The following is a 113403-nucleotide window of genomic DNA, read 5'->3' on the forward strand; positions in this document are numbered from 1 at the left end:
CACCTATGACGAGCTGTGGAGAGCCCTCGGCTCCGTCTGCGATCTGTTTTCGCCACAAGAGTGCCGAAACTTCTTCAAAGCAGCTCAATGTGTTGCATGATTAGCGCCCGACGCTCTAATGGATGAGCCGGAGCCTATCCACAAGGTTTGGAAGAACGGAGGAGGGGCGTAATATATGCGGCGGGATTGGAAACCATCATACTGCGGATGCCGTTTGAGCCAGAATGTCGTGCACCCATTGGCAGTGACATCAAGCCTTCGTCGGCAAGCTGCAGAACGGTGACTTTGCGTCTCCGGTTCTGCCAATGGCGTATCGCTCGTACGCTCCCAAAAGCGGCCGCACTCCTCTGTGCTAATCGATATTGTGATTTAAGCATCCATTGAGGTTGAATAAATATCTTCCCTCGCTCATATCTTGAGAGGGGGCGGGGGCGTCATTTCGTATTTGCCAGACCGTAAGACCTGTGGCTAACGAAGAGTCGATGAATGCGGGATGATATAAAGGGGTTTGTTGCCAATTTTCTTGCGGAAATTGAGGTGGGTAACGCTGCGATCTTTGCTGGGGCTGGCTTGTCCGCTCCTGCTGGCTTTGTGGATTGGGCCAATCTGGTCCGACCTCTGGCAGAAGAACTCCATCTCAATGTCGACAAGGAGTCGGATCTAGTCGCGGTGGCGCAATTCCATGTGAACGCGAATCACCAGAACAGAAACGCTCTTCATACAGCTATAGTTAACGCTTTTTCGGCGGATAACCCGCCCACGAGCAATCACAGATTGCTGGCGCGGCTTCCCATCGCGACCTACTGGACGACCAATTATGACAAGCTGATCGAAAACGCGCTGAGAGGCGCAGGCAAGATTGTTGATGTTAAATGGGCTGTGCCGCAGTTAGCGAATACGCAGCCCCGTCGCGACGCTATCGTTTACAAGATGCACGGGGATGTTGACCGCCCAGATGAGGCGGTTGCGACGCGCGATGATTACGAGCGTTATACGAGTGATCGTGGAGCGTTCATTAATGCGCTCTCCGGCGATCTTGTATCAAAAACCTTCTTGTTCCTCGGGTTCAGTTTTACAGATCCGAATCTTGAACAGGTCCTCGCCCGGGTGCGGATTACGTATAAAAACAATCAGCGTCGTCACTATGCCATCTTTCGGAATCGAACCCGCCGCCCAGGTGAGAGCGATGCCGAGTTTGAGTACGGGAAAATCAGACAAGCGCTCGTGCTCGAAGACCTGAAGCGATTCAATATTCGCCCTCTGCTAGTCGATGAGTATAGCGAAATCACCGACATCCTGGCTGAAATCGAGCGGCAATATCGCAGCCGGACGATCTTTGTTTCGTCGAGCGCGAGTGATTTCTCGCCATGGGGCGAAGCGGCGGTCACAAGCTTCATGCGGACGTTGGGTTCAGCCTTGATTTCGGCCAAACTTCGCGTCGCAACGGGTATGGGTCTGGGCGTCGGCAATGCGCTGTTTACTGGTGCACTCGAAGCGATTTACGCCGACCGTCAGCAGGGGCATCTCGAAGATCGGATGCTGATGCGGCCCTTTCCGCAATTTATCGCCGATGAAGCCAAGCGGAAGGAAGTCTGGGAGGCTTATCGCCAAGACATAATATCGTCATCGGGCATCGCATTGTTTCTGTTCGGCAACAAGAAGGCTGGCGATGACACTGTGATTGCCGACGGCATGATCCGCGAGTTCGAAATCGCCCGACAACATGGCGTGACCTGCATTCCTATAGGTGCCACCAGTTATGCTGCCGCTGAGTTAGCCGACCGTTGGATTGGTGACAACGCGGGCGGGGATGTCGCTCTGCTTGATGCGCTGAAGGAATTACGCGAGCCGCGTGAGAACCTCAACGAACTGATTGACCCAATCCTAAAAATCGCGGCGACTGCACGGAAAATAAAGTAACACGATGCACAAAGTCTTCATCAGCTACCATCACGCCAACGACCAGTGGGCCAAAAACCAGTTACAACAATGGGCTGAAGAATATGGCCTGTTCATTGACGTGTCCGTTGATACCAACGACGTTAACGATAATCTGCCAACCGAAAGCATTCGTCGGATCATCCGAGATGACTATCTCAGGGATTCGAGCGTTACCATCGTTCTGGTCGGTACGGAGACCAAAGGACGAAAGCATGTCGATTGGGAGATCTACTCCAGCATGTATGATGGAACGGTCAACAAGCAGTCTGGAATCCTCGTCATTCAACTTCCGTCCACCAGCCCCTCATATTGGACGGCGGCACACGAAGTTGAGAAGGCCGCGGTCTATCCTGATTGCACCTCGTGGAGCACCGTCAGTGACCGGGCGGAGTATGAACGGCGCTATCCATACCTGCCTGACCGCATCATCGATAATTTATTGGATCCAAAGGCCAAGATTTCCGTGACCACATGGGACCGTATCGCGAGAAGTTTGAACAACCTCGTGACGATGATTGATGCCGCCTATGATTATCGTGCGTGCTGCGAGTATGACCTGTCGCGACCAATGCGTTCAAGCAATAGTCCGACGCTCATTTACTGATAGAGGGCTGAAGTTACGGTCTGCAGTCCCATTGCTCCGCTATGACGCACGGTCAGAATAATAACTATTGAAGAACAGGGAGGAAATCGGTGTCCACATTCACGGAAAGCCGCATCCGGCAGCGTGCCCAGCGTCAGGCTGGAAGTTGGAGAACGGCAAAAGCCGTCCTCAAAGAAGAAGCCTTGGCGGCAAAAACCAAGTCAAGCTTCGACATTTTTCTCAGTCATTCGACTTCAGACGCCGAGATAATCCTAGGCGTGAAAGGCGTGTTGGAAGACTATGGCAAAACGGTCTACGTAGACTGGCTTGAGGATCCCCAATTGGACCGAAGCAATGTCACTCCAGCAACTGCTGAGGTTATCCGACTCCGGATGCGTCAGTGCAAGTCACTCATATATGTGCATACCGCAAATTCCCGTTCATCGAAATGGATGCCGTGGGAGCTGGGTTATTTCGATGGATTTAACGGTGCCGTCGCAATATTACCTGTAACGCACAGTCAGCAATACAGCTATGAAGGCCAAGAATACCTTGGCATCTATCCATACTTAGACGAAGCTCCCGCTCAGGGAAAAACACTCAACGAAATGTGGGTCAACAACGGTCGTTCAGCGGCTCGGCGATGGACCAACTGGATCAGCGATCCGCGAGCATTCCGCAAAATGAGTTGAGCGATTCGCATAACGGGTTCCAGGAGACATGGCTTTTGAACGCCACCGCGCCGGAGGAAAAGAAGGGCAGAAACGCAGTTCTTATTTAGTCGTTCACAGCCCCGCCGAAGGGAATCCGAACCGTATATGTGAATTTGGCTACACTGATCAGTTCCATTTTCTTTCGTTGCATTCAGAAAATGGGCCATCAACTCCCGGCCCTTTATCCCCAGCGTGTGGCCATTGGTGTCAGACTACAGGAAATTACAGCTCGTTCCGATGTGACAGTCATGTCGGTTACAAGGCTCTTTCGCGAAGTATCCTGAAAACGCTGGCCCGGCCGATGCCAAGCTGGGCAGCAATGGCATTTGCTGTCAAACCTTCCTGCTTCAGACGGAGCACGTCGGCAGCTTTGGCGCGCGCTGTGGCCTTCCGCCCTTTGTATTTGCCGTCAGCTTTCGCTTTTGCGATGCCTTCTAGCTGGCGCTCAAGCATCAGATCACGTTCGAATTCAGCAATGCCACCCAACACCGTCAGGATCAGCTTCCCCGTCGGGGTGGCGGTGTCCACGTTCATCGACAGGATGCGTAGCGTAACCCCCTTGTCTTCCAGCGTTTTCGCGATGGCCAGCAAGTCTGCCGTCGAACGCGCAAGGCGGTCAGGTTTTGTGACGATCAGCGTGTCGCCTTCGCGGACGTAATCGAGCGTTCGTTCCAACTCGGGCCGTTTGGTGGCGACGGCGGAAACTTCTTCATGAAACAGTTTTACGCAACCAGCTACCTTCAGGTCTCGAAGCTGGGCGTCAAGGCCCGCTTTCTGATCGGTAGTGGATGTACGGGCGTAGCCGACAATCTGGCCCAGAGCTTGGCTGGCAACTGTATCCATGTGAAATCATCCAATAGTATCAATAGGTTTTCAAACATGGTGAGTCGAAGGTCTCATAAGGTCAATAGCCGATCATACGAGACTGAAAATGGTTCCAAGCAGTGAGGCTCACACAGGACTGCCCCAGTGAGACTAGCGATGCCGCAGATTTGCCCGTAACGAAAATACCTGCCGTAACGAAATTCGCGCTGCGGGGGGTAGATCAAATTTTCCACTTGAAATAGGAAAAAGATCCTAGTATATGGCCATCACAGCGTTGGTGCCGGACTAATTCTGGCTAGGGCGCTCATTCCGAGGCGTAAACAAATGAGGTTCCTTCTCTCGATACGAATAGCTGCATGACCGTTGCGGGCCAATGGCCTGTTTTCATTGCACAATTGTATTCGAAGGGAACCCAACGTGACTTACTTTCAAAAGTTTTACATCGCCGATACGCATTTCGGGCACGAGGCCGCCATCGGCTTTTGTGATCGCCCATTCTTATCTGTAAGGGAAATGGACGAGTTCATGGTCGATGCGTGGAACAGCGTCGTCCGTCCAACCGACATCATCTATCATCTTGGCGATTTCAGCTTCGGCGGCGCAGCGCATGCCCGTCAGATTTTCCGTCGGTTGAACGGTCGCAAGATCCTCGTTCTTGGCAACCACGATGTTGATCATGACGGCAACACACTTAGCTATCTGGCCGATCTCGCCTGGGATCAGGCACCGGTGCACGCTTTGACAACCACGGACAGTGGCGAACGGCTGTTCCTGTCGCACTATGCGCATCGCACCTGGCCGGGCTCACATCGCGGCAGCTATCATTTTTACGGCCATACCCACGGACGTCTCGACAGCATTGGTCTGAGCCGAGACGTCGGCGTCGATGTGCCGGATGTGTCCTTCTGCCCGCGCGCTTTCCAGCATCTCAAAGCTGCTCTGCCTGGTCTCGCGACCTTCGCTACGGTCTGATCCATCCGCCGCACACTTTCCAACGATTGCACATGCACATGCGAGCTCCCTGCGCTCCCGCAGGTTGAGCACCAATTATTCAGGAGAAATTACTCATGCCTACTGAAAAGCAAGACCAGCATCACGATATTCAGGGTTTCGATGATCTCGATTTTGAAGGCGTCGAGCGCGAGCTGGAAGAAGTCTGCGCGGACGATCCTGCCGATAGCAATTACGTCGATCCGGTCATCGACAGTTTTCGCATCGGGCTTTTGTACGAGTGCTTTGTAGATGCAATCCGCAATGGCGCGTCTTCGGTGGCTGCACGCGATTATTTTCATGTCGAGAAACCGTGCGTTCTCGTCGTCAGGTGCCGCGATGATGAGGAAAAAACGCTATTTTACGTCGCTCTCGACGGAATTTTGGACGGCTCGTTCCGGCAAAAATTTGTTGGTGATCGGCCCGAAAAGTCCCAAGCCGTCGATTTTGACGTCTACGAAGATACTGCGAAGCGAAAGGGCAAAGATGGCATTTTGAACGTTCTATTCGAGCATCGTCGTGTTTTCATTTTTATGACACCCAGTCAGAAAATTCCTGCGGAAATTGCAGGATTTGTCGATGCCGAGATCGCGCTGCAGTGCACGCCCAGTGCGCTGGAAAATGCGGTCAAGAAATATATCGACAGCGATTTTTACCTGGATGCGCAAATCGGACGTGAACTGATGGCGGTTCCCGTGAACCAATTGATGAGCATCTTTTCTGAGGGTCGACATCCGTTGAAATCTTGCGAACTGGCCTATGCGTATCTCGAAGCCCAAAAGCATGGTAAGTCAGCAGAAGCTGTCGTGCCTGCATCAGACACGAGCGCGCCCACGCTTAACGACCTGCACGGCCTCGGCGCTGCAGGTGAGTGGGGTCGCGACCTCGCCATCGATTTGGCTGACTGGCAGGCGGGCCGGATTTCGTGGTCGGAAGTTGATCGGGGTATTTTGCTGGCGGGTGCTCCGGGCACGGGAAAAACCACCTTTGCGGCGGCTTTGGCGCGCACCTGTGACGTCGAGCTAGTGGCGACCTCCATGGCACAATGGCAAGCCTGCGGACATCTCGGGGACTATCTCAAGGCCATGCGGAAAGCGTTCGAGGCTGCACGCAAAAAGGCACCGTGCATCCTGTTTATCGATGAGTTTGACTCCGCTGGCGACCGCAACAGCCGTGACTCCGACAACGCGAGCTACGACGTGAAAGCCATCAATGGGCTTTTGGAATGTCTTGACGGCGTTGCCGGGCGCGAGGGTGTTGTCGTCGTTGGCGCGACCAATGATCCAAACCGTGTTGATCCGGCACTGCGCCGTCCAGGTCGCCTTGAGAAGGTCATCGAAATTCCGCTGCCGGATGAAGCCGCTCGCGAAGGAATTTTGCGGTTTCATCTGAAACGCGATCTCGAGGGAGTTGATCTTTCACCAGTCGTCGAACGCTCGCAGGGCATGGCAGGCGCATGGCTTGAGGCACTTGTTCGTCAGGCGCGTCGGACAGCGCGGCGGGCTCGTCGTGATATGGTCATCGACAATTTGCTGGCAGCTCTTCCAACTCGCGAGCCAATGCCAGCTCAAGTGCTTGCTATGTCGGCCGTACACGAAGCTGGCCACGGTATTATTGCTTTGGAATATGGGAAAACGATCAAGTTCGCGCAAGTTACGCGGGAGATTTTGACTGATTCCAATAGTTTCGACGGTGGTTGCGTATCTATCGTCCGGCCGGACGCCGAAATTTATCTGCGTTCAAAAAACCAGATTGTCTTGATGATCAAACATCTTCTCGGCGGTCTCGCTGCCGAAGATATTTTTTTCGGTGAGCGAAATGACGGCGGCGAAGCAGATCTCAAAGAAGCAACGTGGTGGGCGGCTCGTATGTGGCTTTCCACAGGTCAGCAAGACCTCCTCACGTCTTTTGTCCAGTCCGATTCCGAACCCGTGTTGGCGGCTCTGAAAACCCGCCTCGACATCCAGAAGAAAGTCGAAGGACTGCTTCAACAGTGCATGACAGAAGTCAAAAGTATCATCGAGCGACGGCGCGATGATGTTCGCAGGCTTGCCGACGTATTGATCGAACGCGGATGTCTTACGGGTGATGAAATCAACGAGCTGCTGACTTCGAAGCCTCCGCGACGGCTGCGGTTGCTGAAGAGCATGCAGAAACGCGAAGAAGAGGTTGACTTCGGCTAGGCTTTCTAAAAGCGCGGTTGAACCGGGACGACCATAAGAGTTGCATTCTGCTTCACGCTTATGAATTATCCCTTCGACATTCAATTACTGGGGATAAGCTCGCCACCCCACTAATTAGCCATGTTACGCTGAGCACTATATAGGCGATTGTCTTTTACCTTATTACTTTGGGTTGATTAGCGAATTGGAAGACGTCACTTACCTTTGGGTCGCAGAAACCGTACTAAAAAAGCATAAGCGGCCTCTCACTGCGCGCGCGCTCGTCAACTATGGCCTTGAAGATGAGTTATTTCCTGCTGCGGGGCTTAGTCGCACACCACAGAAATCTATGCAAGCACGCTTAAGTATAGACATCTTAAACAATGACAAGTCGCCCTTCGTGAGAACCAGTCGTGGACGGTTCTATCTTCGTGAACTGCTTGCGGAGCAACAGTCCAACGACCCAGATGCGCTGAAGGTGTATCGCGCAGAACGCCGAGCACCGGTACCATCGTCAGAGTTGGTTCTCTGTATCCCTAGAACGGCGTACGAACGCTTTTTGCAGTATCAGGGCATAGGAAATGCAGCTCCGCCAAATCCGCTTTTAGAACTTGGGGAGGCCGAGGTAACATACATACCGCGTTCTGTCGCCGAAACGGATGATGGATATAAGCAGATCGTCACATACACTGTTATCCAGTATCAATCGAAAATATTGGCCTTCCGACGAGGCTTGTACAACCGGGCGGCAAAATTCCTTCGCGGGGCGCAATGTGTCGGCTTCGGGGGGCATGTGAGTGAAGACGATAGAGATCTTTTCTCCCTCGGTGATCTTGGAGTTAGACAAAATGCAGCGCGAGAAATTTCTGAGGAATTGATGCTGCCGAATGGTCGACCTCGGGTGAACCCAGACGACCTAGAATTTCTTGGAATATTGAACGACGACTCGTCTGATGTTGGCGTCCGGCACATGGCTGTGGTTTTACGGTACTGGGTGGACGACTGGTCCCAATGGAAATCCGTCGGGCGCGGAGAGGTATCTATCAACAAAATCAAGTGGCTCGATACGTTGAAAGAGCCGATCAACCTCTCGGAGTTCGAGTATTGGTCTCAGCTTGTGCTCAGAGAATTTTTCAAAAGCTCGATGGAGATGGTTCCGAGTTACAAAATTCAGAGAAAGTCTATTTTCCAGGGACCACACGTCCTCTGTGTCGTCGGTTCGATTGGTTCGGGCAAATCTGCGACAAGCAATCTTTTGCGCAATAAATTTCGTTACACAGGCGTGAATTCAGGCCAGGTATTGGCGAGGCTAATGGAGATGCCTCCAGTTCCAGATACGCCCCGTGACGTGTTTCAATCGTCAGCTGAGGTTTTCATCACTAGTCCCGATGGCCCGAACAGGCTCGGGCGAGCGTTAGCGGTGGAGGTAACCGCGACACAGTCAGACCGTGTATTAATTGATGGAATCAGGCATCCAGAAACACTTGAGGCTCTTAAACAGTATGCAACACTGCCAGTGGCCTTACTTTACGTTTACACGCCGCCTGATGTGGCCTTCGAGATGTACCGAGACCGAGAAGGGCATAACGAAAATGACATAACTTTTCCAGAATTCATCAAGCACTACGCTGCGCCCGTTGAAAGCAAAATCCGCTACATGACGGGGGACGCTGACATTATTATTATCAATTGGCTTGGACTTGATGCTTACGAACGGGCGTTGTCCACTCTGATGGGGGAACTGAATGCTCGTTGAAACGAATGGCGGCTATGACGACGGATACGAGGCTGTTACAGGCTTTTGGGGAACCAACGCAGGATCGCTTGTAAGAGATTACCTTGCCACTCACGGCGCGGCTGGGCTGAGGGTGCTGGATGTCGGCGCAGGAGAAGGTAAGAATTCCGCCGCGTTCGCACGCGCAGGCGCGAAGGTCACCGCGTTGGAATGTTCTGCTGCTGCGATTAGGAACGGTCGGATATTGTTCCCGAACGAGGCCATCGATTGGACTCACCGTGATGCCCTCAAAGTGAATTATCCCAAGAACTCATACGATATTATCGTATCCTATGGGCTTACGCATTGTCTGCCTTCAGAGGCGCTGGCGCGCCGGTTGGTTTGCGATCTACAGTCGGCACTTGTTTCCGGTGGTACCTTCATTTTAGTGTCCTTTAACTCAGGCAGCCACGACCTTGCCGCACATCCGGAATTTCATCCGCTGCTGCTCGACCATAAATGGTTTGTTTCGATGTTCGATGGCTGGCACTTTGAGCATTTATCCGACGCTATTCTCTTCGAGACGCATCCTCATAACAACATACCCCATCATCATTCACTTACGAGATTGACGGTGACCAAACCATGAAAGCCACGGTCCCAGCAGAATTGAAAAAACTGTATCGCCAAGGCCGTGTAGTCCCGTTCGTTGGTGCGGGAGCTTCCATGTCGTTAACATGGACGACTCAAGGATCGACGACTGCTCAACGAGGTCCGTCATGGTCGGAGATGGTGAGCGAGGCATGTCGCCTGATGGGGTATTCTGATCCCGAACTTCTTCGCTATCGGGGGACAGATCTACAGATTCTGGAATTCTTTGAGCAGAAGATGGGAAATTTCGCGCCGCTGACTAATTGGCTCGTCCGCAAATTTGATGTCAACGATGACGCGGTCAAGGCCTCTAAAGTGCACAATACACTCGCCAGCTTCGCCAATTCGAAAACGTACTACACAACAAATTACGACGATTTGCTGGAACGATCCCTGCGTTTAGCAGGTAGGCAAGTTAAGGTGGTCGCACGTGAGCGAGATATGGGTGGAAGCGATCCTGTTGAAGTTGTGAAGTTCCACGGAGACTTCAACAATCCTGATTTGATGGTGTTCTCGGAAGCGCATTATTATAAAAGGCTGCGCTATGATGTTCCCTTGGATTTTAAGCTCCGCTCCGATCTTCTGAACAGGGTCGCGCTATTTGTAGGTTACAGCTTTAGTGACCTAAACATCGGGTTTTTGTTTGATCTATTGAACGAGTTGCTCAAGTCATTGCCCGATAGTGATACTGGGAAGAGAGCTTATATTGTCGTCAACAATCCGTCTGATTTTGAGTATACCCTTTTTCAAAAGCGAAACATCGAGATCATACCCACTTATGGGGATAAACGTACAGAGACGCTTGTTGAGGTCCTAGAGGAGATCGTGTCATGAATAAACGCACTATCTTCTATGCTACGCTTAGCAAATTCAAAAACGAAGAACTCGCTATCATTGCCGACATCAATTTCCAAGATGAAAAGGGTACAAGCCACCGGATTGGTGATTTGATTGATTTTCGGGTATCCGAAACTCCTACCGAGGAACCGCTAGAAATCGATATCGTAGAAATGGTCCGTCATAAAGTGCGTTCGGCGTACAAGACAATCCTCGCTCCGTGCATAGTTGAACATGCCGGGCTGATACTTGAGAAAAATGCCAGTAAAAGCTTCCCCGGTGGTCTAACTCAACCGATGTGGGATGCGCTTGGAGCAACAGGTTTTCTTGAGAGGATCGGATGTGGAGGCGAGCGCGTGACCGCGCGTGCCGTAGTGGGGTACTGCGACGGAATGGCGACTTATACCTTTGTCGGTGAGACTGTTGGGAAACTCGCAAACGCTCCTATTGGAAACCGGGGCTTCTATTGGGACGTGATATTTTGTCCGGATGATGACCCATCGGGCAGGACCTATGCTGAGATTTGTGACGTCGATGGAGGGCTAAACACCAAGCTTGGGATGTCACAATCCACGAAGGCGATTCAAAAATTCGCATCGTTTCTCTCCACGCAATCTGGGGTTGCCTTATTCAATCTTAGTTGAGCGGGGTGTTTCCACTACGTATCGAACCTTCAATGAAGGTAACTGAGATGTTGAGAGCTTTTGGACTTTTCACGCTGCCCAGTAAATATCATTCCTTTGATTCAAAATAAGGCGATAGATCAAGGCCGTCCGGTAGCGGAATGGAACGCAAAACTTCGATCTCTTCCTTTCGCAGCGATTTTGAACCATAACTTTGCGAAGGGCTTTTGAATGCATGTCCTGTTTGCAGGTCGTGCGTTCTTTCATCCACCTGCGCGAGCCGCATGATATCTTTTGCCGTGTGGCGCGTTGAATGAAACACACGTTCCAGAGGTGTGTGAATTCCTACATCTCGGAGCATCCTGTTCATCCGTTTGGATGCGGCATCAGCCGGGTCTTTGACACGTGTTTTGCCGTAATAAAAACTCGCAGGGAAAAGCCACTCATCCGCCTTTCGGGTTTGTGCATAGCCGATGAACCCGGCGGTCTCAAAGCAGTCATGGAGTGCGATCAGACGTCGCGACGACTTGTTTTTCAGTTTGCGCTTCTTCTCTGTTCCCTCGTTCGTAATGATATTCGTGCGAAGGTCGAGCACCCAGTATTGCGAGCCGTCTGATGCCGACATCAGATAAACGTCTTTGCCTTGCAGATAGATCAGCTCGCCAATACGAGCGCCTGTTACGCTGCCCAAAAGCGGTAGCCATTTCATATCGGCTCGCGTCTCCTGCGCTGCGTGTTTAAACCACAAGTTCAATTCCGGTGTTCCGAAAGGTTGCCGTTCGATTGATTCAGCAGCGGCGGCGGAAATTCGAATCTCGACGTCTGATAATGGCGATCTGAACTCATATTCAGCAGCCATATCTTTAAAAAACGTGCGCAGAGGCGACAGGTAATTCGTGTCGATGGTCTTTTCGGTCAGCGTCGGAAGCCGATTTTTTGAAAGGAGGCGGTCATTATAATCGGCTGCTTCTTCCCGCGTCATCTCACGAATTTCAGGGGTTTTGTTATGATTCTGAGGAACGCGTACAAGGAGGTTGGACCATTTTTGGAAATCGAAATAGGAATATTTGTTAACAGGCTTATTTCCTGCGAATTCGCAGAAGTCACTGATCCGATTATAATCCGTCTTGATTTTCTTTTCATCGATGGCCAGTCCCCGGCGCATTTGCGTCCAGTCTTCTAGTACATCCAACAATAGGGGCCGGGGCCGACCGCCGTCCAGGGACGTCTCGACGTTCTGCGTAAGAGACAGCATTTGCCGCGCTAGCGCAGATACTGCGCCTTCCAGCGCATCGATCTTTTTCGAGCCAGGTCGGTTAGGCAGATTTTTGACCTGCTCCTGGACATGCGCGATGCTTCCGCCAAGCGTTTGGAGCCTGGTGCTGAAATCCTTTTGCTGCTGAAAATGCTCCGTCAGCATCGAAAGTTCTGCCTTGCGGACAGCCAGTTCGACGCGCTTTTCCGTCGTTTCTGTGATGTCCTGCAGTTGATGCGTGAGAGCTTCAACCATTTCCGAAAGCTCTTTTATAATCTCATTACGCAAGTCGTTTTGCGTCACAGCCCCGTAATCCCTCATCCTGACCGCCGTAAACAGTTTTTCCGCATGACCCGAAAGCACCCGGGCTAAGCGACGCGCTGTTAGCGCAGGGATGCGGCCAATCGGAATGCGCAGCGGTGATCTGCCAATCAAATATTGCAAATCGGTCGGGACGGCAATTTGGAATCGAAAACTGTTGCGATGAATATTGAGATACACGATAATCTGCCGTGGGGTAGGGACTGGGGTATAAGGTCCCAAAACGACAATCTTCTTCTCAATTAAATCAATAAGTTAGCTATGGCGGAGAGAGCGGGATTCGAACCCGCGATACGGTTCCCCGTATACACACTTTCCAGGCGTGCGCCTTCAACCACTCGGCCACCTCTCCGTCTGATTTGCTGTCTTGAAATCCGCAGTGCGGTAAGAACTCTTGCAAACGCACCACCACTTTTCAAATCAGGCATTGGTTAGTTGCCAAAACAGGTGCTGCGGCGCGCAATATAGCCAGAATACACATATGTTCAACTGCTATTTGCCAGTTTTCGCTTTAATTTATTGTGGCCTATGCAATGTCCATGAATATAAGCCTAAGGTATTGTTTTTACATAATATTATTCTGAGCATGTTTCGGAAATTTCTTCGATTTGGGTGCAATAGTCGGTTTGTGGTATAATTTAGCGGCTGGTAACGCATAGATTGAATGGCAAATAGCGCACATTTTTGCATGATGCTTATGGATAAATTCAAAGGCAGAGAATCGTGTTTCGTTTTGTTTTGCGTAGTTTCGCGGTTTTGTTTCTGGCGATAGGTGTCATTTTCGCCATTCTTGATGGTGCGCGTTCTGTGGGTGCCTCGGAATTGGTGACCAAATCGCTTCTTGATATTTGGGCACGTGGTGCGCCCGAGACGCTGGGGGATGCAGAAGCGCTCGTGACGCACTATATAGGGTCTGCAGTGTGGGACAGGCTGTTGCTTCCCGTGCTTGAACAGCCCGGCTGGCTCGTTTTCGGTGTTCTTGCGCTTCTGTTTTACATAGCCGGTCATCGACGTGAGAAGCCATTGGGCATTTTCAGTGCTTGAGCCTAAGCCGTTCGGAAGAGAATGATGACTGGAGGCGGCTTTATCCAAGAGGATTGCGCACATATCCCGTGCGTCTCAGGAGGTGTTGAATGGGTTTCCTAGACAGCTATCGCAAGAAGATTGAAATGCCTTCGCAGGACGACGCCTTGCCGGGTCGTAGGGATGCTATTCCTACGGCTTTGAAGCATTTTGTGTCGGGTCAGCCGCTTAAAGGTCCATGGCCTGAGGGCATGAAGCAGGTCATGTTTGGTATGGGCTGTTTCTGGGGGGCAGAGCGGCTTTTCTGGCAGGTTCGTGGTGTTTATGTTACCGCCGTTGGATATGCAGGCGGAATTACGCCGAACCCGACCTATGAGGAAACCTGCACTGGTTTGACCGGGCATGCTGAAGTGGTTTTGGTGGTTTACGATCCGAATGTTGTGAGCCTCGGAGAGCTGTTGTCACTGTTCTGGGAAGAGCATGATCCGACACAGGGAATGCGACAGGGCAACGATATCGGCACAACCTATCGGTCTGTGATTTATACCTTCGATCAGGCTGATCGTGAAATTGTGGAAAAGAGCAGGGGCGCATATCAGGATGCACTTGCTGCTCGCGGTCTCGGATCCGTCACGACGGAGATTGCAGATGCTCCGACGTTCTATTACGCGGAAGATTATCATCAGCAATATCTGGCCAAGAATCCGAACGGCTATTGCGGCCTGCGTGGAACTGGCGTGAGCTGCCCGATACCGGCGGCGTCATAAAAGTGGAAAGATCGCGCGGCTATGACCGCGCGATTTTCTTATTCATGATCAGCATGCCTTCATCGTCGCCCTTGAGCTCCTCGAAGTCATCCCAGGCAATTTTGCGGTAAAGGTCGGGCTTGTCCGTATAAAGATAGGCTTCGCTGTAGCCGAGCTGGTGGGCAGCGCCTTCAATTGCGGTCATAAGAGCTTTCGCAACTCCTCTCCCACGGTATTCCGGTGCAACGAGCAGGCTCGCAACCCACGGCTTGAGATGAGGGTGGCTGTCCAGATCATTGTGGATCAAAAGGACGAATCCTGCGAGTTCGCCATTCCAGAGTGCCGCACGGACAGCCTGCCCGTCAGTGGAGTGGATGATCTCCTGCAACCCGGAAACGATGTCTTCTTCGGTTGCGCCCGACAAATATCCCCACTGTGTGTGGTTCCATTTAGCGCAGGTTGCGGCAAGGTCGGCACGATCAGCAAGCGTTATAATCTCAATCATGATTTTACCAGTGTGGGGGCTTGGTGACAGGGATTTCAGGAGCTGTTTGTCCCTCTAGTGTCAGAAAACGATCCGTTAACGCGGACAGCTTTTTGTTTAATTGATCAATCGTCTTCCACTGCTCGGCGAGGACAGATGAAAGCTCCTCAATGGTCTTTTCCTGTTCAGCAACCCTTATCTCAAGTTCCATCAGGCGCGTTTCCGTGGACATGATCAATCTTCCGTCTCTTTTGATGTTGAGAAGATAAAAAATCCGCGCTGGCTGCTCAATACCAATTATCGAGCAGCCAGCGCGGATTAATTTGTTTTCTATTGTACGGTTTGAAACTTACTTCGTGCCGTACATACGGTCGCCAGCGTCACCCAAGCCCGGCACGATATAGCCTTTTTCATCAAGGCGTTCATCGATCGAAGCCGTGAACACTTCGACATCCGGATGGGCTGCAGTGAAGCGTTCGATGCCTTCCGGGGCTGCCAACAGGCAGAGGAAGCGGATGTTGGTTGCGCCGCGCTCTTTCAGCTTGTCGATAGCTGCTATCGCAGAATGACCGGTGGCGAGCATTGGATCGACCACGATGATGAGGCGATTGACAATATCTTCCGGCGCCTTGAAGTAATATTCAATCGGCTGCAACGTGTCGTGGTCACGATAGAGGCCGATATGTGCCACGCGGGCAGCAGGCACCAGATCCAGCATGCCTTCAAGCAGGCCATTGCCTGCGCGCAGGATGGAAGCGAAGACCAGCTTTTTGCCTTCAAGAATTGGTGCTTCCATTGGCATCATCGGTGTATCGATGTGCATGGTGGTCAGTTCGAGATCGCGCGTCACTTCATAGCAAAGCAGCAGCGATATTTCTTTCAGCAAACGCCGGAAGCTTGCTGTTGAGGTTTCGCGCTTGCGCATAATGGTGAGCTTGTGCTGGACAAGCGGGTGGCTGACGACAATAACGCCCATGTTCTTTCCACTTTTCTTGTTATCTTTTTTGACCTTAGAGCGGTTCCAGTTAGGACTGAATCGTTGGAACCGCTCTATTTATTTTTACGCATTATCCAACGAAAAACCGCTTCGCACTTTTATTAGAAATGCTTTAGCGGCGAATGATGCCGGAGAAAACGCGTGGCAAGCGCACACGCACAGTTTTCTCTGTCTTCGACCATTTTACACAGTTCCGCAAGTCTGGAGCGCGTCTCTATCTGATTGAATCTGACCAGTAGATCACAAAAGGGGTATCGGCTGGCGGTCTGTGCTTGTATCGTCCGGTACAAGCTTTATATGCATCAAGCAAACGGAAAACGGAGATCGTCTTCGTTTCGCACATGAACCGGCAGGATGAGTTATGAGCCAGCAGAACGGCAATGCGGACCGCGTGGGCGCGCAAGGTGGCATGGAGCATTCATTCGGCTTCAAAGCGGTCGATGAAGATGCCAAGCAAGGGCTGGTCAACGACGTTTTCCATAAGGTTGCCAAGCGTTACGATGTGATGAACGATCTCATGTCCGGTGGGCTGCATCGCGTCTGGAAAGATGCGATGATCGGCTGGCTGGCACCGTCCAAGCGCCCGGGTTGGACTTCGCTTGATGTTGCAGGTGGTACGGGTGATATCGCATTCCGTATTGTTGAAGCTTCTGGTCGTCAGGCGCATGTCACCATCCTCGATATCAATGGCTCCATGCTTGGTGTGGGTCGTGAGCGCGCGATCAAGAAGGGGCTTGCTGAAAACCTCGAATTTGTTGAAGCCAGTGCAGAAGAGCTGCCGTTTGAAGATGCAAGTTTCGATGCCTACACGATTTCATTCGGCATCCGTAACGTCCCACATATCGATAAGGCGTTGTCTGAAGCCTATCGGGTGTTGAAACCGGGCGGCCGTTTCATGTGTCTCGAATTCTCCGAGGTCGAACTCCCGCTTCTCGACAAGGTTTACGATCAGTGGTCGTTTAAGGCTATCCCGCAGATTGGCAAGATGATCACGGGTGATGCCGATTCCTACAGCTATCTGGTGGAATCTATCCGCAAGTTCCCAAAGCAGGAAGACTTTGCACGCATGATCCGCGATGCGGGTTTCGAGCGGGTAAGCTATCGCAATTTCACGGGCGGTATCGCAGCACTTCATTCCGGCTGGAAGCTCTGAGTCCGATATGAGCAATATTTCTGCGGCCCTACGGTTGATGCGTGCTGGCTGGATTATGGCGCGCGAAGGCGTGTTGAGTTCACTGCCTGTCGATGATGCGGCTGGATTGCCTGCTCTGGGGCATAAGGTTGCCAAGCTGCTTGCGCGCAAACGTGCGAAAAATACCGCTCGTTCCGAGCGTATTTCGCGTGCGATGAACAAACTTGGCCCGTCTTATGTGAAGCTTGGCCAGTTTCTGGCAACGCGTCCCGATATTGTCGGGAAGGATGTGGCGGCTGATCTTGAACTGCTGCAGGACCGGCTCGATTTCTTCCCGCAGGTTGAAGCAGTTGCGGCAGTCGAGAATTCTCTTGGCCGCAAGATCGATGATCTTTTTGTGAGCTTTGACGCGCCGATTGCGGCAGCATCGATGGCTCAGGTGCATCCGGCTTATGTGATGAAGGATGGCGCGCCACACAAGGTTGCGGTCAAGGTCATCCGCCCCGGCGTGCGCCAACGCTTTGCACGCGATCTGGAGAGCTTCTTCATGGTCGCCCGTATGCAGGAGCGCCATGTTCCTTTTACGCGGCGTTTGCGTCCCGTCGAGATGGTGAAAACGCTGCATCAGACCACGCGTATCGAGATGGATCTGCGGCTTGAGGCGGCAGCACTTTCCGAAATCGCCGAGAATATTAAAGATGATACAGGCTTTCGTGTTCCCAATGTCGATTGGGAACGTACCGGGCGTGATGTCCTGACGCTTGAATGGATCGACGGCATCAAAATGTCGGACGTGGAAGCACTAAGTGCTTCAGGGTTCGACCTCAAAAAGATCGCCGAAACGCTGATCCAGTCCTTCCTGCGTCATACGTTGCGCGACGGTTTTTTCCATGCCGACATGCATCCGGGTAATCTGTTCGTTGATCCGCAAGGCATGATTGTTGCGGTCGATTTTGGCATTACCGGGCGGCTCAACAAGCAGCAGCGGCGGTTCCTCGCTGAAATTCTCTATGGCTTCATCACGCGAGACTATATGCGTGTGGCGGAAGTGCATTTTGAAGCTGGTTACGTGCCGCACACACATGATGTGGCGAGCTTTGCGCAGGCAATCCGGGCCATTGGCGAGCCGATCCACGGTCAGCCAGCTGAAACCATTTCCATGGCCAAGCTGCTGACGCTGCTATTTGAAGTGACCGAGCTTTTCGACATGGAAACGCGGCCAGAACTTCTGATGCTTCAGAAGACAATGGTTGTGGTGGAAGGTGTTTCGCGTACGCTCGATCCGCATTTCAATATGTGGAAGGCAGCCGAACCGGTGGTTGGGGATTGGATTCGTAAGAATCTCGGGCCGCAGGGCATGTTGCTTGATGCAAAAGACAGCGCTTATGCACTGCTGCATTTCACACGCAAAACACCTGAACTGGTGGCGCGTGTCGAGCGTGCATCGGTGGCACTTGATGAGATGGCGCTCAACGGTCTGCGCTTTGATGAGGCTACAGCTGAAGCCATCGGACGCGCCGAAGCACGGCATTCGCGCTGGGGTCGGATCGCACAGATTGTGATTGCAATTTCGCTCGCAGCGATAGCGATTAAGCTCTATATCGAGCTTTAATTCAACACATTGTTGATTAATCAGCAAAACAGTGATTTCATTGATTGCATCAGCATTAGACCGGTGCAATCAAATGGCCAGTATTACAATCCGCAATCTTGACGATGCCGCTAAAGAAAGGCTGCGCGTTCGCGCAGCGCAAAACGGGAGGTCGATGGAAGAGGAAGCCCGTCTTCTGCTTGGCGGGGTTGACGGAGTGAGCGCTGTCACGCCAGCTTCTGTTCCGGCCGCGGGCACATTGCAGGGCAAACGTATTCTTCTCATTATTGGCGGCGGGATTGCCGCTTATAAGGCGCCTGATCTCATTCGCCGCCTACGTGAACGCGGCGCGCATGTGCGTCCTTTGATGACATCAGCTGCACAGCAATTTGTAACGCCGTTAACCATTGGTGCGGTGTCCGCCGATCATGTGTTCACTGATCTGTTTTCACGTGAGGACGAGCAGGACGTCGGGCATATTCGGCTCGCACGGGATGCCGATCTGATCGTTGTCGCGCCTGTGACTGCTGATCTTATGGCCAAGATGGCACATGGTTTGGCGGATGACCTGGCAAGTGCCGTGCTGCTTGCGCGAAAAATTCCGGTGCTGGTTGCGCCAGCGATGAACCCGGCCATGTGGGAAAATCCGGCAACAAAGCGCAATCGCCTAACCCTGGTAAATGATGGCGTGCGGTTCATTGGTCCTGAAAAAGGTGAGATGGCGGAAAGTGGTGAGGCTGGCACTGGCCGCATGAGCGAGCCACTGGCTATTGTTGCAGCTGTTGAAACTCTGCTTGCGCCACGGGCAAAACCGCTTTCGGGCAAGACAATTGTCATGACGTCTGGACCGACCCATGAGCCGATTGATCCGGTGCGCTATATCGCCAATCGTTCGTCCGGCAAGCAGGGGCACGCCATTGCCGCCGCGCTCGCGAAGTTGGGTGCCACGGTGCATCTGGTTTCGGGTCCCGTTACGATCCCTGATCCGCAAGGCGTCAAAGTCATCCATGTTGAAACAGCGCGTGAAATGCAGGCGGCAGTGGAAAGCCGTTTGCCTGCTGATGCTGCCGTGATGGTGGCAGCGGTTGCTGATTGGCGGACGGCCAATGCGGCAGATCAGAAGATTAAGAAGCAGCCCGGTGAAAGTGCGCCGACGCTTAGCATGGTCGAGAACCCGGATATTTTGGCCGGTATTGGTCATAGTGAGAAGCGTCCCGGTCTTGTGGTGGGCTTTGCTGCGGAAACGCAGGACGTGCTCGCCAATGCAGGCCGCAAGCTTGACAAGAAAGGTGCCGACTGGATAGTTGCCAATGACGTTTCTGGCGATGTGATGGGTGGGGATCGCAATCGCGTACGCATTCTGAGCCGCACCGGTATCGAAGAATGGCCGGAAATGAGCAAGGAACAAGTCGCTGAAAAGCTTGCAGAAAAGATTGCGGGCGTACTTCTTGAAACAAAGCGCTGATTTTTTTACGCAGCATGTCACAATTGCATAGGACTATCTCGTCTTGATGATGAACGACAAAAGCGGTCGTCAACTTCAAGGAGAAGACATCATGGAACAGAGACTTGCCCCTTATACATTCGCCCCGCAAATCATGCAGGCAATGGTGGAACTGGAAAAGCGCGTTGCGGCCAGCGGGCTTGAATATAGCCTCTATGAACTGGTGAAAATCCGCGCTTCTCAGATCAATGGCTGTGCTTATTGCATTTATATGCATACGAGCGATGCTCGTAAGGCTGGTGAAACTGAAGAACGTCTTTATCTGGTTGCTGCATGGCGGGAGTCGCCGCTTTATAATGCACGTGAACGGGCAGCGCTTGCCTGGACAGATGCACTCACGCTGCTCGCCCAGACGGGTGCGCCAGACAAGGATTTCGATGCATTGAAAGCGCATTTCACTGACGAGGAGATTGTGAATCTTACCATGCTGATCACCACCATCAATGCGTGGAACCGCATCGCGGTTGGTTTGCGTCTTGTGCACCCGGTCAAGTCTGATGCAGCCGCCGCTTGAGCCACAAATGAAAGATGCGGATGTGTTCGAGGCCTTACGGCCTCGTCTCACCCGCATCGCCTATCGTATGGTCGGCACGCATGCCGAAGCCGAAGATATTGTGCAGGATGCATGGTTACGCTGGAGCGCTGCCGATCGGAAAGCAATCCGCGAGCCGGAAGGTTGGTTGGTACAGGTGACGAGCCGTCTTGCACTGGATCATCTCAAATCGGCTCGCGTGCGTCGCGAAACCTATCCGGGCACCTGGCTGCCAGAGCCGCTTGTCGAGGAAGAAGAAGATCGCAGCGACGATATTACATTGACGCTGATGCTGGCTCTCGACCGGCTGTCGCCACTGGAGCGTGCGGCGTTTCTTCTGCATGATGTTTTCGATGTCGGCTTTGATGAAGTGGGGCGGGTGCTTGATCGCGATGCGGCGGCATGTCGGCAGCTTGCGAGGCGTGCGCGCGACCATGTACGCAGCGGTCGCCCACGTTATGCTGTAGCGGAAGGCCGTGGCCGAACAATTGCAGAGGCTTTCTTTCAGGCTTCCCGCAGCGGCGACATGACAACGCTGCAGAGCCTGTTAGCGGAAGATGTCGTGATGTATTCGGATGGTGGCGGTATTCGTAATGCAGCGCTCAACCCGATTTTCGGTCGCGAGAAGATCATGCGTTTCTATGACGGCATCGCTCGCAAGGCCGACGGTCTTGTGCCAGCCATTCGTCATTTTGCACTGTTTGACGGACTGCCGGGTCATATGAGTCTGGAAGCGGATGGCTTGCCGCAAGTGGCAGCTTTGGAAATTGAGGATGGACTGATCCGGGGGATTTATCTGATCCGCAATCCGCAGAAGTTGCACCATCTGAAAATTGGTGAACGGGCCGAGACTGGGCATTAGAGCCCATCCCAAACGTCTCGTCGGGAACGTGAGGCTGGCCGTCTAAAAGAACTCATCCAACAGACGATAAAAGGTGATCTTTGTTTCGTCTATTGCCGGACCATCATAGATGTCGAGGAATGGCTTAATCCATTGCTCGCCAAGATTATAATGTATGCTCCAGCAGGCAAGTGCCAGATCCTGATGGCGATCGGCAAGGCCTAGTCGGCCACAGTCGATGTAGCCTGCGAAAACATCACCGTCTGCCATGAAGTTGGGCAGACAAGCGTCGCCATGGGTAACAACAATATCCTCACATGCGGGTTTGAGGCTGCAAAGTTCTACAAACAAGTCCTTGGCAGATTGCCCTGCACGGTCATCGTCAAAGTCGTCTTCATCGACAGCGCCCGCAATCACCCGCTTTTGGGCATCTTCGATACGGATGTCGAGCCGATGATCAAATGGACATGACGCCGGATCACTCGCGTGCATCCGCTTTAGTGCTTTGGCGAGAATTTCGACGATGCGCTCGGGTGGGTGGTTTCCAACGCAAGACGCAAGGTCCGCGCCGGGAAGCCGCGTCATCAGGAGAAAACTACGATCTTGCTCCTGCTCAAAGCAAACGATGCTTGGACAAATGATTTGCTGACTGGCAAGCCACTCAAGTCGGGCTGCTTCATCAGCCAGTTCACCAACGGGGCTTGTCGGCTCGATCTTCAGAACCAGCGGTTCTTTTTCGGGGTGGTTGAGGAACAGAACTGTGGCCGTTGAACGCCCCAGTTCGTCCTGTTGGCTGCGATAATCTACCAGATACTGCGTGAGTACATTAGGCAGGCTTAGGGCAACCAAAACAGGATCGATCATAACTCACCATGACGTCAGGCGTTATCGCGCACCTGATAATCTTTGATTGTGGCAAAGCGGATCGCCTTCCAGCGCTCAGCTTCATAATTCAGCGAGAAACCATTCTGCGCGAGGAATACCGGATCATTGTCAAGATCGTGTGCGATATCTGCGCGATGGGATGCAATGAAGCGATCCAGTTCCGCCGGATCGTCTGCCGTGATCCATCGACAAATCGAGAAGCGCGACATTTCAAATCCGACCGGCAGCGAATATTCGATCTTGAGGCGTTCGGTCAGAACGTCGATCTGAAGCGCACCGACAACGCCGACGATTGCTGGAGAACCATCGTCTGGTACGAAAAGCTGGACGACGCCTTCTTCCGCCATCTGCTGAAGTGCTTCACGCAGCTTCTTGGCCTTCATGGCATCATCAAGACGCACACGACGCAAGATTTCTGGCGCAAAGTTCGGTACGCCGCGGAACAGAATGTCCTCGCCCTCGGTCAGCGTATCGCCAATGCGTAAGGTGCCGTGGTTGGGAATGCCTACCACATCGCCTGCAAAAGCTTCGTCCGCAATCTGGCGCGAACGGGCAAAGAAGAATTGCGGTGCCGAAAGGCTCATCGGCTTGCCGGTGCGTACCAGCTTGGCCTTCATCCCGCGTGAAAGCGTGCCGGAGCAAACGCGCAGGAATGCGATACGGTCGCGATGGTTAGGGTCCATATTAGCCTGAATCTTGAACACGAAGCCCGTCATTTTTGCTTCGGTCGCACCCACCATGCGGCTATCGGCCTGCTGGTCACGCGGGGAAGGGCCGAAATCGCAGAAGGCTTCGATTAGATCGCGCACGCCATAATTTTTTAGTGCCGAGCCGAAATAAACCGGCGTCATATGACCTTCGCGGAAGGATTCGAGATCGAACGGGCGACAAACACCCTGCGCCAGTTCGAGGCTGTCGATCCACGCCTGACGTTCATTTTCCGGCAGAAGCTTGGCTGCTTCCTCTGGTCCACTAACCTTGGTTGGCTGCTCTTCGGCATCTTTTTGACGCACAGTGTTGTTGTGCAGATCGTAGGTGCCAGCAAAGCTTTTACCCGAACCGATTGGCCAGGTGATTGGGGCGGTATCGAGCGCCAGCTTCTCTTCGATCTCATCAAGAATTTCGAGCGGGTCGCGTGCTTCACGGTCCATCTTGTTGATGAAGGTGACGATAGGAATATCGCGCATACGACACACTTCGAAGAGCTTCAACGTACGTGGTTCGATACCCTTGGCGGCATCAATCACCATGACCGCGCTATCGACTGCGGTCAGCGTGCGATAGGTGTCGTCGGCAAAGTCTTCGTGGCCTGGCGTATCGAGCAGGTTGAAGATGCAATCCTTGTACTCAAACGTCATCACGGAGGTGACGACGGAGATACCGCGATCGCGTTCGATGTTCATCCAGTCCGAACGGGTCTGGATGCGGTCTTTCTTGGCCTTCACTTCACCGGCAAGCTGAATAGCGCCGCCAAACAGCAGCAATTTTTCGGTGAGCGTGGTCTTACCGGCGTCCGGGTGCGCGATGATCGCGAATGTGCGGCGCTTGGAAACTGGATGGTCTTGAGCGGGCATATAAAGAAACTCGTAATTGCGAAGTGATGGGCTGCGCAAAAACACGCGCCGCGAAGATGTTGCGCAGCATCTAGCAGTCATTAGTCAAAAGGTCGAGTTGAAATGAAAAAGCGGCGTGTAGCACGCCGCTTTTAAGGTCCTTTATCGGCTCTTGATACCAAGGCCGAAAGCGATGAACGACCAACCCTGGAAAATAAGATCGATAGCCAGAAACAGGCCAAGGATAAACAGGCTATTGACGGGCCATTGCAGTGCAATGACGAGACCCGCCAAAACCGTGATAATGCCCGCTGCTACAATCCAGCCCCAACCGGCTGCGGGTTTAGACTTAAAGCCTAACCAGATGCGGAATGCGCCCGCGCCCAGAAGTGCTGCCGCCAGTAGGAAGGTCAGAACGCCAGCAGCCAGAATCGGATTGACGAAAGCCACGATGCCTGCGGCCGCATAAAGCAGACCACTGAGGAGCCAGAAGAAGAAGCCGCCCCATGTTTTCACACCAAAGGCGTGGATGATTTCGATGACGCCTGCAACCAGCATCATGATGCCCACATAGTAGACGGAAACGACTGTCGCCAGCACGAGATTGCCGAGAGCGATGCCGCCAAGGATCAGAAGTGCGACGCCGAGTGCGATGAACCAGCCCCACTTGGCTGAAACTTCGGCTGGAAGGGTAGAGCGATTAAAGTCATTCTGTGCAGTTGCCATAAGATGTCCCTCAATTTGCATTCCCGATCAACAATATAAGGCAATCAGCAGATTTAGCCAGAGATGTGAATCGCTCCCTAAAAGGGTGACAAATCTCCTGTTGGAGTAAACTCAGGAACACGATATGTCTTTGCTGTAATAACTTGTTTGGCTCGAGCGGATTCCGTTAAGAGTGAATCTTTCGAACCGCTCTAATTGTTTGTTTTTATGCATTATCCCACGCAAAACCGCTTCGCAGTTTTGCCGGAAATGCTCTAAAGTCGGTCCGATGTTTGATCTGGTTTCACACTATTGGCCACATATTCTGGCGGTCCTGTCGATCGTTCTCGGAGCGATAGCAGCTATTCACGCGACGATGACTAAAGATGAGGTGCGAACGGCACTTGGCTGGGTCGGCGTCATCGTACTTTCCCCAATCGTTGGAGCGGTGGTCTATGCGCTGGCGGGTGTAAATCGCATCCGACGCAGCACGCTCGGCCATCAGCGCGACAATATGGGGAATATTGCGCTTTACCATCTCTCGCATTTTGACACGACGAATGATCTTGTGCGCGCTGCTTTTGGTCGGCAGTTCGGAGCAATGAAAATCCTTGGCGACACTGTCAGCCTTTATGATTTCACGAGCGGCAACAACATCAGGATGCTGGAGACCGGCGACGAAGCCTATGCCGAAATGCTCGAAGCCATCCGTAAGGCCGAGCGCAGCATCATGCTGGAGACTTATATTTTTGACCGTGACGCCATTGGCGAGCAGTTTGCCGATGCCTTGGGTGAGGCGGTCAAACGCGGTGTGGAAGTGCGGGTTCTAGTGGATGCGGTCGGCGCGCGTTATTCCATTCCAAGCATTGTCAACTTGCTGAAAGAAAAAGACATTTCTGTTGATGTGTTCAATGGCAACATCATCATGGGACTACGTTTGCCTTATGCCAATTTGCGCACGCACCGTAAAATTCTGATTGTCGATGGCAAGCTGGCATTCACGGGCGGCATGAATATCCGTGCTGGCTTTGTGAAAGCCATTGCGGGTGATGCGGTTGCGTTTGACACGCATTTTCGCGTTGAAGGCCCGGCAATCGCCGATCTTTTCTATGTTGCATCCGAGGACTGGCGCTTTGCGACTGGTGAATTGCTGACGGGCGACGCCTGGAGCATTGCTGCACCAAAGGATCCACCTGGCACAGGTAAGCTGATCCGTGTGGTTGGTTCAGGGCCGGACAAGAACATTGAAACCAATCACCGCATGATGATGGGCGCATTTTCGATTGCTCAGGAGCATATCCTGATTATGTCGCCCTATCTTCTGCCAGATCGTGAACTCATCAGTGCGCTGGTCACTGCGGCGCGGCGCGGTGTGTCGGTGGATGTCGTTGTTCCTGGCGTTAATAACCTGAAACTCGTGGATCGCGCCATGCGAGCGCAGTTCGATCAGCTGCTTAAAGGTGGTTGCCGTATATGGCGGGCGGGCGGCGCCTTCAATCATTCCAAGCTGATGACGATTGACGGCGCATGGTCCTATGTCGGCTCGTCCAATCTCGACGCGCGTTCCTTGCGACTGAACTTCGAGGTCGACATGGAAATCCTTGATCGCGATATCGCGCTGCAGGTGGAAGAACGTATCGGCAAGGTGATTGATGTGAGCCGTGAAGTGAACCTGACACGGCTCAAAAACCGCCCCTTCTATGAGCGCCTCATTGACCGGATTATCTGGCTCGGCTCGCCTTATCTCTAGAGTATTTCCTGTTTAAGATGAATCGTTAGACATGCGTCTCACTATTTGTTTTACGCATGTTTTTATCCAATAACCGGCTCCCACTTTTGGGCGATGTGCTCTGGAGCCGTTCCAAAGTTCAATCCCAACCGGACTGCTCTAGTGGATTGAATTTGACGTTTGAATCCCAATTGACACACATGCTGTTTCAAACGTCAAATTTGAAAAATCCACTAGGTTCTTAAACTTGCTAGTGGTCTGCTTGATTCCGACATTTGTCCGATGCCTGTATCCGAGGGATGCAAATGTCGGAATCAGACCACTAGCTGTCCGAACTCGAGTTACTCGTCAATAGAGAAGGGTTGAACTCTTCCAGAAGCTGCGCGGCTGTCTTGAGATCAAGATGCGCCTTGATTGGCAGATGGTCAGAGGCCGTGCGCGCCAGTGGCGTATTATGGACTTCAACAGCTGTTACCAGATTATGTGGCGTACCGAGAACCCGATCGAGCGCAAACACCGGAAAGCGCGAGGGAAAGCTTGGTACTGCCGTCGCCACATGGTTGAACATTGGCATGAGCGAGGCCAGCGACGAACGCTTGCCAACGCGCCATTCATTGAGATCACCGATCAATAGTGTCGGTAATGTATCGGCTTCCTGCAGGGCTGAAAGAATGCTTTCTGCCTGCTGTTCGCGTGAGCGTTTCAAAAGCCCGAGATGGGCGGCAATGACTCGCAAGGGGCCTGATGCAAATTGCAGGTCCGCGACGAGCGCTCCACGCGGTTCTACACCTGGAAGCGACAGTTGACGGACATTGCGGACCACGCCTTCGCGAAAAAGCAGCACGTTGCCGTGCCAGCCATGGCCTTTCGGCATGGTTGAGGTAATTGGTACTGGGACGAGGCCGTGGCGTTTTTCGAGCAGGCCAAGATCAAGCAGACCGGAACGCTCGCCAAAGCGCTTGTCTGCCTCTTGCAAGGCAATCACGTCTGCGTCGATTTCACTGATGACATCGGCAGTGCGCTGAGGGTCGAAGATCTTGTCGACACCAATGCACTTGTGCACGTTATAGGACGCAATAACGATATCGCCTTCAGTGACGTTGGTGTGAAGCGGCCTGAAACCCGGTCGATTCCGGATGGCCGTCAGTATCTTTTTGGAAATTCGACCTGGGTCTTTTTTCTTCTGCACCCGCTTGCTGCCCCATGTGGTTAGCTAGAGCATTTCCTATCTAAGATGAATCGTTAGAAATGCTCTATCTATTTGTTTTTACGCATGTCTTTATCCCAAAATCGGTTCCCGCTTTGGGAGGCATGCTCTAGAACTGTCTGGATACCCATATAAATAGGGCATTTTGCAGTTTGAACAGTATTTGCGGATCACAGATTGCTGAGAAGTTTGTGTTCTCACTTGGTCTATCGTGTGATGAAGCGGACAATCCGGTCGACAAGCCCGGTATAAGGCGGCTTGATCATGTCCGTTGATGCAGGCGTATATTTCGTCAGAACCGGCATAGCCTTGGAAAAGGTCAGGAAGCCGTCTTTGCCGTGATAGTGTCCTATGCCGCTATGGCCCACGCCACCAAAAGGTAAATCCCCACAGGCGAAATGGTAGAGGGTGTCATTGATACAGACACCGCCTGCAACGACATGAGAAAGCACAGTGTCGATTTCAGCGGTATTGTCGCTGAAGCAATAAAGCGCCAGTGGTCGCTCCTGCCCCAAAACATAAGCGATTGCCTCATCAATTGATCGATAGCTGATGATCGGCAACAAGGGGCCAAAAATCTCTTCGCTCATGATTGCGCTGGTCGGCGCTGGCTCAAGGATTGCGGTTGGTGTCATCAGGCGTGGATGGCTTGCAGCGGCAGAGGCATTCAGAAGCGGGATGATGGCTTCGCTTTTATCTTCCGCGTCATGCAACAGATTGGAAAGACGCGCATATTGCATATCATTGATGATAGTCGTGCGGTCGTTTTCAGCCGATGTGCCATTATAACGCTTCTGTGTTTCTTCTCGTAGCAAAGCAATGAATGCATCGCGTTTGCTTTGATGGATCAGCACGTAATCGGGAGCAATGCAGGTTTGACCTGCATTGAAGTATTTGCCAGTGGCGATAGAGCTGGCCGCACGTTTAAGGTTGCTGTGATCGCTGATGATCGCTGGCGATTTGCCACCCAGCTCCAGCGTTACCGGTGTGAGGTTTTCTGCAGCTGCTTTCATGATCTTGCGACCGACAGCCGTCGATCCTGTGAAGAACAGGTGATCGAAGGGCAGGGCGGAAAACTCTGCAGAAAGACCAGCGTCACCAAGAATGACCGTTGCCCGATCATCCGGAAAAGCGTCGGCAATCAGTTTTTGCAGGAATTCGGACGTATGTGGCGTGTGCTCTGAGGGTTTCAGGAACACGTGGTTTCCAGCAGCTATTGCCGCCACAAGGGGCGCGAGTGCAAGATTGACCGGATAATTCCACGGCGAAATGATACCAACCACGCCAAGAGGCACAAAGCGCAGTTCTGCTTTTGCTGGCCAGAGTTTCCAGCCAGCCTTGCGATGCTGTGGTTTCATCCATCGCTTGAGGTGATGCAGTGTGTGGTCAATCTCGGCGAACACGACGCTTGCTTCACCCAACAGCGTTTCATGAACCGAACGGTTTCCGAAATCCGCATTGATGGCTTTTGCCATACCATCGAGACGTTCATGAAGCAGCTTACGCAGGCGACGCAGGTCATCAATGCGCTGTTCAAAAGGTGGGCGATGATCGATCCAGTTTTGCCGCAGGCGTTGGAAAGTCGTTTGCAATGTTTGCTGTGATGAAACGGCTTGATCAGCGCTCATAGGCAAAGTTCTCCGTTGAGCGTGCAAAAAGGAATTGTGCCACATAATAGGTGCTGAGCACCCAAAGCCCGGCGAGGGGGATTGATGTATAGAAACGGTTAAAGGCGAGCAGCGTGTCGCTTACCATGAAGAACAGACCACCCGCAGCCGCGAGTGTCGCGCTATAGCGCAAGGTGGGTGAGAGTTTGTCTGAAAGTGCACGACTAACGGCCTGCGCGGCCATCACGCCAATTGCGGTTGCATAAATGACAACCGGAACTTTCATTGCCGACGGCAGAGAAGTCCACAGGCCTGCGATAATTGCAATTGCGAGGACGGCGAAAATCAGGAAAACGAGTTTGTTTTCAGCAAAGCGCGTCTTGCGACACAATGCATAAATGTAAATGCAGTGGGTGATGAGGAAACAGATCAGCCCGACCAAAAAATAATCGCCCGGCAGCATCAAAAAGAAATCACCAGCGGCGGCAAAGGCCAACCCTAGCGCGATTGCAAATCCATAGCTTTTTGAGATGAGGCGCGGAGCGCACCAGATCGCACAAAGCAGCAGTAATGTTGCGGTGGGCTTGGTCAGATAATGTAACCAACGCCAGAAGGGTATTTCCCCATTCTGGCTCAGCACGCTGCTTAACACGGCGCAAATCGCGCTTACCAGAAACAGCCGGTAAAACAGGCCATTTCTTCCGAAATCGAGCAAGCCTTTGCGACGCATTTTTCTCCCCCTCTTGCTTTATCTCAGGCTGATATTGTTCTGGTTATTAAGCTTTTTGATCCAATTGGAGCGGCTCCAGTTAAGATTGAATCGTTGGCCGCGTCTCACTGTTTATTTTTATGCATTGGCCTCACGCAAAGCTGTTTCGCACTTTTGGCTCAATGCTTCATTCGTTTGTCTGCTCAGCCTCACGACGACGTTTACGACCGATCCGTTCCGCACGCGTTGAGAGTTCAGTATTCCCTTCGAGGTCTGATTGCAGAATGAGACCATGCTGCCTAAGCCAGCGGATTATCTCCCCAAACTCAAGATCGTAGGCAGGTTGATCCATCTGATTTGTCCTTCAAATCGCATTGCGCAGACGAAGGATGCGCGGAGTTCTCGCATGTGGCAAGGCCCAAAGCATTGTGGGGCAATGAAGCGATAGTCGGTTAACTATTTATTAACCAATCCTGCTCACTATAGGGCCATAGCTGTTGTCGTGACTGCGGATGTACCAGCACTGATAATAGCGCAAAAAGGCCGGCTAATTGCCCGGCCTTTTTCTTTTTCAGGGTTCAATTTCCCAATAGTACGGCAGGACAAACTGTTACGCAGAATGCGAAGGGGCGGAACGGCTTGGTGCGTCCGATTTGTTATTGCCCCAATCACGATCCTTACGGTCTGTCGACTGACATCCCGATGCTGCCAGAGCAATTGCCACCACGGCGATGAGCGAGAGTGCTTGCTTCTTCATGTTATTCATTTTCTTTGTATTTCGAACTCAAACGTTCGGGAAACTTGCTCGTTGAGCAGGAAGCCGGAAAGCTTGAAATGCGAGAGAAAAGGATAGAGACGGCGCGTGTCTTTTGATCGAAGACACCCCCGTTTCCATCAGCCCGACATGGCAGTGATTTAAGCCTATCCACCTGTGCCCGGTCTAGTTTGAAACCGTTGATTTTCGGTTTCATTCATATTCAAGAAGCGGTGCTCACAGGTCGTTTTGTGCCTGTTGATAAAGTTGCTACGCTCTTGGTGAAAGGAAACTGTCAGCGGAAATTTGGGCAACAAAAAAGCCCGCTTTCGCGGGCTTTTTGGGGTGCTTCTCGACCTTGGTAGTGGTCTGAAGACTTGGAAATGGTGCCCAGAAGAGGACTCGAACCTCCACGCCCTTGCGAGCGCCAGCACCTGAAGCTGGTGCGTCTACCAATTCCGCCATCTGGGCGACGAGGATCGATCTAAGGGGTAGGCCTCACTCTGTCAATCGCGTTTTCGAGATTCAATCAGCTTTTTTTCACATTGCTGTTTCGAATGCAGAAAAAGCCTAGCGCATCGGTCCTAAAACTGGAATTCGGGCGCAGTGCATAGATGCATCTGCGCCCGAAAATTCATTATGCGGAAAGCACTTCCTTGGAAGCGACAGTCGAATCGGCGTTCAGCTTGTAGATGATCGGAACGCCGGTGTTGAGTTCCTGCTTGAGAATCTCTTCCGGTGTCAGGCCATCAAGCGCCATGATAAGCGCACGCAGCGAATTGCCGTGGGCTGCAACCAGAATGGTTTTGCCACGCAGCACATGTGGCTGGATGGTGTGCAGGTAATAAGGCCAGACGCGTGCGCCGGTATCCTTCAGGCTTTCGCCGCCCGGAGGAGGAACGTCATAAGAGCGGCGCCAGATATGGACCTGCTCTTCTCCCCATTTTGCACGTGCGTCGTCTTTGTTGAGCCCCGAGAGGTCGCCATAGTCGCGTTCGTTGAGAGCCTGATCGCGGATGGTTTCGAGATCGGACTGGCCGAGTTCGTCAAGAATGTGCTGGCAGGTGACCTGCGCGCGCGACAGGACCGACGTGTATGCGAGATCGAACTTGAGACCCGCAGCCTTCAGGCGCTGACCAGCGGCTTTGGCTTCCGCATGGCCTTGTTCGGTAAGGCCCGGATCACGCCAGCCAGTAAAAAGGTTCTTCAGGTTCCATTCGCTTTGGCCGTGGCGGACCAGGACGAGGGTACGAGACATCGCAGCACTCCGTTGGGATGAAAATAACAGATCAGTCGTTAAGCCCGAGAACATCGAGCATGGAATAAAGGCCGGGTTTCTTGTCATGCGCCCAAAGTGCCGCTTTCACCGCACCTCGCGCAAAGATTGTGCGATCCTGAGCATGGTGAGAGAGGGTGATACGCTCTCCTTCGCCAGCCAGAATGACTTCGTGGTCTCCGATAACGGAGCCGCCGCGTAACGTCGCAAAACCAATCGTGCCTTCCTCGCGCGGGCCCGTATGACCATCGCGTACGCGCACGCTCTTTTCAGCAAGATTGATGGCTCTTCCTTGGGCCGCTGCCTCACCCAACAGAAGAGCAGTGCCTGATGGCGCGTCGACCTTGTGCTTGTGATGCATTTCGAGGATCTCGATGTCGAAATCTTCAGGACCAAGTGCTTGAGCTGCCTTCTTGATCAAACCAGACAGAAGATTGACGCCCAGACTCATATTGCCGGATTTGACGATTGTCGCATGGCGCGCGGCAGCAAGAATTTTTTCTTCGTCTTCAGAGGAAACACCTGTGGTGCCAATGATATGGACGATGCGGGCCTGTGCTGCGAGCGCTGCATAATTCACTGTGGTTGCAGGGGTGGTGAAATCGAGCACACCTTGCGCTTTGACAAAAACCGGCAGCGGATCGTCGGTGATTGCGACGCCGAGATTGCCGACACCTGCAACTTCGCCAGCATCTTTTCCAAGAAATGGGGAACCAGGGCGCGCAATGGCACCGGACAACCGCGCACCGTCGATAGCATGGATGGCGCGGATGAGAGCCTGTCCCATACGACCATTTGCCCCCACGACCACAAGGCCCATTTCAGCGTTCTCAGCCATTCGACGTTTCCTCCGAGCCAGTCTTTCCGATGAGCATGTCATCCTTGCCGCTCTGAAGCTGATAGAAGCGGGCATAGACGCCATTTGGTATCTTGATCAGGTCGTTGTGGCGGCCTTCCTCGACAACATATCCGGCTTCCATCACGACAATGCGGTCGGCATTGACGACGGTGGAAAGACGATGCGCGATGACGATAGTCGTACGATCCTGCATGATGTGATCAAGCGCCTGCTGCACACGCTTCTCGGACTCATTATCAAGTGCGGAAGTCGCTTCATCGAGCAGCAGTACGGGTGCTTTACGCACGATCGCGCGAGCAATGGATACACGCTGACGCTGGCCGCCGGAAAGCGTCACGCCATTTTCGCCGACCGGAGTATCATAGCCCTGCGGTTGTTGAAGAATGAACTCATGTGCATTGGCAAGCTTTGCTGCCTCGACGATTTCATCCAGCGTCGCATTGGGGCGTCCATAGCGGATATTATCGGCGATTGTGCCTTCAAAAAGATAAGGCTGCTGCGATACATAAGCCACGGAATGGCGCAGCGACTCTTTCGTGACTTTTGAGATGTCTTGTCCGTCGAACAGGATTTGTCCATCGGTGACATCGTAAAAGCGTTGCACGAGACTGATGAGGGTCGATTTGCCGGCACCCGACGCCCCCACGATAGCGGTGGTTTCGCCTGCCCTGGCTGTAAAGTTCACACCATGCAGAACTGGTGCGATATCGCTATAGGCGAAGTGCACATTCTGGAAATCAATTTCGCCAGGACCAGCCTTGAGCGCAATGGCATCAGGCGCGTCACCCTGATTGGGTTCGATATCCAACACTTCATAGATCATGCGTGCATTCACAAGCGCACGTTCCAGTCCGACCTGCAAACGTGCCAGACGGCGGGCAGGGTCGTATGCCAGAAGTAGCGCAGTGATGAAGGCAAACATCGCGCCCGGAGGCTGCTGATTGAGGATCGCATTGTAGCCGCTATAGGCCAAAACGCCTGCGATAGCGAAACCGGCCAGAATTTCGGCAATCGGCGTGGTGCGTTCTGATACGCGCGCGATCTTGTTGCTTCTGTTTTCTGCCTGATCGATCAGCGTGCTTATCTTGCCGCGAAGCTGGTCTTCCATGGTGAAGGCCTTCACGATGGAAATGCCCTGCACGGTTTCCTGCATAGCTCCCAGAAGATGGGAGTTGAGGTGCACGAGATCGCGGGTGACAGACCTGATGCGGCGAGAAATATAAGAAACTGCGAGAACGAGCGGTGGCCCGACCAGAAAGACCACAGTCGACATGAACGGGTCTGTATAGAACATCATGCCGATCAGGCCGATAAGCGCGACGAAATCCCGCGCAATCGATGTGATCGTCATGTTCAGGAGGTCGCGAATACCATTGACGTTCTGGTTGATCTGAGCTGCTAGATGACCCGAACGCGTGTCGTTGTAAAAATCTAATCCAAGCCTGAGCAAGTGATCGAAGATGCGCTTCTGATAGCGCGCGACCAGATTGTTACCGATCTTTGCAAGCTCGACCGCCTGAATATAGCTGGAAAGGCCGCGCAGCACGAAAATGCCGAGGATCGCGCCACAGATGACCCAGATGAGACCGATTTTCTGTTCGTAGAAAATCTTGTCGATCATCGGCTTCATAAGATAGGCGAGCGCACCATTTGAAACGCCGACGATAAGAGAGGCGGCAATAGCTATGGCATAGCTTGTTTTATACTGATGCGCATTTTCCGATAGCATGCGGCGAATGGCACGCGTCGCTTCGCTCGGATCGATCTTCTTCTTTTTCTTTTTGAATAGGCTCACGGGCAAAGTGCTTTTTATCTAGCAGCCGTTGGCTGTCGTTGATCTTGCATTTTCGCGTGTCTCTTTGGACTGGAAACGACAAAAGGCTGCAATGAGTGTTTTCATTGCAGCGCTTCTATAGCGTTATCTTTGTCGCTTGACCATGCCTGCGATAGCGAAGCCGCTTAGCTGATACGCCAGCGGCGACCATCGGTGGAAACCTCAAATCGGGACGGTGCACGCGCAAATGCAGAAAGTCCGCTCAGTGCTGCAAGCGGATGCACAACGACGCGAACCGGAATATCCCGCATAAAATGTGTATGAGGGGCTTTGTCTTCAAAGGCTGCTCGGAACGAGCCTGCTTGCAAAGCAGGCAGAATGCGCTGCGGGATGCCGCCAGACAGATAGACGCCGCCATGCGCCTTGTAGATCAGCGCAAGGTCGCCTGCCAGTCTGCCGAGATAGGTCACGAAAAGATCAAGTGTTTCGACTGCCTGTGCATTGCTACCATCAAGACCTGCGGCCGTGATCTCCGGCGGTGTGTCGAGAACTGGCGTTATCTTATCTGCGGTGCAGATTGCGAGATAGAGATTGCGCAGACCGCGTCCGCAAAGAATTTGCTCTGCAGCGATGCGGCCTTCGATTGGTTCGATATGCGGGAAAACCTGATAATCGCGCTCGCTGCGGGGGCCGATATCGATATGTCCACCTTCGCCGGGAACTGGAACCCAGGCCTTGCCAGTGCGCACAAGGCCAGCAACGCCAAGACCGGTTCCTGGACCAAGCACTACGCGTGTGGCGACGAGCTCTTCGTCGTGGCCGCCGATCTGGTGCAGATATTCCTTGCCGATCGAAACGACAGCGAGCGCCTGAGCTTCAAAATCATTGAGAACGGTGACGTCCTCAAAGCCTAAGTTTGCGATCAATTGTTTGGGGCGAACCACCCAGTCGCAATTGGTCAAGTCGATTTCATCACCATCAACAGGGCCTGCAACAGCCAGAATAGTTGAGCGGGGGCGTAAGGACGTGTGATAGAGGACCGTTTTCTCGATTGCATCGTCAATCGTTGCATAATCAGCTGTCTGGACCACGGGGAACTCTTTGGGTTCCGCATGGGCATCAACCAGGAGCGCAAAGCGCGCATTGGTTCCACCGATATCGCCGACGAGGACGGGAAACTTGAAACTCTGGTCAGCGTCAATCATGGTCTGCCTTGCTGCTTCGTCTGTTCTTATTGTTTGCGGGCTTATCTGAATATGCTGGTTAATCCAGCACTCTTACCAGCTTTTCAGCGGTTGCGGGATTAAGCGCCATTGGGATGTCATAAACACTGCCGAGGCGTGTCAGCGCTTTCACGTCGACATCATGTGGAAGTGGCGATAGCGGGTCGATGAAGAATATCAATGCCTGCACCGTTCCTTCGGCAATCATTGCGCCGATCTGCTGATCGCCGCCAAGCGGTCCGCTTTTGACACGATGGATATTGAGCGAAGGGCAGGCCTCTTGGATGAGGCCGCCTGTCGTTCCGGTCGCAACGATATCGTAGTGTGACAAGGCTTTCTCATGCGTACGCGCAAACGCGACCATCTCGTCTTTCTTCAGGTCATGAGCGATCAAAGCAATGCGCAGACGTTCTGTCATGAGATTGATAACCTTGTCATTTGAACTTTAAATCGTTTAAACCCTATAGCGAAGCCATGATTAAGTGAAAAGCATGTTTTCTATTTTTTGAGAACTGCTTTAATTCGCACCATAAATCACGTCCGCAATCGAATCCGGCGACGGACCATTGAGCACTGCGGCACAGGCTTTTGGCAAGTCTGAAACCATAACCGGCTTTGGCTTCTTCGGAGGTTCTTTGGATGGCTTTGCAGGCTTCCAAGGCTCGTCGGTAAACCACCACGCCAGCGATTTGTCGCAACCATCACCTGCCGCCACCTTGGGCTGTGGCTTGCAGTCGGGCGATCCGGGCTGACAATGCAATCTCACATGAAAATGATAGAAATGCCCCCAATAGGGACGGACTTTGCCAAGCCAGCTACGGTCGCCTGTCACTGTATCGCAAAGCTGCTTCTTGATGCCGGGGTGGACGAAGATGCGCTCGACTTCCGGATAGCTGGCTGCGTGCCTGATGAGTGCCGTGCGGGCAGGGGTCCATTTCTGCGGATCGACGTATAGCGAATCCTTTTTCAGCATGGACACAGCGGACACACTTTCACGTTCTGCATCGGTGAAGCGTTTCTTTGGCATTGGCGTCAACCAGATATCCGCATCAAGTCCGACCTGATGCGAAGCATGGCCTGTCAGCATTGGGCCGCCACGCGGCTGAGAAATGTCGCCGACCAGAAGACCGGGCCAGCCGTCTTTTGCTGCATCGCGGGATAGTTTTTCCAGCAGGCCAATTGTGCGCGGGTGTCCCCAGTTGCGATTGCGAGAAAGCCGCATGACCTGCCAGTTGGGGCCATCGATAGGGAGGGCAACACCACCGGAAAGACAGCCCTTGGCATAAAAGCCGATGGATTGCGGTGATTGCGCCAGAACCGGCAGCTGTTTGCTGCCGAATGCCTGCTTGGCAGGGGCGTCCTGAGCTAAGGCCTGCGTTACAAAGTCCGGGGCGATCATTGCCGCAAGACAGGTTGCCAGAACAAGACGCGGCCAGAATTTCGAGCTGGATCTCTTTGCCATGGGCAATTTCCCATAAAAACTTTTGCTCGAATCATTCGAGCGGATGGGCCGGATTATGCTTTGCGTTCGTCAAAACGGCAATCAACTACTCATTTTACGCATGTCTTCACGCCAAAACCGACGCCCATTTTGGGGAGACATGCGTTAGCGCCAATTATTGTCTCGCCACATGGCGGAAAAAGCGGCTTTATAATCGGGATGGATGAAATCATAGCCGAGATCTTTGATGCGCTGGTTGGAAATGCGCTTGTTTTCACCATAGAAAGAGCGCGCCATCGGCGTCATGTCCGCTTCCTCAAATGGAACTTCTGGCGGAGGTGCAACGCCCATCAACTCGGCTGCGTAGACCACCACATCCTGTGGCGGTGCAGGCTCATTATCGGTGATGTTGAAAGCGCCACCTGTATTGGTGCCTGCCAGAAAACGTAGCGTTCCGGCAATGTCATCGACATGGATACGGTTGAAGACCTGATCCTCCTTGATGATCCGTCGTGCCGTACCGCGCTCCAGATTAACAAAGGCATTGCGTCCCGGACCGTAAATGCCGGACAGACGCAAAAGTGCGACCGGTGTCCCGTGCCGTTCGCTTAAAGCATCCCATGCATCTTCTGCTTCAACGCGCTCAAGCGACCGGCGCGAAGTGGGTCCGCGTGGGGCGGTTTCATCGATCCAGTTGCCATCGTGATTGCCATACACACCGACGGTAGAAAGATAGCCGATCCAGCGGATCGTGTTGTCAGGACGACGAAGCGCTTCTTCGACGATTGCTAAAGAAGGATCGCCGCTTTCGCGAGGCGAGATCGAGATAACAACGTGTGTTGCTTTCGCAAGTCGGTCGATCAGTTCTGGGGAGGCGCCTTCACCATCAAAAATAATGGGCGCGATGCCTGCTTTTTCCAGCGTTGGGAAGTTTTGCTCGTTACGGGTGGTGCCATCGATGCGTTCTGCCTCTCCGGTCATCAGGCGGGAAAAAGCCTGAGCAGAATAACCGGCTCCAAACAGAAAAATGCGCATGTCAGCTGTCCTCCAATATCCATTCTTCGCGCACCGTATCATCCTCTTCGCTTGAGGCCAGACGTTTCTGCAAAATTGTGAAACGTTCTGTGGTGGCGAGCTGCCTGAATGCCCAGACTGCTGCACCACGTACAACGGGGGAGGTGTCTCCAAGCAGATTTTCGACCTGAGCCAGTAGCGACGGATCTTGTGAATTGCCCGCTGCGATCAGCACATTGCGTAAGAAGCGGTCGCGTCCAATCCGTTTGACTGGAGAGCCAGAAAACAGCGTGCGAAAAGCCGGGTCGTCAAGAACCAGAAAATCGGCAAGACGAGGGGCTTTGAGATCGTCACGGGCTTTCAGCTTCATTTCGCTGGTTGCTTGAGCGAATTTATTCCAGGGACATACCGACAGGCAGTCGTCACAACCATAGATGCGATTGCCCATCGATTTGCGGAACTCGGGTGGGATCGGGCCCTTATTCTCAATGGTGAGATAGGAAATGCAGCGTCGCGCATCGATCCGATAGGGCGAGGGAAACGCATTCGTCGGACAGGCATCAAGACAGGCACGGCAGGAACCGCAATGATCGCGGTCAGGCTTATCGGGTGGAATTTCTGCGGTCGTAAAAATTGAGCCGAGAAAAAGCCACGAGCCGTGTTCGCGGCTCACTAGATTGGTGTGTTTGCCTTGCCAGCCAATACCGGCAGCTTCCGCCAATGGCTTTTCCATAACGGGTGCGGTGTCGACGAAGACCTTGACATCCTGACTAGCGCGGGCCGCAAAACGGCTCGCCACATGCTTGAGTTTACCCTTGATGATGTCGTGGTAATCGCGGTTCTGCGCATAGACCGAAATTGCCGCCCGGTCTTTATGTTCAAGAATGCTGAGCGGATTGCTGTCCGGACCATAATTCATGGCAAGGATCATGATCGAGCGGACTTCCGGCCACAATACACTTGGATTGGCACGGCGGTCTTCTGTTTCCTCCATCCAGAGCATGTCCGCGTGATGGCCATCGGCGATATATTGCCGAAGTCGCTGCGGTGCTTGTGGGATAGTGTCGGGTGTAGTGAAAGCGACCGCGTCGAAACCTACAGCTTTCGCTTCCTCAATGAGAAAGCGCTTGAGCTTGAGATCCTTTTCCGAAACCTGTCCAGAAACCTGTTTTGTCTCAGAAGTCGAGGTCGCCATAATGGGCCACTGGTGCTAGTCCGCGCACACGATCGGAGAGCAGAGGACGGAAGGCTGGGCGCGATTTCATACGTGCATACCAGTCGCGTGCGGCCTTGGTTTCGCTCCACTCGATTTCGCCGAGATAGTCGAGCACGGAGATTGATGCTGCTGCTGCCATGTCAGCATAACTCGGATGACCACCAGCAAGCCAGTCCCGTGTTGCAGCAAGCCAATCGATATATTTCATGTGCTGACGGATATTGGTACGGGCTGCGCGAATAGCCGTTGAGTCAGGTGCACTACCGCCCATTTCGTCGGCCATTTGAAGCTTGAACACACGTTCGCGTGCAATATGTCGCGTGACTTCGTTTTCAAATTTCAGCAGGAACCAGTCGACAAGACGGCGCACTTCTGCGCGCTCCATCGGACTTTCAGGCAGCAGGCGGCGACTGCGCTTCAATGCGCCACGCGTCTCGTCGAGATATTCTGCAATGACTGTCGCACCGACAACCGGCAGGTCGCGTTCTGCGAGCAGAACGGGCAATGTTGCGGCCGGGTTGAGCGCTAGAAACTCTTTACGCCGCGACCATGGTCGCTCCTCAATCAGTTCGGCTTCCACATCATATTCGCCGAGGATAAGCCGCACATAGCGCGAGCCTGAAGACATGGGATGATGAAAAAGCGTAAGCATAATCGACGCGGTACTCTCGACTGACAAGCTTTAATTGATACCCGTAGAGGCCCAGCGGCTGGCATTTGCGCTGACAGCAGGTTATTTCTGCAGTCAGGCGATTCGAACCACCTCAACGGAATGTTTAGTCTATAAGGGCTATGCCTGCGGGAGACAAGCAATCGCTTAAGTGCCTATTCTTGCATTTTCATGCTTAACAGCTCGTCAAGACACGCCATTTTCATCCTGATCACCTCCCTAAGGTACTGACTTCATGGAAATTTATAATCTTCTGGAAGCCGCTTTTCTTGGTCTCATCGAAGGTTTGACGGAATTCATCCCCGTTTCCTCCACAGGCCATTTATTGCTGGTCGGTCATTTTCTGGGCTTTGAATCGACGGGCAAGACCTTTGAGGTGCTCATTCAGCTCGGCGCGATCCTTGCGATCCTGACGGTCTATTCGGCAAAGCTCATCAAAATTCTCACCGATTTTCCGCGCGATGCGCGGACACGTCGGTTCGTTCTCGGCATTCTCGTGGCGTTTCTGCCCGCAGCGGTCATCGGCGCGATGGCCCATGGCTTTATCAAGAGCGTGCTTTTTGAAACGCCAATGCTGGTCTGCGCTATGCTGATCCTCGGTGGTTTTATTCTTCTATGGGTCGATCAGCTGGAGCTGAAGCCGCGTTATCGCGATGTAATGGATTATCCGTTGCCGATCTGTCTGGCCATTGGCTTTATCCAGTGTCTTGCCATGATCCCGGGCGTATCGCGCTCTGGTTCAACGATTGTTGGCGCCCTTTTACTTGGTGCGGACAAGCGTTCGGCAGCAGAGTTTTCGTTCTTCCTTGCCATGCCAACTATGGCCGGCGCTTTTGCCTATGACCTCTATAAGAGCCACAGCATGTTGTCGATGAATGACGGAGCGCTGATTATCGTTGGCTTTGTGATGGCATTTATTTCAGGCGTGTTCGTCGTGCGCCATCTGCTCGACTATGTTTCCCGCCATGGCTTCAAGCTGTTCGCTTGGTGGCGTTTGATTGTTGGCTCGCTCGGAATGGCTGCTCTGCTAATCTGGGGGTAAGTCGAATTTAAAGCGTTTCCAGCAAAAATGGGAACCGGTTTTGCGTTCGGAAATGCGTAAAAACAAATAGATACAGCGGTTCCAACGATTCAATATTAATCGGAACCGCTGTAAAGCGTAAAAGAAAAGGGGCCTTTCGGCCCCTTGTTTTTGGTCTCACACTATACTCAGGCCAGTCCGGTCTTTGTGTACTGACCCGCAACACGATAACGCCAGAGATAGGCTGGAAGGATTGCATCCACGGCTTCAGGCGTAATGCCCATGCCCTGAAGCGTGCGGCCTTCCTTAGCAGCCTGTTCCGACACGACATTATCGTATTTGAGTAGCGTCACCTGATCGTTGGTGAGCAATGGGTTCGGCAAAAGGCTAAGAACCGATGCCTGCAGACGAGCAACCCACCATGGCATGGAAATGATGATGCGCTTGCGGGCAATGACGCCGAGCATATCTTTCATCCAATGCTTGAATGGCTGTGCGTCCGGGCCGCCCAGTTCATAAACGCTGCCTGACTTTAGCTTGCCATCAACTGCGTGGGCAACGGCCTCTGCGACGTCACCGACATAGACCGGCTGGAGCTTTGTTTCGCCACCACCGATGACCGGCAGGAATGGCGAGAAACGTGCCAGATTGGCAAAGCGGTTGAAGAAGCGATCTTCATGGCCAAAAATGATCGATGGACGCAGGATAACGGTGTCCGGCAGAACCGAAAGTACCGCCTTTTCGCCTTCTGCCTTGGTGCGGGCATAGTCAGACTTCGAATTGGCATCGGCTGCGAGCGACGAGAGATGCGTCATCGGAACGCCAGCAGCTTTTGCGGCCTCCGCAATGTTCTTGGCGCCCAGCACCTGAACGCTGTTGAAACGTTGCTTGCCGCTTTCCGAAAGAATGCCGACAAGATTGATGACGTGATCAGCACCCATGATGGCGCGCTCGACCGACCAGCGATGGCGGACATTGGCCTGTACCATCTGGATCTGGCCGACATTGCCAAGGGGGGCCATATAATAAGCAACTTCCGGCTTGCGCACGGCAACGCGCACGCGATAGCCGCGCTTGGTGAGGCTTGCTACAACCGCGCGCCCGACAAAGCCAGAGCCGCCGAAAACGGTGACCAGTTTTGGCCTGTTGTGGACTTCGTTCGGTTCGGTCTTCATCCTAAACTCCTGCATGAAAGCCTGATTATACCGCCAGACGATATGATTGCGGCATGCTTTTATCGCGGTGATTTATCGCCTTTTGGCAACAACGCAAAGGGGACTTGTTGTCACGATGTCGAAACTGATCGCTTTTCCAGCATTAAACGCGCAATACCGCTTTGAGATTTCGCGGCTTACTGGTAAATCGCGCGCATGAGCACACCACTTGACCATATTCGCAATTTTTCGATCGTCGCCCATATCGACCACGGCAAATCGACGCTGGCCGACCGCCTCATTCAATTGACGGGCGGGCTGGACACGCGTGAGATGAAGGACCAGGTCCTCGACTCGATGGATATCGAGCGTGAGCGCGGCATTACTATCAAAGCCCAGACCGTTCGTCTTAACTACAAGGCGAAGAACGGCGAGGACTATGTGCTGAACCTCATCGACACCCCCGGACATGTCGACTTCGCCTACGAAGTCTCGCGTTCGCTGGCTGCGTGCGAAGGTTCGCTCCTGGTGGTGGATGCCTCACAGGGTGTTGAAGCGCAGACGCTGGCCAATGTTTATCAGGCCATCGACAACAATCACGATATCGTGGTGGTTCTGAACAAGGTTGATCTTCCGGCAGCCGAACCAGAGCGGGTTCAAAGCCAGATTGAAGAAGTAATCGGCATTGACGCCAGTAAAGCCGTGATGATCTCTGCCAAAACTGGCCTTGGCATTCCTGACGTGCTTGAAGCTATCGTCGAGCAGCTGCCTCCTCCGAAAGAAGGCGACCGCAATGCGCCGCTGAAAGCGATGCTGGTCGATAGCTGGTATGACAGTTACTTGGGCGTTATCGTTCTGGTGCGCGTCATCGATGGTGTGCTCAAAAAAGGCCAGACCATCCGCATGATGGGAACCGGTGCGAAATATCCGGTTGAACGTACCGGTGTGTTCACACCGAAAATGGTGCAGGTCGAAGATCTTGGTCCGGGCGAACTGGGATTTATTACTGCTTCCATTAAAGAAGTCGCTGATACCCGCGTCGGTGATACCATCACTGAAGATCGCCGTCCGACCGAAAAGCCCCTGACGGGCTTTAAACCTGCGCAGCCGGTCGTGTTCTGTGGACTGTTCCCGGTTGATGCGGCAGACTTTGAAGACTTGCGCGCTGCCATGGGCAAGCTGCGTCTCAACGATGCGTCGTTCTCCTTTGAAATGGAAACCTCTGCGGCACTCGGTTTCGGCTTCCGCTGTGGCTTCCTTGGGCTTCTGCATCTTGAAATCATTCAGGAACGCCTTGAGCGCGAGTTCGATCTCGACCTGATCACGACAGCTCCTTCGGTTGTGTATCGCCTGAACATGCAGGACGGCTCGCAGAAAGAGCTGCATAACCCGGCCGATATGCCGGATGTGGTGAAGATCGAAGCGATTGAAGAGCCGTGGATCCGCGCCACCATCATGACGCCAGATGATTATCTTGGCACGATCATGAAGCTCTGTCAGGAGCGTCGCGGTCTCCAGATCGATTTGACCTATGTCGGCCCGCGCGCCATGATCACCTATGATCTGCCGCTCAATGAAGTTGTGTTCGATTTCTATGATCGTCTGAAGTCGATCTCCAAGGGCTATGCCTCGTTTGACTATAATCTGTCGGATTATCGTGAAGGTGATCTGGTCAAGATGTCGATCCTGGTCAACGAAGAACCGGTGGATGCGTTGTCGATGCTGGTTCACCGTTCGGCTGCAGAGAAGCGCGGTCGTGTGCTTTGCGAAAAGCTCAAGGAGTTGATCCCGCAGCACATGTTCAAGATCCCGATTCAGGCAGCCATTGGCGGGCGCATCGTTGCGCGTGAGACGATCTCGGCTCTGCGTAAGGACGTGACGGCCAAGTGCTACGGCGGCGATATTTCGCGTAAGCGCAAACTTCTGGACAAGCAGAAGGAAGGCAAGAAGCGCATGCGCCAGTTCGGCAAGGTGGAAATCCCACAAGAGGCCTTCATTCAGGCTCTTAAGATGGGCGATGATTGATCCTTTGGTCTTTCGATTAGCTATGGACGATCAAACGTTTTGCCTATGCACCGGATGAAAGTGTCGTCTTTCGATGCTGTTCCAATCCGAGGCTGTTGAAAGATTGTTGTATGAAATAGGGGCGCGTTAGCGTCCCTTTTCTTTTGGGATATTTATTTTGATAGCGCTACCGCTTTCCCGCATCCTGAGGAGCCGTTGAAAACGGCGTCTCGAAGGACGGGGGGAAAGTCGCCAAAAGCCGAATATTTTTGAGTGAGCTTCTACGGTGTATCCCTGCCATCCCTTGTCCTTCGAGGCTACGCTTCGTAATTGAGGGCGATAAGCACTTCTTTCTTGGCGCGCGACCATCCTTTGATCTGGCGTTCGCGTGCAATTGCATCAAGGATCCGGTCATAAGTCTCTGTGAAAACTAACTCCACCGGCCGTCGCTTCTTGGTATAGCCTTCATAGATGCCTTGGTTATGCTCCCAAATCCGAGCCTCAATATCCTGCTTGGTTAGGCCCGTATAATACGAACCATCCGCACATTTGAGAATGTAAATCGTTGCTTCCATGACTTGCCCCCGCGTATCTTTGGAAGCTAGATATTGCTCGATGTGCGCCACCCTAACAAGTCGGGCAATTGCTTGAAGGCCTGCCGTGGTTCAAAAGGTTAAGTTCATGTCGATACGTCCCCGCATCTCCATCACCTACTGCACGCAATGCAACTGGATGCTGCGGGCGGCGTGGCTGGCGCAGGAGCTTTTGCAGACTTTCGGGCAGGATCTGGCGGAAGTGGCACTGCGGCCCGGAACAGGTGGCGTGTTTGAAATTCGCGTTCATATGACCGATGGCAATGAAGAGCTTATCTGGGAACGCAAGCGTGACGGTGGTTTTCCAGAAGCCAAGGTTCTGAAGCAACGCCTGCGGGATATCGTCTGGCCAGATCGCGATCTTGGGCATTCAGATAGCAAGCCGAAACCAGAATAGAAAAAGCCCGCGGTTTGCGGGCTTCTTTGTTTGGATGGGCTGTTAGTCTTCGTCCACCACGCGCAGCCGCATTGGGGTGGGGGCGGTTTCTGGCTGGCGGGTGGGGCGCTGGGCCTCCTCAGTCGGCGCTGGTCCAAATTCAAGCGCTTCGATTTTTGCACCGCGCTTTGTCACTTTGTTCGAGGACACCAGAATATCGTCGATATCCTTATTGGCCTGCAGGAAGTGGGTTTGCAGCTTGCGCACACGCTCGTCAAGACGACCCACATCTTCCATCAGCCGCACCACTTCACCCTGAATGACATGGGCTTGCTCGCGCATGCGGGCGTCCTTAAGGATCGATTGGATAACCTGAATAGACAGCATGAGCAGCGACGGTGAAACAATGACGATCCGCGCCCGGTGTGCACGATGGATCAGCGCTTCAAAATGCTCGTGAATGTCCGCGAAAATCGATTCCGATGGCACGAACAGGAACGCGGTATCCTGCGTTTCGCCGGTAATGAGATATTTGTCGGACACATCCTTGATATGCACTTCCATGTCGCGGCGGAACTGTGCAACGGCGGCCTTGCGTGCCTCCGGGTTTTCCGTTTCGCGCATGGAATTCCATGCTTCAAGCGGGAATTTTGCGTCGATCACCAGCGATGGTGAATTGTTTGGCATGCGTACCAGACAGTCAGGGCGCGTGCCATTGGTCAGTGTTGCCTGAAATTCGTAGGCACCCTGCGGCAGACCATCGGCAATGATCGCTTCCATGCGCGACTGGCCGAATGCGCCGCGTGTCTGTTTGTTGGCGAGGATCGCCTGCAACTGTACCACTTGCCCTGCGAGCGACTGGATATTGTTTTGCGCGGTGTCGATGACGGCCAGGCGCTCCTGCAATTTGGCAAGATTCTCATGGGTTGAGCGTGTCTGTTCGGTCATGGTCTGGCCGATGCGGTGCGTCATGCCGTCAAGACGCTCGCGGATGGATTGATTAAGTTCTGCCTGCCGCGAACCAAACACTTCGGCCATGGTCTGCATGCGGCCTTGCATCTCGGACTGTGCTTTCAGAATCTCGGCCATGCGATATTCCGCATCGCGGGCACGATCTTCTGCCTGCGCTTCGGCCACCGCCCGAAGACGGGCTGAGCGCGCTGCCGCAATGAGGAAAATAGCAAGGCAAACTATGAGCACAACAATGCCCGCCAGAAGAATATCTCCGAGCGAGAACGAAGAAGCACCGAGCTGCAGGAGCGGCTCATTCAATAGATTCTGATTTTCCATGCGTCCAGCTTAGCTGATTCGTCATGCAAAGGTGAGATCAAAACGGGAACATTTTACAAGTTACAATTGACGATTCTTTTGCGAGCGATTACGTGAAACTCATGTCTATAAAACCGCTTATTATTCTTCCTGATCCCGTTCTTCGTGAACTGTCCAAGCCCGTCGAGCGCTTTGATGATCAATTGCGCAAATTTGCCGGCGACATGTTCGACACGATGTATGACGCGCCGGGCATTGGTCTTGCCGCCATTCAGGTGGGCGAACCTTTGCGCATGCTGGTCATCGACCTTGCCAAGGAAGATGAGGCGAAGGCCCCGCACGTCTTTATAAACCCTGAGATTGTTGCTTCGTCTGACGAGCGCAGCGTTTATGAGGAAGGCTGTCTGTCAATCCCGGATTATTATGCGGAAGTTGAACGGCCTGCGACGATCAAGGTCAATTATTTTGATGCCGACGGCAAGCCGCAATCGATGGATGCCGATGGCCTGATGGCAACCTGCTTGCAGCATGAGATCGACCATCTCAATGGTGTGCTGTTCATTGATCATATCTCCAAGCTGAAACGCGATATGGTCATCAAGAAGTTCAAGAAGCTCGCCAGCCAGCGCGCGTCAAACAGGGCGTTGTGATGCGTATCGTATTTATGGGGACGCCGGATTTCTCGGTGCCGATTCTGACTGCTATTATCGGGCATGGCTATGAAGTGGTGGCGGTCTATACACAGCCGCCGCGCCCGGCAGGTCGTCGCGGACTCGAGCTGACAAAGTCGCCAGTTCATGAAAAGGCTGAGGAATTCGGCATTCCGGTTTTCACGCCCAAAAGCCTTAAGGGTGCGGAAGAGCAGGATGTTTTCGCAAGCCTCGAAGCCGATGTTGCGATTGTTGTGGCTTATGGCCTGTTGTTGCCGCAAGCCATTCTCGATGCACCGCGTCTTGGTTGCTACAATGGCCATGCCTCGCTTCTGCCGCGCTGGCGCGGAGCGGCGCCTATTCAGCGCGCGATCATGTCGGGCGACACCGAGACCGGCATGATGATCATGAAGATGGATGTGGGGCTTGATACAGGCCCTGTTGCCATGGCTGAAAAGATCGCGATCACGCCGGATATGTCGGCGGGTGAATTACATGATCGATTGAGCATGATTGGTGCCGATTTGATGGTGCGTGCTCTGGGAGCGCTTGAACGCGAAAGTCTGACACTTCAGCCGCAGGACGAAGAAGGCGTGACCTATGCCGCCAAGATCGACAAGGCCGAAGCGCGCATCGACTGGTCGAAGCCAGCTGCGCACGTGCACAATACCATTCGCGGTTTGTCGCCGTTTCCGGGTGCGTGGTGCGAAATGGAAATCAATGGCGAGGTTGAGCGTGTAAAATTGCAGCGCTCCACGTTGGGCGAGGGCAATGGTGCGCCGGGCACAGTGCTTGATGATCGGTTGACCATTGCATGTGGAGACGGTGCCGTGCGGCTCGTCACGCTGCAGCGTTCAGGCGGCAAGCCTCTGGCGGCGCAAGAATTTCTGCGCGGTGCGCAAGTCGCGAAGGTTCTCTGAGCGGTGCCTCGTTATAAAATCACTGTCGAATATGACGGCACGCCCTATGTCGGCTGGCAGAGGCAGGAAAACGGCCATGCGGTGCAGAATGCCATTGAGCAGGCGTTCAAGAAGTTCTGCGGTGAAGATCTGACATTGAGCGCGGCTGGACGTACAGATGCGGGCGTCCATGCGAGCGCGCAGATTGTTCACGCCGATCTCACCAAGGATTGGGGCGCTGCGAAAATCCGCGATGCACTCAATGCGTATCTGGTGATGGCTGATGAACGTATCAGCATTCTGAATGTCGAAAAGACGACAGATGCGTTTGATGCCCGGTTTTCAGCACGTGGCCGGCATTATCTATATCGCATTCATAACCGTCGTGCGCCGTTGGCGATTGATTATCATCGTGTTTGGTGGGTGCAGAAGCGCCTTGATCACGAAGCGATGCACGAGGCCGCAAAGCGGCTTTTGGGCGAGCACGACTTTACAACTTTCCGCGCAACGCAATGTCAGGCAAAGAGCCCGGTGAAGACGCTCGACAGGCTCGACATCACACGCGATGGCGACTATGTGGAAATGCGGGTTTCTGCCCGCTCGTTCCTGCACAATCAGGTGAGATCCTTCGCGGGTAGTCTCATGGAAGTAGGCGTGGGGCGTTGGACGGCAGATGATCTGCAGGCTGCTTTGGAAGCCAAAGACCGTAAAGCTTGCGGTCAGGTTGCCCCGCCTTACGGCCTTTATCTCGTCGGTGTCGACTACCCATTTCCATTTTAAAAAGTTTGCGCGCTAATCCCAATGCCGAAAAGCTGCTGCAGGAACACTGTGATGAACAGTGAGCCGAAGAATACGCAAGCGAAAAACGGGGCGACATAGGCGTGTGGACGTTGCAGCACGATGAATGTCAGTCGGTAGCTCAGAATGACAGAGATACCGAACAGCACGATCGCAAACAGCGTCGCAACATCGAGAAAACCCGGAAAAAACAGCTGCAGCAGCGTAATCGGAGCGAAAAGCCACGACAGCAACGCGCTGCCCCAGTTTGTTGCTATGACGTAGGCTGCATAGCGTTTTGAAATGCCTATCCGTCGGGCCAATATTCCAATAATGACAAGCGGTATTACCCACGCGGAAAGGTCGACGAATGCCGCGCGGATGACGATTGCAAGGCGCAGGCCTGCTTCATCGCGACCGGCAGTCAGATCGGCCGCATAGGCAACCCATGTTGCCAAAAGCGGAGGCAGGGCGATGACAATCGCATAGAAAGATGCCCAGAAATCTTCTGCAGAGATATCGAGGTATGCGAGGCCGTCCTTACGGCCAAGCATCATCTTCCAGACGCCCGTGAAATATCTGAAAATATCATCCAGACTGGGCATGAAGTTCCTTATCCAAAGAAATCAGCGATGAAACGTTCGTAAATCTGTGTGAGGCCTTCAAGATCAGCAACCGCGACACGTTCGTCAACCATGTGCATGGTCTGTCCGACAAGGCCAAACTCGACCACTGGACAATAGTCCTTGATGAAGCGTGCGTCTGACGTGCCGCCCGACGTAGAGAGATTGGGGCGCTTGCCGGTGACTGCTTCAACGGATGCTGTCAGCGTACCGATGAGCTTCTCGTCACGGGTCAAAAAGACATGGCTCGGATTTTCGCGCCAGACCAGTTCGTAGTTGATTGGCGTTTCACGACCTGGGCGCAGGCGGTTATTGCGTGATGCCTTTTCAAGACGTGAGATGATCTCCGCCTTCAGGCTATCCGCTGTCCATGTGTCGTTGAAGCGAATATTGAAGGAAGCACTAGCCTTATTGGCAATGACATTGGTGGCCTTATTACCGACATCGACGGTCGTCACTTCAAGATTGCTGGCCTGAAAATCCGCCGTACCTTCATCAAAAGCAGGGTAAAGCAGGCTGTCGATGAGCGTCGTGATGCCACGAACCGGGTTTTCAGCCAGATGTGGATAGGCGGCATGGCCTTGCACACCATGGACCGTAACGATGCCCGAAATCGAGCCTCGGCGTCCGATCTTGATCATATCGCCAAGTGTGTTCGGGTTTGTCGGTTCACCCACAAGCGACGCGTCCCAGCTTTCGCCGCGCTCTTTAGCCCATTTCAGAAGCTTTTCGGTGCCATTGATCGCCGGGCCTTCTTCGTCACCGGTAATCAGGAAGGACACGCTGCCCTTTAAGCTTCCATGCTTTTCGACGTGACGTGCGACGGCTGCGACAAAGCAGGCAATGCCACCCTTCATGTCGACCGCGCCGCGCCCATACATAATGCCGTCTTCAATGGCTGCCGAGAAGGGCGGATGCTTCCAGTCGGCTTCATCGCCGGGAGGCACAACATCGGTGTGGCCAGCAAACATCAAATGAGCGCCATTGCCCGATTTGCGCGCGTAGAGATTTTCAATGTCAGGCGTGCCTTCATCGGTGAAGACCGGGCGCTGGATGGAAAACCCCATCGGTGCAAGCATGCCTTCAAGTGCCGTCAGCGCGCCACCCTCAGCGGGCGTAACCGACGGGCAGCGAATGAGAGCGGCAAGGTTTTCGGCAGGATTGGTAGGCAGGCTCATGGTGTTACAGCTTTACTCTGAGAATCGTATGGGCTTGAGATTAGATCGGGAAGCTCCCAGATGAAACAACAATCCCATAACTGGGTAAACACGAGTGGATCGGCCCTAAAATCGGAATCGATGTTAGGCAAGCACGATGCTTGGGTTCAATAGCTTAGAGCGTCCGTGCGCAGAGCCGAAGAGGGCGCAGGGCGCTCTAAGAGCAGACATTTATCGCGGCTTTTCTCATTTGGTTGCAATTCGGGAATGAAATTTCCTTGACCAAGGGGGCTTTGTCATCGTTAGTTAAAAAAAGGTTGATAGCGAGATCCGGAAAACGGACCGGTCACCGGGGAATTGTCACTAGAGAACTTGTTCTAGGGGACATTTTAATAATGGGAATCTGTCATGCGTTCACTGATTTCTGCGGCAGCAGGTATAATGGCCTTATCCGGGGTGACGCTGGTCCCGGCCAAGGCAGCTCAATGGAGTGAAGCGGGCGGAATAACGAGTATTCCCTACGGTCACCTTGATTATTGTAAGCGGACACCACGCGATTGCGGAGCGCACCGCGCGCTTTCGCCGATGAAATTGACGCCTGAGCGCATGCAGATGCTGCAAAGTGTCAATGCATCCGTGAATGCTGCGATCAAGCCTGTTTCCGATCAGGATAATTACGGCAAGCGCGATTACTGGACCATTCCAAGAAATGGTAAGGGTGATTGCGAAGATTATGTGCTTTTGAAGCGCGCCAAGCTGATGGGGCGCGGCATCAGTCCGTCACAGCTTCTTATTACGATGGTGCAGGGTAGTGAGCCGCACATCGTACTGACTGTCCGGACGGATCATGGTGATTACATTCTCGACAATATGCGCGGGGAAGTGCTGCCGGTCGAAAAGACGTCCTATCGTTACATCAAGATGCAATCGCCAGCCAATTCCGGCCAATGGGTTTCGATTGCGGGTCGTTCTATGGCTGTTGCTAATAATTGATGTCGTGCGCGCGGGATCTTTGGCCGAGATGAGGCGCTTATAACTCAATTGAAAAGGTTCGATAGGGTCGCATTTTGCGACCCTATTTTGTTGTGAGCGTCTTGTTGTGATGGGCTAAGGTTGCTCCGAACGATTGTTTTACGGTTTTCAAATCATGGCGGCGATGAAACGATCAGCCACATAACTGTCGCCAATAGGCCTTATTGTTCGCTATTATTATACAGTGAAAGCAAACAGACTGTTCGAGGATAATGAACAAAAATACCCATATAACAGTTATGTGAATGCTGATATATGAACTAACATACTGTTTTAAATTATTTATTTTCTAATTTTTATCTGATTTTTGAAAAATTGGCTGCACGAATGTGTGATTAAGAAAACATTTTCGTGACTGGAACTTTCTCCCACTGTCACCCATTTGAGATGCATGAGGACGACGCATAGTACGTCGCCCATCTGACTAAATGGAGATAGAAAATGAATAAGTTTGTTCTTGCTGCTGCTGCTCTCGCACTTAGCGCCGGTGCTGCTTTTGCTGAAAACCCACGTGTAGGTGAGCCAGCTGATCTTTATGCAAATGATCGTACCCCAGTTGCTACACAGCGCGTTGATCACACCGCGACTGCAACAATTGGCCAGTCGACCTATATGGATGGTTCGGCAAACCGTTTCGGTGATGCTTCGCCTTCGAGCTTCTCGAACTAAGAGTTCGACTAAAAGCTTTGCTATCCCGGTCTGATCGCAGGCCGGAATAGCAAGACATGAAGGTAGTGAGTGCGGCCTCCCAAGGTTCTCACTACTGGAATTAAAATACGCAACGATTTTAACTGATCTCCCCGGAGGATGGCTTCTTGTCATCCCGGAGTCCCCGAAGGGAAAGGCAAGTTGCCATCCAAAGGGGCGATAGAAGGATTATAAAAATGAAAAAGTTTGCTCTTGCTGCCGTAGCCGTTGCCCTTAGCGCCGGTGCTGCTTTCGCTGAAAACCCACATGTTGGTGAACCAGCTGATCTTTATGCAAACGACCGTACGCCTGTTGCAACACAGGGCGTTGACTATACGGCTCCTGCTTCGATCCAGACCCAGGGTCAGACCTATAGCGACGGTTCTGCACACCGCTTCGGCGATGCATCGCCTTCGAGCTATCAGAACTAATATTTCTGATATTCTATAGAAAAAGGCGAAGCTTTGCGGCTTCGCCTTTTTTGTTTAAAGCATTTCCAGCAAAAATTGCGAAGCAGTTTTGCGTTGGATAATGCGCAAAAACAAGTAGTTACAGCGGCTCCAACGATTCAGTCTTAACCGGAACCGCTGGAACGGTGCTGCATGATCAGTCTCGTAGCAGTTCGTTGATCGAAGTCTTGGAGCGGGTCTTCTCATCGACGCGCTTGACGATCACGGCACAGTAGAGGCTTGGGCCCCAGTTTTCACCCGGAACATTTTTGCCTGGCATGGTGCCAGCGACAACAACAGAGTATGGTGGCACTTCGCCATAGAAGACCTCGCCGGTCGAGCGATCAACAATCTTGGTCGATTTGCCGATGAATACGCCCATGCCAAGTACGGCGCCTTCGCGAACGATACAGCCTTCGACAACTTCCGAACGAGCGCCGATGAAGCAGTTGTCTTCGATGATGGTTGGTCCAGCCTGCATTGGTTCCAGAACGCCGCCGATGCCGACGCCGCCCGAAAGATGCACGTTCTTGCCGATCTGTGCGCAGGAGCCGACGGTCGCCCATGTGTCGACCATCGTGCCTTCATCGACGTAAGCGCCGAGATTGACGAAAGACGGCATCAGGATTGCGTTTGGCGCAATATAGGCTGAATGACGGACGACAGAATTTGGAACAGCGCGGAAACCGGCCTTTTCAAACTCATTTGCCGTCCAGCCGTCGAACTTGGAAGGAACCTTGTCCCACCAGGAAGACTGACCGGGACCGCCTTTGATGACTTCCATCGGGTTGAGACGGAAAGAAAGCAGCACGGCTTTCTTGAGCCACTGATTGACCTGCCAGTTGCCGTCCGCCTGTTTTTCTGCCACACGGGCTTCACCGCGATCGAGCATAAGCAGCGACTGTTCAACAGCATCGCGAACTTCGCCGCGGGTTGCTGTGCTGATGCCATCGCGTTCGTCAAAAGCCTTCTCGATGACCTTTTCAAGGGAGGCGAAATCTGGCTTGGTCATATGGCGGTCTCCATAAAATGGCAGGATAAGCGGCTGCCACCTTTTCGGTCGGCAGTTATCGTAGAAGTGATTAAGCGAAGGCACCATATGGGTCAATCGCGTTATTGTGTGAAATAGCTGGTCGAAATTGCGACAGATTAAGAAATTAGCGCCAGAATAGATGATAGACATCAATACGCATTGTAATTGAAGGAGCAGGCAAGCATGAACCCAATGGAGAAGTCCGGCTGGACGCCTTTCCCGAATTCCGAGGAAGCTGCTAAACAGGCGCGCACAGTGCCGCAAACCCCTCAGACTGAGGCTTCTGCCTATCGTCTTGCCTTTATGGACGACGACTTCATGACACGGCGCGACATGCGTCCGGTGCGGCTTCAGCTTGAACTGCTTAAACCTGAACTGATCCTGGCCGACCGCGGTATCAAATCGACGGTTGTGATGTTCGGTGGCGCGCGTATTCCTGAGCCGGGCGGCGAAGCCTGGGCCGCAAAAAATGAAGTGCAGAAGAAGAATCTTGAAGCCAACTCGCGTTACTATGAGGAAGCGCGTAAGTTTGCCCGCATCTGCTCCGAATATTCAGCGACCACCTATTATCGCGAATTCATCGTTGTTACGGGCGGTGGTCCGGGTGTTATGGAAGCTGGCAATCGTGGGGCGGCTGATGTCGGGGCACCAACGATTGGGCTTAATATCGTTCTGCCACATGAGCAGGCACCGAACGCCTATGTGACGCCGGAGCTCTGCTTCAATTTCCATTATTTTGCGCTGCGCAAGATGCATTTTCTGATGCGTGCAAAAGCCGTCTGCGTATTCCCCGGCGGCTTCGGCACGATGGATGAGCTGTTTGAAGCCATGACCCTGATCCAGACAGACCGTATGGAGCGTATGCCGCTCATCCTGTTCGGTAAAGAATTCTGGAGCAAGGCGATCAATATCGAGTTTCTGGCAGAGCAGGGCACGATCTCTCCGGCAGACATCGAATTGCTGACATTTGTCGACACCGCAGACGAAGCATGGGACGAGATCAAAAACTTCTATAAGCTCTGATTTTTTCTGGTTGAGAATTGCCAAGCGCCCGGTTCATCAGGACCGGGCGTTTTCGGTTTCTGAATACTCGCGCGGCCGGTGCACGAGTGTCACCAGCACGACTGAAATAATCATCAGCAGATACCATGAGCCGAGCTTGCTCATTGAAACCAGCTCCCATCCATTGCGCTGGTTGGGATAGAGCCAGGCCTTCGACCACGTACCAATATTCTCGGCAATCCAGATGAACAGTGATGTGAGCAGGAACGCGACCAGCAACGGCATTTTATGCCGGAAACGAAACACGCGATAATGCATGCTTGTGCGCCAGTAGAGCGCGAAGGTGACTGCAAACAGAACCCAGCGCATATCCCAGATGAAGTGATGAGCGAAGAAATTGATATAAATTGCAGTTGCCAGAACAACCGTCATCCAGAGCGGCGGATAGTGATTCAGCCTTATATCGAAGATCCGATTGATACGCGCCATATAGGAGCCGACGGCCGCATACATAAAACCAGAAAAGAGCGGAACACCACCGATCCGGAAGAAGTTTTCTTCGGGATAAATCCATGAACCGGCATGGGTTTTGAATATTTCCATCGCTGTTCCAACGATATGGAAAATGACGATGACCTTGGCTTCTTCCCAAGCTTCCAGCTTGAAAATAAGCATTCCAAGCTGGATCAGCACAGCGGAAAGAAACAGGAAGTCGTAGCGGGTGATAAATCCTGTGCCACCTTCAATTCCACCTTCTGGCCAGAACCAGCGTGTGAGAATAATCAGGCCCAGCATTGCGCCGCCAAACAGGCAGGCCCATGCCTGTTTCAATCCGAAAACCAGAAATTCAATCAGTGCATCGCTGATGCGGTGACGAGGTAAGCTATCGAGAAGGCGATGGGCCGCCTTATCTATGCGCTTTTCAAGGCCGGTAAACTGCCTATCGGTCTGCAATTATAGTTTCCAGAAATTGGGTCAGATTATCGGTCACATAATCCACCTGATCCGTGAATTCCGGGTCACTTTCCCAAATCTCCGAGAATGTCGGCTCAAAATTGTTCGGAACCACCAGCACGGTTTTCATGCCCAGCGTCTTTGGCACGACAAGATTGCGCGCGAGGTCCTCAAACATGACAGCCTTTTGCGCATCCACGCCGAAAGCTCCGAGAAAACGGTCGTAAGTGACACGCTCTGGTTTTGGCGTCAGACCTGCTGCAACAATGTCGAAAATATCATCGAAATCATCGAGAATGCCGAGTTGACGTGCGGCGCGTTCGGCGTGTCCGCGATCGCCATTGGTGAAGATGAAGCGGCGACCGGGCAGGGCACGGATTGCTTCTCCAAGTGCCGGATCAGGTTGCAGCCAGGAATAGTCGATGTCGTGTACCTTCTTTAGAAAGTCGTCCGGATCGATTTCATGGCATTCCATCAGACCTTTCAGCGTGGTGCCATATTCCAGATAAAACTGCTTCTGAATCTTGCGCGCTTCGTCGCGCGGCAGCTTCAGGAGGTTCTCGACATAGCTCGTCATGCGCACATCGATCTGCGAGAACAGATCAGCGGCGTGCGGATAGAGCGTATTGTCGAGGTCGAATACCCAGTCGGTGACGTGAGCGAAGGCCGGAGCATCAGGTTGATTGGTCATAAGTCTTTATGTCACGAAGGCGGGCCAAGAAAAAGCCGCCCGAAGGCGGCTAACTGATTATGGCACGATAAGCGTGCCGGCACCGTGTTCGGTGAAAAGCTCAAGCAGTACCGAATGCGGTGTCTTGCCATTGAGAATGACCACACCTTCAACGCCGCGACGGATCGCGTCGATACAGGTCTCGACCTTTGGGATCATGCCGCCGGAGATCGTGCCGTCCTTGATCAGCGCCTGTGCATCGGCAACCGACAATTCCTTGATGAGCTTCTTGTCCTTGTCGAGAACGCCTGGAACGTCGGTAAGGAACAGAAGACGCGTTGCAGCCAGTGCCCCTGCGATAGCGCCCGCAAAAGTATCGGCATTGATGTTGTATGTATGACCGTCGCGACCCGGTGCGACAGGCGCAATAACCGGGATCATTTCTGAGCGCGCTAGAAGATCGAGAAGCGTGCGGTCGACTTCAGCTGGTTCACCAACAAAGCCCAGATCAAGCACCTTTTCGATATTGGAATCGGGATCGATGACGGTTTTGTGCGCCTTGCGCGCAAAAACCATATTGCCATCTTTACCGCAAAGACCGATGGCCCATTCGCCTTCAGCATTGATGAGGGCGACGATCTCTTTGTTGATGGAACCGGCGAGAACCATCTCCACCACTTCAACCGTCTTTTCGTCGGTAACGCGAAGGCCGCCTTCAAAGCGCGATTCAATGCCGAGCTTGGTCAGCATCGCCTGAATCTGCGGGCCACCGCCATGGACAACAATTGGATTGATACCTGACTGCTTGAGAAGCGCGATGTCTCGGGCAAAGGCCTTGCCAAGCTCTGGGTTGCCCATGGCGTGACCGCCATATTTCACCACGACATTCTTGTTTTCGTAGCGCTGCATATAGGGCAGGGCTGCCGAAAGGAGTTGCGCTTGCATTTCAGGATTATCAAGAGTGGTCATCGCGGGCTCCATGGCTGGCGACAGGGCAAGAGAGGCAGGCTTTTCTAAGCAATATGCAGTGCTCTGTAAAACGGTTTTCCATTGTTTGTTCGCGAATATTTGAACGCGTCGCCAAAGACCGCCCAATTAAAATCCTATGAGAGCGCTAAAAGATTGCGCATAACACATGCTCTTGAATGGAGTGGTTTAATGCGACGGGCAGTTTTCACAGCTTTGATTTTTCTGGCAGGTATAGGTGCGTCGCAAGCAGCATCGACAACTGAAACCATCATCATGTTGCGCCATGGCGAAAAGCCGGATCAGGGCTTGGGGCAACTCAATTGTCAGGGGCTTAACCGTGCGCTGAAACTACCGGCGGTGATTGCGCAGAAATTCGGCAAACCGGATTATATCTTTGCGCCCAATCCTGCTCAGTTGAAGGAAGATAAGGGCGCGATCTATTCCTATAATCGCCCGCTTGCCACGGTTGAGCCGACGGCTATCAAGTTCGGAATGCCGGTCGATACGCGCTTTGGTTTCAAGGATATTGAGGAACTGCAGGCGACGCTCGCGCAGCCTGAATATCGCAACGCGACAGTACTGATGGGTTGGGAGCACAAGCAGCTTGTAAAGCTTGCCAGAAACATCGTGAAGGATAGCGGTGATGATAAGGCTCTCGTACCCAAATGGCCCGGCGAAGATTTCGACAGCATGTATGTTCTGCGTGTCACGCGTGATGGTTCAAAGACCACCACGCAGTTTGAGCAGCTCAAGCAGGGACTAAACAATCAGTCGGCAAGCTGCCCGAGCTAAACTAAGCGAAGTCTCCGCTTTTTCCGGAAATGCACTATTCCTTGGCTACCAGCGCAATCGCGGCACGCAGCTCATCCAGACCGAGGCCTTTCTCTGACGAGGTCGTGATGATGCCGGGGAAGCAGGCCGCACGCTTTTTGGTAAGCGCATGGGTTTCTTCCAGCAGACGGGGAATGCCAGCAGCCTTGATCTTGTCGATCTTGGTCAGCACGATCTGATAAGAGACTGCGGCCTTGTCGAGCAGGTCGAGCACTTCAGCGTCGTTCTTCTTGATGCCGTGGCGGGAGTCGATCAGCAGATAGACGCGCTTTAACGTCGTACGGCCGCGAAGATAATCGAAGACGAGACGCGTCCATGCGTCGACATGGGCTTTTGGCGCTTCAGCAAAGCCGTAGCCCGGCATGTCGACAAGCGCCAATGGCGGAAGGTCGCCATTCTCGCCAGAATAGCCATCAGGAACGAAATAGTTCAATTCCTGCGTGCGGCCCGGTGTGTTGGAGGTACGGGCGAGTGCCTTTTTGCCGACAATCGCATTGATAAGCGAAGATTTACCGACATTTGAACGCCCGGCAAAAGCAATTTCAACAGGGCCTTCCAGTGGCAGAAATTTCATCGACGGCACGCCACGGATGAAGATCCACGATTTCTTGAAGAGCAGGCGCCCTTCTTCGACCAAAGCTGCATGTGCTGCGCGGGTCGCATCTGCTGCTAACTGGGCTGCTGCCTGCTTTTTATCCTGATCGCTCAATGTGGTCTTCCTGATCGTGTACTCTAAAGAATACACGCATCAATGTTAGAGGCTGTAATGTCAACTGTTCTGGATGAACGAGCACCAAAAAAGCCCCGCTAGTGCGGGGCTTTTTGTCTTTTTACTTTTTTACGTCTTTCGGCTTTCGCTTGAAGACGTCTTTCAGATTGTCAAAAAGTTCGATTTTGACACCCTGACGCTTCATGATCACAGCCTGCTGAGTGATGGAAAGCGTGTTGTTCCATGCCCAGTAGATGACGAGACCTGCTGGGAACGATGCCAGCATGAAGGTGAAGATGATCGGCATCCAGGTGAAGATCATCGCCTGTGTTGGATCTGGAGGCGTTGGGTTCATGCGCATCTGCAGGAACATGGTGATGCCCATGATAAGCGGCCAAACGCCAATCATCAGGAATGCTGGAACTGCGAAAGGCAGAAGACCGAACAGGTTGAAGATCGATGTTGGATCGGGTGCTGCAAGATCCTGAATCCAGCCAAAGAATGGCGCATGGCGCATTTCGATGGTGACGTACAGAACCTTATAGAGTGCGAAGAACACCGGAATCTGGACCAGCACTGGCCAGCAACCTGCAAGCGGATTGATCTTTTCCTGCTTGTAGAGCTGCATCATCTCTTGCTGCTGCTTCATCTTGTCATCCGCATACTTCTCGCGGATTTCAGTCATCTTCGGCTGCACCAGCTTCATACGCGCCATCGACTTGTATGACTTGTTGGCCAGTGGGAAGAACAGGGCCTTGAGCAGAACAGTGACAACCAGAATGGCGACGCCGAAATTGCCGGAGAATTTGTAGATCCAGTCGATGAGGTAGAACATCGGCTTGGTGATGAAGTAGAACCAGCCCCAGTCGATCAGCAGTTCGAACTGCTTGATGCCGAGCTTTTCCTCGTAATTCTTGATATCCGAAACGACCTTGGCACCAGCGAAAACATGGTTCTTGATGGTGCTGGCTTCACCAGCAGCAACCGTGATCGGTGCGCTGAGGAAATCCGACTGGTAGCGCGGACGGTCATTGGTGAAGTGCGAGAAACGCGCCGTGTATTTTTCGTTCTGTGGTGGAACGAGCGTGGCTGCCCAATACTTGTCGGTGATGCCGACCCAACCGCCTGTGACGTCCTTGAACGAAATGTCCTTGTCGTCTTCAACCTTGGAATACTTGATTTCCTGAAGGCCGTCCTGACCCATGACGCCGATAAGGCCTTCATGAAGAACATAAGTGGCGCTGGCGTGTTCTGGCTGGTTGAAACGCGTTACACGGCCATAAGAAGCAAGCGAGATCGGAGCGCCGGTGTTGTTGGTGACCGTATCGTCGACTTCGAACATGTAAGCATCGTCAACCGAGATGACGCGCTTGAATGTGATGTTCTTGTCGTTGGTGAAGGTCAGGGTAACAGGCGTCGATGCCGTCAGCTTATTGTTGCCTTCAACGGTCCAGACAGTGTTTGGACCAGGAACTTCGCCGGTTGCGTCGTTGCCGGTGAAACCGAGTTCAACGAAATAACCCTGCTTGAGAGCCGATGGGGCGAGCAGTTCGATTTCAGGGGACTTGTCGTCAACGGTCTCGTGGTACTTTTTGAGATAGAGATCATCAAGACGTGCACCCGTCAGGTTGATCGAGCCGCGCAGCGAGGCTGTGTCGATTTCGACGCGCTGCGACTGCGCTGCAGCAGCTTCGCGGGTCAATGCGCCGCCTGCGGCTACGCCATCGCCCTGGCCGGGTATTGCGCCGGACGTACCGGGCATCTGTGGGGTGTCACCGCCCTGCGCGCCGCCCTGAGCCCCACTTTGTGTGGCTTGCTGGGTCTGGCGCTGCTGCTCCTCAATGCGTGTCTGCTCCCGCTGGGCTTCCGTTTTCGGTCCCAGATAGAATACTTGCCACAGCGTTAATACGAGGATGGACAGGGCAATGGTGATGAAGAAATTACGATTATTTTCCATTGACGGGTCCTGATTCCGGTCTTTCCGTTCGGCGTTTCTTTTCGTCCCGCCGCCCATCCGTAGCTTTTAAGCGTTTGGAGAGTTCTGCGGTCAATTGCGAAAAGGGCGCAGTGAGTGCTTGCTCGCGTGCTACGATCACATAGTCTGTCGAAGCCGCCATGTCACGCCCCACGTGACAACGAACCGCTTCTCGCAACCTGCGACGGATACGATTTCGTATCACTGCATTGCCGTTTTTCTTGGTGACAGTGAAGCCTGCGCGGGGTTTTTCACCGATTTTGGCTGCTTCAGACTCTTCTTCAGAACGTTTCCGAACTTCGAGAAGAAACAGTGGACCACGCCGTTTTTCACCATTCCTTACAGACAAAAACTCCGCTCTCTTGCGAAGGCGGAGTATTTGTTTCTGCTTTTTCATATCTTTATTCACCGCGCTGGACGCGCGGAAAAAGATTAAGCGGAAAGCCGCTTGCGGCCGCGCGAACGGCGAGCGGCAAGAACCTTGCGACCGCCGGCAGTTGCCATGCGTGCACGGAAACCGTGACGACGCTTACGGACGAGATTTGATGGCTGAAAAGTGCGCTTCATTTATTTAATACCGCGGTGTGCGGCCCTTCTTGGTTCTGTCTTTGAACAGGAGCTAGTTCATTCCCTCGCGGAGCGGACAGCACAAACTATCCGTTAACCCGTGCGGGCGAACGTGGTGCGGCTTATAAGAGCACGGGCATCAAGAGTCAATTCCCACGAAGGCGTTCAACGCAAACATGTGATCAGAGCTGAAACACGCTCTAATAGTCTATTTCTGCGCATAACTTTCCGAAAGCCGCTTCGCACTTTTGCTGGAAATGACTAATATCAAAGTTCATTGAGTAAGACTCATCGGACTTTGGTTAAGCCCGTGTGGCGATTGAACATTTTCAAGGCGTGATGCGTCAGCATCTTGAGCCGCCTTGGTATTAACGACGGGGCGGCTTCGCCTTGTTGAGCATGATGGCCGCGCGGACGAGCGCTTTCAACGCATCTTCATTGATGGCTTCGCCTTCGCGTATATCGATTGCCCGTCTCATATTGCCTTCCAGACTTGAGTTAAAGAGAGTTGACGGGTCCGCGAGGGATGCGCCTTTGGCGAAGGTCAGCTTCACGACGCTTTTATAAGTCTCGCCCGTACAGATTATGCCTGTATGCGACCAGACCGGTACGCCTCGCCATTTCCACTCTTCAATGATCTCTGGATCAGACTGTCTGATGATAGCTCGGACCTTTGCAAGCGTTTCGCCACGCCAATCTGCAAGATCCTTGATCCGGGCGTCGATCAATTGCGACGGGTTTTGGTCTTCATCTGCTTGTACTGAGCTGTTTTTGGTCATGATGGCTTCATCCCATTCGGGGCAACCATAGCACTGCACTTTATTGCAGGCGAGTGTGACGCGTTCTGGGAGCACTTTCGACGGAATTGTCCGCATCAAGCAGTAATCAGCCATTGCCAAAGCGGGCAGGGGCTTTAATAAGGATGCGCAACATTTTTAAATGCGGGACGATTTCCGCAGCAGTCATGAGAGGAGTTCACCATGAGCATCCGTCGTATCGAAGTCGGACCACGTATGAGCCAGGCCGTAGTTCACGGCAATACCGTTTATCTCGCCGGTCAGGTTGGCGAGCCGGGCGCAAGCGTGACTGATCAGACCAAGGCCGTTCTGTCTGAAGTTGATCGCCTTCTCGCAGCCGCTGGTTCGGACAAATCAAAGATCTTGCAGGCTATCATCTGGCTCGCAGACATGAAGGACTTCGCTGAAATGAACGCAGTCTGGGACAGCTGGGTCGACAAGGCCAACACGCCTGCACGCGCGACCGGCGAAGCAGCACTCGCGACCCCGGATTACAAAGTCGAGATCATCATTACTGCGGCAATCTAATTCTTCGTAGTTGCCGATTGGAAACCCCGCGCAAGCGGGGTTTTTTATTGGCGTATCCGCTCCGAATAGCCATCGCGACCGCCTGCTTGTGCCTTTTCGTCGATGGATGCACGCTTCTCTATCTCTTCAAGCGTGCCATTGTTTTCGAGCCAGCCATGGTCATAAAGATAACCTGGCAGATAGCCGGACAAGAGAATGCGGTAATCAAATGGGAATGTCGGATCAAGCACACGCGCCATTGTGAAAATGATCGTCGTGCAATTGGCGCTCAGCGTATTATAGAATTTGGCCTTAGCCGCCAGTTCGTTCCCCAGCTCCACATAGGAGAGAAACAATTCGCGCGCACCCGCTGGAGGCAAATTCACGCGGTATCGATAGACATCTTCTTTACGGACATTGGTGCGTAGAAAAACGATGTCGCTTTCTTCGGCTGCAATCATAGCCAGTTCGAATTCACGGAAGAAGCCGCCGACGGCGGAATAGACCTCGTGATGTTCCTTGCGAATTTCGCCGGAAAATACGACATGTCGCCCATCTTCAAAGCCGAAGGACAGTAGTGTGTGGGCAATCGCCGGTCCCGCCCAATAGGACAGATAGACATCGACTGAGTTTATCTTGTTGAGGTCGTAAGTTTCTTCTTTCCAGACCGGCGTGAAGTCTTCAGGCGTTCGCCAGTCGAAATCCCGAACATTGAAAAGAGTGACCTGATCGCCCTCCACCTTGCCTGTGACTGTGCGTGCGACCTCGGGAGCCCAGATGCGATCAAGCGAAGGGCGGATGGTTGCCCACCAGCCCAGGAAGACAAGAGCAAGCAGGCAGAAGAACAGCCTCTTGCGCAGACAAAAGAACTGTCGCTCGCCTGCTATCACCCAAATAGCGATAAAGAGCCAGGCTGCAATTATAGAGCCGCGCACAGCATTGCCGAAGGGAAGCTGGAACCACATCCCGAAACTGGCCCAAATTGCAAAGATGATAACGAATAAGACGAAGACCAGTTTGCCTATGATACGGACGGTTTTTGATTTCAAGATAGAAGACATGGACATCCCGTATTCGCCTGGCGCGTCATTTGCCGAAGTTGTAGCGATACTGACATGATTTGCATTGGAATGTCATCGCCTATCCTCCAGGAAAGGCGATTTATCTGATAGATTAGACTTAATCAAAAGAAGGAAATTGTATTTTATTTCTTTAATATTACAGCGGCTTCACGCGGACGTTTTACTTGCTTGCTTCCTTTGGTAAACGGGCGTGCAACGCGCCACAACAGAAGTGTTGTTACAATCGCTGCGTAGATTATCGGCTCAGCGGGCCAGCTTTTAACAGACATCAGAAAATGTATCGCACCGCCAGCAATGGCGACATAGACAAGCTTGTGCAGCGTGACCCATCGCCGACCCAGCTTGCGAATAGACCAGTTGTTGGAGGTAAGCGCCAACGGCACAAGAAGCGCCAGACTGATCATGCCTATGGTGATGAAGGGTCTTTTCACAATATCGGCTATGACTGCCGAAATGCTGAGCGCCTGATCCAGCACCATATAAACTGTAAAATGCATCAGCACATAATAGAATGCGAGAAGCCCAAGTGCGCGTCGATAACGCAGCAGACTGATGCCAGTGACATCGCGGATGGGTGTTACGAGTAGTGTCAGAATGAGAAAGCGCAGTGCCCAGAGGCCGAGCGTATGCTCAAAGCTTTTGACGGGGTCTGCGCCGAGCTGATCGGTTGCACCGAGATAGAACGCCCACAACGCTGGCAGCAAGCCCAGGATATAAAGTCCCCAGACCTTCAATTCATTGACCCGTGCAGATTTGGTCTTGGCACTGGCCATGTCAGTAATTCTTCTGCAGGTCCATGCCAGCATAGAGCGATGCCACTTCTTCGGCATAGCCGTTGAAAGGCAGGGTAGGGCGGCGACTCGAACCGAAGAAGCTGCCTTCACCGATCCTGCGTTCAGTAGCCTGGCTCCAGCGCGGATGGTCGACTGCCGGGTTCACATTTGCATAGAAGCCATATTCATTGGCAGCTTGCTGTTGCCATGATGTGGGCGGCTGTTTCTCGACGAAGCTGATTTTGGTGATCGATTTGATGCCCTTGAAGCCATATTTCCATGGAACAACCAGCCGGACGGGGGCTCCATTGGCGTTAGGGAGTGTTTCACCATAAAGACCGACGGACAGAATTGTGAGCGGATGCATCGCCTCGTCTAAACGGAGGCCTTCGACATAGGGCCAGTTCAGAACTTGGAATAGCCCTTTTTGGCCAGGCATTTCTTCGGGGCGAACAACACCGGTAAAGGCAATGTATTTTGCAGAGCCAAGTGGCTCGACCTGGGCCAGCAGACTTGCCAGTGGGAAGCCTATCCAAGGGATGACCATCGACCATGCCTCCACGCAACGCATGCGATAGATGCGTTCTTCTAGCGGCATTTTGGCGATCAGATCCTGGATGTCGAATTCCTTCGGCTGTTTGACAAGACCATCGACTGTCAGGCGCCATGGCAAGGGTTTGAAATCGCCCGAATTGGCTGCCGGGTCGCTCTTGTCGGTCCCGAATTCGTAGAAATTATTGTAGGTCGTGACGGCCTCTTTTGGCGTCAGCTTTTCATCGACTTTATAAGACGAAGCTTTGGCCTTGAGCGGATCTGCAAACGCACCAGAGGCAAGCCCTGTTGCTGCCAGCGCACCAAGTCCGACCATGAATTCACGCCGCCGAAGATAGAATGTGCGCGGCGTGACCTGATCATCCGTCAGTCGGGCAGGCGAGAAGCGGCTAAATTTAACGTTGGTCATCGTTTTGAAATCCGTTCGTCGCAATCATAACCTATTTCTCCGCCTAAAGGCGTCAAAATCATGAATAATTTGCCGCTCCATTGTGGCTCACGCTTTGTTGATGGATTTGAGGTGCTGTAACAGAATTGTAACATTGCGTAACTTTTCGTGTATTCCGCCACATTCTCGCTAAAACTCTGCTGTTAAGAGCACTACATTCATCGAGCCGGCAGGGGTCATAGAGAACCCGGGTGGAGCTGCCTTAAAACCTTCGTTAACATATCAGTGGCAAGTTGAGCTTATGGTAAAGAAGACGTTTATAGCCGCCATTATGATGGCGCTCGCAGCAACAACAAGCACCGCATTTGCGGAAGGCCAGCCTACGCCTGTGAAGGTCGTGAGCAAGGCTCAGGGCATGGCATTGAACGGCATTTCTGCCTCAATGAAAGATGAAACAGGCACTCCCCAGCTGGGTGAGGGCGTAACAATGCGCGAAAAAAAGATGGACGTAGAAACAACCCCTGAACAGAATTTTTCGCGCAGCAAGCGGTTCATTTATCGCTTCTATAAGCCTGAAAACGCTTCCAACGAGCTGATTGTTCTCCTGCATGGTTCGGGCGGCAATGAAGCGAGCCTCGTGCCACTGGCGTCTAAAATTTGGCCGCGTGCAACGCTGCTGGGTATTCGTGGCCGTGTGATGCAGGATGGCGGTACGCGCTGGTACAAGCGCATTACACCTGTCAAGTTCGACCAGAAGGATGTGAAGCTTGAAGCCAATGCATTCGTGACGTCTTTGACGCGCTTGGCTGAAGAAAAAGAACTCGACCTCTCACACGCAACTTTTGTTGGTTATTCCAACGGTGCCAATTTGCTGGCCGCAACCATGATGTTGCACCCCGATCTGGTGAAGCGCGCGGTGCTGATGCGCTCCATGCCGGTGCTGGACAATGTGTCGGTTGCCAATCTTGGCAAAGCCCGCGTGTTGACGATTACAGGTCAGGAAGACAAGCTTTATTCGCCTTTCGCCCCAGCCTTGTCGGCCTTGCTGCGCTCTGGCGGTGCAAAGGTAGATGCCCGTACAATTGAGGCTGATCATATGCTGGGTGAAAAAGACGCGGCGGCAATTAGCCAGTGGGTTGCATCGCTTGGACCAGATGGCGGACCAACCGTCACGATGAAAGCGAAATAATCACAAATACAAAAAAAGCCCCGGATTGCCCGGGGCTTTTTTTGATTACAGCGGTTCCAGTTAAGATTGAATCCTTGCAGTCACTGTAACTTTTTTGCGCATTACCCCTACGCAAAACCGCTTCCCACTTTTGGCTCAAACGTTTTAACTTATCAGACTGATGTCATGTCGATGACGCCGCAGTCACCTGTTTCTGAGCCAAAGGCCAAACGACTGCCTTGGTCGTCCCAGCCCATGCTGGAAATTGCACCCTTGCCCGGACGACGCAGAAGAACTTCCTTCTGGTCCGAGAAGCGCACAAGAAGAACCATGCCGTCATTATAACCAATAGCGGTGATATCTTCGACTGGATGGCAGGCAACGGATGTTACCATGCTGTCGGCACGCAACCCCAATTCGAGCGGCGCTTTGCCCATCGGGCCATCTTTGCCAGCAAATGGCCAGACGATTGCGGCCGGTGCACCGGAGGTCGCCAGCCACTTGGCCTTAACGCTCCAGGACCAATCCTTGACCTTTGCGGGATAGCCCGTCATGCGCATGTGCTTGGTGTCTTCCAGACGCCAGCCGTGCAGCGCATTTTCTTGCATCGAGGTAATTAGAAAGCGACCGTCAGGCGAGAAAATGACGCCAATGTGCGCGCCTTTCCACTCCAGCTCCACAGGCTTTGCTTCGGTGCCGGTCCATATCAGGGTTGCGCCGTTGTAGCGCGCGATTGCGAGACGCTGCCCCTTGGGCGCAAAGGCTACGCCTTCGACACTGCGTTCCTGTGGAAATTCCTGCACTTTACCGTTGGACGTACGAACCCACGCGGTGCGCCCGGAGGCAAACCCAACGGTTCCGCCAGGGCCGCTTGCGACCGCAGTCATCCACTTGCGAGGAACTTTGGCCAATTCGGTGACGGTTCCGTCCGAAGCAGTGTGGCAAACGCGACCATCTTCGCCGCCGGTTACCAACGCCTTGCCGTCTACAGTCAATGTTGCGCTTAGAAGGCCGTCATGAGCCGTGCTGGTTTGGTGGCCATTGTCCAGCCGATGGATGGTTCCATCGGCCAGAGCAAAGAAGGGAACGCCGCTTATAAAGCGGGCATAGAGGCAATGACCATCAAGGTCGAGCGGGGCAACTGTAGGCATCAGCGTCCAATTTTACTTTGGCAATTTTACTTTGCCAATTTTACTGGGATTGGCAGTTTTCAAAACCGACTTTGAGTTCGGCCGCATTAAGCTCGCGTCCGATGAAGACAAGGCGGCTTTCATGCTTTTCTTCCGGCTTCCAGGCGCGTTGATGATCGCCTTCGATGATCATGTGAACACCCTGAACCACGTAGCGGTCCGGATCGTCCTTGAACGCGATGATACCCTTGAGACGCAGAATGTTCGGACCCTGTGTCTGGGTGATATTCTGTATCCATGGAAAGAACTTTGCCGGATCGATTTCACCAGCACGAAGCGAGACGGATGTCACCGTCACGTCATGGATCGGCGACGCATGATGATGATGGTCATGTCCGTGGTCGTGTTTGTGATCGTGCCCATGGTCATGCCCGTGATCATGCCCGTGATCATGCCCGTGATCATGATTGCAGTCGGGGCCGCAGGTATGGTCATGATCATGGTGGTGGTCGTGTCCATGATGATGGTGATGATCATGTCCGTGATCGTGGTCGCAATCAGGGCCGCAAACATGGTCCGGGTGATCGTGATCAAGGAAGTGAGGATCGGTCTCAAGCGCGCGCTTCAAGTCGAAAGCACCGCGATCGAGGACGCGCTCAAGCGGGATCGAAGCGCGTTCGGTGCGGTGAATGATGGCATGCGGATTGATGGCGCGCACAGTCGCTTCGATCACGGCCAGTTCTGCAGGTGTCACGAGGTCGGTTTTGTTGATCAGAACCACATCGGCAAATGCGATCTGGTCTTCAGCTTCGCGGCTATCTTTGAGGCGCAGCGGAAGGTGCTTTGCATCAACGAGTGCGACGACCGCATCAAGGCCGGTCTTGGCGCGCACATCATCATCCATGAAGAACGTCTGCGCGACGGGAACCGGATCGGCAAGGCCCGTGGTTTCGACGATGATGGCGTCGAAGCGACCGGGACGGCGCATCAGGCCCTGCACCACGCGGATCAAGTCTCCGCGCACGGTGCAGCAGATGCAGCCATTGTTCATTTCGTAGATTTCTTCGTCCGATTCGACGATCAGATCGTTATCGATGCCGATTTCGCCAAATTCGTTGACGATGACAGCATAACGCTTGCCGTGATTTTCGGTGAGGATGCGGTTGAGAAGCGTCGTTTTACCCGAGCCCAGATATCCGGTCAGAACGGTAACGGGAATGCGGCCAGCTTCTGTGCCAGCGTCTGTAATAGACTTGTCCTCAGTATGGGCTTCAGCCTGGCTCATTGTTCATGCCTCTTGAAGTTGCTGCCTTTTGGTGCGCGCACAAACATGCGCCATCAAGGCTTCAGATCGGGTTATTCATATAAGGGAAGGCACTCGTGAATGCTATATGCAATGCTATATTATTACATGGGGACCAATCACGTTCTCGCCAATTGCTTGGGTGCAAAGCGTGCCAGATCAAACTGATCTACATCGCGGAGAAGCTCGATAAAGCCTGCCACGGCGTGCGTGAGGATTTTTTCGCCAGCTTCTGCTGTGGCAGCACTTGCATTCCCCGCAACGCCTTCCGCATTCAAATCATGCATTTTCCAGCCGAAAGCATGCGGACCATAGGCACGTAAATGTTTGAATTGTTTCGCGAATTCCGATTGCGCATTGGAAAAGCTTCCGGCTTTTGACATGTCGACGAGATCAGGTCGCAGGGCCAGCATCACCGATGTTTCGATAAAGCCGCCATGAATATCGAGCGATTTTTCTTCCGGTGTAATTAACCCCTCCGGCAGACCGAAACGGGTCCAGCTTGTGGCCACGGCCAGCATGTCGAGGCGTGTGCGCAGTTCGGTTGCGACAATGGTCATCAGCGGCGCGTTGCCGCCGTGGGCATTGAGCATCACCAGTTTGCGGATGCCGCCGGCATGAAGGTTTTCACCCATGCCGATCCATTGATTGACGGCTTCTGAAAATGCGAGGCTCTGGGTGCCTTCTGTATCCATGTGCTCAATGGAATAGCCAATGGGTTGGGCAGGCAGAAAGTTGACATTCATATTAGCTGGCAGGGCTTCGTTTACACGCGCGACGATGCCTTCTGCGATGATTGTATCTGTTTCAAATGGCAGGTGGGGGCCATGTTGTTCGTGAGCGCCAAGTGGCAGGACGACGATCATGTCACTGTTCTGGTCGCGCAGGTTTGTCATGTTTCCCTCATCCTATTTCAATTAGTGCACGGTTCGATCTGATTGAATCAGATTGGTGCTCTAAAATATTGTCTTGATGCGCATTTGACCGAAAGCCGGTCCCCACTTTTCGGGATGCGCTCTAAATGCAAAGCCTAACGCCAGTGGACTACGACCGCAACCTAGAGCATTTCTTGTTTAAGACGAATCGTTAAAAATGCTCTATCTATTTGTTTTTACGTATGTCTTCATTCCAAAATCGGTTCCCACTTTTGGGAGACATGCTCTAAGCCCTTACTTTGTTAGACCAAGAAGAGTTTCATCGAGGTGGGATAGTCAAAATCGCACATAGCAAAAGAGTGTGTAGGCATTGCTAGAGCGCCGTTCGCCTTCTTGGGCGCACAAAGGTCACTCTAACACTTTATATTTACAGCATAATTCCTTAAACTGATTCAAGTTTAAGGAATTATGCTGTAGCGTCATACGATTTTCACCAAATTGATAATTACAGTCATATTTACTGGATAGATGTTTGTTATTTCATAAGTCGGACAATATTTTACTTTATAAATATGTGTGACAATGTCGATCCAGCGACAAACTAAAGTCGCAACAAGGGCGAGGTGGCGATGAGTAAGGACAATAAGGCGGTCATGCTGTACCGGCTGCAATCTGTAGCGCGTCTGACGCGTACAGTGTTGGCAACACGTCTTCTGGAGCTTGGGCTCTATGCTGGTCAGGATGCGGTTATGCTGCAGCTCGCCTCAGAAGATGGCCTGCCTCCGGGTGTGCTGGCTCAGCGGTTGGGGGTGCGCCCTCCGACTATCACCAAAACCATCACGCGCCTGCAAAGTCAGGGTTTTGTCGTCAAGCGCGCTTCGGAAACGGACCAGCGCCAGTCACATGTCTATCTGACACCGCAGGGGCTCGAAGCAATCAAGGTCATTGAGAAGGCCATTCGCAAGACTGAAAAAGACATGCTGAAAGGCCTCGACAAGAAGGAACGCAAGGCTTTTCTGAAGATGCTTGGGCGCATGGAAAGCAACCTGGTCGCGCGCGGTGCAGCACGCCTTACCGACGAGTTGGACAAGGAAGTTGTTGATGACGATGATGTGGAATAAGTGCATGGTCGCTAAGCCGCGCTGAAAAAACTTTCAATTCAATGATTGCAATGGCATAACCATCTGCAAGATGGGATGGCCGCTCCTCTGATTGTCTGGCCGATGCCATCCTGTTTCGACTGTGGCAAGACCATTTCGGGGAGGCGACTTGGCTCAGAAAATCAAGCTTTCGACCATCGCAGACGCGCTTGGTGTTTCGACGGCCACCGTTTCGCTGGCATTGCGCGACAGTCCGCTTGTCGCCGACCAGACGCGTGAAAAAATCAAGGAACATGCCCGAACCATCGGTTATATCTATAACCGGAGGGCGGCGAGCCTGCGGACATCCCGTTCCGGGATCGTAGGCGTTGTTGTGCATGACATCATGAATCCGTTCTTCGCCGAAATTTTGCGGTCGATTGAAACGGAACTTGATCGTTCGCGCCAGACCTTTATTCTTTCCAACCATTACGACCAGCTGGAAAAGCAGCGCACCTTTATGGATACGCTGCTGCAGCTTGGTGCGGATGGTGTGATCATGTCACCAGCCATTGGCACGCCGCCGGAAGATATTCAGCTCGCGGAAGATAATGGTCTGCCGGTCGTGTTGATCGCACGTAGCGTCGAAGGTGTTCATGCGCCGGTTTTCCGCGGCGACGATGCCTATGGTATCGGGCTTGCGACCAACCATCTTATCTCGCTGGGCCACACACGCATTGCCATGATCGGCGGTACGGACCAGACCTCGACTGGCCGCGATCGTTATCGTGGTTATGTGCAGGCTATGGATAAGGCCGGATTTGAAGTGAACCCGGAATGGCGCATTTCGGGTCCACGTACTAAGCAGGGCGGCTTTGAAGTTGCGCCGCAATTTCTCGCATTGAAAGATAAGCCGACAGCGGCTGTGTGCTGGAACGATTTGACCGCTATCGGTCTGATGAACGGTATTTCACGTGCAGGCCTCGTGCCGGGTGAAGATATTTCTGTCACGGGTTATGATGATCTCGAAGAAGCGGCGATAGCAACGCCTGCACTCACAACGGTCTGGAATGGCCAGCGTGAAGTCGGCCGCCGTGCTGCGCGTGCGCTTCTTGATCAGCTGAACGGGGTTGAAGTTTCGTCGAACCAGGAACTCATCAAACCGGAATTGCATATCCGGCAGTCCACTTCAAAACCGAAACACGCCTGATTTTCCCATAACCGGGCTAGGTTCTCTGGTCCGATGAATTCTGCTTGAACTTAAGGAAGCTGCCATGACCCAACGTGAAGCGACCATTCTGGTGCTCGGTAATTTCAACGATTATGCCGTGCAGAGGCTCTCGGGGGAGTTCAAGGTCAAACGCATTCCTAAGGGGGATGCAACACTGGTCGATGCAAGCTGGGCGGAAGACGTCAAAGGTGTAGCAAGCATGTCGACGGTCAATGCCTTATTGATCGACGCATTGCCAAACCTCGAGATCATTGGCAATTTCGGCGTCGGTTATGACGCAGTCGATGCAAAGCATGCCGCGACCAAGAATGTCATGGTCACGAATACGCCGGATGTGCTGACCGAAGAAGTTGCCGATACGACGATCGGTCTGCTAATCGACACTGTTCGCGAGTTGTCAAAGTCGCAGGAGTTTCTCCGCGCGGGAAACTGGGTGAAGGAAGGCCGTTACCCGCTTTCCAAACTATCGCTGCGGGGCCGTAAGGTCGGTATTTTTGGGCTTGGACGTATTGGCAAGGCTGTCGCACATCGCGTTGAAGCCTTCGGTCTGCCGATTGCCTATCACAATCGTCGCAAGGCTGATGATGTGGCTTACGATTATTATCCAAGCCTGCTTGAGCTCGCCCAAGCGGTTGATACACTCATTCTGGTCGCGCCGGGTGGCGCTGAGACTGCCAAGGCAGTCAACACAGAAGTGCTGAAGGCGCTCGGTTCAGAAGGTGTTCTAGTCAATATCGGTCGTGGTTCGGTCGTTGATGAAGGTGCGCTTGCAGCGGCTTTGACGAATGGCACGATTGCTGCCGCTGGACTTGATGTCTTCGCCGATGAACCCAATGTGCCACAGGCGCTGCTTGATGCGCCTAATACGGTATTGCTGCCGCATATTGGTTCTGCATCCGAGAAAACCCGTCAGGGCATGGCCGATCTTGTGATCGACAACCTGATTTCATGGTTCGACAAGGGGGAAGCACTAACGCCCGTGCCTGAAACCATTCACGTTAAGAACAAGTAAGATAAAGCGCCAGTCTCATTCATTGAAACTGGCGCTCTGATTTCAGGCTGTGCGCTGGGCCTTGTGTTGGCGCACCGCTTCGCCAAAGGCTTTGAAGATTTTCTGTGACGGGCCGTCAGTCTTTACCCAATATTCCGGGTGCCACTGTACGCCTACGATGAAACCTTTGGCGTTTTTCACGGAAACAGCTTCGACCGTACCATCCTCTGCCATTGCTTCAATTTCAAGTTCCGGAGCCAGTCTGTCGATTGCCTGACGGTGAACGGAATTGACCTTCACACTATCGGATTTCAAAATTTCAGCCAGACAGGAATTTGGTGCGATTTTCACCGGATGCTGAATTGCGAAGCGTTCGGCCTGACTGTCAGATACTGGCGCACGGTGATCCATCCGTCCTTCGAGTTCCTGAATTTCGGTGGCCAGCGTGCCGCCCAAGGCGACATTTAATTCCTGCAGGCCTCGGCAAATCGCTAAGACCGGGACGCCCTTTTCAATGGCTGCGCGGATCAGTGGCAGCGATGTTGCGTCGCGCGCATTATCATATGGCTCAAAGGCCGCGCTCGGTTCCACGCCGTATAGTTTTGGATTGACGTTCGATTTTGAACCAGTGACGAGCAGACCATCCACGCCATCTAAAATCGTGTCGGTATCCATTTTCTCGCCGAAGCTTGGAACAAGAAGAGGCGTGACCTCTGCGACATCAATTGCAGCTGCGAGATATTGCTCGGGTGCTGCGTGCCAAGTGTAATTTTCAAACGGCTTTACGTCTGTGGGCACAGCAATAAGAGGGCGAATAGATTTGGGCATGGTTGATTGCAATCCAGCAAAGGGATGTTGTTTGTGCATATGTAAAGCGCTGTACCGACCCGTGCAATCGTGAAGCTGATCACAGCTTCGCAACATATCGCTACGTTCTGTGTACTCTATTAACCGAGCGAGTTTTCAGGTGGTTATTGGGTTCACATAAACGTGATGTTGCTCTAAATATATAAAGGAAATTGGCAGTCGGGGGGATAAATGGCTGACGATCAGACTTTCTCTGTCGCAGGCAAAGTGATTGCCGTGACCGGAGGCTCTTCCGGTTTGGGTTTGCATATGGTGCGCGTGTTAGCGCGCCATGGTGCGCGTGTTATCTCGATATCACGCAGTCATGAAGGCGCAATACTCTGCCCCTCAGGTGGAGAAGTGCTGGAACTGATGGCAGATGTGACCAATCCCGATGAAATCAAAACCGCATTCGATGATGCGGAACAGCGTCTGGGACCAATCAACGTGTTGTTTAACAATGCAGGTGTCGCCCACGTGGCACGTGCACTTGATACAACCCGCGACATGCTTGAGCATATCTTCGACGTGAATGTTGGGGGCTCTTTTTTTACCGCGCAGGAAGTGGCACGCCGGATGATCGAGCGCAGCCAAAGTGGCGCCATCGTAAATACGACAAGTATTCTTGCTGAGCGCCCTCAGAAGGGAACGGCTGCCTATGCGATGTCCAAGGCCTGTGTAACACAAATGACGCGTGCGCTGGCGCTTGAGTGGGCATCGCACGATATCCGGGTCAATGCCATCGCCCCGGGCTGGTTTCCGACGCGAATCAATGAAAGCCAGCTGTCCGGTCCTGCCGGCGGATATTTCAAGGGACGCAATCCAATGCGGCGTCTCGGAGAAATGCAGGATCTAGATGGCGTTGTCCTAATGCTGGCGTCAGATGCGAGCCGTTACATGACCGGGTCTGTGATTACTGTTGATGGTGGCCATCATATTTGACGTCTCGCGACGATCTTCCGGTGGTTTCTCCGCAATTTGATCTATGAACTGAGTTTTTCACTAAAAGAAGTGCCCGGTTTGGCATTGTATTCAGTCTTTGCGTGTCGTTACGGTGGCTTTTAACTTTATAATAGTCGATAGATCCTGCGCAGCGCATGGGTTTCGGCGTGTTGCAAATAAACTGAAAGCTGCGCCATGAGATCTTAGAGTTGTATTATTGCGTCCAGGTTGTACCGATCGTTGTTTGCTTAATAATAATCTGATTACATCTTATGGTAGTTGTAATAACAGCTTGTGGTTTAGTTTTACGAAAGGTATTTTTAAGTGATTGGTGGCATATTACCCCCTATGAAAGGGGTACAATCAACGAGATGTGGCGAAGCCTTCAACCTGAGATACCTGCCGATGTGCGGCTATCGTTTCTGCGTGCGCTTTACGGCAATCGCACAACTTTATGGTTTGGTTTGCTCGCCCACGTTGTGGCGTGTGTCGTCATCTATGTAAAAACGGCTGACTGGCACTTTCTGGGATTTGCCAGCTTTTTTACGGTTGTGGCGCTCGGTCGCCTCTATGACATGCATAAATTTGATCAGGCGAAGCTTGGCAGCCTGTCCCATGCGGATTTGGATAAATGGGAAGCCCGCTATCTGGTCGGTGCCTCCTTGGTTTGCGCAACGCTTGGAATGCTCTGCTTTTTCTCGAGCTACGTGTTACGGGATTCCTTCGCTGAACTCGCAAGCCTGACCATTTTGCTAGCATCGGTTGTATCAATTGTTGGGCGCAATTATGCGTCGGCAAAAGCCGTGATCTTGATGTCGGCTTGCACGCTTATTCCGGTTCTGGCTGGCTTGATCCTCGCGGGAACGCCGTTTCATGTCGTCATTGGCTTGCTGCTGATCCCTTATTTTCTGTCCAATATCCAGATGGCCAACGGCCTTCGCGAATTCCTTTTCGCAGCGGTGATGGGCAAGCGGCGATTGTCCATCGTGGCTGGACGTTTCGATGCGGCGCTGAACAATATGCCGCAAGGACTGCTGATGTTCGATGCGCAGCAGCGCATTGCCGTTATCAATCACAAGACCAAGGCGTTGCTAAAGATCGCCGAGCACACCAAATTGCGTGGTCGCAGGTTGGAGGTGTTGTTACGTTATTGCGCCAAGCAGGGCCTGTTTCCGCATAATGATCTGATCAATATTCGTACCCGCATGCAGGACTTATTGTCGGGACGCAAAGCGCGCGACATTCTGCAACTGGCGGATAATCGCTATATTGAATGTATCGGTAATCAGACATCCAATGCGGGTGTGGTGCTGATGTTTGAAGATGTGACGCAGAGGGTCGAATCCGAAGCGCGCATTCAGCATATGGCTCGTTTTGACGGTTTGACCGGGCTGCCGAACCGTACTTACTTCGAAACGATGGTGCGTTCTCTTCGTGCACATCAGGAGCCCGATACACTTGCGGCGCTGATCGTCATCGACATCAACCATTTCAAGCATGTCAACGATACGCTTGGACATCATGTTGGCGACGTATTCCTGCGGCTTTTTGCAGAGCGGCTCAATTCTCTTGACCCGCAACGTTATGTTGCCTCGCGATTTGGTGGTGACGAGTTCGTTATTTTTGTTTTCAATCTTCGCGGCGAAGATGAAGTGGCTTCCGTCATGGACCACGTCATTTCGGTTGCAAGCGGCGTTTATGATCTTAACGGCGATCAGGTTCATATTGAAATCAGTGCTGGTGTCGCTACCGAGACGATTGAGAAAAGCGACGTCGGCAGCATGCATATGAATGCTGATTTGGCGCTGTATGAAGCCAAGGGCGAAGAAGGTAAGCAATGGGCGCTTTTTGTGAGTGCCATGGATACCAAATATCGCGGACGGCAGAAATTGAAGGCTGATCTGCGTTTGGCTATTGAAAATCGCGAGATCAAGGTTGTTTATCAGCCGATTGTCAGCGCGCAGTCACTACGCGTCGTGGCCTATGAAGCACTGGCACGTTGGGAGCACTCGGAGCTTGGGCATGTGCCTCCGGCGGAATTCATTCCACTTGCAGAAGAAATAGGTATCATTTCGCAGATCACGCGATTTATGCTCGAGCAAGCTTGCTTAGACTGCAGCACATGGGGTGACCGGATTGGGGTTTCTGTCAATCTGTCGGCTATCGATTTGAAGAACAGTGATATCACCCGTGACATTGCCAATGCACTGCAGAAATCAGGACTTCCAGCCAGGCAGCTTGAGGTCGAAGTGACGGAAAGTGCGATCATCGCAGACCGTAACCAGACCTCGCTGGTTCTCCAGCGTCTTAAGAATGCAGGGATCAATATTGCACTGGATGATTTCGGCACCGGCTATTCAAGCCTCAGCTATCTCAACAGTTTGCCGTTGACCAAGGTCAAGGTTGATCGGTCTTTTGTGCATGACATTACCACTGACCGCCGTTCGCTGATGTTGTTACGAGGTGTGACCCAGCTTTCGCATGAGCTTGGGCTTGCCGTTACGGTTGAGGGCGTTGAAACGGAAGAGCAACTGGCACTAATACGTGTGGCAGCGGGTGCTGATCTGGTGCAGGGTTATCTCTTAGGTAAACCTGTTCCTGCGGTAGAAATTAGATCCTCTTCGGCCAAGGCAGTCGTGCCTCATGAAAGTGGGCGCAGTTTCGTCGGATAGAGCGCTGTGCGCCGTCTTGGGCGCACAAAAGTCGCATTACTTTATTTACTAAGCATCGTGCTTTCCAAAAACCTCAACGGTTTTTTGGGCTGATGCAGTAGTGATTGCATAAGCAAGTGCTCGATCCTGTAAAATGAACCGTCTATCGGCGATGTACCCTATTTCATATTGGCAAATTTTAGCTATTTTCTTTAAAGCAATAAAGATGAAGATATTCATCTGTCATTGAATGGCGCATTTAATTCGCTAATTACTTATAAGTAAAATTTAATAAAGGGGAAGGAATGAAGCGGTTTTTACGTTATCTATTATATGTATTTATATGCATTATAATTGTTCTAGGTATTGGAGCGGCATTCTTTTGGAAAAAAATACATGAGTATTGGGCGGTGTATGAGTATGCTCAGGTGTTTAAGCCCGATGTGATTGATGAGAATTTTCGCAATCTTTACAAGCGCTACTCGTCAATCCGCATCCCACATACGAATGATGTTAGTCCTCTGCCAAAAGCCGAGCGGGCATTGCCCGAGACTTATGTCTACAAAGGCGAAACGCGCAAACTTTCTGATTTTCTCGGCCGGACAGATACGACAGGATTTATCGTTCTCAAAGACGGCGTGATCGTCCATGAAGAATATGCGCGCGGTAACACCGAGAAAACGCAATCCATTGCGATGTCTCTTTCAAAATCCTTTGTTTCCTTTCTGATCGGCAATGCTGTTCATGATGGACAGATCAAGCTGGACGAGACGGTCGATCATTATGCGCCGGTGCTCAAAGAGGGTGGCTATAAGGGCGTTACTGTCAAAAACGTTCTGCAAATGTCGTCAGGTATCGGCTTCAACGAGAATTACGGCGATCTGAATTCAGATATTGTGCGTTACATCGTGCAGATGCTGACAGGCTCGGTTGTTGATTTCACCGCTCATTTGAAAAATGCTGTGCCACAGGGAACCGTCAATCAATATGTTTCTGCTGATACGCAGGTTCTGGCTCTGGTTCTCGAAGGGGCGACGGGCGTGCCGATTCAGCAATATTTCGGCGATAGGCTTTGGTCAAAGCTCGGAGCAGAAGCTGACGCATACTGGCTGGCTGATTCAAAAGGCGAGGTTGTCGCTGCGGGTGGCTTGAATGCTGTTCTTCGCGACTATGCCCGCTTTGGGCTGCTCTACATGAATGAAGGGCGCAATTATCGCGGTGAGCAGATTGTGCCTGCCCAGTGGGTCCATGATTCCGTAACGCCTGATGAGCCATACTTGATGCCTGGACGGGAAATGCCCTCGGGAAAGACGGCTTATGGCTACGGCTATCAGTGGTGGATTCCCGCAGAGCCTCAAGGCGACTTTTGTGGCGTGGGGATTTACGGGCAATTCATCTACGTTAATCCCGCCAAACGCGTGGTGATCGTTAAAACGTCGGCTTATGCAAATTTCAATGTCGATGGTCAGGCAGTGAAAGAAGAAACAATCAACATGTTTCAATCTTTGGCCAACGCGATCTAGAGCATTTCCTGTTTAAGATGAATCGTTAGAAATGCGTCTCACTATTTGTTTTTACGTATGTCTCCCAAAACCGGTTCCCACTTTTGGGAGACATGTTCTAGCTTTGATCAAGGACAAGGTGAATGGCTGTGTAGAGCGTCGATCTGATTATCAGGTCGACGCTCTACACATTTTAACGCGCATCTTGGTCCGAAAACCGTTTCACACTTTTTGGGGTGCGCTACAGGCAGCTATTCACCGTCCCCATGTCACAAGTTAGGCCTCACGATAGCGTCACTTTGCTGGGTAAGAAGTTTATCTTTCACCGACGTGTGAGAAAAACTCCAAGTTATACCTTTACACGCTCATAAAGCATCTTATTCTGCGCGCTGATTTGATGGGTGCGGATACAATTTGAATGACCAATGAAGCTGTCTCCGGCGGGCAACCGCCGCTATCCAATTTCGCGCGGCAGCTCTTGCAGTTTCTGGATCGGGTAGAATATCGTCGTGTTGTTCAAGCGGAAGATCTCGAAGAGATCGGTCGGTTGCGCTATCGATCCTATCGTACACGCAATGTGATGCATGAAGCGGAAGTGCCATCAATCGTCGATGACATTGATCGCGATAGCCATGCCTTTGTCTATGGTATCCACATTGATGGGCAGTTGGTCAGTACGTTGCGAGTTCACCACATCACGCCAGATCATCGTCGCGGCACAAGCTACGCACTTTTTCCTGATATTCTTGATCCGTTGCTGAACAGCGGCATGAGCTTTGTCGATCCCACACGATTTGCAGCAGATCCTGAGCTGCTGAGCGAATATCCGGCCATTCCTTATGTCACGCTTCGCATTGCCGCGATGGCTTCCGAATATTTCGAAGCTGATCAATGTCTTGCTTCAGTCAAGCCAGAGCATATGGCGTTCTACAAGCGCATTTTTGGTACAACGGTTATGGCTGAAGCGCGTGAGCATGAAGGTTATGGGATCAGGGTTGGCCTCGGTGCCGCGCCTATCCGCAATATTCGTGACGCGGTTGCTGTTCGATTTCCTTTTTTCAAGTCGCAGCCGCATGAACGTCGCGCCATGTTTGGCAATCTTGTAAATGGCGTGGGACCGCTGACCATCTTGCCGACCGCCAAATATACCGGTCTGGGTGTGTAACATCAATTGATGCGGAAAATGTGCAAACGCACGATCCTTACGACTGATCTTTTAAATCTTTTTGAAAGTTGCTCTAAATATTTAGATGTAGCACTTTTTGAAAATTGCCGCTAGTTAGGTGGAGGAGCCGCACTAAGCGGCCACTTGCGGAATGGAGGGGCGCTGCGACAAACAGCCGGGTAGGAAAGCCAGAGGCTAACTCCGGTAAAGGTTGCATGCGCGTTGAAGATTGCGGATATTCTGGCTAAGAATAGTCAAAATATCTCAATGGGTGGAACTAAACATGGCAGAACATCACAATACAGCCCCAGCTGAACTTGGCGCGTCGATGGATTATCCTGAGCATGAGAAAACTTATGCGGGTTTCACGATCGTATTTAAATGGGGCACAGTAGCACTCGTTGCGCTTCTGGCTGCCATGGCGTTCGGCTTCTTCGCGGGTGGTTTCTTCTCCGCGACCGTTCTTTTCCTTCTTATCTGCGTTGCTGCCTGGTTCCTTCTCTAAGGACTTAAACCAGCAATAATCCGTACGATTTGATCGAATGCCTTGGTATTGGTGCCGCCCGCACCGTGCCGGGGCTTTATGCATGTCGTCTACTTTGAGCGCATCTCGAAAATTGTGAAACGGTTTTCGGAAAAGATGCGCGCGAGAACAAAATGTTGAGGCCGCCGATCTCAATCAATGAGGTCGAAACGCCTCGAATGAACCTTGATGGAGCCTCTTCCCGGAGGTTCTGAATTGTGCCCGCCCGCAAGGTCGGATCAAGCCACGAAAGGGAAACCAGTTGGCCCAGACTATATTCATTCCGAAAGAGAGTGATCCCAACGAGACCCGCGTTGCGGCATCCGCCGAGACGGTGAAGAAATTCATTGCTCTTGGCTTTGATGTCGTGGTGGAAAAAGGCGCAGGCGAAAAATCGCGTATCATCGATACCGAATTTTCTGGTGCCGGGGCGCGTATAGGAACTGCGACAGATGCCAAAACGGCAGATGTGATCCTTAAAGTACGCCGTCCAAATGACGCGGAACTCAAAGGATATAAATCGGGCGCGGCTCTCTTTGCGATGCTTGATCCTTATGGTCACGAAGATGCTGTCGCAGCATTGGGCAAGGCTGGAATTTCCGCATTCACCATGGAATTCATGCCACGTATTACGCGTGCGCAGGTGATGGACGTTTTGTCATCACAGGCCAATCTCGCGGGTTATCAGGCGGTCATTGACGCGTCCTCAACCTATGATCGCGCCATGCCGATGATGATGACGGCAGCGGGCACTGTTCCTGCGGCGCGCGTTTTTGTCATGGGTGCGGGTGTTGCAGGCTTGCAGGCTATTGCGACCGCACGTCGTCTTGGTGCTGTCGTAACCGCAACCGACGTGCGTCCGGCTGCCAAAGAGCAGGTGGCTTCCCTTGGTGCGAAATTCATCGCGGTCGAGGATGAAGAGTTCAAGGCGGCTGAAACATCTGGCGGTTACGCCAAGGAAATGTCGAAGGAATATCAGGCAAAACAGGCTGCACTCGTTGCCGACCATATTGCCAAGCAGGATATAGTCATTACCACAGCACTCATTCCCGGCCGTCCGGCTCCGCGACTTGTGACCAAGGAAATGGTTGCGGCCATGCGTCCGGGTTCGGTGCTGATCGATCTGGCGGTTGAGCGCGGCGGCAACGTTGAGGGTGCAATTGCTGGTCAGGTTGCCGAGGTGAATGGTGTGAAGATCGTCGGGCATCTCAATGTACCGGGCCGGATCGCAGCGACTGCCTCGCAACTTTATGCGCGTAATCTTTATGCGTTCCTTGAAACACTTGTCGACAAGGAAGCCAAGCTTCTCAAACTCGATCCAGAAGAAGAGCTGGTAAAGGCAACGCTTCTTACCCATCAGGGCAAGGTCGTGCATCCGGCTTTTGCCAAGGTTGACGTGGTCCCCGTGGTTGAGGCCGAAACAGTCGCAAAGCCGAAAGCAGCACCCAAGACAAAGCCAGCGGCTGTGAAAGCAGAAGCGGCACCTGCTGCTGTAAAACCTGCTCGCAAGACAACCAAAAAAGCTCCCGCAAAAGCCGCAAAAACTTCCGCTGATGGAGGAGAGGCATAATGGCCGATACAGCACTTGAAAAAGCTCTCGAGAGCCTCAATCAAGCGGCAGATGCCGTAAGACAGGCAGCCGAAAACACCGTTGGTCTTGGGGATGCAGCGGCGGCTGCAGCACATGCCGCAACGGGTGGTGTGGTCGATCCGTTTGTTTTCCGCTTTGCGATCTTTATCCTGTCGATCTTCGTCGGATATTACGTCGTCTGGCAGGTGACACCTGCGCTCCACACCCCGCTTATGGCCGTCACCAACGCTATTTCATCCGTCATTGTTGTCGGTGCACTGCTTGCGGTTGGCCTGTCGCTTTCGGGCTGGGCCACTGGCTTTGGCTTCATTGCGTTGATTCTTGCGAGCGTGAATATTTTTGGTGGCTTCCTCGTCACCCAGCGCATGCTTGCCATGTACAAGAAAAAAGAAAAGTGAGGCTGAACCATCATGAGCATTAATGTTGCAGCCTTTCTTTATCTCGTCTCGGGCGTGCTGTTTATTCTGGCGCTGCGTGGTTTGTCACATCCCACGACCAGCCGTCAGGGCAACACGTTCGGCATGGTTGGTATGGCCATTGCTATTGTTACGACATTGTTGCTGGCCCGCCCAAGCTTCGGCGGTCTGGTCCTGATCCTTCTTGGTATCGGTATTGGTGGCGGTATTGGCGCGGTGATTGCGCGTCGTATTGCCATGACGGCGATGCCGCAGCTCGTTGCGGCCTTTCACTCACTGATCGGCCTTGCGGCGGTTCTCGTTGCGGCTGCTGCGATTTACTCGCCGCATTCCTTTGACATTGGTGAAGTGGGCCAGATCCACGCTCAGGCTCTGATTGAGATGTCGCTTGGCGTTGCCATTGGCGCGATTACCTTTACTGGCTCGATCATAGCCTTTCTTAAGCTCGACGGTCGTATGTCGGGCAAGCCGATCATGCTGCCCGGACGCCACCTGATCAATGCAGCACTCGCAATTGCGATTGTTTTGCTGATCGCCGTTCTGGTGAACACCGAAAGCCATTTCGTATTCTGGTTGATCGTTGTCCTATCGCTTGTCTTCGGTGTGTTGATCATCGTGCCAATTGGCGGCGCGGATATGCCGGTTGTCGTCTCCATGCTCAACTCCTATTCGGGCTGGGCTGCGGCAGGTATCGGTTTTACGTTAGGCAATCTGGCGCTGATCATCACTGGTGCGCTGGTTGGTTCGTCCGGTGCGATCCTGTCTTACATCATGTGTAAGGGCATGAACCGTTCGTTCATCTCGGTTATTCTTGGCGGGTTTGGTGGCGACACGTCTGCTGCCGGCGGTAATGGCGAGGTCGAACAACGCCCGGTCAAGCAGGGCTCGGCTGACGATGCGGCTTTCATCATGAAGAATGCATCGAAGGTTATCATCGTGCCGGGTTACGGTATGGCGGTAGCACAGGCACAGCACGCGCTGCGTGAAATGGCCGATAAGCTGAAGGCCGAAGGCGTGGAAGTGAAATACGCAATCCACCCTGTTGCCGGTCGTATGCCTGGCCATATGAACGTGCTGCTGGCTGAAGCCAATGTGCCTTACGATGAAGTGTTCGAACTTGAAGACATCAATTCGGAATTTGCGACGGCTGATGTTGCCTTCGTGATTGGTGCGAATGACGTGACCAATCCGGCAGCGAAGACCGATCCGCAATCGCCGATTTTCGGTATGCCGATCCTTGATGTCGACAAAGCTGGCACGGTTCTGTTCATCAAGCGCGGCATGGGCTCAGGCTATGCGGGCGTGGAAAACGAGCTGTTCTTCCGCGACAACACCATGATGCTCTTTGCTGACGCGAAGAAGATGGTGGAGAGTATTGTGAAGGCTTTGGATCACTAGGCCTTTGATATTCGGGTTCTGGCGGCCTGCAAATGACATGGTTCTGCGCTTCCGGTGCTCATGTACTTTAAGTACACTCCGCTCCGGTTCTCAAACCCCACCATTTTCGGCGCGCCATTTCCCCGAATCTCATAAGGCCGGGGTGTTCTGGCAAGAAACAAAAACGGCGGCTTCGAGCCGCCGTTTTTGTTTGTGCTGGTAATTTTCGATCAACCGTAGATCATCTTGTCCTGCAACGCACGCAGCTCGGCAATCTTGGAGCCGGGCTGTGGTGCTGCGTTGGCATAGGTGATGAGTTCACCCTTTTTGATTGGTGCAGTGACGGTGCCGTTTTGCAGCAAGCCGCAAGGAATGGCCTTGGCACTGCGTGCTTCCGGTGTCGTCATGATCCACGAACGATAGCAATATTGACCGATGGCATCGAGATGATCGCCCGGCTGCAAGTCTTTCTTTGCGACCGCGCAGACTTCCGCTACCGGCTTTGGCAACGGCACCATATCGGATTTGCCGTACAGAACGGCGCGCGCGACTGTCAGTGGCACTTCAAGCGACGTAAGGTGATAAGGGCGGTGGAAGGTGAAGTAGGGGCCTTTACCGATTTTCAGATCTTCCAGCCGCTCATTGAGGCGAGGGTGGTCCATCTTAGCCACAACAAAGACGCCGGGTGAAACGCCTTTGCCGATGGAATAATCGACAACACCGCTTTTTGTCAGCACGCCACCATCGGCTTGTGGGATAAGCGTGCTGCTTAACTGATCGATTGCTGCACGCGGTCCGTGCATCCCGGCAATATCAGGAACAAGGCCAGTTGCATTGGCAATGGCTGCCATCTCGACCATGGTTTTTGAGCCATCAATGAATTCGACCAGCAGGCGGACATTCATGTTCCGGCGGTCGGCTTCTTCCTGATAGTCGTCAGGGATGGCATCAAAATTGAGCGGGTTGTTCTTGCCCTTGCCTGCGGAAACGACTTCGTAGCCAAGCGCCGAGACGAATTCGATCAGTTCCATGCAGGAGGAAGGTTCGTCACCTGCTCCCAGCGAATAAATCACGCCGTGTTTATCTGCTTGTGCTTTAAGATAAGGGCCGATGGTGACATCGGCTTCGACATTCATCATCACAAGATGCTTGCCGTTTTCAATTGCCTTGATACCGGTTTCAGCACCCACTTCGGGAATGCCGGTTGCATCGATAATGACGTCGATCAGCGGATTGGTGAGAATCAGATCGTTGTCGCCAGTAACTGCAATCTTGCCGCCCTCAATGGCGCGGGTCATGGCACTCTCAGTATTTGCTTCTTGTGCGTTGTCTTCATCGCCATAAGCGGTGCGCACGGCTTTGAAAGTGTTAGGCAGGCGTCGCGCAGATAGCGCGCCGACTTCAATGCCAGGCATGCGGGCAACTTGCGTGACAATATCGGTGCCCATCTCGCCAGCACCGATAAGACCTATGCGGATTGGTTTCCCTGTTTCAGCGCGTGCCTGAAGGTCGCGCGCCAATCCAACCAGTGCCACATTCGTTGTCATGAGAGTCTCCGCAATTTTTTAAAGCGGCTCCAGTTAAGACTGAATCGTTGGAACCGCGTCTCACTTTTTGTCTTTACGCATTATCTGACGCAAAAAGCTCACGTCCTGATGGCTCAAATGCTTTCACTATCTATTCCGCGATAATTTTGTCACGCTTATACTGTTATAGATGCGCAATTGACGAACAGTCTCTATATCAACAGTGGCAAGCGCGCACCTCAAATCGGCGCGACAAAATACGCATTCCACATACCTACTCCATCGGAGCCTTCATGAGTAATCTATCCCCCTTCGACCTCGTTATCTTTGATTGCGACGGCGTGCTCGTCGATAGCGAACCACTATCTTGCCGTGCATTCGAGCAGGTTTATGCCAATCACGGTATGGCACTGCCGCAAGGCACTGTAGCCAAGGGGATTGGCATGAAGCAGGCAGATATTATGGACATGATTGCCGATCTGACGGGTCATCGTTTGCCGGAAGAGGCGACCAGTCAGTTTTGGCCTGAGACGAAAATCCTGTTTGCCGAACACTTGCAGCCTGCCGTGGGCATTGCAGATTTTCTTAAGGTTCTGCCGCATAAGCGTTGCGTTGCCTCGTCTTCGCAGCCGGAGCGTATTGCATTCAGTCTGGAGAAGACGGGGATCAACCAATATTTTGGAGAAGCGGTCTATTCTTCCAGCATGGTCAAGCGCGGCAAGCCTGCGCCGGATCTCTTCCTGTTTGCCGCAGACAAGATGGGCATTGATCCAGCGCGCTGCGTGGTGATCGAAGATTCGCCTTTTGGCATTGAGGGAGCTGTTGCTGCTGGCATGACTGCTTTTGGTTATACGGGCGGTGGCCATACTTATGAAGGTCATACCGAAAAGCTATCATCAAAGGGCGCAAACCGCGTTTTCTCGCACTGGGATGATATTGCACGTGAAATACTGGTCGCTGCCTAATCGGCGACCTTGCCGTCTTGTGATTAGAGCGGTTCCAGTTAAGATCGAATCGTTGGAGCCCTCTAATTATTTGTTTTTACGCATTATCCCACGCAAAACCGCTTCGCACTTTTGGCTCAAATGCTTTAATGGATAACAAAAGAGTATCAGTTCAGCAGAAAGTTTCATGGCATGAAAGACGCAATTACGCTCGACCAGTTGCGCGAAGCAATCGGTACGGAAATTGGATGCTCCGAGTGGCGTGAAGTCACACAGGCGATGATTAATCAGTTCGCGGATGCGACGGACGATCATCAGTTCATTCATGTTGATCCGGAGCGCGCAATCAAGGAAACGCCTTTCGGCGGCACGATTGCTCATGGCTTTCTGACGTTGTCGCTGCTTTCGACACTGGCATTTGAAGCGCTGCCGATGCTGGAAGGTGCCACGATGGGCATCAATTATGGCTTCGACAAAGTCCGGTTCATGTCACCAGTGAAAACCGGCGCGCGTGTGCGTGCCCGCTTCAAGCTCGCTAACGCCGATATCCGTCCATCAGGCCGCGTGGTCAATCATTACGATGTGACGCTCGAAGTCGAGAATATGGTGAAGCCAGCACTGACCGCCACGTGGCTCACCATCGCCGTGGTTGAGCCGCCGCAAGCATAACAGCTTTCCGTTTTACGGATTGATAAGCCGTCCCTCTTCATCGAGCGGGGCGGCTTTGTCTTTATAGGTCGTCATCAGTTCGCGGAAAAAGAACGGGCCGTGCAGAAACATGCCGAAGTCAAAGAAGTTCTTCTTCTCGGCACCGCGCATATAAAGCAGATGCATGAGGAAGAAGTTGCCCTTTGAGCGCTTGTAGCGGTTTTCGCTATGAACATTCTTAAAGCGGATACGGTGGATCAGGGGCGGATTGGCTGTCTTGATCTTGAGTGTTTTTGCGGGGTCAGAACCGTAGAAGTGGATGATATCCGTCAATACCTGAAACTCTGACCAAAGAACCGGACTTTCTTCCATCACCACACGCACATCTTCGCGCAAGCCACGTGCCTTTGGGTGAAGTGCGATCATCAGGAGGCATGAGCCAATGGCCAGCATCGATACAGGCTGTTTTTTAAGCAGATCAGGGCGCGCACGCTGAACATCCGCCAGTGCTTCGACAGCTGGAACCGTTCCGAGGCTGTGGGCGACGATAATCACTTCGTCAGCGTTGCTTTCTTCGATCTTCGTTTTGAGCGCTTCGGCAAAGGCTCGGCGACGTGCATTGAGCTTGTCGTTACGGCAATAGATGCGGTCATAGGCTGCCGACCAGTCATCCAACAGATAGGACATGAAGAAGCGGTCGCCTGGCCAGCGCACGAGCAATGTCGCGATAACAGCAGCCAGCGGCAGCGACCAGACGAGATTCCACAACGGGAAGCCTGCAAGCGTGGGCGCAGAGGCAATCAGGGCCGCGATTGCTATAATGACGATGGACAATAGAAACGGCCACATGAAGAACATCACGAAGCGCCAGCTTGTCAGCAAGTAGCGAAACAGGGTGCCGGTGAAGAAAATATTCATGAAGGCGTGAAAGCCGGTCAGCATACGCTTCGGTGTGGAACGGGCAGCATAGTCATCGAAGATGTCAGCAGTACCGAACTGGCAGAACTCCGTCTCGGTTTGCCAGCCGTTGCCCTGCGTCGTCGCGATCAGCGTTCCGCAATTATCTGGCTCATCGGTTATGGGTGAAAGCTTGGTCTTGGCTTTCCATAACCGATCAAAATCCTTCAGCGCCTGTGCATGGCGTATGCGCACAGCTTTGGGATGCAGGCCTTCATAGCCTGTAAACTGAATAACGAGTCGTTTGCGTAGGGACATGAAATTTAAGCGAAGGAATCAATCGAAAGGGAAAAAAGGCTGTGAATTGCCTGACTGTTCCTATGGTGGAGCAATGAGGCTGAATTGTGCGAAACTGGGTGGCAGATAGCGTATTCGGGACCAGTCAGTCATTATAAATCGATATAAGTCCATTATTTATCTGCAACGGTGGGCAAAGTTGCATCTGGAGGTGGACAGGGGGTGGGCTATCTGGTAATAGCCACCACCAATTTGCAGCGTTTAAGCTGCGAAGCTTGGGAGCCTTTGGGCGTTTACCGGTTGACTCGATTAGCTGGAACTCGTTAAGAGACGCCCTTAATGCCTCAGGCTCAATCGAAATTCTAACCGATACGGGATTACACGTGCAGGTACTCGTCCGCGATAACAATGTTGATCAGGCTCTCCGCGCTCTCAAGAAAAAGATGCAGCGCGAAGGTATCTTCCGCGAAATGAAGATGCGTGGCCACTATGAAAAGCCGTCTGAAAAGCGCGCCCGTGAAAAGGCTGAAGCCGTTCGCCGCGCACGCAAGCTGGCTCGCAAGCGCGCGCAGCGTGAAGGTCTCATCGGCGGCGGTCGTCCTGCTGCTCGTTGATTGATCTGAAATTGGCGCTGCCTATGCGGCGCCTTTTTGCTTTCCGGTGCGGCTTATGGCTTGCGCCGGTTTTTGCATGTCTGACGGTCGGAGCATAGTTCTGGTGTGCTTCACGAGATAAAACATGCCGATTTTATTAGTCAGCGGACCGCCATATACAGACCTTTATTGTGGCGTTGATCCATCTGGAGCGAAGATCCGATAACATCAGATCGTGCTTTATTGAGTTGAGTTAACGCGTATCTTCTCCGAAGGACGTCTTCAGTTTTCGGATGCGTTTTAGGGCGCAGTTTTTCTGCTGCCTTTTGCTGTGCTATAGAAGCAATTATAGTATTGTGGCTGTTGTATCAGCCGGGGACAAAGTTGACGGACGTTCAGGGTTTTAGATCCTTCGCTCCGGTCAAGCAGAAAGGAACGCTGTCTTTGCCAAAACGCTTTAAGGTGATGCATTCGTCCGGGAAATTTGTTGTGATGGCCGGAAAATCAACAAGCTCTCATTTTGCACGAAACAGCCTATTGGCGGTCACGGCAGTTCTGGCACTTGCTGTTGCTGGATGTCAGAGTTCTTCCACGAGCGCATTGACTTCTGTTGATCGTGCGCAAGGTTCGAGCGAGAATATCGGTTCGCTCACCAGCGTCATCCAGAGTAACCCGCGCGATCCTGAAGCCTACAATGTACGCGGCTCTGCCTATGGTAAGGCTGGGCGCTACAAGGATGCGTTACGCGATTTTGAGCAGGCTATCGCGCTTAATCCGAATTTCTATCAGGCTTATGCAAATCGCGGACTGGTCTATCGTTACATGGGCGACAGCGGCAAGGCAGCGCAGGATTACAGCCGCGCAATCCAGATAAACCCGCAATATGACGCGGCTTATGTCGGCCGCGGCAATGTCTACCGTCTGGCCGGCCGTCTCGATCAGGCGCTGAGTGATTTCAATCAGGCCATTGCACTGCAGACCACCGATGGGCGTGCTTATCACAATCGTGGTCTGATCTATCAGGCTAAAGGCCAGCATCAACAGGCAATTGAAGATTTCTCAAAAGCGATTTCGCTCAATTCGACGGCGCCTGAGCCTTATAATGGTCGTGGCATTTCCTATGTTGCCCTTGGCGACTACGACAATGCTTTTGACGATTTTAATACGGCTATTACCCTTGATGGAAACATTGCTGAAAGCTGGTCCAATCAGGCGCTGGTTTATGAACAGCGTGGCGATAAGGCGAAGGCTGCCAACTCTTATTCGCGCGCGCTTCAGCTTGATGCAAACTATCAGCCAGCCAAGACGGGCCTTGCGCGTACACGTGGCTGATCTTTGACTTAGAGCGTGTCGCGCTTAATTGCACCCATGGCGCGTTCGCTCTAGATTCTTTTAACTGTCGCATGTTCGCGGGAGCTCAAATGAATCCATTTAACTGCAACATGCTTTAGGAATAATAAGGGCGGCGGTCTCCAAAATAGGGAGCGCCGCTTTCCTTTATTCAAAGCCGACATATAATGAACCCTATGTCGCTCTTCGATCACATCGGCTTTCAAAGCAGAAATCTTCGCCGCAGCCTTTCCTTTTATGAAAGCTGCATGCCCAAGCTTGGGCTGGCCGTTATTGCCCATTCGGACAGCGGTTTCTTCGTCAGTGGCGGGGAGAGGGCGCCGGTACCCTTTCTATGGATACATAGCGGCCCAAAGCCGGGCGCTGACGAGCCTGGCGGCAAGCCGGGCAATCACCTGCATCTCATGTTCAATGCCAGCAGTCGCGACGATGTAGAGGCATTTCACCGTGCGGCCCTTCAGGGCGGCGGCAGTGAAAGCGGGGCGCCGGCTTATCAGGGGCCGGAAGAAATGGGATATTATGCGGCTCTGGTCTTTGATCCAGACGGCAATACGCTGGAAGCCGGTTTCCGCCAGCGGGTAAGATAAAGCATGTAGCAGCTAAATGGGTTCATTTGAGCCCCCGCGAACATGCGACAGTTACAGCGGTTCCAGTTAATATTGAATCGTTGGAACCGCTGTGACTATTTGTTTTTACGCATTTCCGAACGCAAAACCGATTCCCACTTTTGCTGGATGTGCCCTACGCTCTCGAACGCAGATTGCGCTTGTCGAGACGGGTGACCAAACGATCACCGATCCACTGAACACCACAGACCATGATGATCAGAATGATCACAACAGCGATCATGATGGTAGTTTCGAAGCGCTGATAACCATAACGGATTGCAAGATCGCCAAGGCCGCCTGCGCCGATTGCACCAGCCATTGCTGACGCACCAACAAGGGTGATGATGGTGACCGTGAAGCCTGCGACGATACCCGGCAGTGCTTCAGGCACCAGCACTTCGCGAACGATTGTCCAGCGGTTTGCCCCCATGGAGCGTGCAGCTTCGACAAGACCGTTGTCCACTTCGCGCAGCGAAACTTCCGCAATACGCGCATAATAGGGAATAGCAGCGATCGACAGCGGCACGATGGAAGCCCAGGTGCCGATAGACGTGCCAACGATAAAGCGTGTGACTGGAATAAGGGCCACCAGCAAGATGATAAATGGCACCGAGCGGAAGCCGTTGATGATAGCGCCCAGAATGGTGTTGAGCGTCAGGTTCTGCGCCAGTCCACCACGTTCGGTCAGAATCATGATGAGTGCAAGCGGCAGGCCAACCACCAGCGAGATCAGGCTCGAAAAGCCCGTCATAATGATGGTTTCCCAGAAAGAGCGCCAGAGAAGGTCAAGCATCGCCTGAGACATAACCAAGTACCTCCATGGCGTCTGCGTGGGTGTTGATGTAGCTGATGGCAGCGTCGAGTTTTGCCTTGTCCAGCGCGGGTAGGGCAACGAAGAGAGTGCCGACGGGCTCACCCTGAATTGTATCCATGCCGCCGTGAATAAGGCGTGTCTCAAGACCTGTTGCGGCCGTGATATCGTTGAAGAAGGCGCTTCTTGCCGCGTGGCCAGAAAGTCTGATTTTAACGACTGCCTGATCGCTTGTTTCACTGACGAGCCGCTCACGCCACGAGGCAGGCAATTCCGGCGTCAGTACGTGCAACAGACTTTGCGTGACTGGCGCCTGTGGCCTTGCAAAAACCTTCCAGACCGGACCTTCTTCAGCAATTGCGCCGTGATCAAGCACAATTACGCGATCGGCGATACGACGGATCACATCCATTTCGTGGGTGATCAACAGGATCGTGAGGCCGAGCTTGGTGTTGATGTCTTTAAGAAGCGCCAGAATCGACTGTGTTGTCTCAGGATCGAGTGCTGAGGTTGCTTCGTCAGACAGCAGAACGGCGGGTTCGGCAGCAAGTGCGCGTGCGATGCCGACGCGTTGCTTTTGGCCACCCGAAAGCTGAGCTGGGTAGTGCTTTGCCTTATCGGAAAGTCCGACAAGCTCCAGCAGTTCCGCAACACGCTTCACGCGCTGGGCTTTCGGCTGCCCTGCGATCTTCAGCGGCAGAGCGATGTTCTGCTCAACGGTTTTTGCAGACAACAGATTGAAGTGCTGGAAAACCATGCCGATGCGACGACGCACCGGCTGCAGGCTGTTTTCCGTGAGTGCCGTAATTTCGCGGCCTTCGATCTTGATTGAACCGGCATCGGGTTTTTCAAGGCCATTGATGCAACGGATCAGCGTGGATTTACCTGCGCCGCTGCGGCCAATGATGCCGAGAATTTCGCCGCGCGCAACCGAAAGAGAAACGCCGTTGATGGCCGGTGTTTCACCGAACATTCGGCGCACGTCTTTCATTTCGACGATGGGCGCTAAAGCGGCGGTTTGCGGTTGAGTGGTCACGATCGTATCTTCTGCTTCTTGCACCGCGGAAAACCGCGACTTTCTAATCGGTAAGGCTTCAATGAAAATGATGCCAAAGGGGCTCATATGGGCAATGCCGCATTATATGTGAGCCATCGCGGATGCTTTTGGGCAATTTTTTTGCGTACGTCAATAAAAGCCGCGCCGGAAAAGCTTTTTCCGGCGCGGTCTTTCAATCTCCTACAGGGGATTAGTTCCAGGCTGGAATACCTGTTCCCTTGTAAACGCGGTCGAGTTCGGCCTTCACAGCATCGTTCTGGAACGAGGCTACGAGATTCTTGACCCATTCAGCGTTTTCATCATCGGTGCGGACCGCGATGAAGTTGTTGTATGGGTTGTTTTCCTTCGATTCCCAACCGATTGCTTCTTCCTTCTTGAGGCCAGCCTTGCCAGCCCAGTCGTTATTCACGATGGCGACATCGAGATCATCAATCGAGCGGCCGACAACACCGGCGTCGAGTTCCTTGATTTCGATCTTCTTAGGGTTTTCGACAATGTCGATTGGGGTTGCGAGAATGCCTGCATCCGGCTTCAGCTTGATGAGACCGCTGGCTTCAAGAACGCGGAGCGCACGGCCTTCGTTCGATGGGTCGTTCGGCACACCGACAACTGCGCCTTCTTTCAGTTCATCAAGACTCTTGATCTTGCGCGAATAGATGCCGATTGGCCATACAGCGGTGTAACCTGCAACGCTGATCTTGTAGCCGTGCTGCTTGATCTGTTCGTCAAGGTAAGGCTTGTGCTGGAAAGCGTTGGCATCGATTTCCTTGCGTTCCAGCGCTTCATTTGGCTGGTTGTAATCGTTGAAGGTCACGCGCTCGATGATGAGGCCGTGTTTCTTGCCTTCTTCGGCAACAACTTTCCAGACGTCTTCATCTTCGCCGCCCATGATGCCGACCTTGATGGTCTTGTCTTCTGCATGGCTTGGCGCGCTTGCAAAACCAACGGTGAGAGCTGCAGCGGTGAAGAGGGCAGCTTTCAGACCCGCGCGGCGGGTCAGCGAATAGCGGGAAAGGACTGACGACATTCTTATTTTCCTTGTCTAAAGTTTTTTGGAGAGCCGGTCCCGGAAAGCGATCATGTTAGATGATCTTTCTCCCCCTGCCCACCTTGATGCCGATAATTCCCGTTTGCACGGCAATAAACAAGGAAAATTATTTCAGTTTAACGAGATTCAGCAATCGCAAAATTGCGTTCACAGCTGCGTGAGCGGATTGCCATTTCCGCTCATCGGGCTCACGGGAATCGGGTTCTAACGATTGTCCGAAATGCTCATCTGAGCCGCCTTCTCGGCAATCATCAAAGTGGGTGAGTTTGTGTTGCCTGAAGTGATTCCGGGCATGATCGAGGCATCGGCCACGCGCAATCCCTGAATGCCGTTAAGCCTCAAACGCGGATCGACAATCGCTTCTGCATCAGCGCCCATTCGGCAGGTGCCGACCGGATGGAAAATCGTGGTGCCGATATCGCCTGCTGCCTTTTCAAGCTGTTCCTGCGTTTCATAGCTTGGTCCGGGCTTGAATTCTTCCGGACGATATTGCTGCAGAGGTGCCTGCGCCACGATGTGGCGGGTCAGGCGGATGGAGTCGGCTGCAACGCGGCGGTCACTCTCCGTGGCGAGATAGTTTGGCCGAATTGCCGGTTGCATCCGATGATCGGGCGACTTGATATGAATTGAACCGCGGCTGTCGGGACGCAGATTACAGACCGATGCGGTAAAGGCCGGGAAGGGGTGGACGGCTTCGCCGAATTTCTCAAGGCTCAATGGCTGCACATGATATTGCAGATTGGCTGTTTCATAGGATGAGTCCGAGCGGGTGAAAACACCGAGCTGGCTGGGTGCCATCGACATGGGGCCAGAGCGGCGAAGCAGATATTCCAGCCCGATCATTGCTTTGCCTGAAAGTTTACTGGCTTTTTCGTTCAGTGTTGGAATGCCGGTTACTTTATAGGCGCAGCGCAGCTGCAGGTGATCCTGCAAGTTTTCGCCCATCTGCTGGCGTTCGAGTTTCAGCGGAATGCCTGCCTGTTGCAGCACATCACCGCGCCCAACCCCTGACAGCTCCAATATCTGCGGCGAGCCGACGGCACCTGCTGCCAGAATAATCTCGCGTTTTGCTTGTACGGTTCGGGTTGTCCCATTCTGATCGAAAGTGACGCCGGTTGCGCGCAACGCTTCGATTTCGATGCGGCGAACATGGGCACCGGTTTCAACACGCAGGTTGGGGCGATCAAGGGCAGGACGCAGAAAGGCTTTGGCCGTATTCCAGCGAATGCCGCGCTTCTGGTTGACCTTGAAATAGGACACGCCTTCATTGTCACCGCGATTGAAATCGTCGGTTGCTGGAATTCCGGCAGCAACCGCTGCATCACGGAATGCATCCAGAATATCCCAGTGCAGGCGGGCGCTTTCGACACGCCATTCGCCACCCGCACCATGCAGCTCGTTTGCGCCTTCAAAATAGTCTTCCGACTTTTTGAAGAAGGGCAACACGTCGTCCCAGCCCCAGCCGTCGCAACCGGCCTGTCGCCACAGATCATAATCGCGCGCCTGTCCGCGCATATAGATCATGCCATTGATGGAGGAGCAGCCACCAAGCACCTTGCCGCGCGGATAGCCGAGCGAGCGTCCATTCAGGCCTGCTTCCGCTTCTGTGGTAAAACACCAGTCGGTGCGCGGATTGCCGATGCAATAAAGATAGCCGACGGGGATATGAATCCACGCGTAATTGTCTTTGCCGCCTGCTTCAAGCAACAGCACGGAACGGTTCTTATCTGCGGAAAGCCGGTTCGCAAGCGCGCACCCTGCCGTGCCCGCGCCAACCACGATGTAATCGTAGGTGTCGGTCATGATTTCATATCCAGTAAAAAGGTGGAGCCGCTATCGTATGAACATGCGGCTCCGTCGGTTATCCGAACAATTTCTTTCCAAGCCGCGATGCATAGAACTCGCCTACGATGCCTCTACGGAAGAGCAGAACGCAGGCCATGAAGATGACACCAGTGACGATTGTCACGGGGAAGTCCGAGGTTGCGAGATAGTTCTGAAGAGCGACCACGAAGGCTGCGCCGACGATAGGGCCGATCAGCGTTCCGATGCCGCCAAGCAGCGTCATCAGGATCACTTCGCCCGACATCTGCCAGCCCACATCGGTGAGTGTGGCAAACTGGAAGACAAGTGCCTTCATGCCGCCTGCAAGGCCTGCAAGCGCTGCCGACATGACAAAGGCTGCAAGCTTGTAGTGATTGACGGAATAGCCCAGCGATACGGCGCGGTTCTCGTTTTCGCGCACTGATTTGAGGATCATGCCGAAAGGCGAATTGATAATGCGCCAGATCGCAAAGACCCCGATCACAAACACAGCCAGCACAAAATAATACATATTCATGGGCTGATTAAGGTCGATGAAGCCAAAGAGATAGCCGCGCGGCACACCCTGAAGGCCATCTTCGCCGTGTGTAAAGGCTGCCTGCAGACAGAAGAAGAAGAACATCTGCGCCAGCGCCAGCGTGATCATCGTTGAATAGATGCCCTGACGACGGATGGCGAGATAGCCGATGATGAGGCCGAGACCTGCGGCTGTCAGCATACCAAGCAGAATGCCGATTTCGGGCGTTACACCCCATTCCTTGACCGCATGAGCCGTCACATAGGCAGCACCGCCAAAGAAGGCTGCATGGCCAAATGATAGAATGCCGGTATAGCCGAGCAGCAGATTGAATGCGGAGGCAAAGAGCGCAAAGCACAGCATCTTCATCAGGAAGATCGGATAGACCATGAAGGGTGCTACGATCAATCCAGCAATGGCAATCGCCAGAACGACTGCCGAAAGGCTGTTGAGGGCCGGCGCTTTTGCCTGATGATTTGCCGTCGTTGCTTTGAGAGCAGTATCAGTCATATCAGGCCTCCTTCCCGAACAGTCCGGCGGGTCGCACCAGAAGGACGATAGCCATGATAACGAAGATGACGATGCTGGAGGCTTCAGGATAGAAGACCTTGGTCAGACCTTCGGCCAGCCCCAGCACATAGCCTGTGATGATCGCGCCAAGGATCGAACCCATGCCACCGACCACAACCACGGCAAAGACCACGATGATAATGTTCGACCCCATCAACGGGCTGACCTGATATATTGGAGCGGCCAGAATTCCGGCAAAGCCAGCAAGGGCTGCACCCAGAGCATAGGTGAAGGTGAGAAGCAGCGGCACATTGATGCCGAAGGCTTTGACCAGTGTGGGGTTTTCGGTCGCGGCGCGAAGATAGGCGCCAAGCTTGGTCTTCTCAATCAAGAGCCATGTGCCAATACAGACAATGAGCGAGGCCACCACCACCCATGCGCGATAGTTGGGCAGGAACATGAAGCCCAGATTATTGCCTCCGGCAAGCGATGGCGGGACGGCATAGGGCTGACCGGCAGCACCATAATAATAGCGGAAGGTGCCTTCGATCACGAGCGCCAGACCAAAAGTAAACAGCAGGCCATAAAGCGGATCGAGATTATAGAGCCTTGAAAGGGCAACGCGCTCGATGATAGCGCCGCCCAGACCCACGATCAGTGGAGCGAGAATAAGTGCTGGCCAATAGCCGATGCCTAGGCCGCTCAACAGCAGATAGCCCACAAATGCGCCAAGCATATATTGTGCGCCATGAGCGAAATTGATGATGCGCAAAAGCCCGAAGATGATGGCGAGGCCAAGGCTCAGGATTGCATAGAAGGACCCATTGATAAGGCCCACGAGCAACTGCCCGAGAAGTGCCTGCACAGGGATACCGAAGATCATTGTCATTGTTTCAGACCCCCAAGGCTTGCGTGAGTTCTGCCATGCGGGCAGGCAGCTCAGTGGTGGGGAAGTTTTCCGTCACCACACCATGATCCATCAGATAGAAGCGGTCCGCGACCTTGGCGGCAAAGCGAAAGTTCTGCTCGACCAGAAGTACCGTCATGCCTCGCTTCTTCAGCTCCACCAGCACATCGCCGATGCGTTGGATGATGACGGGCGCAAGCCCCTCAGTCGGCTCATCTAGCAACAAAACTTTGACGCCAGTGCGCAAGATCCGCGCAATCGCCAGCATCTGCTGTTCACCGCCCGATAGCTTGGTGCCGGGGCTGTTGCGACGCTCGTAGAGATTGGGGAAGAGCTCATAAATTTCATCAAGCGACATTGCCCCGCCGCCCTTGGCGACAACCGGCGGAAGCAGCAGGTTTTCATGCACATTCAGCGTTGCGAAAATACCGCGCTCTTCTGGCACGAAGCCAAGACCTGTCCGGGCAATGCGATGCAGCGGCACGCGCAAAAGGTCTTTGCCATCAAGCGTGATCGTACCCGTGCGCTTGCGAATGATGCCCATGATCGCGCGCAATGTTGTGGTTTTGCCGACGCCGTTACGACCTAAAAGCGTGATGGTTTCACCACTCCAGATATCAAGATCGACGCCGTGAAGCGCATGGCTTTCGCCATACCAGGCATTGAGCCCGCGCACCGAAAGCAGAGGTTGGCCTCTATTCATGTTCAGTTCCCATGTAAGCGGTGCGGACGCGCTCGTCTTGGGAGACGGTGGCATAATTGCCCGATGCGAGGATCTCGCCGCGTTGCAACACCGTGACGTGATGGGCGATGTCAGCCACCACTTTGAGATTGTGTTCGACCATCAGCACCGCGCGATCCTTCGCTACATCGGTGATGAGGGCGGCAATTATGTGCACGTCTTCGTGCCCCATGCCGGCCATCGGCTCATCCAACAGCAATACTTTCGGATCGAGCGCCAGTGTGGTGGCGATTTCAAGCGCGCGCTTGCGGCCATAAGAAAGATCGGCGGCCAGCGCATGACGGGCATCAGCCAAACCGACGCGCTCAAGAAGATCAATCGCTCTTGCATCGAGCTGATCGAGTACAGATAGTGACCGCCAGAACTGTGTTGCCAGACCACTCGGGCGTTGAAGCGCGACCTTGACGTTTTCAAGTACCGTCAGATGGGGGAAGGTTGCGGAAATTTGAAACGAGCGCACCAGACCCATCCGCGCCACCTTGGCGGGGTTGGTTTTGGTGATGTTTTCGCCCAGAAGTGTAATCTCGCCGCTTGTCGGCTGGAGGAATTTGGTGAGCAGGTTGAAAACGGTCGTCTTGCCTGCGCCATTCGGTCCGATCAGGGCATGAACGCGGGCGTGCTCCACATCAAGATCGACATTCTTCACCGCATGAAAGCCGCCAAACGACTTGCCCAATCCACGTGCCGAGAGAACGGTCTGAGCAGGCGTTTGCACCACATCTGGCCCTGCTTCACGCAGGGCCGTACCGGTTTGAGTGTTAATTGCCATTAAATTACACCCTTACTGCGTGACCAGAGGGCAGCCGCTTTCTTCAGGCTTCAGATAAGCCTGATCGCCGGGGATGGTGGCCAGCACCTTATAGTAGTCCCATGGTGCCTTGCTTTCGTCAGGCTTTTTCACTTCCATGAGATACATGTCGTAGATCATGCGGCCATTGGCGCCGACCTTGCCGTTGCGGGCGAAGACGTCATTGACCGGCATTTCATGAAGCTTCTTGGCGACAGCTTCTGTCTCGTCTGTGCCTGCTTCCTTGATGGCTTTCAGATACTGAAGCACAGCTGAGTAAGTGCCTGCCTGGATCATGTTTGGCATACGACCGGTGCGATCGAAAAAGCGCTTGCTGAACTCGCGCGATTCATCGTCACGATCCCAATAGAAACCTTCGGTGAGGGTTAGTCCCTGGGCAGCTTCAAGACCAAGTCCGTGAACTTCCGCTAATGTGAAGAGCAACGCCGCAAGACGCTGACCACCTGCAACGATACCAAATTCCGCAGCCTGCTTGATCGCGTTGGATGTATCGAGACCGGCATTGGCGAGGCCAACGACCTTGGCGCCTGACGACTGGGCCTGCAACAGGAACGAGGAATAGTCGGTGGTGCTCAATGGATGGCGAACGGAACCGAGAACTTTACCACCCTTGGATTCAACGAACTTCGACGTCTGTTCTTCCAGCGAATAGCCAAATGCATAGTCGGCCGTCAGGAAGTACCAGGTATCGCCGCCCTGCTCGACGAGCGAACCGCCGGTGCCGACCGCCAGCGCGTGAGTGTCATAGGCCCAGTGGAAACCATAAGGCGTGCATTGCTTTCCTGTGAGTTCTGATGTCGCGGCACCCGTATTGATAGTGATTTTCTTCTTGTCTTTGGAGAGCGCCTGAACGGCCAGACCGACTGAGGAACTGGTCAGCTCCATGATGGCATCCACCTGTTCGGTGTCGTACCACTGACGGGCGATATTTGCGGCAACGTCCGGTTTGTTCTGGTGGTCGGCGGTGATGATTTCAATCGGTGCATCGAGCACCTTGCCACCGAAATCTTCTGCAGCCATCTTTGCAGCTTCGAATGACCACTTGCCGCCGAAGTCGGCATAGACGCCGGATTGGTCGTTAAGGATGCCGATCTTGACCTTGCCGTCCGATATTTCTGCTGCGGATGAAATTGCGGTTGCAGCAAAAAGCGCAGCCGTTGCAAGTGCGAAAAGTTTCATTCAGTGCTCCTCCCAATAAGTCCATAAACCACCACGAGAAATCGGGCAGTAACCTCCAGTAAAATGCCTTTTAGATCGGGCTTATGGCCTTCCTCCTGGCCATTTTCTCTCCTTGCCTCCGCCCGATTTGTTCCTCCATTCGGGCAATTAATTAGTACGGTAGCATTGACAAATGCGTACACGAACAACAATTTTTGAACACAGTCTGTACGAAAATGTACAGACAGAGGCAGGGAGGAAAAGTTGCGTCAATTTACCTGGGACGACCTGCAATATTTTCTGGCTGTCGCGCGGACAGGCCAGCTTTCGACAGCGGCGAGACAATTGCGGACAAGCCATGTCACGGTTCTGCGCCGGATTGATCGGTTGGAGCAGTCGTTAGCAACCAAGCTCTTCGAGAGAAACCCGCGTGGTTATCTTTTGACACCTGTGGGTGAGCGGCTTGTCGAGCCAGCGGAGATCATGGAACGTGAGGCCATGAAATTTCGCACAGAAGCAACGGGCAATCTATCCGCGCTTTCCGGCGTGGTGCGGCTTTCCACGCTTGAAGGTTTCGGCAACTTCTTTTTGGCCGATCGCCTGCCGGTACTCGCGCAGTCCTATCCGAGCCTGTCCGTCGAAGTGGTCACGATCCAGCAGATCATGTCACTCTCGCGCCGCGAAGCGGAATTATCCATCACACTGCATATGCCGCGTACTGGCCCCTATCACAGTGAACGTCTCACGCCTTATCGACTGTTCATCTATGGTCATCGTGATTATCTCAACGCGCATCCGCCGATCAAGTCGCGTGAAGATCTGACGGGGCATCCATTCATTGGCTATATCGACGATATGGTGTTCACACCTGGCCTTGATTACATGCGCGAAATATTGCCCGGGCAGCGCTGCAGCTATCAAAGCTCAAGCATTCACGCACAACTGACAGCGACACTGACCGGCTATGGGCTTTGTGTTCTGCCTTATTACATTGCCAGCCTGCACCCAGAGCTGGTGTCGGTACTACCTAGAGAAATGCATCTTGAACGCGAGTATTGGATGAATTGCCATGTTGATGTCATGGCCGCGCCGCGTATCAGAGTGATCAGCGATTTTATGCTTGGTGCGGTACGCGAAGCCTCAGCAAGCTTTCTGGGTGAGGATCTGCTTCGATCCAGAATGTGAGTTAGATCAGCCCGCCGCCAATGGCGTAAATGCAGGTGATGACAAGTGCGCTGAAGCCAAAGCCAATAATGAATAGATTAAGTGTTCGCAATTTACCCTCCCGTTTGCAACCCGGGCGGGTTATCTGCGACTTGTGCGGGAATGTCTACCCTAAATTGTATTCATCCCAACTAAAGTTGCATTGGCCGGATTTGGGACGGTTCTACGCTCGACATCGCGGTGATTCCTCCTAATTCCAGGGGGAATCTCCGCATTTAAATGGATTGAATTGACCTGAACATGGCTTGACCGGGTTTTCATGATCGAAAAAACCCGGCTTGAAGTTGAAAGCAAAGAGAGTCGCTATCTCTGTTTGGCTAACCCCTGTTCGCGCATTTGGCTCAGGGTCATTTTAGGTGAAAGAGCTTCCGGATCGATGCGGATTTCAATCAAAGCGGGTTTGCCAGATTGCTCGCACCGCTTGAAGGCTTCCGCAAAATCTGCGGTTTTTTCCACCGTTTCCCCATGCAGGCCATAGGCTCGGGCAAGCGCTGCAAAGTCAGGATTTGCAAGGCCAGTACCGGAAACGCGACCCGGATAGGTACGTTCCTGATGCATGCGGATGGTGCCATACATGCCGTTATTGACGACGATGAAAATCGCATTGGCACCATATTGCGCAGCCGTTGCGAGTTCCTGACCGTTCATCAGAAAACAGCCGTCACCAGCAAAACAGACGACGGTTCGCTCCGGTGCCGTCAGCTTGGCAGAAACTGCTGCAGGCACGCCATAGCCCATCGAGCCGTTGGTCGGCGCTAACTGGCTGCGATAGGTGCGGTACTGATAGAAGCGGTGCGGCCAAGCCGAATAATTGCCTGCACCATTGGTGATGATGGTGTCTTTCGGCAGATGCGCGCGCAGCCATTCCATGATCTCGCCCATCTGAACATCACCGGGAATTGTCGGTGTTTTCAGATTGTCGCGATAATCGGCATTGGCGCTTTCAACCCATGCTTTGAAACCGGGATTGGCGATAGGTTCAAGTTTGGAAGCTGCTTTGGTGAAGGTGGTCATGCTGGCATTGATCGGAATATCAGCATGATAGACACGGCCAAGTTCTTCCGCACCGGGATGAATATGGATGAGCTTCTGCTTTGGCACAGGAATATTGACCAGCTCATAGCCTTGCGTGGTCATTTCACCAAGGCGTGCGCCTACGACCAGCAAAAGATCCGAATCTTTGACGCGGGCTGCGAGTTTAGGGCTGATCGATGTTCCCATTTCACCGGCATAAAGCGGGTGGGTATTGTCGAACATATCCTGACAACGGAAGGATGCTGCAACAGGCAGCGACATGTTTTCCGCGAATGTTTGCAGGTCGCGAACCGCTTGCGCATTCCAGCCGCCGCCACCGACGATCATCAGTGGTCGTTCGGCCTTTTCGAGCAGCGATTTCATGTCCTGTAACTGATCGCTTCCCGGATGCATCTCGACATGCTTGTAAGCGGGTGCATCAGCGACGGTTGCATGCGATGTCAGCATATCTTCGGGGAGTGCAATCACAACAGGGCCGGGGCGTCCGTTGACCGCGCGGTGGAAAGCCTGACTGACCAGTTCCGGAATGCGGGCGGCATCATCGATCTGCACCACCCATTTGGCCATCTGACCGAACATACGGCGATAATCAACTTCCTGAAATGCTTCGCGTTCCACCTGATCGCTTGCGACCTGTCCGATGAACAGAAGCATCGGCGTGGAATCCTGAAAAGCTGTATGAACGCCGACGGAAGCATTCGTCGCGCCGGGGCCACGTGTGACAAAGCAGATGCCGGGTTTGCCGGTCAGCTTGCCATAGGCATCGGCCATATAGGCTGCTCCGCCTTCCTGTCGACAGACAATTAAGTCAATCTCGTCACTGACGTCGTGAAAGGCATCGAGTGCTGCAAGATAGCTTTCACCCGGCACGCAGAAAACGCGGTCGACGCCATGAATGCCCAGAGCATCTACCAGTATCTGGCCACCGGTTCGCATGTTGCTGTTGTTTGTGGATTTGTGCATTTCCCTACTCTCAAAGTATCTGAACGGCTTTGGCGCGCATGCGCTCTATTTTGGAGGCATACGCAGCGCACCATCGAGTCTGATGGTTTCGCCGTTGAGCATGCTGTTTTCGATAATATGCATCGCGAGGGCTGCATATTCGTCTGGCCGACCCAGACGCGGGGGAAAAGGAACCATCTGACCGAGCGCATCCTGTGCAGGTTGCGGCAGGCCTTTGAGCATGGGGGTTTCAAAAATACCGGGTGCAATGGCGCACACGCGAATGCCGAGTGGTGCAAGTTCACGCGCAGCAGGTAGTGTCAGGCCGACAATGCCGCCTTTAGACGCTGCATAGGCCGTCTGGCCAATCTGACCATCATAAGCTGCAACAGAAGCGGTATTTATGACAACGCCGCGCTCGCCGGTTGGCAAGGCTTCGCTTTTGGATGCGGCGTCTGCAAACAGCCGCAGCAGATTGAACGAGCCGATCAGGTTGATTTCAACGGCGCGACGGAAATCATCGAGCGGCATGACGCTGCCATCGCGCGCCAACATTTTCTTTGCTGGCGCTACGCCCGCACAATTGACCAGAATCTGCGGTGATCCGAGCTTTTCACCGATTGTCTTAAAGGCAGCTTCGGCACTTGCCGCATCAGAAACGTCGCATTGAATTGCGATGCCGCCAATCCCGGCTGCCACCACATTTGCACCATCGATGTTGAAATCGAGGATTGCAACTTTCGCGCCTTTGGCCGCCAAGGCCTGTGCCGTTGCGGCGCCAAGACCCGATGCGCCACCACTGACGATGGCGATTTTTCCTTCAATATCCATTTTTCCCCCTCACAACGTTTCAAGTGCAATGGCTGTCGCTTCACCGCCGCCGATACAGACTGAAGCCATGCCACGCTTGAGGTCGTTCTGCTTCATGGCATGAAGCAGCGTGACGATGATGCGTGCGCCAGAGCAGCCAATCGGATGGCCCATAGCGCAGGCACCGCCATGGATATTCACCTTGTCGGCGGGGAGGTCGAGTTCCTGCATTGCAGCCATAACAACAACGGCGAAAGCTTCATTGATTTCAAACAAATCGACGTCGCGTACATTCCAGCCGGTTTTGTCGAAGAGTTTCCTCATCGCAAAAATCGGGGCCGTGGTGAAAAGGGCTGGCTGTTGTGCCTGACTTGCATGACCACGAATAATGGCAAGCGGTTCTATGCCAAGCTTTTCAGCTTTGGATAGCCGCATCAGGGTGAGGGCGGCCCCGCCATCCGAAATTGAGGAAGAATTAGCAGCAGTGATCGTGCCGCCTTCGCGGAAGGCAGGCTTGAGGTTTGGTATCTTTTCAGGCTTTGCGCGGGTCGGTTGTTCGTCGCGGTCAAGCTCCGCAACATTGACCAGCTCTTTCGCAAAATAGCCCGCTTCAGTAGCCTTGAGTGCGCGCGAGAGTGAGCGCAGAGCAAACTCATCCTGCTGTTGGCGGGTAAACTGATAATGGTCTGCGGTTTCTTCCGCAAAAGTTCCCATGGCACGGCCTTTGTCATAGGCGTCTTCAAGGCCGTCGAGGAACATATGATCGTAGATTTTGCCGTGGCCCATGCGATAGCCACCGCGTGCCTTTTCAAGCAGATAAGGTGCATTGGTCATGCTTTCCATGCCGCCCGCAACAACGATTTCCGCGCTTCCTGCCGTAATGAGATCAGCGCCCAGCATGACTGTTTTCATGCCTGATCCGCAAACCTTGTTGATAGTCGAGCACGGCACAGCCTGCGGGAGACCAGCATGAATTGAGGCTTGACGTCCGGGGGCCTGTCCCAGCCCTGCCGGCAATACACAGCCCATAAGCACTTCGTCGATCTGATCCGGATTGAGGCTGGCTCGGTGGACAGCTTCCTTGATTGTGACAGCGCCCAGTGCTGTTGCACTCTCCCCCTTGAGCGCTCCCTGAAAACTTCCGATCGGTGTTCGCACCGCACTGGCGATGACGATCGGATCTTTTGTTTCCGACATTTGTTTACTCCTCCAGTAAAGCCTATTGATAACAGCATAGCGAACGATATGAATACAGCTTAAACATCATGAGCAACGCTCATGAACTCATGTCGCGGAGGTATGGATATGATGAGCCAAAAAAACTCAGGCAAAATCCGTGTGGGTATCGGTGGCTGGGCTTTTGAGGAGTGGGACAAGAGTTTCTATCCGGAAAAGCTCTCCAAAAAGCGCCAGCTCGAGTATGCTTCGAGCAAGCTGACTTCCATCGAAATCAACAGCACTTATTATGGCCCGCAGAAGCCTACGACTTTTGCCAAGTGGCATGATGAAACGCCTGGTGACTTTGTTTTCTCGCTGAAGGCACCGCGTTTTTCTACCAACCGACGGGTGCTGGCTGAAGCAGGCGAGGGCATCGAGAAGTTTATAAATGGTGGTCTTCTAGAGCTGAAATACAAGCTTGGTGTCATCAACTGGCAGTTCATGGGAACGAAGAAATTCGATCCTGTCGACTTTGAGGCATTTCTCAAGCTTCTGCCGAAGCGGGCCGATGGGCGCGATCTGCGTCATGCTGTGGAAGTTCGTCACGAGAGTTTCAATTCGCCGGATTTCATCGCACTTCTGCGCGAATATGGTGTGGCGGTTGTGATTGCGGGCGACAGTAAATTTGTCGAAATCGCCGATATGACAGCACCCTTTGCCTATCTGCGCATTATGGGCACAGAGGAAAACAAGCTTCTCGGTTATAGTGAAGCCGAACTTGATCATTGGGCGGAGCGGGCCAAGGCAATTGCGGTTGGACATGTGCCCGATAGTCTTAAAACAATAAAGCCGCCAATGCCCGATAATGTGGCCCGCGATGTCTATCTCTATGTCATCAGCGGCCATAAGGCGCATAATCCACACGCGGCTATGGCCTTGATAGATCGCTTAAAATGATGCGTCTTGTCACGCATTGATTTTTTGTGAGTCTTGAGTCGATCATGTCCAAGTTTGATACGTCCGCCATTGAAGCCTTTGTTCGCAACATTCCCCAAAACTACAAAGGCCCCGGCGGCGTCGTAGCCGTCGTCAAGGACGGCGAGGTTGTTTTGCGGCACGCGTGGGGCTTTGCCGATCTTGCGACGCGGCAAGTGATGACCGCAGAAACGCGGATGCCGATTTGCTCGATCAGCAAGCAGTTCACTTGTGGCGTGTTGCTTGACGCTATTGGTGAACCAGAACTGCTGGATGATGCCTTAGCAGCCTATCTCGACAAGTTCGAAGAAGAGCGCCCGAGCACGCGTGAACTTTGCAATAACCAGTCTGGTTTGCGCGATTATTGGGCGCTGACGGTTTTGTGCGGTGCGGATCCTGAAGCCGTATTCTTGCCTGAACAGGCACAAAGCCTGCTGCGACGGTTGAAAACCACGCATTTTGAACCCGGTTCGCACTATTCCTACTGCAACGGTAATTTCCGTATTCTGGCAGATTTGATTGAAGCCCATACCGGACGCTCGCTGGTCGAGCTTTTGTCCGAACGCATTTTTGAGCCTGCGGGCATGAAGACAGCCGAATTGATCCCGGATACAGCGCTTTTCACTGAATGTACCGGATATGAGGGCGACACGGTTCGCGGCTTTCTGCCCGCAATCAATCGCCTTCACTGGACGGGTGACGCGGGTATCTGCGCATCCCTTGATGACATGATCGCGTGGGAGAAGTTCATTGATGCAACGCGGGACGATGAGAGCAGTATTTATTGCCGCCTGAGCGGACCGCAAACATTCAGCGACGGTACAAATGCACCTTATGGTTTCGGCCTCAAATTTGAGGAAGCGGGCGGCAAAAGGCTAACCGGCCATGGCGGAGCGTTGCGTGGTTGGCGCTGCCAGCGCTGGCATTGCGCTGATGAGCGGTTATCAACGATTGCCATGTTTAACTTCGAGGGCGGTGCCTCGGACGTTGCCTTCAAATTGATGAATATTGCTTTGGGCGCATCGACGTCCGAACCACAGCGCGTCGAAGCGGGTGCGGCCTGGTTCGGTTCATGGTTGTGTCCGGAAACAGACCTTGTTCTGAGCCTTGAGGATGCAGGACCCGGTCTGATCAAAGCACGTTTTGGCACCGGGCCAGAAATGATGGATGTGGTGGGCGTGAATGAGGCTCGCTCGTCCGTGACGACAATTAAGCGCGATGGCGACGTGATCGAGCTTTCACGCGACGACGAGAATCTGCGTCTGACGATGAACCGCATCAAGGGCGAAGCCAGGCAGGACATCGTTGGCCGCTATCACAGCGATGAGCTGGATGCCGATCTTTTGCTCGTTGCCGAAGGTGGTGCGATCTATGGTGCTTTCGAAGGTTTTCTGGGCAAGAGCGACATGTATCCGCTTTATAGTGTCGGGACGGATGTCTGGCTGTTACCGGTTCAGCGCTCGCTGGATGCGCCGTCGCCTGGTGAATGGAAACTCGTTTTCCGCCGCGATGCTAAAGGTGGAATATCAGATGTGAGTGTCAGCTGCTGGCTTGCACGCGGTATCGAATACAGGAGAGTTCAGCCATGAGTGAACTGAAGGTCAGGACCCGTGAGACCGGGGCGGTCGCGGAAATGCCGCATGGTAAGCTTCCAACGATCACCACGCCGACAGGCGGCACGGTGGAGATTGTCACCAGCGTCAGTCAGGCGGGGTTTAACCCGCTTGACCTGATTTATGCGTCGGTTGCTGCCTGCATGGCGCTGAGTGCGCGGATTGCTGCTACCAAGCTCGAATTGCGTGAAAAGCTCACCAATGTTCGGGTGGAAGTAAAAGGTGACAAGGCACATGAGGGGCCGTCACGGATCGAACGATTCGATATAACATTCCATTTTGATGGCGAGCTGACCGAAGGCGAGAAGCATCGTCTTGCGGAGATGGCCGAAGAAATCTGCACCGTCAGCAATACGTTGCGCGGCGATCCGAAATTTGATCTGAAGGTATCCTGACCAGTGGTTTAGATCGCGACGCGGATGCGTTCGACGCCAAGTGTGATCACACTCTCCATAGCTGCGCGCGCTTTCTGGCGGTCACGTGACGCAATGGCATGAGCGATACGCAGATGATTAGCGGCGCATTCCGCAATGCCTTCGGGGGAAGCTGCGGGCGAGGATAGCTGGAACGAGATGGCGAGAGCTGCCTCGATCAGCCCACTGACCGAACGCATGAACGGATTGCCAGACATGCGCGCAATAGCGAGATGAAATTCGAGATCGACCTTGGCAATCGATTCTGGTGTGTGTGCGGGATCGTCGAATTTCGCAGCCAGGGCATAGAGTTCGACGAGTTCTTCGCTGGTCGCATTTTGTGCGGCGGCAGCGGCGGCAGCAGGTTCAAGCGCCATGCGCATTTCAGCTAGATGGTCGACGAAGACTTCGTCAAAGCCAGCGTCAAAACGCCATGTCAGCACATCGGGATCGAAGAAGTTCCAGCTTGCTCGACCTAAAACGCGGGTGCCTACCTTTGCCTTGGCTTCAATCAACCGCTTTGCGGCAAGGGTCTTCATCGCTTCACGCAGAACAGTGCGGGAAACTCCAAATCGCAACGAAAGCTCGTTGTCGCCGGGCAGGATTGAGCCTTCGGGGATGGTTCCCGCGACGATGCCGCGACCGAGCTCACCCACGACAACCGAATGGCTGTTATGTCGTTTACGCCCTGTTATAGCCGTTTCCAGCAATCCCAACTCAGGCCTCCTTCATACGTTGGCGTGCTAATCTCATATCAGCAAACCAAACAAGTCCACGCTGTAGTGCTATGAACAGGAACAGCAATATACCGATTGCGATTTTCGTCCACCAGGAAGACAGCGTTCCATCGAAAACAATATAGGTCTGTATCAGGCCTTGGATCAGAATCCCGACGAAAGTACCTGCTACAAGACCTGCGCCACCGGTCAGAAGCGTTCCACCGATTACCACCGAAGCGATAGCATCGAGTTCTACACCGACGGTTGCCAGCGAATAGCCAGAAGACGTGTAGAGCGTATAGACAATGCCAGCGAGACCCGAAAGCACACCGGACATCGTATAGATGCCGATTGTTGTGCGGCCAACGGGAACCCCCATCAGTTCGGCTGATTGCTGATTGCCGCCGAGTGCATAAATATTAGCACCAAAGCGCGTGCGATGCGCGATAATACCGCCGATTATGAAGACGGACAGCATCACCATTGCAATGAATGTCAGTCTGCCTCCGCCCGGAAGCCGGAAATAAAGCCCCTGAAGCGTATCGAGGAAGGGGTGCGAAATCGGCACGGATTGTGTCGAGATGAGGAAGGCTGCGCCACGCGCTAGAAACATACCTGCAAGCGTCGCCACAAAGGGCGGAATACCCAGAAAATGGATCATCATGCCCATCCACGCACCGAAGAGGGCAGCAAGCACCAGCACCAATCCAAAAGCCACTAGAGGGTGCACACCCAACTGGCCGACAAGGACAGCCACAAAAACGCTGGTGAAAGCGATAACCGATCCGACTGAAAGGTCGATGCCGCCGGAGATGATGACAAATGTCATGCCGACTGCGGCAATGCCAAGAAAGGCATTATCTGTGAGAAGATTTCCGATAACCCGCGTTGAAAGCATGTTCGGAAACTGGATGACGCAGATCGCATAAGCGAGTAGAAAAATGGCCACGGTTGTCAGGAATGGAAGATTGCGAAGCACTCTCATCATTGTGCTCCCTGCTGGTTTTGATGTGTTGTTTTGGCTGCATTGCCTTTGCGCTCAGTACGCAGGAAGGCGATCAGATTGACAATTGCCGGTGACTGGAATGTCAGTACGACAATGATGATGCCCGCCTTGATGATCAGGTTGAATTCCGGCGGGAAGCCCGCCATCAGAATGCCTGTATTGATCGACTGGATAATCAGTGCGCCAAGCAGTGAGGCCATGATCGAGAAACGACCACCATTAAGCGAGGTGCCGCCGATAACGACTGCCAGAATGGCGTCGAGTTCAAGCCAGAGGCCTGCATTGTTGGCATCTGCACCGCGAATATCGGCGGTTGCGATCAGACCTGCGAGCGCTGCACCTGCGCCTGAAACCGCATAGACACTGAATAGAAGAAAGCGCGCTTTAACACCTGCCAGCATGGCTGCGCGGCGATTGATGCCGGTCGCCTCGATGAGGAATCCAAGCGCACTTGAACGCACTGCAAAGCCAACGACGATACCAGCAAGTAGCCAGATCAGCACCGGAATGGGCACACCAAGCAGCGAGCCCGAACCAAGCGCCGCAAAGGCATCATTATTGAAAGTGAGGATCGCGCCTTCGGTGATGAGCTGCGCAATGCCACGCCCCGCGACCATTAAGATGAGCGTCGCGATGATGGGCTGAATATCGAAAACTGCAACCAGAAACCCATTCCACAATCCGCAGAGCAGGCCAACGCCCAATGCGACCGGAATGACAATTGCCAGCGGATAGCCTGAGACGACCAACGACGCAGCACATGCGCCGCTTATCGCCATTACGGCTCCCACGGATAGATCAATGCCACGTGTGGCAATCACCAGCGTCATGCCGATGGCCAGAATGGCCACGGGTGCAGCACGCACCAGAATGTCAATCAGACTTCCATAGAGACGCCCATTTTGAAATGAAATATCCAGAAATCCCGGCGATATGATCGTGTTTGCAGCAAGAATTGCCACAAGCGCGGCGAGCTGGGGCGCTAGTCTTTTAAGTTTTTTGAGCAGGCGAGCGATCATGCTGCAGCTTCCTTTTCGCTGACATGACCGGTCTCGGCAATTGCGCGAACAATATTGTCGGCGGTGATTTCTTCGCCTTTGAGTTCTGCGACATGGCGACGGTCGGAAAGCACGATGACACGATTGGCGACAGCAGCCAGCTCTTCAAATTCCGAAGAGATGATGACGAGTGACATGCCTTCAGTACAGAGTTCGCCGATCAGTTTCAGAATTTCCGCATGTGCGCCGATGTCGATGCCGCGCGTCGGTTCATCGAGGATCAAAAGGCGCGGATCGGTAGCGAGCCAGCGGGCCAGAATGGCTTTTTGCTGGTTGCCGCCGGACAAAAATTTGATTGGTTTGTTGGGATCAGGCGGGCGAATATCGAGCGCCTTGATATAGCGCTGGGCGAGAGCTGCTTTTTCGCGGGAGGAAATAGGCTTTGACCAGCCCCGTTTTGCTTGCACGGCGAGGGCAATGTTTTCAGCAACCGAAAAGTCGCCGATGATGCCATCCGTTTTACGTTCCTCTGGGCAAAAGGCGAAGCGTTCAGCGATAGCCGCCACAGGTGTAGGCAGTTTTGTCTCTTTGCCGTCTACCGTCAGTGTGCCGCTGTCGGCTTGATCTACACCGAACATGAGAAGTGCGGTTTCGGTGCGTCCTGAGCCGAGCAATCCGGCAATACCGACCGCTTCGCCCGGCTTGATCACAAGATTGAAAGGCACAACGCTGCCTTTTTTGCCAAAATCCGAAAATCGAATGGGTGCGGCGGTGTCGTCGCTCACTTCTTCGGTGAGTTGTCTGCGCACGGTCTCTTGCAGTTGATGGCCGAGCATCATGGAAATGAGGTCGGTGCGTGGTAATTCGGAAAGATTGCGGCTGCCAACCAACCGTCCATTGCGCAAGACGGTGGCGCAATCGGCGATAGCATAGACTTGATCCAAAAAGTGGGTGATGACGATGATGCCGAGACCTTCAGCTTTCAATTGCCGCAACACGCCGAACAGCATATCGACCTCACGCGCGTCAAGACTGGCGGTCGGTTCATCCAATACGAGAACCTTGCCCGAAAGATCGACGGCGCGGGCGATGGCGATGATCTGTCGTATAGCGACGGAATAGGCTGAAAGTGGTGCGCTGACCTCAATCGTCAGTCCATAGCGTGATAGAAGTGCTGCTGCATCGCGTTCCATCTGACGGCGATCAACAAAGCCGAACCGACTTGGTTGCCGGCCAAGAAAAAGGTTTTCGGCGACTGTGAGGTTTTCGAGAAGATTGACTTCCTGATAGACTGTGCCGATGCCAAGTTTTTGCGCGTCGGTGACGGATGCGGGGGCGATCGACTGGCCTTCAAGCAGTATCGCGCCGTCAAAATTGTGATAAGCGCCAGTCAATATCTTGATGAGCGTCGATTTCCCTGCGCCGTTTTCCCCAAGCAAAGCGTGGATTTCACCTGTCGCAAGAGCAAAGTCGACATGATCAAGCGCTGTGACGCCGAAAAATGATTTTGTTATTCCACGAGCTTCAAGCAGCGGGGTCGCCGTTACTGACGCTGCGCCGATATCAGAGCGAGCCATATGATTTTTCCGCCTGCTGATTTGCGAGTTCTATCCGGGCTACGCAACTTGCGCAGCCCGGATAAGATGATGCGATCAGTAGCCCAGGCCCTTCTTGGCCTCATAAACAGCCTTCGGATCGTCAGCCTGTGTATAAAGCTTGGATTCGGTCTGGATCCACTTTGGTGGAACCGTGCCCTTTTCTTTGAAAGCTTCGATGGCATCGAATGCCGGGCCAGCCATATTTGGCGTCAGCTCAACCGTTGCATTGGCTTCACCATTGGCCATTGCCTGGAAAATATCCGGCACGGAATCGATCGACACGATCTTGA

General features: G+C 53.0%; 112 protein-coding genes and 2 tRNA genes (1 of these 114 only partly in view). 50 read left to right on the forward strand and 64 right to left on the reverse strand.

Features of this window, described 5'->3' with window-relative positions; genetic code table 11:
* Positions 1–486: 486 nt before the first annotated feature.
* From OIV19_RS10805 to OIV19_RS10815, 3 genes are all read left to right on the forward strand, one after another.
* Complete coding sequence (locus OIV19_RS10805) at positions 487–1920, forward strand: SIR2 family protein (RefSeq protein WP_264231640.1); 1434 nt, start codon at positions 487–489, stop codon at positions 1918–1920.
* A 4-nt stretch (positions 1921–1924) separates the two neighbouring features.
* Positions 1925–2545, forward strand: coding sequence for a TIR domain-containing protein (locus tag OIV19_RS10810; protein ID WP_264231641.1), 621 nt, complete (start codon positions 1925–1927; stop codon positions 2543–2545).
* A gap of 89 nt (positions 2546–2634) precedes the next feature.
* On the forward strand, positions 2635–3216 hold the full coding sequence (locus OIV19_RS10815; RefSeq protein WP_264231642.1) for a TIR domain-containing protein: 582 nt from the start codon (positions 2635–2637) through the stop codon (positions 3214–3216).
* A 276-nt stretch (positions 3217–3492) separates the two neighbouring features.
* Here OIV19_RS10815 and OIV19_RS10820 read toward each other — a convergent pair whose 3' ends face one another.
* On the reverse strand, positions 3493–4080 hold the full coding sequence (locus OIV19_RS10820; RefSeq protein WP_264231643.1) for a recombinase family protein: 588 nt from the start codon (positions 4078–4080) through the stop codon (positions 3493–3495).
* A 399-nt stretch (positions 4081–4479) separates the two neighbouring features.
* Here OIV19_RS10820 and OIV19_RS10825 point away from each other — a divergent pair, with 399 nt between their 5' ends.
* The 6 genes from OIV19_RS10825 to OIV19_RS10850 all read left to right on the forward strand — a co-directional run bounded on the left by OIV19_RS10825 (position 4480) and on the right by OIV19_RS10850 (position 11060).
* On the forward strand, positions 4480–5034 hold the full coding sequence (locus OIV19_RS10825) for a metallophosphoesterase family protein (protein ID WP_264231644.1): 555 nt from the start codon (positions 4480–4482) through the stop codon (positions 5032–5034).
* 95 nt (positions 5035–5129) lie between these two features.
* On the forward strand, positions 5130–7235 hold the full coding sequence (locus tag OIV19_RS10830) for an AAA family ATPase (protein ID WP_264231645.1): 2106 nt from the start codon (positions 5130–5132) through the stop codon (positions 7233–7235).
* Between the two features lie 184 nt (positions 7236–7419).
* Entirely contained in the window at positions 7420–8970 is a 1551-nt protein-coding gene (locus OIV19_RS10835) for an HTH domain-containing protein (RefSeq protein ID WP_264231646.1), read from the forward strand.
* Positions 8960–9577, forward strand: a complete 618-nt coding sequence (locus tag OIV19_RS10840; RefSeq protein ID WP_264231647.1) for a class I SAM-dependent methyltransferase — start codon at positions 8960–8962, stop codon at positions 9575–9577. The genes OIV19_RS10835 and OIV19_RS10840 overlap by 11 nt, the downstream gene beginning before the upstream one ends.
* On the forward strand, positions 9574–10413 hold the full coding sequence (locus OIV19_RS10845; protein ID WP_264231648.1) for an SIR2 family protein: 840 nt from the start codon (positions 9574–9576) through the stop codon (positions 10411–10413). Before OIV19_RS10840 ends, OIV19_RS10845 begins: the two co-directional genes overlap by 4 nt.
* Entirely contained in the window at positions 10410–11060 is a 651-nt protein-coding gene (locus OIV19_RS10850) for a non-canonical purine NTP pyrophosphatase (protein ID WP_264231649.1), read from the forward strand. The genes OIV19_RS10845 and OIV19_RS10850 overlap by 4 nt, the downstream gene beginning before the upstream one ends.
* Before the next feature lie 88 nt (positions 11061–11148).
* Here OIV19_RS10850 and OIV19_RS10855 read toward each other — a convergent pair whose 3' ends face one another.
* Both OIV19_RS10855 and OIV19_RS10860 read right to left on the reverse strand, forming a co-directional pair.
* Positions 11149–12795: a site-specific integrase gene (locus OIV19_RS10855; RefSeq protein ID WP_264231650.1), complete on the reverse strand. Its 1647-nt coding sequence runs from the start codon at positions 12793–12795 to the stop codon at positions 11149–11151.
* A gap of 82 nt (positions 12796–12877) precedes the next feature.
* Positions 12878–12967: transfer RNA gene (locus OIV19_RS10860), tRNA-Ser, on the reverse strand.
* Between the two features lie 371 nt (positions 12968–13338).
* On the opposite strand from OIV19_RS10860, the gene OIV19_RS10865 reads away from it, so the two are divergent.
* On the forward strand, positions 13339–13659 hold the full coding sequence (locus OIV19_RS10865) for a hypothetical protein (RefSeq protein WP_264231651.1): 321 nt from the start codon (positions 13339–13341) through the stop codon (positions 13657–13659).
* Positions 13660–13748: 89 nt separating this feature from the next.
* Positions 13749–14405 carry a peptide-methionine (S)-S-oxide reductase MsrA gene (gene msrA / locus OIV19_RS10870; RefSeq protein WP_264231652.1) on the forward strand — a complete coding sequence of 219 codons (657 nt, stop codon included), beginning with the start codon at positions 13749–13751 and terminating at the stop codon, positions 14403–14405.
* Positions 14406–14424: 19 nt separating this feature from the next.
* Here the strand turns inward: msrA and OIV19_RS10875 are convergent, their stop codons facing one another.
* The 3 genes from OIV19_RS10875 to upp form a co-directional block, all read right to left on the reverse strand.
* On the reverse strand, positions 14425–14889 hold the full coding sequence (locus OIV19_RS10875; RefSeq protein ID WP_264231653.1) for a GNAT family N-acetyltransferase: 465 nt from the start codon (positions 14887–14889) through the stop codon (positions 14425–14427).
* A gap of 4 nt (positions 14890–14893) precedes the next feature.
* The gene (locus tag OIV19_RS10880) at positions 14894–15100 is read right to left on the reverse strand and encodes a SlyX family protein (protein ID WP_095447277.1); all 207 of its coding nucleotides are present in this window, start codon (positions 15098–15100) and stop codon (positions 14894–14896) included.
* A 117-nt stretch (positions 15101–15217) separates the two neighbouring features.
* A complete protein-coding gene (upp, locus tag OIV19_RS10885; RefSeq protein ID WP_095447276.1) occupies positions 15218–15844 on the reverse strand; it encodes a uracil phosphoribosyltransferase in 627 nt (208 codons plus the stop codon).
* A gap of 382 nt (positions 15845–16226) precedes the next feature.
* Here upp and ubiE point away from each other — a divergent pair, with 382 nt between their 5' ends.
* The 5 genes from ubiE to OIV19_RS10910 all read left to right on the forward strand — a co-directional run bounded on the left by ubiE (position 16227) and on the right by OIV19_RS10910 (position 21486).
* Positions 16227–17018, forward strand: coding sequence for a bifunctional demethylmenaquinone methyltransferase/2-methoxy-6-polyprenyl-1,4-benzoquinol methylase UbiE (gene ubiE / locus OIV19_RS10890; RefSeq protein WP_095447275.1), 792 nt, complete (start codon positions 16227–16229; stop codon positions 17016–17018).
* A 7-nt stretch (positions 17019–17025) separates the two neighbouring features.
* A complete protein-coding gene (gene ubiB / locus OIV19_RS10895) occupies positions 17026–18609 on the forward strand; it encodes a 2-polyprenylphenol 6-hydroxylase (protein WP_095447274.1) in 1584 nt (527 codons plus the stop codon).
* A 73-nt stretch (positions 18610–18682) separates the two neighbouring features.
* Positions 18683–20053 (forward strand): bifunctional phosphopantothenoylcysteine decarboxylase/phosphopantothenate--cysteine ligase CoaBC, encoded by a 1371-nt coding sequence (coaBC, locus tag OIV19_RS10900; protein ID WP_264231654.1) that lies wholly within the window; start codon positions 18683–18685, stop codon positions 20051–20053.
* A 91-nt stretch (positions 20054–20144) separates the two neighbouring features.
* Entirely contained in the window at positions 20145–20606 is a 462-nt protein-coding gene (locus tag OIV19_RS10905) for a carboxymuconolactone decarboxylase family protein (RefSeq protein WP_264231655.1), read from the forward strand.
* Entirely contained in the window at positions 20590–21486 is an 897-nt protein-coding gene (locus tag OIV19_RS10910; protein WP_498831043.1) for a sigma-70 family RNA polymerase sigma factor, read from the forward strand. Before OIV19_RS10905 ends, OIV19_RS10910 begins: the two co-directional genes overlap by 17 nt.
* Positions 21487–21528: 42 nt before the next feature.
* Here the strand turns inward: OIV19_RS10910 and OIV19_RS10915 are convergent, their stop codons facing one another.
* From OIV19_RS10915 to OIV19_RS10925, 3 genes are all read right to left on the reverse strand, one after another.
* A complete protein-coding gene (locus OIV19_RS10915) occupies positions 21529–22329 on the reverse strand; it encodes an APH(3')-II family aminoglycoside O-phosphotransferase (protein WP_264231657.1) in 801 nt (266 codons plus the stop codon).
* Positions 22330–22343: 14 nt separating this feature from the next.
* Positions 22344–23924: a peptide chain release factor 3 gene (locus OIV19_RS10920; RefSeq protein WP_095447967.1), complete on the reverse strand. Its 1581-nt coding sequence runs from the start codon at positions 23922–23924 to the stop codon at positions 22344–22346.
* A gap of 141 nt (positions 23925–24065) precedes the next feature.
* The gene (locus OIV19_RS10925) at positions 24066–24629 is read right to left on the reverse strand and encodes an HdeD family acid-resistance protein (protein WP_095447269.1); all 564 of its coding nucleotides are present in this window, start codon (positions 24627–24629) and stop codon (positions 24066–24068) included.
* A 268-nt stretch (positions 24630–24897) separates the two neighbouring features.
* On the opposite strand from OIV19_RS10925, the gene cls reads away from it, so the two are divergent.
* Entirely contained in the window at positions 24898–26358 is a 1461-nt protein-coding gene (gene cls / locus OIV19_RS10930) for a cardiolipin synthase (protein WP_264231658.1), read from the forward strand.
* Positions 26359–26659: 301 nt separating this feature from the next.
* On the opposite strand, the gene OIV19_RS10935 is transcribed toward cls, so the two are convergent.
* From OIV19_RS10935 to OIV19_RS11005, 15 genes are all read right to left on the reverse strand, one after another.
* Positions 26660–27526: an endonuclease/exonuclease/phosphatase family protein gene (locus OIV19_RS10935; RefSeq protein ID WP_095447267.1), complete on the reverse strand. Its 867-nt coding sequence runs from the start codon at positions 27524–27526 to the stop codon at positions 26660–26662.
* Between the two features lie 224 nt (positions 27527–27750).
* Positions 27751–29172 (reverse strand): coniferyl aldehyde dehydrogenase, encoded by a 1422-nt coding sequence (locus OIV19_RS10940; RefSeq protein WP_264231659.1) that lies wholly within the window; start codon positions 29170–29172, stop codon positions 27751–27753.
* The gene (locus tag OIV19_RS10945) at positions 29162–29881 is read right to left on the reverse strand and encodes a lysoplasmalogenase (RefSeq protein ID WP_095447265.1); all 720 of its coding nucleotides are present in this window, start codon (positions 29879–29881) and stop codon (positions 29162–29164) included. Before OIV19_RS10945 ends, OIV19_RS10940 begins: the two co-directional genes overlap by 11 nt.
* Positions 29882–30047: 166 nt before the next feature.
* Entirely contained in the window at positions 30048–30212 is a 165-nt protein-coding gene (locus tag OIV19_RS10950; protein ID WP_157743471.1) for a hypothetical protein, read from the reverse strand.
* A gap of 258 nt (positions 30213–30470) precedes the next feature.
* Positions 30471–30617: a hypothetical protein gene (locus OIV19_RS10955; protein WP_191793549.1), complete on the reverse strand. Its 147-nt coding sequence runs from the start codon at positions 30615–30617 to the stop codon at positions 30471–30473.
* 381 nt (positions 30618–30998) lie between these two features.
* Positions 30999–31085 (reverse strand) — tRNA-Leu (locus tag OIV19_RS10960).
* 166 nt (positions 31086–31251) lie between these two features.
* A complete protein-coding gene (locus tag OIV19_RS10965) occupies positions 31252–31872 on the reverse strand; it encodes a 2,3-bisphosphoglycerate-dependent phosphoglycerate mutase (protein WP_264231660.1) in 621 nt (206 codons plus the stop codon).
* A 31-nt stretch (positions 31873–31903) separates the two neighbouring features.
* Positions 31904–32728 carry a 4-hydroxy-tetrahydrodipicolinate reductase gene (dapB, locus tag OIV19_RS10970; RefSeq protein WP_264231661.1) on the reverse strand — a complete coding sequence of 275 codons (825 nt, stop codon included), beginning with the start codon at positions 32726–32728 and terminating at the stop codon, positions 31904–31906.
* Positions 32721–34544: an ABC transporter ATP-binding protein gene (locus OIV19_RS10975; RefSeq protein WP_264231662.1), complete on the reverse strand. Its 1824-nt coding sequence runs from the start codon at positions 34542–34544 to the stop codon at positions 32721–32723. The genes dapB and OIV19_RS10975 overlap by 8 nt, the downstream gene beginning before the upstream one ends.
* 164 nt (positions 34545–34708) lie before the next feature.
* Complete coding sequence (locus OIV19_RS10980) at positions 34709–35728, reverse strand: glucokinase (RefSeq protein ID WP_264231663.1); 1020 nt, start codon at positions 35726–35728, stop codon at positions 34709–34711.
* Between the two features lie 58 nt (positions 35729–35786).
* Complete coding sequence (locus tag OIV19_RS10985) at positions 35787–36164, reverse strand: methylglyoxal synthase (protein WP_064320996.1); 378 nt, start codon at positions 36162–36164, stop codon at positions 35787–35789.
* A 99-nt stretch (positions 36165–36263) separates the two neighbouring features.
* A complete protein-coding gene (mepA, locus tag OIV19_RS10990) occupies positions 36264–37208 on the reverse strand; it encodes a penicillin-insensitive murein endopeptidase (RefSeq protein ID WP_095447260.1) in 945 nt (314 codons plus the stop codon).
* Positions 37209–37352: 144 nt separating this feature from the next.
* Complete coding sequence (locus OIV19_RS10995; protein WP_264231664.1) at positions 37353–38222, reverse strand: SDR family oxidoreductase; 870 nt, start codon at positions 38220–38222, stop codon at positions 37353–37355.
* Position 38223: 1 nt separating this feature from the next.
* On the reverse strand, positions 38224–39396 hold the full coding sequence (queG, locus tag OIV19_RS11000) for a tRNA epoxyqueuosine(34) reductase QueG (RefSeq protein WP_264231665.1): 1173 nt from the start codon (positions 39394–39396) through the stop codon (positions 38224–38226).
* Complete coding sequence (locus tag OIV19_RS11005) at positions 39377–40069, reverse strand: glutathione S-transferase family protein (protein WP_024899239.1); 693 nt, start codon at positions 40067–40069, stop codon at positions 39377–39379. Before OIV19_RS11005 ends, queG begins: the two co-directional genes overlap by 20 nt.
* A gap of 253 nt (positions 40070–40322) precedes the next feature.
* Between OIV19_RS11005 and OIV19_RS11010 the strand changes: the two genes are divergently transcribed.
* A complete protein-coding gene (locus tag OIV19_RS11010; RefSeq protein ID WP_095447257.1) occupies positions 40323–41129 on the forward strand; it encodes an undecaprenyl-diphosphate phosphatase in 807 nt (268 codons plus the stop codon).
* 167 nt (positions 41130–41296) lie between these two features.
* On the opposite strand, the gene OIV19_RS11015 is transcribed toward OIV19_RS11010, so the two are convergent.
* Positions 41297–42283, reverse strand: a complete 987-nt coding sequence (locus tag OIV19_RS11015; RefSeq protein WP_264231666.1) for a complex I NDUFA9 subunit family protein — start codon at positions 42281–42283, stop codon at positions 41297–41299.
* Positions 42284–42478: 195 nt separating this feature from the next.
* Between OIV19_RS11015 and lepA the strand changes: the two genes are divergently transcribed.
* Entirely contained in the window at positions 42479–44287 is a 1809-nt protein-coding gene (lepA, locus tag OIV19_RS11020) for a translation elongation factor 4 (RefSeq protein WP_191793554.1), read from the forward strand.
* A 296-nt stretch (positions 44288–44583) separates the two neighbouring features.
* On the opposite strand, the gene OIV19_RS11025 is transcribed toward lepA, so the two are convergent.
* Entirely contained in the window at positions 44584–44910 is a 327-nt protein-coding gene (locus OIV19_RS11025) for a GIY-YIG nuclease family protein (protein WP_264231707.1), read from the reverse strand.
* Between the two features lie 37 nt (positions 44911–44947).
* On the opposite strand from OIV19_RS11025, the gene OIV19_RS11030 reads away from it, so the two are divergent.
* Positions 44948–45256, forward strand: coding sequence for a SelT/SelW/SelH family protein (locus tag OIV19_RS11030; RefSeq protein WP_264231667.1), 309 nt, complete (start codon positions 44948–44950; stop codon positions 45254–45256).
* Between the two features lie 42 nt (positions 45257–45298).
* Here the strand turns inward: OIV19_RS11030 and OIV19_RS11035 are convergent, their stop codons facing one another.
* Positions 45299–46525, reverse strand: coding sequence for a DNA recombination protein RmuC (locus OIV19_RS11035; protein ID WP_264231668.1), 1227 nt, complete (start codon positions 46523–46525; stop codon positions 45299–45301).
* Positions 46526–46626: 101 nt separating this feature from the next.
* Between OIV19_RS11035 and def the strand changes: the two genes are divergently transcribed.
* From def to truA, 3 genes are read left to right on the forward strand one after another with little or no spacing between them, the layout of a single operon-like run.
* Positions 46627–47154 (forward strand): peptide deformylase, encoded by a 528-nt coding sequence (gene def, locus OIV19_RS11040; protein WP_024899246.1) that lies wholly within the window; start codon positions 46627–46629, stop codon positions 47152–47154.
* Positions 47154–48074, forward strand: coding sequence for a methionyl-tRNA formyltransferase (fmt, locus tag OIV19_RS11045; protein WP_095447252.1), 921 nt, complete (start codon positions 47154–47156; stop codon positions 48072–48074). The genes def and fmt overlap by 1 nt, the downstream gene beginning before the upstream one ends.
* A gap of 3 nt (positions 48075–48077) precedes the next feature.
* Entirely contained in the window at positions 48078–48833 is a 756-nt protein-coding gene (truA, locus tag OIV19_RS11050) for a tRNA pseudouridine(38-40) synthase TruA (protein WP_095447251.1), read from the forward strand.
* Here truA and OIV19_RS11055 read toward each other — a convergent pair.
* A complete protein-coding gene (locus OIV19_RS11055) occupies positions 48830–49435 on the reverse strand; it encodes a hypothetical protein (protein WP_095447250.1) in 606 nt (201 codons plus the stop codon). The genes truA and OIV19_RS11055 overlap by 4 nt on opposite strands.
* 8 nt (positions 49436–49443) lie before the next feature.
* Positions 49444–50631: a succinyl-diaminopimelate desuccinylase gene (gene dapE / locus OIV19_RS11060; protein ID WP_264231669.1), complete on the reverse strand. Its 1188-nt coding sequence runs from the start codon at positions 50629–50631 to the stop codon at positions 49444–49446.
* A gap of 387 nt (positions 50632–51018) precedes the next feature.
* Between dapE and OIV19_RS11065 the strand changes: the two genes are divergently transcribed.
* The 3 genes from OIV19_RS11065 (at position 51019) to OIV19_RS11075 (ending at position 52760) form a co-directional block, all read left to right on the forward strand.
* The gene (locus OIV19_RS11065) at positions 51019–51603 is read left to right on the forward strand and encodes a transglutaminase-like cysteine peptidase (RefSeq protein WP_264231670.1); all 585 of its coding nucleotides are present in this window, start codon (positions 51019–51021) and stop codon (positions 51601–51603) included.
* Between the two features lie 480 nt (positions 51604–52083).
* Entirely contained in the window at positions 52084–52311 is a 228-nt protein-coding gene (locus OIV19_RS11070; RefSeq protein ID WP_095447248.1) for a hypothetical protein, read from the forward strand.
* Between the two features lie 215 nt (positions 52312–52526).
* Positions 52527–52760 (forward strand): hypothetical protein, encoded by a 234-nt coding sequence (locus tag OIV19_RS11075; protein WP_095447247.1) that lies wholly within the window; start codon positions 52527–52529, stop codon positions 52758–52760.
* A gap of 175 nt (positions 52761–52935) precedes the next feature.
* Here OIV19_RS11075 and dapD read toward each other — a convergent pair whose 3' ends face one another.
* Positions 52936–53790 carry a 2,3,4,5-tetrahydropyridine-2,6-dicarboxylate N-succinyltransferase gene (dapD, locus tag OIV19_RS11080; protein ID WP_151093567.1) on the reverse strand — a complete coding sequence of 285 codons (855 nt, stop codon included), beginning with the start codon at positions 53788–53790 and terminating at the stop codon, positions 52936–52938.
* Between the two features lie 204 nt (positions 53791–53994).
* Between dapD and OIV19_RS11085 the strand changes: the two genes are divergently transcribed.
* Positions 53995–54834, forward strand: coding sequence for an LOG family protein (locus OIV19_RS11085; RefSeq protein WP_095447245.1), 840 nt, complete (start codon positions 53995–53997; stop codon positions 54832–54834).
* Between the two features lie 36 nt (positions 54835–54870).
* On the opposite strand, the gene OIV19_RS11090 is transcribed toward OIV19_RS11085, so the two are convergent.
* Genes OIV19_RS11090 through argB form a run of 3 tightly spaced genes read right to left on the reverse strand, consistent with a single transcriptional unit; the run spans position 54871 to position 57406 of the window.
* Complete coding sequence (locus OIV19_RS11090) at positions 54871–55767, reverse strand: DUF817 domain-containing protein (RefSeq protein WP_264231671.1); 897 nt, start codon at positions 55765–55767, stop codon at positions 54871–54873.
* Entirely contained in the window at positions 55754–56458 is a 705-nt protein-coding gene (locus tag OIV19_RS11095; protein WP_264231672.1) for a pyrimidine 5'-nucleotidase, read from the reverse strand. Before OIV19_RS11095 ends, OIV19_RS11090 begins: the two co-directional genes overlap by 14 nt.
* Positions 56459–56515: 57 nt before the next feature.
* A complete protein-coding gene (gene argB, locus OIV19_RS11100; RefSeq protein WP_095447242.1) occupies positions 56516–57406 on the reverse strand; it encodes an acetylglutamate kinase in 891 nt (296 codons plus the stop codon).
* A 189-nt stretch (positions 57407–57595) separates the two neighbouring features.
* Between argB and OIV19_RS11105 the strand changes: the two genes are divergently transcribed.
* Positions 57596–58198, forward strand: a complete 603-nt coding sequence (locus tag OIV19_RS11105) for a hypothetical protein (protein WP_264231673.1) — start codon at positions 57596–57598, stop codon at positions 58196–58198.
* Between the two features lie 34 nt (positions 58199–58232).
* Here the strand turns inward: OIV19_RS11105 and yihA are convergent, their stop codons facing one another.
* The 5 genes from yihA to OIV19_RS11130 form a co-directional block, all read right to left on the reverse strand.
* On the reverse strand, positions 58233–58946 hold the full coding sequence (yihA, locus tag OIV19_RS11110) for a ribosome biogenesis GTP-binding protein YihA/YsxC (protein ID WP_024899261.1): 714 nt from the start codon (positions 58944–58946) through the stop codon (positions 58233–58235).
* Between the two features lie 121 nt (positions 58947–59067).
* A complete protein-coding gene (gene yidC / locus OIV19_RS11115; RefSeq protein ID WP_095447240.1) occupies positions 59068–60903 on the reverse strand; it encodes a membrane protein insertase YidC in 1836 nt (611 codons plus the stop codon).
* Complete coding sequence (rnpA, locus tag OIV19_RS11120; protein ID WP_036567963.1) at positions 60893–61318, reverse strand: ribonuclease P protein component; 426 nt, start codon at positions 61316–61318, stop codon at positions 60893–60895. Before rnpA ends, yidC begins: the two co-directional genes overlap by 11 nt.
* Positions 61319–61353: 35 nt before the next feature.
* A complete protein-coding gene (gene rpmH, locus OIV19_RS11125; RefSeq protein ID WP_024899264.1) occupies positions 61354–61488 on the reverse strand; it encodes a 50S ribosomal protein L34 in 135 nt (44 codons plus the stop codon).
* 368 nt (positions 61489–61856) lie between these two features.
* The gene (locus OIV19_RS11130) at positions 61857–62267 is read right to left on the reverse strand and encodes a DUF1801 domain-containing protein (protein ID WP_264231674.1); all 411 of its coding nucleotides are present in this window, start codon (positions 62265–62267) and stop codon (positions 61857–61859) included.
* Positions 62268–62468: 201 nt separating this feature from the next.
* Here OIV19_RS11130 and OIV19_RS11135 point away from each other — a divergent pair, with 201 nt between their 5' ends.
* The gene (locus OIV19_RS11135; protein ID WP_095447239.1) at positions 62469–62813 is read left to right on the forward strand and encodes a RidA family protein; all 345 of its coding nucleotides are present in this window, start codon (positions 62469–62471) and stop codon (positions 62811–62813) included.
* A 44-nt stretch (positions 62814–62857) separates the two neighbouring features.
* Here the strand turns inward: OIV19_RS11135 and OIV19_RS11140 are convergent, their stop codons facing one another.
* The 3 genes from OIV19_RS11140 to msrP form a co-directional block, all read right to left on the reverse strand.
* Entirely contained in the window at positions 62858–63853 is a 996-nt protein-coding gene (locus OIV19_RS11140) for an Lnb N-terminal periplasmic domain-containing protein (protein WP_191793569.1), read from the reverse strand.
* A 143-nt stretch (positions 63854–63996) separates the two neighbouring features.
* Positions 63997–64647, reverse strand: a complete 651-nt coding sequence (gene msrQ, locus OIV19_RS11145) for a protein-methionine-sulfoxide reductase heme-binding subunit MsrQ (protein ID WP_264231675.1) — start codon at positions 64645–64647, stop codon at positions 63997–63999.
* Position 64648: 1 nt separating this feature from the next.
* Complete coding sequence (gene msrP, locus OIV19_RS11150) at positions 64649–65608, reverse strand: protein-methionine-sulfoxide reductase catalytic subunit MsrP (RefSeq protein WP_095447964.1); 960 nt, start codon at positions 65606–65608, stop codon at positions 64649–64651.
* Between the two features lie 313 nt (positions 65609–65921).
* Here msrP and OIV19_RS11155 point away from each other — a divergent pair, with 313 nt between their 5' ends.
* A complete protein-coding gene (locus OIV19_RS11155) occupies positions 65922–66776 on the forward strand; it encodes an alpha/beta hydrolase (protein WP_404901458.1) in 855 nt (284 codons plus the stop codon).
* A 152-nt stretch (positions 66777–66928) separates the two neighbouring features.
* Here OIV19_RS11155 and OIV19_RS11160 read toward each other — a convergent pair whose 3' ends face one another.
* From OIV19_RS11160 to OIV19_RS11170, 3 genes are all read right to left on the reverse strand, one after another.
* Positions 66929–67906, reverse strand: a complete 978-nt coding sequence (locus OIV19_RS11160; protein WP_095447235.1) for a WD40 repeat domain-containing protein — start codon at positions 67904–67906, stop codon at positions 66929–66931.
* Between the two features lie 40 nt (positions 67907–67946).
* Positions 67947–69170 (reverse strand): CobW family GTP-binding protein, encoded by a 1224-nt coding sequence (locus OIV19_RS11165; protein ID WP_264231676.1) that lies wholly within the window; start codon positions 69168–69170, stop codon positions 67947–67949.
* 137 nt (positions 69171–69307) lie between these two features.
* Entirely contained in the window at positions 69308–70084 is a 777-nt protein-coding gene (locus tag OIV19_RS11170; protein WP_264231677.1) for a creatininase family protein, read from the reverse strand.
* 608 nt (positions 70085–70692) lie between these two features.
* On the opposite strand from OIV19_RS11170, the gene OIV19_RS11175 reads away from it, so the two are divergent.
* The 3 genes from OIV19_RS11175 to OIV19_RS11185 all read left to right on the forward strand — a co-directional run bounded on the left by OIV19_RS11175 (position 70693) and on the right by OIV19_RS11185 (position 73385).
* Entirely contained in the window at positions 70693–71184 is a 492-nt protein-coding gene (locus tag OIV19_RS11175) for a MarR family winged helix-turn-helix transcriptional regulator (RefSeq protein WP_095447232.1), read from the forward strand.
* Between the two features lie 148 nt (positions 71185–71332).
* The gene (locus tag OIV19_RS11180; RefSeq protein WP_095447231.1) at positions 71333–72352 is read left to right on the forward strand and encodes a LacI family DNA-binding transcriptional regulator; all 1020 of its coding nucleotides are present in this window, start codon (positions 71333–71335) and stop codon (positions 72350–72352) included.
* 64 nt (positions 72353–72416) lie between these two features.
* Complete coding sequence (locus OIV19_RS11185; RefSeq protein ID WP_264231678.1) at positions 72417–73385, forward strand: 2-hydroxyacid dehydrogenase; 969 nt, start codon at positions 72417–72419, stop codon at positions 73383–73385.
* 42 nt (positions 73386–73427) lie between these two features.
* On the opposite strand, the gene OIV19_RS11190 is transcribed toward OIV19_RS11185, so the two are convergent.
* Complete coding sequence (locus tag OIV19_RS11190; protein WP_095447229.1) at positions 73428–74192, reverse strand: gamma-glutamyl-gamma-aminobutyrate hydrolase family protein; 765 nt, start codon at positions 74190–74192, stop codon at positions 73428–73430.
* Positions 74193–74402: 210 nt separating this feature from the next.
* Here OIV19_RS11190 and OIV19_RS11195 point away from each other — a divergent pair, with 210 nt between their 5' ends.
* The 8 genes from OIV19_RS11195 to OIV19_RS11230 all read left to right on the forward strand — a co-directional run bounded on the left by OIV19_RS11195 (position 74403) and on the right by OIV19_RS11230 (position 84398).
* Positions 74403–75152 (forward strand): SDR family NAD(P)-dependent oxidoreductase, encoded by a 750-nt coding sequence (locus OIV19_RS11195; RefSeq protein ID WP_095447228.1) that lies wholly within the window; start codon positions 74403–74405, stop codon positions 75150–75152.
* A 371-nt stretch (positions 75153–75523) separates the two neighbouring features.
* A complete protein-coding gene (locus OIV19_RS11200; RefSeq protein WP_191793561.1) occupies positions 75524–77824 on the forward strand; it encodes a putative bifunctional diguanylate cyclase/phosphodiesterase in 2301 nt (766 codons plus the stop codon).
* 284 nt (positions 77825–78108) lie between these two features.
* Positions 78109–79326: a serine hydrolase domain-containing protein gene (locus OIV19_RS11205; protein ID WP_264231679.1), complete on the forward strand. Its 1218-nt coding sequence runs from the start codon at positions 78109–78111 to the stop codon at positions 79324–79326.
* 397 nt (positions 79327–79723) lie between these two features.
* Positions 79724–80470, forward strand: coding sequence for an N-acyl amino acid synthase FeeM domain-containing protein (locus tag OIV19_RS11210; protein ID WP_095447223.1), 747 nt, complete (start codon positions 79724–79726; stop codon positions 80468–80470).
* Positions 80471–80753: 283 nt separating this feature from the next.
* Positions 80754–80975: an aa3-type cytochrome c oxidase subunit IV gene (locus OIV19_RS11215; protein ID WP_024899281.1), complete on the forward strand. Its 222-nt coding sequence runs from the start codon at positions 80754–80756 to the stop codon at positions 80973–80975.
* Positions 80976–81255: 280 nt separating this feature from the next.
* Positions 81256–82563: a Re/Si-specific NAD(P)(+) transhydrogenase subunit alpha gene (locus OIV19_RS11220; RefSeq protein ID WP_264231680.1), complete on the forward strand. Its 1308-nt coding sequence runs from the start codon at positions 81256–81258 to the stop codon at positions 82561–82563.
* Positions 82563–82982 (forward strand): NAD(P) transhydrogenase subunit alpha part 2, encoded by a 420-nt coding sequence (locus tag OIV19_RS11225; protein ID WP_264231681.1) that lies wholly within the window; start codon positions 82563–82565, stop codon positions 82980–82982. The genes OIV19_RS11220 and OIV19_RS11225 overlap by 1 nt, the downstream gene beginning before the upstream one ends.
* 12 nt (positions 82983–82994) lie before the next feature.
* Complete coding sequence (locus OIV19_RS11230) at positions 82995–84398, forward strand: NAD(P)(+) transhydrogenase (Re/Si-specific) subunit beta (protein ID WP_095447220.1); 1404 nt, start codon at positions 82995–82997, stop codon at positions 84396–84398.
* A gap of 209 nt (positions 84399–84607) precedes the next feature.
* Here the strand turns inward: OIV19_RS11230 and OIV19_RS11235 are convergent, their stop codons facing one another.
* On the reverse strand, positions 84608–85924 hold the full coding sequence (locus OIV19_RS11235; RefSeq protein WP_095447219.1) for a 1-deoxy-D-ribulose 5-phosphate reductoisomerase: 1317 nt from the start codon (positions 85922–85924) through the stop codon (positions 84608–84610).
* A 272-nt stretch (positions 85925–86196) separates the two neighbouring features.
* On the opposite strand from OIV19_RS11235, the gene OIV19_RS11240 reads away from it, so the two are divergent.
* Complete coding sequence (locus tag OIV19_RS11240) at positions 86197–86868, forward strand: HAD family hydrolase (protein ID WP_095447218.1); 672 nt, start codon at positions 86197–86199, stop codon at positions 86866–86868.
* Between the two features lie 171 nt (positions 86869–87039).
* A complete protein-coding gene (locus OIV19_RS11245) occupies positions 87040–87516 on the forward strand; it encodes a MaoC family dehydratase (protein WP_095447217.1) in 477 nt (158 codons plus the stop codon).
* 12 nt (positions 87517–87528) lie between these two features.
* On the opposite strand, the gene OIV19_RS11250 is transcribed toward OIV19_RS11245, so the two are convergent.
* Positions 87529–88710, reverse strand: a complete 1182-nt coding sequence (locus tag OIV19_RS11250) for an alpha/beta hydrolase (protein ID WP_264231682.1) — start codon at positions 88708–88710, stop codon at positions 87529–87531.
* A 362-nt stretch (positions 88711–89072) separates the two neighbouring features.
* Here OIV19_RS11250 and rpsU point away from each other — a divergent pair, with 362 nt between their 5' ends.
* The 3 genes from rpsU to OIV19_RS11265 all read left to right on the forward strand — a co-directional run bounded on the left by rpsU (position 89073) and on the right by OIV19_RS11265 (position 91219).
* Positions 89073–89303 carry a 30S ribosomal protein S21 gene (gene rpsU, locus OIV19_RS11255; protein ID WP_024899289.1) on the forward strand — a complete coding sequence of 77 codons (231 nt, stop codon included), beginning with the start codon at positions 89073–89075 and terminating at the stop codon, positions 89301–89303.
* A gap of 471 nt (positions 89304–89774) precedes the next feature.
* Positions 89775–90614 carry a tetratricopeptide repeat protein gene (locus OIV19_RS11260; protein WP_235901847.1) on the forward strand — a complete coding sequence of 280 codons (840 nt, stop codon included), beginning with the start codon at positions 89775–89777 and terminating at the stop codon, positions 90612–90614.
* 194 nt (positions 90615–90808) lie between these two features.
* Positions 90809–91219 carry a VOC family protein gene (locus OIV19_RS11265; protein WP_095447960.1) on the forward strand — a complete coding sequence of 137 codons (411 nt, stop codon included), beginning with the start codon at positions 90809–90811 and terminating at the stop codon, positions 91217–91219.
* A gap of 154 nt (positions 91220–91373) precedes the next feature.
* Here OIV19_RS11265 and OIV19_RS11270 read toward each other — a convergent pair whose 3' ends face one another.
* From OIV19_RS11270 to OIV19_RS11310, 9 genes are all read right to left on the reverse strand, one after another.
* Positions 91374–92045: a methionine ABC transporter permease gene (locus tag OIV19_RS11270; RefSeq protein WP_264231683.1), complete on the reverse strand. Its 672-nt coding sequence runs from the start codon at positions 92043–92045 to the stop codon at positions 91374–91376.
* The gene (locus OIV19_RS11275; protein ID WP_264231708.1) at positions 92026–93042 is read right to left on the reverse strand and encodes a methionine ABC transporter ATP-binding protein; all 1017 of its coding nucleotides are present in this window, start codon (positions 93040–93042) and stop codon (positions 92026–92028) included. The genes OIV19_RS11270 and OIV19_RS11275 overlap by 20 nt, the downstream gene beginning before the upstream one ends.
* A 256-nt stretch (positions 93043–93298) precedes the next feature.
* On the reverse strand, positions 93299–94135 hold the full coding sequence (locus OIV19_RS11280) for a MetQ/NlpA family ABC transporter substrate-binding protein (RefSeq protein ID WP_095447214.1): 837 nt from the start codon (positions 94133–94135) through the stop codon (positions 93299–93301).
* Between the two features lie 225 nt (positions 94136–94360).
* Complete coding sequence (locus OIV19_RS11285; protein ID WP_264231684.1) at positions 94361–95959, reverse strand: GMC family oxidoreductase N-terminal domain-containing protein; 1599 nt, start codon at positions 95957–95959, stop codon at positions 94361–94363.
* 58 nt (positions 95960–96017) lie between these two features.
* A complete protein-coding gene (locus OIV19_RS11290) occupies positions 96018–97007 on the reverse strand; it encodes a branched-chain amino acid ABC transporter permease (RefSeq protein WP_095447212.1) in 990 nt (329 codons plus the stop codon).
* 1 nt (position 97008) lies between these two features.
* Positions 97009–97896 (reverse strand): branched-chain amino acid ABC transporter permease, encoded by an 888-nt coding sequence (locus tag OIV19_RS11295; protein WP_094577908.1) that lies wholly within the window; start codon positions 97894–97896, stop codon positions 97009–97011.
* Between the two features lie 4 nt (positions 97897–97900).
* The gene (locus OIV19_RS11300) at positions 97901–98617 is read right to left on the reverse strand and encodes an ABC transporter ATP-binding protein (protein ID WP_095447211.1); all 717 of its coding nucleotides are present in this window, start codon (positions 98615–98617) and stop codon (positions 97901–97903) included.
* The gene (locus OIV19_RS11305) at positions 98610–99425 is read right to left on the reverse strand and encodes an ABC transporter ATP-binding protein (protein ID WP_210318388.1); all 816 of its coding nucleotides are present in this window, start codon (positions 99423–99425) and stop codon (positions 98610–98612) included. The genes OIV19_RS11300 and OIV19_RS11305 overlap by 8 nt, the downstream gene beginning before the upstream one ends.
* A 12-nt stretch (positions 99426–99437) precedes the next feature.
* The gene (locus OIV19_RS11310) at positions 99438–100643 is read right to left on the reverse strand and encodes an ABC transporter substrate-binding protein (protein WP_095447210.1); all 1206 of its coding nucleotides are present in this window, start codon (positions 100641–100643) and stop codon (positions 99438–99440) included.
* A gap of 243 nt (positions 100644–100886) precedes the next feature.
* On the opposite strand from OIV19_RS11310, the gene OIV19_RS11315 reads away from it, so the two are divergent.
* Positions 100887–101807, forward strand: coding sequence for a LysR family transcriptional regulator (locus OIV19_RS11315; RefSeq protein ID WP_095447208.1), 921 nt, complete (start codon positions 100887–100889; stop codon positions 101805–101807).
* 342 nt (positions 101808–102149) lie between these two features.
* On the opposite strand, the gene OIV19_RS11320 is transcribed toward OIV19_RS11315, so the two are convergent.
* From OIV19_RS11320 to OIV19_RS11330, 3 genes are read right to left on the reverse strand one after another with little or no spacing between them, the layout of a single operon-like run.
* Positions 102150–103844: a thiamine pyrophosphate-binding protein gene (locus tag OIV19_RS11320; protein WP_264231685.1), complete on the reverse strand. Its 1695-nt coding sequence runs from the start codon at positions 103842–103844 to the stop codon at positions 102150–102152.
* Between the two features lie 45 nt (positions 103845–103889).
* Positions 103890–104654 carry an SDR family oxidoreductase gene (locus tag OIV19_RS11325; RefSeq protein WP_264231686.1) on the reverse strand — a complete coding sequence of 255 codons (765 nt, stop codon included), beginning with the start codon at positions 104652–104654 and terminating at the stop codon, positions 103890–103892.
* Positions 104655–104663: 9 nt separating this feature from the next.
* Positions 104664–105830 carry an acetyl-CoA C-acyltransferase gene (locus tag OIV19_RS11330; RefSeq protein ID WP_264231687.1) on the reverse strand — a complete coding sequence of 389 codons (1167 nt, stop codon included), beginning with the start codon at positions 105828–105830 and terminating at the stop codon, positions 104664–104666.
* A gap of 111 nt (positions 105831–105941) precedes the next feature.
* Here OIV19_RS11330 and OIV19_RS11335 point away from each other — a divergent pair, with 111 nt between their 5' ends.
* From OIV19_RS11335 to OIV19_RS11345, 3 genes are read left to right on the forward strand one after another with little or no spacing between them, the layout of a single operon-like run.
* On the forward strand, positions 105942–106748 hold the full coding sequence (locus OIV19_RS11335) for a DUF72 domain-containing protein (protein ID WP_264231709.1): 807 nt from the start codon (positions 105942–105944) through the stop codon (positions 106746–106748).
* A gap of 44 nt (positions 106749–106792) precedes the next feature.
* Positions 106793–108355 (forward strand): D-aminopeptidase, encoded by a 1563-nt coding sequence (locus OIV19_RS11340; RefSeq protein ID WP_264231688.1) that lies wholly within the window; start codon positions 106793–106795, stop codon positions 108353–108355.
* Positions 108352–108774 carry an OsmC family protein gene (locus OIV19_RS11345; RefSeq protein ID WP_095447203.1) on the forward strand — a complete coding sequence of 141 codons (423 nt, stop codon included), beginning with the start codon at positions 108352–108354 and terminating at the stop codon, positions 108772–108774. Before OIV19_RS11340 ends, OIV19_RS11345 begins: the two co-directional genes overlap by 4 nt.
* Before the next feature lie 8 nt (positions 108775–108782).
* On the opposite strand, the gene OIV19_RS11350 is transcribed toward OIV19_RS11345, so the two are convergent.
* The 5 genes from OIV19_RS11350 to ytfQ all read right to left on the reverse strand — a co-directional run.
* A complete protein-coding gene (locus OIV19_RS11350) occupies positions 108783–109508 on the reverse strand; it encodes a FadR/GntR family transcriptional regulator (RefSeq protein ID WP_095447202.1) in 726 nt (241 codons plus the stop codon).
* A gap of 1 nt (position 109509) precedes the next feature.
* Positions 109510–110496 carry a galactofuranose ABC transporter, permease protein YjfF gene (yjfF, locus tag OIV19_RS11355; protein WP_095447201.1) on the reverse strand — a complete coding sequence of 329 codons (987 nt, stop codon included), beginning with the start codon at positions 110494–110496 and terminating at the stop codon, positions 109510–109512.
* Positions 110496–111536 carry an ABC transporter permease gene (locus OIV19_RS11360; protein ID WP_264231689.1) on the reverse strand — a complete coding sequence of 347 codons (1041 nt, stop codon included), beginning with the start codon at positions 111534–111536 and terminating at the stop codon, positions 110496–110498. The genes yjfF and OIV19_RS11360 overlap by 1 nt, the downstream gene beginning before the upstream one ends.
* On the reverse strand, positions 111533–113092 hold the full coding sequence (locus OIV19_RS11365; protein ID WP_264231690.1) for a sugar ABC transporter ATP-binding protein: 1560 nt from the start codon (positions 113090–113092) through the stop codon (positions 111533–111535). Before OIV19_RS11365 ends, OIV19_RS11360 begins: the two co-directional genes overlap by 4 nt.
* A gap of 75 nt (positions 113093–113167) precedes the next feature.
* Positions 113168–113403: the end of a galactofuranose ABC transporter, galactofuranose-binding protein YtfQ gene (gene ytfQ, locus OIV19_RS11370; RefSeq protein ID WP_095447198.1), read on the reverse strand. The gene runs 724 nt beyond the window's last position; 236 of the gene's 960 nt are visible here — the last part of the coding sequence; the start codon falls outside the window, past its right edge — the gene reads right to left on this strand; it ends in the stop codon at positions 113168–113170.

Origin of the sequence: Brucella sp. HL-2 (assembly GCF_025846885.2) — a bacterium.
Lineage (GTDB): Bacteria > Pseudomonadota > Alphaproteobacteria > Rhizobiales > Rhizobiaceae > Brucella > Brucella quorumnocens.

What these genes read in the sequence shown, in the direction of transcription:
- OIV19_RS11010 (WP_095447257.1), top strand. Translation starts at nt 40,323, where the DNA reads ATGGAAATTTATAATCTTCTGGAAGCCGCTTTTCTTGGTCTCATCGAA.
- OIV19_RS10880 (WP_095447277.1), bottom strand. Translation starts at nt 15,100, where the DNA reads ATGTCCACGGAAACGCGCCTGATGGAACTTGAGATAAGGGTTGCTGAA.
- OIV19_RS11190 (WP_095447229.1), bottom strand. Translation starts at nt 74,192, where the DNA reads ATGCCCAAATCTATTCGCCCTCTTATTGCTGTGCCCACAGACGTAAAG.
- upp (WP_095447276.1), bottom strand. Translation starts at nt 15,844, where the DNA reads ATGGGCGTTATTGTCGTCAGCCACCCGCTTGTCCAGCACAAGCTCACC.
- OIV19_RS11185 (WP_264231678.1), top strand. Translation starts at nt 72,417, where the DNA reads ATGACCCAACGTGAAGCGACCATTCTGGTGCTCGGTAATTTCAACGAT.
- OIV19_RS11365 (WP_264231690.1), bottom strand. Translation starts at nt 113,092, where the DNA reads ATGGCTCGCTCTGATATCGGCGCAGCGTCAGTAACGGCGACCCCGCTG.
- OIV19_RS10995 (WP_264231664.1), bottom strand. Translation starts at nt 38,222, where the DNA reads ATGCGCATTTTTCTGTTTGGAGCCGGTTATTCTGCTCAGGCTTTTTCC.
- OIV19_RS11245 (WP_095447217.1), top strand. Translation starts at nt 87,040, where the DNA reads ATGAAAGACGCAATTACGCTCGACCAGTTGCGCGAAGCAATCGGTACG.
- OIV19_RS11015 (WP_264231666.1), bottom strand. Translation starts at nt 42,283, where the DNA reads ATGAAGACCGAACCGAACGAAGTCCACAACAGGCCAAAACTGGTCACC.
- OIV19_RS11005 (WP_024899239.1), bottom strand. Translation starts at nt 40,069, where the DNA reads ATGCTTACGCTTTTTCATCATCCCATGTCTTCAGGCTCGCGCTATGTG.
- OIV19_RS10940 (WP_264231659.1), bottom strand. Translation starts at nt 29,172, where the DNA reads ATGAGCGCTGATCAAGCCGTTTCATCACAGCAAACATTGCAAACGACT.
- OIV19_RS10805 (WP_264231640.1), top strand. Translation starts at nt 487, where the DNA reads ATGCGGGATGATATAAAGGGGTTTGTTGCCAATTTTCTTGCGGAAATT.
- msrQ (WP_264231675.1), bottom strand. Translation starts at nt 64,647, where the DNA reads ATGGCCAGTGCCAAGACCAAATCTGCACGGGTCAATGAATTGAAGGTC.
- OIV19_RS10910 (WP_498831043.1), top strand. Translation starts at nt 20,590, where the DNA reads ATGCAGCCGCCGCTTGAGCCACAAATGAAAGATGCGGATGTGTTCGAG.
- dapB (WP_264231661.1), bottom strand. Translation starts at nt 32,728, where the DNA reads ATGGCTGAGAACGCTGAAATGGGCCTTGTGGTCGTGGGGGCAAATGGT.
- ubiE (WP_095447275.1), top strand. Translation starts at nt 16,227, where the DNA reads ATGAGCCAGCAGAACGGCAATGCGGACCGCGTGGGCGCGCAAGGTGGC.
- OIV19_RS11130 (WP_264231674.1), bottom strand. Translation starts at nt 62,267, where the DNA reads ATGACCAAAAACAGCTCAGTACAAGCAGATGAAGACCAAAACCCGTCG.
- OIV19_RS11310 (WP_095447210.1), bottom strand. Translation starts at nt 100,643, where the DNA reads ATGAAACTTTTCGCACTTGCAACGGCTGCGCTTTTTGCTGCAACCGCA.
- OIV19_RS11265 (WP_095447960.1), top strand. Translation starts at nt 90,809, where the DNA reads ATGTCGCTCTTCGATCACATCGGCTTTCAAAGCAGAAATCTTCGCCGC.
- OIV19_RS11305 (WP_210318388.1), bottom strand. Translation starts at nt 99,425, where the DNA reads ATGGCAATTAACACTCAAACCGGTACGGCCCTGCGTGAAGCAGGGCCA.
- OIV19_RS11275 (WP_264231708.1), bottom strand. Translation starts at nt 93,042, where the DNA reads ATGAAAGACGTGCGCCGAATGTTCGGTGAAACACCGGCCATCAACGGC.
- OIV19_RS10840 (WP_264231647.1), top strand. Translation starts at nt 8,960, where the DNA reads ATGCTCGTTGAAACGAATGGCGGCTATGACGACGGATACGAGGCTGTT.
- OIV19_RS11035 (WP_264231668.1), bottom strand. Translation starts at nt 46,525, where the DNA reads ATGGAAAATCAGAATCTATTGAATGAGCCGCTCCTGCAGCTCGGTGCT.
- yidC (WP_095447240.1), bottom strand. Translation starts at nt 60,903, where the DNA reads ATGGAAAATAATCGTAATTTCTTCATCACCATTGCCCTGTCCATCCTC.
- OIV19_RS10925 (WP_095447269.1), bottom strand. Translation starts at nt 24,629, where the DNA reads ATGGCAACTGCACAGAATGACTTTAATCGCTCTACCCTTCCAGCCGAA.
- OIV19_RS11135 (WP_095447239.1), top strand. Translation starts at nt 62,469, where the DNA reads ATGAGCATCCGTCGTATCGAAGTCGGACCACGTATGAGCCAGGCCGTA.
- OIV19_RS11140 (WP_191793569.1), bottom strand. Translation starts at nt 63,853, where the DNA reads ATGTCTTCTATCTTGAAATCAAAAACCGTCCGTATCATAGGCAAACTG.
- OIV19_RS11105 (WP_264231673.1), top strand. Translation starts at nt 57,596, where the DNA reads ATGCGACGGGCAGTTTTCACAGCTTTGATTTTTCTGGCAGGTATAGGT.
- OIV19_RS10905 (WP_264231655.1), top strand. Translation starts at nt 20,145, where the DNA reads ATGGAACAGAGACTTGCCCCTTATACATTCGCCCCGCAAATCATGCAG.
- OIV19_RS11250 (WP_264231682.1), bottom strand. Translation starts at nt 88,710, where the DNA reads ATGTCCCTACGCAAACGACTCGTTATTCAGTTTACAGGCTATGAAGGC.
- queG (WP_264231665.1), bottom strand. Translation starts at nt 39,396, where the DNA reads ATGGCGACCTCGACTTCTGAGACAAAACAGGTTTCTGGACAGGTTTCG.
- OIV19_RS11330 (WP_264231687.1), bottom strand. Translation starts at nt 105,830, where the DNA reads ATGTCGGAAACAAAAGATCCGATCGTCATCGCCAGTGCGGTGCGAACA.
- OIV19_RS11290 (WP_095447212.1), bottom strand. Translation starts at nt 97,007, where the DNA reads ATGACTGATACTGCTCTCAAAGCAACGACGGCAAATCATCAGGCAAAA.
- OIV19_RS11335 (WP_264231709.1), top strand. Translation starts at nt 105,942, where the DNA reads ATGAGCCAAAAAAACTCAGGCAAAATCCGTGTGGGTATCGGTGGCTGG.
- OIV19_RS11175 (WP_095447232.1), top strand. Translation starts at nt 70,693, where the DNA reads ATGAGTAAGGACAATAAGGCGGTCATGCTGTACCGGCTGCAATCTGTA.
- msrA (WP_264231652.1), top strand. Translation starts at nt 13,749, where the DNA reads ATGGGTTTCCTAGACAGCTATCGCAAGAAGATTGAAATGCCTTCGCAG.
- OIV19_RS11160 (WP_095447235.1), bottom strand. Translation starts at nt 67,906, where the DNA reads ATGCCTACAGTTGCCCCGCTCGACCTTGATGGTCATTGCCTCTATGCC.
- OIV19_RS11075 (WP_095447247.1), top strand. Translation starts at nt 52,527, where the DNA reads ATGAAAAAGTTTGCTCTTGCTGCCGTAGCCGTTGCCCTTAGCGCCGGT.
- fmt (WP_095447252.1), top strand. Translation starts at nt 47,154, where the DNA reads ATGCGTATCGTATTTATGGGGACGCCGGATTTCTCGGTGCCGATTCTG.
- OIV19_RS11170 (WP_264231677.1), bottom strand. Translation starts at nt 70,084, where the DNA reads ATGACAAACCTGCGCGACCAGAACAGTGACATGATCGTCGTCCTGCCA.
- OIV19_RS10920 (WP_095447967.1), bottom strand. Translation starts at nt 23,924, where the DNA reads ATGCCCGCTCAAGACCATCCAGTTTCCAAGCGCCGCACATTCGCGATC.
- OIV19_RS11200 (WP_191793561.1), top strand. Translation starts at nt 75,524, where the DNA reads ATGTGGCGAAGCCTTCAACCTGAGATACCTGCCGATGTGCGGCTATCG.
- mepA (WP_095447260.1), bottom strand. Translation starts at nt 37,208, where the DNA reads ATGGCAAAGAGATCCAGCTCGAAATTCTGGCCGCGTCTTGTTCTGGCA.
- OIV19_RS11165 (WP_264231676.1), bottom strand. Translation starts at nt 69,170, where the DNA reads ATGAGCCAGGCTGAAGCCCATACTGAGGACAAGTCTATTACAGACGCT.
- OIV19_RS10820 (WP_264231643.1), bottom strand. Translation starts at nt 4,080, where the DNA reads ATGGATACAGTTGCCAGCCAAGCTCTGGGCCAGATTGTCGGCTACGCC.
- OIV19_RS11055 (WP_095447250.1), bottom strand. Translation starts at nt 49,435, where the DNA reads ATGCCCAGTCTGGATGATATTTTCAGATATTTCACGGGCGTCTGGAAG.
- OIV19_RS11280 (WP_095447214.1), bottom strand. Translation starts at nt 94,135, where the DNA reads ATGTCGTCAGTCCTTTCCCGCTATTCGCTGACCCGCCGCGCGGGTCTG.
- OIV19_RS11295 (WP_094577908.1), bottom strand. Translation starts at nt 97,896, where the DNA reads ATGACAATGATCTTCGGTATCCCTGTGCAGGCACTTCTCGGGCAGTTG.
- OIV19_RS11205 (WP_264231679.1), top strand. Translation starts at nt 78,109, where the DNA reads ATGAAGCGGTTTTTACGTTATCTATTATATGTATTTATATGCATTATA.
- OIV19_RS10875 (WP_264231653.1), bottom strand. Translation starts at nt 14,889, where the DNA reads ATGATTGAGATTATAACGCTTGCTGATCGTGCCGACCTTGCCGCAACC.
- OIV19_RS11225 (WP_264231681.1), top strand. Translation starts at nt 82,563, where the DNA reads ATGGCCGATACAGCACTTGAAAAAGCTCTCGAGAGCCTCAATCAAGCG.
- OIV19_RS11215 (WP_024899281.1), top strand. Translation starts at nt 80,754, where the DNA reads ATGGCAGAACATCACAATACAGCCCCAGCTGAACTTGGCGCGTCGATG.
- coaBC (WP_264231654.1), top strand. Translation starts at nt 18,683, where the DNA reads ATGGCCAGTATTACAATCCGCAATCTTGACGATGCCGCTAAAGAAAGG.
- OIV19_RS10915 (WP_264231657.1), bottom strand. Translation starts at nt 22,329, where the DNA reads ATGATCGATCCTGTTTTGGTTGCCCTAAGCCTGCCTAATGTACTCACG.
- OIV19_RS11095 (WP_264231672.1), bottom strand. Translation starts at nt 56,458, where the DNA reads ATGACCAATCAACCTGATGCTCCGGCCTTCGCTCACGTCACCGACTGG.
- OIV19_RS11235 (WP_095447219.1), bottom strand. Translation starts at nt 85,924, where the DNA reads ATGACAACGAATGTGGCACTGGTTGGATTGGCGCGCGACCTTCAGGCA.
- dapD (WP_151093567.1), bottom strand. Translation starts at nt 53,790, where the DNA reads ATGACCAAGCCAGATTTCGCCTCCCTTGAAAAGGTCATCGAGAAGGCT.
- OIV19_RS11195 (WP_095447228.1), top strand. Translation starts at nt 74,403, where the DNA reads ATGGCTGACGATCAGACTTTCTCTGTCGCAGGCAAAGTGATTGCCGTG.
- OIV19_RS11285 (WP_264231684.1), bottom strand. Translation starts at nt 95,959, where the DNA reads ATGACCGACACCTACGATTACATCGTGGTTGGCGCGGGCACGGCAGGG.
- OIV19_RS11030 (WP_264231667.1), top strand. Translation starts at nt 44,948, where the DNA reads ATGTCGATACGTCCCCGCATCTCCATCACCTACTGCACGCAATGCAAC.
- OIV19_RS10980 (WP_264231663.1), bottom strand. Translation starts at nt 35,728, where the DNA reads ATGATTGACGCTGACCAGAGTTTCAAGTTTCCCGTCCTCGTCGGCGAT.
- cls (WP_264231658.1), top strand. Translation starts at nt 24,898, where the DNA reads ATGTTTGATCTGGTTTCACACTATTGGCCACATATTCTGGCGGTCCTG.
- OIV19_RS11270 (WP_264231683.1), bottom strand. Translation starts at nt 92,045, where the DNA reads ATGTCTCAGGCGATGCTTGACCTTCTCTGGCGCTCTTTCTGGGAAACC.
- lepA (WP_191793554.1), top strand. Translation starts at nt 42,479, where the DNA reads ATGAGCACACCACTTGACCATATTCGCAATTTTTCGATCGTCGCCCAT.
- OIV19_RS11070 (WP_095447248.1), top strand. Translation starts at nt 52,084, where the DNA reads ATGAATAAGTTTGTTCTTGCTGCTGCTGCTCTCGCACTTAGCGCCGGT.
- OIV19_RS10850 (WP_264231649.1), top strand. Translation starts at nt 10,410, where the DNA reads ATGAATAAACGCACTATCTTCTATGCTACGCTTAGCAAATTCAAAAAC.
- OIV19_RS11340 (WP_264231688.1), top strand. Translation starts at nt 106,793, where the DNA reads ATGTCCAAGTTTGATACGTCCGCCATTGAAGCCTTTGTTCGCAACATT.
- OIV19_RS10985 (WP_064320996.1), bottom strand. Translation starts at nt 36,164, where the DNA reads ATGACAGAACGTCTGCGCATTGCTTTGATCGCTCATGACCTGAAGAAA.
- ubiB (WP_095447274.1), top strand. Translation starts at nt 17,026, where the DNA reads ATGAGCAATATTTCTGCGGCCCTACGGTTGATGCGTGCTGGCTGGATT.
- OIV19_RS10945 (WP_095447265.1), bottom strand. Translation starts at nt 29,881, where the DNA reads ATGCGTCGCAAAGGCTTGCTCGATTTCGGAAGAAATGGCCTGTTTTAC.
- rpmH (WP_024899264.1), bottom strand. Translation starts at nt 61,488, where the DNA reads ATGAAGCGCACTTTTCAGCCATCAAATCTCGTCCGTAAGCGTCGTCAC.
- OIV19_RS10830 (WP_264231645.1), top strand. Translation starts at nt 5,130, where the DNA reads ATGCCTACTGAAAAGCAAGACCAGCATCACGATATTCAGGGTTTCGAT.
- dapE (WP_264231669.1), bottom strand. Translation starts at nt 50,631, where the DNA reads ATGAGCCTGCCTACCAATCCTGCCGAAAACCTTGCCGCTCTCATTCGC.
- OIV19_RS10965 (WP_264231660.1), bottom strand. Translation starts at nt 31,872, where the DNA reads ATGTCTCGTACCCTCGTCCTGGTCCGCCACGGCCAAAGCGAATGGAAC.
- msrP (WP_095447964.1), bottom strand. Translation starts at nt 65,608, where the DNA reads ATGACCAACGTTAAATTTAGCCGCTTCTCGCCTGCCCGACTGACGGAT.
- OIV19_RS11345 (WP_095447203.1), top strand. Translation starts at nt 108,352, where the DNA reads ATGAGTGAACTGAAGGTCAGGACCCGTGAGACCGGGGCGGTCGCGGAA.
- OIV19_RS11300 (WP_095447211.1), bottom strand. Translation starts at nt 98,617, where the DNA reads ATGAATAGAGGCCAACCTCTGCTTTCGGTGCGCGGGCTCAATGCCTGG.
- OIV19_RS11065 (WP_264231670.1), top strand. Translation starts at nt 51,019, where the DNA reads ATGCGTTCACTGATTTCTGCGGCAGCAGGTATAATGGCCTTATCCGGG.
- OIV19_RS10810 (WP_264231641.1), top strand. Translation starts at nt 1,925, where the DNA reads ATGCACAAAGTCTTCATCAGCTACCATCACGCCAACGACCAGTGGGCC.
- OIV19_RS11155 (WP_404901458.1), top strand. Translation starts at nt 65,922, where the DNA reads ATGGCGCTCGCAGCAACAACAAGCACCGCATTTGCGGAAGGCCAGCCT.
- OIV19_RS11085 (WP_095447245.1), top strand. Translation starts at nt 53,995, where the DNA reads ATGAACCCAATGGAGAAGTCCGGCTGGACGCCTTTCCCGAATTCCGAG.
- OIV19_RS11320 (WP_264231685.1), bottom strand. Translation starts at nt 103,844, where the DNA reads ATGCACAAATCCACAAACAACAGCAACATGCGAACCGGTGGCCAGATA.
- yjfF (WP_095447201.1), bottom strand. Translation starts at nt 110,496, where the DNA reads ATGAGAGTGCTTCGCAATCTTCCATTCCTGACAACCGTGGCCATTTTT.
- argB (WP_095447242.1), bottom strand. Translation starts at nt 57,406, where the DNA reads ATGACCACTCTTGATAATCCTGAAATGCAAGCGCAACTCCTTTCGGCA.
- rnpA (WP_036567963.1), bottom strand. Translation starts at nt 61,318, where the DNA reads ATGAAAAAGCAGAAACAAATACTCCGCCTTCGCAAGAGAGCGGAGTTT.
- OIV19_RS11230 (WP_095447220.1), top strand. Translation starts at nt 82,995, where the DNA reads ATGAGCATTAATGTTGCAGCCTTTCTTTATCTCGTCTCGGGCGTGCTG.
- OIV19_RS11240 (WP_095447218.1), top strand. Translation starts at nt 86,197, where the DNA reads ATGAGTAATCTATCCCCCTTCGACCTCGTTATCTTTGATTGCGACGGC.
- OIV19_RS11325 (WP_264231686.1), bottom strand. Translation starts at nt 104,654, where the DNA reads ATGGATATTGAAGGAAAAATCGCCATCGTCAGTGGTGGCGCATCGGGT.
- OIV19_RS10950 (WP_157743471.1), bottom strand. Translation starts at nt 30,212, where the DNA reads ATGGATCAACCTGCCTACGATCTTGAGTTTGGGGAGATAATCCGCTGG.
- OIV19_RS10955 (WP_191793549.1), bottom strand. Translation starts at nt 30,617, where the DNA reads ATGAAGAAGCAAGCACTCTCGCTCATCGCCGTGGTGGCAATTGCTCTG.
- def (WP_024899246.1), top strand. Translation starts at nt 46,627, where the DNA reads ATGTCTATAAAACCGCTTATTATTCTTCCTGATCCCGTTCTTCGTGAA.
- OIV19_RS11260 (WP_235901847.1), top strand. Translation starts at nt 89,775, where the DNA reads ATGGCCGGAAAATCAACAAGCTCTCATTTTGCACGAAACAGCCTATTG.
- OIV19_RS10845 (WP_264231648.1), top strand. Translation starts at nt 9,574, where the DNA reads ATGAAAGCCACGGTCCCAGCAGAATTGAAAAAACTGTATCGCCAAGGC.
- OIV19_RS11210 (WP_095447223.1), top strand. Translation starts at nt 79,724, where the DNA reads ATGACCAATGAAGCTGTCTCCGGCGGGCAACCGCCGCTATCCAATTTC.
- OIV19_RS11360 (WP_264231689.1), bottom strand. Translation starts at nt 111,536, where the DNA reads ATGATCGCTCGCCTGCTCAAAAAACTTAAAAGACTAGCGCCCCAGCTC.